General features: G+C 38.6%; 104 protein-coding genes and 1 riboswitch (1 of these 105 running past the window's edge). Of the genes, 38 read left to right on the top strand and 66 right to left on the bottom strand.

The window, feature by feature from the left end; all coding sequences use genetic code 11:
* The first annotated feature begins 13 nt into the window (after positions 1–13).
* Positions 14–2,095 (top strand): transglycosylase domain-containing protein, encoded by a 2,082-nt coding sequence (locus F7984_RS18230; protein ID WP_139892070.1) that lies wholly within the window; start codon positions 14–16, stop codon positions 2,093–2,095.
* 183 nt (positions 2,096–2,278) lie between these two features.
* Here F7984_RS18230 and F7984_RS18235 read toward each other — a convergent pair whose 3' ends face one another.
* Positions 2,279–2,788 carry a YwhD family protein gene (locus F7984_RS18235; protein ID WP_140461902.1) on the bottom strand — a complete coding sequence of 170 codons (510 nt, stop codon included), beginning with the start codon at positions 2,786–2,788 and terminating at the stop codon, positions 2,279–2,281.
* A 20-nt stretch (positions 2,789–2,808) separates the two neighbouring features.
* Entirely contained in the window at positions 2,809–3,444 is a 636-nt protein-coding gene (locus F7984_RS18240) for a site-2 protease family protein (protein WP_140461903.1), read from the bottom strand.
* 141 nt (positions 3,445–3,585) lie between these two features.
* On the opposite strand from F7984_RS18240, the gene F7984_RS18245 reads away from it, so the two are divergent.
* Complete coding sequence (locus F7984_RS18245; RefSeq protein ID WP_066109407.1) at positions 3,586–3,771, top strand: 2-hydroxymuconate tautomerase; 186 nt, start codon at positions 3,586–3,588, stop codon at positions 3,769–3,771.
* 144 nt (positions 3,772–3,915) lie between these two features.
* On the opposite strand, the gene F7984_RS18250 is transcribed toward F7984_RS18245, so the two are convergent.
* The 4 genes from F7984_RS18250 to F7984_RS18265 form a co-directional block, all read right to left on the bottom strand.
* Positions 3,916–4,440, bottom strand: coding sequence for a YwgA family protein (locus F7984_RS18250; protein WP_066109764.1), 525 nt, complete (start codon positions 4,438–4,440; stop codon positions 3,916–3,918).
* A 24-nt stretch (positions 4,441–4,464) separates the two neighbouring features.
* The gene (locus F7984_RS18255; protein ID WP_175354323.1) at positions 4,465–5,775 is read right to left on the bottom strand and encodes an HD domain-containing protein; all 1,311 of its coding nucleotides are present in this window, start codon (positions 5,773–5,775) and stop codon (positions 4,465–4,467) included.
* 138 nt (positions 5,776–5,913) lie between these two features.
* Positions 5,914–9,381: a lamin tail domain-containing metallophosphoesterase family protein gene (locus tag F7984_RS18260; RefSeq protein ID WP_140461904.1), complete on the bottom strand. Its 3,468-nt coding sequence runs from the start codon at positions 9,379–9,381 to the stop codon at positions 5,914–5,916.
* 117 nt (positions 9,382–9,498) lie between these two features.
* The gene (locus F7984_RS18265; RefSeq protein ID WP_066109413.1) at positions 9,499–9,720 is read right to left on the bottom strand and encodes a YuzB family protein; all 222 of its coding nucleotides are present in this window, start codon (positions 9,718–9,720) and stop codon (positions 9,499–9,501) included.
* 229 nt (positions 9,721–9,949) lie between these two features.
* Here F7984_RS18265 and F7984_RS18270 point away from each other — a divergent pair, with 229 nt between their 5' ends.
* Positions 9,950–10,681: an RsfA family transcriptional regulator gene (locus F7984_RS18270; RefSeq protein ID WP_140461905.1), complete on the top strand. Its 732-nt coding sequence runs from the start codon at positions 9,950–9,952 to the stop codon at positions 10,679–10,681.
* A 122-nt stretch (positions 10,682–10,803) separates the two neighbouring features.
* On the opposite strand, the gene F7984_RS18275 is transcribed toward F7984_RS18270, so the two are convergent.
* Entirely contained in the window at positions 10,804–11,631 is an 828-nt protein-coding gene (locus F7984_RS18275) for an octanoyl-[GcvH]:protein N-octanoyltransferase (protein ID WP_139063884.1), read from the bottom strand.
* A 61-nt stretch (positions 11,632–11,692) separates the two neighbouring features.
* Positions 11,693–12,670: a phosphate acetyltransferase gene (pta, locus tag F7984_RS18280; protein ID WP_066109419.1), complete on the bottom strand. Its 978-nt coding sequence runs from the start codon at positions 12,668–12,670 to the stop codon at positions 11,693–11,695.
* Positions 12,671–12,872: 202 nt separating this feature from the next.
* Here pta and hemQ point away from each other — a divergent pair, with 202 nt between their 5' ends.
* From hemQ to gerQ, 3 genes are all read left to right on the top strand, one after another.
* Positions 12,873–13,622, top strand: coding sequence for a hydrogen peroxide-dependent heme synthase (gene hemQ, locus F7984_RS18285; RefSeq protein WP_139892067.1), 750 nt, complete (start codon positions 12,873–12,875; stop codon positions 13,620–13,622).
* Positions 13,623–14,019: 397 nt separating this feature from the next.
* Positions 14,020–14,442, top strand: coding sequence for a cell wall hydrolase (locus F7984_RS18290; RefSeq protein WP_066109429.1), 423 nt, complete (start codon positions 14,020–14,022; stop codon positions 14,440–14,442).
* Between the two features lie 32 nt (positions 14,443–14,474).
* Entirely contained in the window at positions 14,475–14,957 is a 483-nt protein-coding gene (gene gerQ / locus F7984_RS18295) for a spore coat protein GerQ (protein WP_077248193.1), read from the top strand.
* A 113-nt stretch (positions 14,958–15,070) separates the two neighbouring features.
* On the opposite strand, the gene F7984_RS18300 is transcribed toward gerQ, so the two are convergent.
* The 3 genes from F7984_RS18300 to F7984_RS18310 form a co-directional block, all read right to left on the bottom strand.
* Positions 15,071–15,442, bottom strand: a complete 372-nt coding sequence (locus tag F7984_RS18300) for a DUF423 domain-containing protein (RefSeq protein WP_066109432.1) — start codon at positions 15,440–15,442, stop codon at positions 15,071–15,073.
* 20 nt (positions 15,443–15,462) lie between these two features.
* Positions 15,463–15,735: a DUF5327 family protein gene (locus F7984_RS18305; protein ID WP_140461906.1), complete on the bottom strand. Its 273-nt coding sequence runs from the start codon at positions 15,733–15,735 to the stop codon at positions 15,463–15,465.
* A 77-nt stretch (positions 15,736–15,812) separates the two neighbouring features.
* Positions 15,813–16,493: a uracil-DNA glycosylase gene (locus tag F7984_RS18310; protein WP_140461907.1), complete on the bottom strand. Its 681-nt coding sequence runs from the start codon at positions 16,491–16,493 to the stop codon at positions 15,813–15,815.
* Positions 16,494–16,661: 168 nt separating this feature from the next.
* Between F7984_RS18310 and F7984_RS18315 the strand changes: the two genes are divergently transcribed.
* The 4 genes from F7984_RS18315 to bshB2 all read left to right on the top strand — a co-directional run bounded on the left by F7984_RS18315 (position 16,662) and on the right by bshB2 (position 19,474).
* Positions 16,662–17,015: a YflT domain-containing protein gene (locus tag F7984_RS18315; protein WP_066109441.1), complete on the top strand. Its 354-nt coding sequence runs from the start codon at positions 16,662–16,664 to the stop codon at positions 17,013–17,015.
* A 453-nt stretch (positions 17,016–17,468) separates the two neighbouring features.
* Positions 17,469–18,278 carry a pyridoxine/pyridoxal/pyridoxamine kinase gene (gene pdxK, locus F7984_RS18320; RefSeq protein WP_066109443.1) on the top strand — a complete coding sequence of 270 codons (810 nt, stop codon included), beginning with the start codon at positions 17,469–17,471 and terminating at the stop codon, positions 18,276–18,278.
* 151 nt (positions 18,279–18,429) lie between these two features.
* Positions 18,430–18,780 (top strand): YojF family protein, encoded by a 351-nt coding sequence (locus tag F7984_RS18325; RefSeq protein ID WP_066109446.1) that lies wholly within the window; start codon positions 18,430–18,432, stop codon positions 18,778–18,780.
* A 16-nt stretch (positions 18,781–18,796) separates the two neighbouring features.
* Entirely contained in the window at positions 18,797–19,474 is a 678-nt protein-coding gene (gene bshB2 / locus F7984_RS18330) for a bacillithiol biosynthesis deacetylase BshB2 (protein ID WP_140461908.1), read from the top strand.
* 181 nt (positions 19,475–19,655) lie between these two features.
* Here bshB2 and F7984_RS18335 read toward each other — a convergent pair whose 3' ends face one another.
* Both F7984_RS18335 and F7984_RS18340 read right to left on the bottom strand, forming a co-directional pair.
* Positions 19,656–20,516, bottom strand: coding sequence for a Cof-type HAD-IIB family hydrolase (locus F7984_RS18335; protein WP_066109452.1), 861 nt, complete (start codon positions 20,514–20,516; stop codon positions 19,656–19,658).
* Positions 20,513–21,193 (bottom strand): DNA alkylation repair protein, encoded by a 681-nt coding sequence (locus F7984_RS18340; RefSeq protein WP_139892065.1) that lies wholly within the window; start codon positions 21,191–21,193, stop codon positions 20,513–20,515. Before F7984_RS18340 ends, F7984_RS18335 begins: the two co-directional genes overlap by 4 nt.
* 776 nt (positions 21,194–21,969) lie before the next feature.
* On the opposite strand from F7984_RS18340, the gene F7984_RS18345 reads away from it, so the two are divergent.
* Together F7984_RS18345 and F7984_RS18350 are read left to right on the top strand one after the other, a co-directional pair.
* Complete coding sequence (locus tag F7984_RS18345; RefSeq protein ID WP_140461909.1) at positions 21,970–22,962, top strand: YeiH family protein; 993 nt, start codon at positions 21,970–21,972, stop codon at positions 22,960–22,962.
* Positions 22,963–23,078: 116 nt separating this feature from the next.
* Positions 23,079–23,702: a LysE family transporter gene (locus tag F7984_RS18350; protein ID WP_066109461.1), complete on the top strand. Its 624-nt coding sequence runs from the start codon at positions 23,079–23,081 to the stop codon at positions 23,700–23,702.
* A gap of 3 nt (positions 23,703–23,705) precedes the next feature.
* Here the strand turns inward: F7984_RS18350 and F7984_RS18355 are convergent, their stop codons facing one another.
* The 10 genes from F7984_RS18355 to F7984_RS18400 all read right to left on the bottom strand — a co-directional run bounded on the left by F7984_RS18355 (position 23,706) and on the right by F7984_RS18400 (position 33,888).
* The gene (locus tag F7984_RS18355) at positions 23,706–25,061 is read right to left on the bottom strand and encodes an amino acid permease (protein WP_066109462.1); all 1,356 of its coding nucleotides are present in this window, start codon (positions 25,059–25,061) and stop codon (positions 23,706–23,708) included.
* A gap of 140 nt (positions 25,062–25,201) precedes the next feature.
* Entirely contained in the window at positions 25,202–25,399 is a 198-nt protein-coding gene (locus F7984_RS18360; RefSeq protein WP_066109465.1) for a cold shock domain-containing protein, read from the bottom strand.
* Positions 25,400–25,790: 391 nt separating this feature from the next.
* Positions 25,791–27,980 (bottom strand): DNA topoisomerase III, encoded by a 2,190-nt coding sequence (locus tag F7984_RS18365; RefSeq protein ID WP_140461910.1) that lies wholly within the window; start codon positions 27,978–27,980, stop codon positions 25,791–25,793.
* A gap of 152 nt (positions 27,981–28,132) precedes the next feature.
* A complete protein-coding gene (gene mnhG, locus F7984_RS18370; RefSeq protein ID WP_217491087.1) occupies positions 28,133–28,486 on the bottom strand; it encodes a monovalent cation/H(+) antiporter subunit G in 354 nt (117 codons plus the stop codon).
* Entirely contained in the window at positions 28,464–28,748 is a 285-nt protein-coding gene (locus F7984_RS18375; protein WP_066109471.1) for a Na(+)/H(+) antiporter subunit F1, read from the bottom strand. The genes mnhG and F7984_RS18375 overlap by 23 nt, the downstream gene beginning before the upstream one ends.
* Positions 28,748–29,224 (bottom strand): Na+/H+ antiporter subunit E, encoded by a 477-nt coding sequence (locus F7984_RS18380; RefSeq protein WP_139892062.1) that lies wholly within the window; start codon positions 29,222–29,224, stop codon positions 28,748–28,750. The genes F7984_RS18375 and F7984_RS18380 overlap by 1 nt, the downstream gene beginning before the upstream one ends.
* 33 nt (positions 29,225–29,257) lie before the next feature.
* Positions 29,258–30,736 (bottom strand): Na+/H+ antiporter subunit D, encoded by a 1,479-nt coding sequence (locus tag F7984_RS18385; RefSeq protein WP_066109479.1) that lies wholly within the window; start codon positions 30,734–30,736, stop codon positions 29,258–29,260.
* Positions 30,729–31,067 carry a Na(+)/H(+) antiporter subunit C gene (locus F7984_RS18390; protein WP_066109482.1) on the bottom strand — a complete coding sequence of 113 codons (339 nt, stop codon included), beginning with the start codon at positions 31,065–31,067 and terminating at the stop codon, positions 30,729–30,731. The genes F7984_RS18385 and F7984_RS18390 overlap by 8 nt, the downstream gene beginning before the upstream one ends.
* A 2-nt stretch (positions 31,068–31,069) precedes the next feature.
* A complete protein-coding gene (locus F7984_RS18395; protein WP_066109486.1) occupies positions 31,070–31,492 on the bottom strand; it encodes a Na(+)/H(+) antiporter subunit B in 423 nt (140 codons plus the stop codon).
* On the bottom strand, positions 31,489–33,888 hold the full coding sequence (locus F7984_RS18400; protein WP_140461911.1) for a Na+/H+ antiporter subunit A: 2,400 nt from the start codon (positions 33,886–33,888) through the stop codon (positions 31,489–31,491). Before F7984_RS18400 ends, F7984_RS18395 begins: the two co-directional genes overlap by 4 nt.
* Before the next feature lie 185 nt (positions 33,889–34,073).
* On the opposite strand from F7984_RS18400, the gene F7984_RS18405 reads away from it, so the two are divergent.
* Entirely contained in the window at positions 34,074–34,724 is a 651-nt protein-coding gene (locus F7984_RS18405) for a universal stress protein (RefSeq protein WP_066109492.1), read from the top strand.
* Positions 34,725–34,789: 65 nt separating this feature from the next.
* Here F7984_RS18405 and F7984_RS18410 read toward each other — a convergent pair whose 3' ends face one another.
* The 5 genes from F7984_RS18410 to F7984_RS18430 form a co-directional block, all read right to left on the bottom strand.
* Complete coding sequence (locus F7984_RS18410) at positions 34,790–35,353, bottom strand: site-specific integrase (RefSeq protein WP_066109497.1); 564 nt, start codon at positions 35,351–35,353, stop codon at positions 34,790–34,792.
* A gap of 316 nt (positions 35,354–35,669) precedes the next feature.
* Complete coding sequence (gene pgmB, locus F7984_RS18415; protein WP_066109500.1) at positions 35,670–36,338, bottom strand: beta-phosphoglucomutase; 669 nt, start codon at positions 36,336–36,338, stop codon at positions 35,670–35,672.
* On the bottom strand, positions 36,335–38,644 hold the full coding sequence (locus F7984_RS18420) for a glycoside hydrolase family 65 protein (RefSeq protein WP_066109503.1): 2,310 nt from the start codon (positions 38,642–38,644) through the stop codon (positions 36,335–36,337). Before F7984_RS18420 ends, pgmB begins: the two co-directional genes overlap by 4 nt.
* 293 nt (positions 38,645–38,937) lie before the next feature.
* Positions 38,938–39,315: a YckD family protein gene (locus F7984_RS18425; protein WP_066109504.1), complete on the bottom strand. Its 378-nt coding sequence runs from the start codon at positions 39,313–39,315 to the stop codon at positions 38,938–38,940.
* Positions 39,316–39,437: 122 nt separating this feature from the next.
* Positions 39,438–40,637 (bottom strand): DEAD/DEAH box helicase, encoded by a 1,200-nt coding sequence (locus F7984_RS18430; RefSeq protein WP_066109507.1) that lies wholly within the window; start codon positions 40,635–40,637, stop codon positions 39,438–39,440.
* Positions 40,638–41,140: 503 nt separating this feature from the next.
* On the opposite strand from F7984_RS18430, the gene F7984_RS18435 reads away from it, so the two are divergent.
* On the top strand, positions 41,141–42,790 hold the full coding sequence (locus tag F7984_RS18435) for a glutamine--tRNA ligase/YqeY domain fusion protein (RefSeq protein WP_175354324.1): 1,650 nt from the start codon (positions 41,141–41,143) through the stop codon (positions 42,788–42,790).
* 68 nt (positions 42,791–42,858) lie between these two features.
* On the opposite strand, the gene F7984_RS18440 is transcribed toward F7984_RS18435, so the two are convergent.
* Positions 42,859–43,728 carry an AraC family transcriptional regulator gene (locus F7984_RS18440; RefSeq protein WP_066109509.1) on the bottom strand — a complete coding sequence of 290 codons (870 nt, stop codon included), beginning with the start codon at positions 43,726–43,728 and terminating at the stop codon, positions 42,859–42,861.
* 112 nt (positions 43,729–43,840) lie between these two features.
* Between F7984_RS18440 and F7984_RS18445 the strand changes: the two genes are divergently transcribed.
* Together F7984_RS18445 and F7984_RS18450 are read left to right on the top strand one after the other, a co-directional pair.
* The gene (locus F7984_RS18445; RefSeq protein WP_373925486.1) at positions 43,841–45,106 is read left to right on the top strand and encodes a dicarboxylate/amino acid:cation symporter; all 1,266 of its coding nucleotides are present in this window, start codon (positions 43,841–43,843) and stop codon (positions 45,104–45,106) included.
* Positions 45,107–45,592: 486 nt separating this feature from the next.
* On the top strand, positions 45,593–46,207 hold the full coding sequence (locus tag F7984_RS18450) for a hypothetical protein (RefSeq protein WP_066109515.1): 615 nt from the start codon (positions 45,593–45,595) through the stop codon (positions 46,205–46,207).
* 51 nt (positions 46,208–46,258) lie between these two features.
* Here F7984_RS18450 and F7984_RS18455 read toward each other — a convergent pair whose 3' ends face one another.
* The 3 genes from F7984_RS18455 to F7984_RS18465 all read right to left on the bottom strand — a co-directional run bounded on the left by F7984_RS18455 (position 46,259) and on the right by F7984_RS18465 (position 50,522).
* On the bottom strand, positions 46,259–47,173 hold the full coding sequence (locus tag F7984_RS18455) for a polysaccharide deacetylase family protein (protein ID WP_066109516.1): 915 nt from the start codon (positions 47,171–47,173) through the stop codon (positions 46,259–46,261).
* A gap of 17 nt (positions 47,174–47,190) precedes the next feature.
* Positions 47,191–48,600: a glycosyltransferase family 2 protein gene (locus F7984_RS18460; protein WP_066109521.1), complete on the bottom strand. Its 1,410-nt coding sequence runs from the start codon at positions 48,598–48,600 to the stop codon at positions 47,191–47,193.
* A 1,208-nt stretch (positions 48,601–49,808) separates the two neighbouring features.
* Entirely contained in the window at positions 49,809–50,522 is a 714-nt protein-coding gene (locus tag F7984_RS18465) for a class I SAM-dependent methyltransferase (protein WP_077248194.1), read from the bottom strand.
* Between the two features lie 159 nt (positions 50,523–50,681).
* On the opposite strand from F7984_RS18465, the gene F7984_RS18470 reads away from it, so the two are divergent.
* Positions 50,682–50,915 carry a hypothetical protein gene (locus tag F7984_RS18470; protein WP_066109526.1) on the top strand — a complete coding sequence of 78 codons (234 nt, stop codon included), beginning with the start codon at positions 50,682–50,684 and terminating at the stop codon, positions 50,913–50,915.
* 38 nt (positions 50,916–50,953) lie between these two features.
* Here the strand turns inward: F7984_RS18470 and F7984_RS18475 are convergent, their stop codons facing one another.
* A complete protein-coding gene (locus F7984_RS18475) occupies positions 50,954–52,159 on the bottom strand; it encodes a class I SAM-dependent rRNA methyltransferase (protein ID WP_066109527.1) in 1,206 nt (401 codons plus the stop codon).
* A gap of 149 nt (positions 52,160–52,308) precedes the next feature.
* Between F7984_RS18475 and F7984_RS18480 the strand changes: the two genes are divergently transcribed.
* Positions 52,309–52,977, top strand: a complete 669-nt coding sequence (locus F7984_RS18480; protein ID WP_066109529.1) for a lysoplasmalogenase — start codon at positions 52,309–52,311, stop codon at positions 52,975–52,977.
* A gap of 61 nt (positions 52,978–53,038) precedes the next feature.
* On the opposite strand, the gene F7984_RS18485 is transcribed toward F7984_RS18480, so the two are convergent.
* The 6 genes from F7984_RS18485 to purU form a co-directional block, all read right to left on the bottom strand.
* Entirely contained in the window at positions 53,039–54,223 is a 1,185-nt protein-coding gene (locus F7984_RS18485; RefSeq protein WP_066109532.1) for a NupC/NupG family nucleoside CNT transporter, read from the bottom strand.
* Between the two features lie 187 nt (positions 54,224–54,410).
* Positions 54,411–54,809, bottom strand: a complete 399-nt coding sequence (locus tag F7984_RS18490) for a cytidine deaminase (protein WP_066109535.1) — start codon at positions 54,807–54,809, stop codon at positions 54,411–54,413.
* Positions 54,810–54,840: 31 nt separating this feature from the next.
* A complete protein-coding gene (gene deoC / locus F7984_RS18495; protein ID WP_066109538.1) occupies positions 54,841–55,515 on the bottom strand; it encodes a deoxyribose-phosphate aldolase in 675 nt (224 codons plus the stop codon).
* A 31-nt stretch (positions 55,516–55,546) separates the two neighbouring features.
* A complete protein-coding gene (locus F7984_RS18500; protein WP_066109539.1) occupies positions 55,547–56,848 on the bottom strand; it encodes a pyrimidine-nucleoside phosphorylase in 1,302 nt (433 codons plus the stop codon).
* Between the two features lie 256 nt (positions 56,849–57,104).
* The gene (locus F7984_RS18505) at positions 57,105–58,043 is read right to left on the bottom strand and encodes a DNA-binding transcriptional repressor DeoR (protein WP_066109542.1); all 939 of its coding nucleotides are present in this window, start codon (positions 58,041–58,043) and stop codon (positions 57,105–57,107) included.
* A 48-nt stretch (positions 58,044–58,091) separates the two neighbouring features.
* Positions 58,092–58,991, bottom strand: a complete 900-nt coding sequence (gene purU, locus F7984_RS18510; protein ID WP_066109543.1) for a formyltetrahydrofolate deformylase — start codon at positions 58,989–58,991, stop codon at positions 58,092–58,094.
* A 401-nt stretch (positions 58,992–59,392) separates the two neighbouring features.
* On the opposite strand from purU, the gene F7984_RS18515 reads away from it, so the two are divergent.
* On the top strand, positions 59,393–60,856 hold the full coding sequence (locus F7984_RS18515; RefSeq protein ID WP_140461912.1) for an alpha-amylase: 1,464 nt from the start codon (positions 59,393–59,395) through the stop codon (positions 60,854–60,856).
* A 109-nt stretch (positions 60,857–60,965) separates the two neighbouring features.
* Here the strand turns inward: F7984_RS18515 and F7984_RS18520 are convergent, their stop codons facing one another.
* Genes F7984_RS18520 through F7984_RS18530 form a run of 3 tightly spaced genes read right to left on the bottom strand, consistent with a single transcriptional unit; the run spans position 60,966 to position 63,794 of the window.
* Complete coding sequence (locus F7984_RS18520; RefSeq protein ID WP_066109549.1) at positions 60,966–61,748, bottom strand: ABC transporter ATP-binding protein; 783 nt, start codon at positions 61,746–61,748, stop codon at positions 60,966–60,968.
* A gap of 16 nt (positions 61,749–61,764) precedes the next feature.
* The gene (locus tag F7984_RS18525) at positions 61,765–62,769 is read right to left on the bottom strand and encodes a FecCD family ABC transporter permease (protein WP_066109556.1); all 1,005 of its coding nucleotides are present in this window, start codon (positions 62,767–62,769) and stop codon (positions 61,765–61,767) included.
* Positions 62,766–63,794 (bottom strand): FecCD family ABC transporter permease, encoded by a 1,029-nt coding sequence (locus tag F7984_RS18530; RefSeq protein WP_066109560.1) that lies wholly within the window; start codon positions 63,792–63,794, stop codon positions 62,766–62,768. The genes F7984_RS18525 and F7984_RS18530 overlap by 4 nt, the downstream gene beginning before the upstream one ends.
* Before the next feature lie 162 nt (positions 63,795–63,956).
* Between F7984_RS18530 and F7984_RS18535 the strand changes: the two genes are divergently transcribed.
* Positions 63,957–64,901, top strand: coding sequence for an ABC transporter substrate-binding protein (locus F7984_RS18535; protein WP_066109564.1), 945 nt, complete (start codon positions 63,957–63,959; stop codon positions 64,899–64,901).
* A 53-nt stretch (positions 64,902–64,954) separates the two neighbouring features.
* Here the strand turns inward: F7984_RS18535 and F7984_RS18540 are convergent, their stop codons facing one another.
* From F7984_RS18540 to F7984_RS18565, 6 genes are all read right to left on the bottom strand, one after another.
* Positions 64,955–65,743, bottom strand: a complete 789-nt coding sequence (locus F7984_RS18540) for a carbon-nitrogen family hydrolase (protein ID WP_066109566.1) — start codon at positions 65,741–65,743, stop codon at positions 64,955–64,957.
* Positions 65,744–65,879: 136 nt separating this feature from the next.
* Positions 65,880–66,908, bottom strand: coding sequence for a UDP-glucose 4-epimerase GalE (gene galE, locus F7984_RS18545; protein ID WP_066109569.1), 1,029 nt, complete (start codon positions 66,906–66,908; stop codon positions 65,880–65,882).
* A 173-nt stretch (positions 66,909–67,081) separates the two neighbouring features.
* Complete coding sequence (locus F7984_RS18550; RefSeq protein ID WP_066109570.1) at positions 67,082–68,290, bottom strand: M20 family metallopeptidase; 1,209 nt, start codon at positions 68,288–68,290, stop codon at positions 67,082–67,084.
* 56 nt (positions 68,291–68,346) lie between these two features.
* Positions 68,347–69,216, bottom strand: coding sequence for a MetQ/NlpA family ABC transporter substrate-binding protein (locus tag F7984_RS18555; protein WP_066109571.1), 870 nt, complete (start codon positions 69,214–69,216; stop codon positions 68,347–68,349).
* A 17-nt stretch (positions 69,217–69,233) separates the two neighbouring features.
* A complete protein-coding gene (locus F7984_RS18560) occupies positions 69,234–69,884 on the bottom strand; it encodes a methionine ABC transporter permease (RefSeq protein ID WP_066109774.1) in 651 nt (216 codons plus the stop codon).
* A 17-nt stretch (positions 69,885–69,901) separates the two neighbouring features.
* On the bottom strand, positions 69,902–70,921 hold the full coding sequence (locus F7984_RS18565) for a methionine ABC transporter ATP-binding protein (RefSeq protein WP_066109575.1): 1,020 nt from the start codon (positions 70,919–70,921) through the stop codon (positions 69,902–69,904).
* A gap of 122 nt (positions 70,922–71,043) precedes the next feature.
* A riboswitch (SAM riboswitch) is annotated at positions 71,044–71,155 on the bottom strand.
* A 229-nt stretch (positions 71,156–71,384) separates the two neighbouring features.
* Between F7984_RS18565 and F7984_RS18570 the strand changes: the two genes are divergently transcribed.
* From F7984_RS18570 to F7984_RS18605, 8 genes are all read left to right on the top strand, one after another.
* Positions 71,385–73,067, top strand: a complete 1,683-nt coding sequence (locus F7984_RS18570) for a YrzE family protein (protein ID WP_066109578.1) — start codon at positions 71,385–71,387, stop codon at positions 73,065–73,067.
* Positions 73,068–73,746: 679 nt separating this feature from the next.
* Positions 73,747–75,192: an amino acid ABC transporter substrate-binding protein/permease gene (locus F7984_RS18575; RefSeq protein ID WP_066109582.1), complete on the top strand. Its 1,446-nt coding sequence runs from the start codon at positions 73,747–73,749 to the stop codon at positions 75,190–75,192.
* Positions 75,179–75,907, top strand: coding sequence for an amino acid ABC transporter ATP-binding protein (locus F7984_RS18580; RefSeq protein ID WP_066109585.1), 729 nt, complete (start codon positions 75,179–75,181; stop codon positions 75,905–75,907). Before F7984_RS18575 ends, F7984_RS18580 begins: the two co-directional genes overlap by 14 nt.
* Before the next feature lie 349 nt (positions 75,908–76,256).
* Positions 76,257–77,081, top strand: a complete 825-nt coding sequence (locus tag F7984_RS18585; RefSeq protein ID WP_066109587.1) for an undecaprenyl-diphosphate phosphatase — start codon at positions 76,257–76,259, stop codon at positions 77,079–77,081.
* A gap of 190 nt (positions 77,082–77,271) precedes the next feature.
* Positions 77,272–77,964 (top strand): response regulator transcription factor, encoded by a 693-nt coding sequence (locus F7984_RS18590; protein ID WP_066109590.1) that lies wholly within the window; start codon positions 77,272–77,274, stop codon positions 77,962–77,964.
* The gene (locus F7984_RS18595; protein WP_066109593.1) at positions 77,961–78,968 is read left to right on the top strand and encodes a sensor histidine kinase; all 1,008 of its coding nucleotides are present in this window, start codon (positions 77,961–77,963) and stop codon (positions 78,966–78,968) included. Before F7984_RS18590 ends, F7984_RS18595 begins: the two co-directional genes overlap by 4 nt.
* A 102-nt stretch (positions 78,969–79,070) precedes the next feature.
* Entirely contained in the window at positions 79,071–79,832 is a 762-nt protein-coding gene (locus F7984_RS18600; RefSeq protein WP_066109596.1) for an ABC transporter ATP-binding protein, read from the top strand.
* A complete protein-coding gene (locus F7984_RS18605; protein WP_066109599.1) occupies positions 79,822–81,765 on the top strand; it encodes an ABC transporter permease in 1,944 nt (647 codons plus the stop codon). Before F7984_RS18600 ends, F7984_RS18605 begins: the two co-directional genes overlap by 11 nt.
* A 1,015-nt stretch (positions 81,766–82,780) precedes the next feature.
* Here the strand turns inward: F7984_RS18605 and F7984_RS18610 are convergent.
* The gene (locus F7984_RS18610; protein WP_140461913.1) at positions 82,781–83,794 is read right to left on the bottom strand and encodes a CdaR family transcriptional regulator; all 1,014 of its coding nucleotides are present in this window, start codon (positions 83,792–83,794) and stop codon (positions 82,781–82,783) included.
* Positions 83,795–83,996: 202 nt separating this feature from the next.
* On the opposite strand from F7984_RS18610, the gene F7984_RS18615 reads away from it, so the two are divergent.
* The 3 genes from F7984_RS18615 (at position 83,997) to F7984_RS18625 (ending at position 90,910) form a co-directional block, all read left to right on the top strand.
* Positions 83,997–85,292, top strand: a complete 1,296-nt coding sequence (locus tag F7984_RS18615) for a GntP family permease (protein WP_066109605.1) — start codon at positions 83,997–83,999, stop codon at positions 85,290–85,292.
* Between the two features lie 14 nt (positions 85,293–85,306).
* Positions 85,307–86,452, top strand: coding sequence for a glycerate kinase (locus F7984_RS18620; RefSeq protein ID WP_066109608.1), 1,146 nt, complete (start codon positions 85,307–85,309; stop codon positions 86,450–86,452).
* Between the two features lie 942 nt (positions 86,453–87,394).
* The gene (locus F7984_RS18625; protein ID WP_140461914.1) at positions 87,395–90,910 is read left to right on the top strand and encodes a bifunctional 2',3'-cyclic-nucleotide 2'-phosphodiesterase/3'-nucleotidase; all 3,516 of its coding nucleotides are present in this window, start codon (positions 87,395–87,397) and stop codon (positions 90,908–90,910) included.
* A 50-nt stretch (positions 90,911–90,960) separates the two neighbouring features.
* Here F7984_RS18625 and msrA read toward each other — a convergent pair whose 3' ends face one another.
* The 3 genes from msrA to F7984_RS18640 all read right to left on the bottom strand — a co-directional run bounded on the left by msrA (position 90,961) and on the right by F7984_RS18640 (position 93,496).
* Positions 90,961–91,920: a peptide-methionine (S)-S-oxide reductase MsrA gene (gene msrA / locus F7984_RS18630; RefSeq protein WP_140461915.1), complete on the bottom strand. Its 960-nt coding sequence runs from the start codon at positions 91,918–91,920 to the stop codon at positions 90,961–90,963.
* A 240-nt stretch (positions 91,921–92,160) separates the two neighbouring features.
* Positions 92,161–92,631, bottom strand: a complete 471-nt coding sequence (locus F7984_RS18635; RefSeq protein WP_140461937.1) for a PaaI family thioesterase — start codon at positions 92,629–92,631, stop codon at positions 92,161–92,163.
* Between the two features lie 130 nt (positions 92,632–92,761).
* On the bottom strand, positions 92,762–93,496 hold the full coding sequence (locus tag F7984_RS18640; protein WP_066109620.1) for a DUF2238 domain-containing protein: 735 nt from the start codon (positions 93,494–93,496) through the stop codon (positions 92,762–92,764).
* Positions 93,497–93,696: 200 nt separating this feature from the next.
* Between F7984_RS18640 and F7984_RS18645 the strand changes: the two genes are divergently transcribed.
* On the top strand, positions 93,697–94,170 hold the full coding sequence (locus F7984_RS18645) for a hypothetical protein (RefSeq protein WP_066109621.1): 474 nt from the start codon (positions 93,697–93,699) through the stop codon (positions 94,168–94,170).
* A gap of 64 nt (positions 94,171–94,234) precedes the next feature.
* On the opposite strand, the gene F7984_RS18650 is transcribed toward F7984_RS18645, so the two are convergent.
* The 5 genes from F7984_RS18650 to F7984_RS18670 all read right to left on the bottom strand — a co-directional run bounded on the left by F7984_RS18650 (position 94,235) and on the right by F7984_RS18670 (position 98,716).
* Positions 94,235–95,455, bottom strand: coding sequence for a glutathionylspermidine synthase family protein (locus F7984_RS18650; protein WP_066109777.1), 1,221 nt, complete (start codon positions 95,453–95,455; stop codon positions 94,235–94,237).
* Complete coding sequence (locus F7984_RS18655) at positions 95,448–95,909, bottom strand: RNA helicase (protein WP_066109622.1); 462 nt, start codon at positions 95,907–95,909, stop codon at positions 95,448–95,450. The genes F7984_RS18650 and F7984_RS18655 overlap by 8 nt, the downstream gene beginning before the upstream one ends.
* 18 nt (positions 95,910–95,927) lie before the next feature.
* Entirely contained in the window at positions 95,928–96,326 is a 399-nt protein-coding gene (locus tag F7984_RS18660) for a DUF350 domain-containing protein (protein ID WP_066109625.1), read from the bottom strand.
* Between the two features lie 23 nt (positions 96,327–96,349).
* Positions 96,350–96,685: an aminotransferase yhxA gene (locus F7984_RS18665; protein ID WP_066109628.1), complete on the bottom strand. Its 336-nt coding sequence runs from the start codon at positions 96,683–96,685 to the stop codon at positions 96,350–96,352.
* Positions 96,686–96,967: 282 nt separating this feature from the next.
* Positions 96,968–98,716, bottom strand: coding sequence for a solute:sodium symporter family transporter (locus F7984_RS18670; protein WP_077248195.1), 1,749 nt, complete (start codon positions 98,714–98,716; stop codon positions 96,968–96,970).
* A gap of 312 nt (positions 98,717–99,028) precedes the next feature.
* Between F7984_RS18670 and F7984_RS18675 the strand changes: the two genes are divergently transcribed.
* The 4 genes from F7984_RS18675 (at position 99,029) to galT (ending at position 103,924) form a co-directional block, all read left to right on the top strand.
* Positions 99,029–100,018, top strand: a complete 990-nt coding sequence (locus F7984_RS18675; RefSeq protein WP_066109631.1) for a LacI family DNA-binding transcriptional regulator — start codon at positions 99,029–99,031, stop codon at positions 100,016–100,018.
* Positions 100,019–100,224: 206 nt separating this feature from the next.
* On the top strand, positions 100,225–101,415 hold the full coding sequence (locus F7984_RS18680; RefSeq protein ID WP_077248196.1) for a galactokinase: 1,191 nt from the start codon (positions 100,225–100,227) through the stop codon (positions 101,413–101,415).
* Positions 101,412–102,404, top strand: a complete 993-nt coding sequence (gene galE / locus F7984_RS18685; RefSeq protein WP_140461916.1) for a UDP-glucose 4-epimerase GalE — start codon at positions 101,412–101,414, stop codon at positions 102,402–102,404. Before F7984_RS18680 ends, galE (F7984_RS18685) begins: the two co-directional genes overlap by 4 nt.
* Before the next feature lie 32 nt (positions 102,405–102,436).
* Complete coding sequence (galT, locus tag F7984_RS18690; protein WP_066109635.1) at positions 102,437–103,924, top strand: UDP-glucose--hexose-1-phosphate uridylyltransferase; 1,488 nt, start codon at positions 102,437–102,439, stop codon at positions 103,922–103,924.
* Positions 103,925–104,013: 89 nt separating this feature from the next.
* Here the strand turns inward: galT and F7984_RS18695 are convergent, their stop codons facing one another.
* On the bottom strand, positions 104,014–104,739 hold the full coding sequence (locus tag F7984_RS18695) for a 3-ketoacyl-ACP reductase (protein WP_066109638.1): 726 nt from the start codon (positions 104,737–104,739) through the stop codon (positions 104,014–104,016).
* Between the two features lie 291 nt (positions 104,740–105,030).
* Between F7984_RS18695 and F7984_RS18700 the strand changes: the two genes are divergently transcribed.
* Positions 105,031–105,510 carry a hypothetical protein gene (locus F7984_RS18700; protein ID WP_066109785.1) on the top strand — a complete coding sequence of 160 codons (480 nt, stop codon included), beginning with the start codon at positions 105,031–105,033 and terminating at the stop codon, positions 105,508–105,510.
* Positions 105,511–106,066: 556 nt separating this feature from the next.
* Complete coding sequence (gene gdhA, locus F7984_RS18705) at positions 106,067–107,449, top strand: NADP-specific glutamate dehydrogenase (RefSeq protein WP_066109645.1); 1,383 nt, start codon at positions 106,067–106,069, stop codon at positions 107,447–107,449.
* Positions 107,450–107,775: 326 nt separating this feature from the next.
* Here the strand turns inward: gdhA and F7984_RS18710 are convergent, their stop codons facing one another.
* The 8 genes from F7984_RS18710 to walK all read right to left on the bottom strand — a co-directional run.
* On the bottom strand, positions 107,776–108,408 hold the full coding sequence (locus F7984_RS18710; protein ID WP_139892031.1) for a YczE/YyaS/YitT family protein: 633 nt from the start codon (positions 108,406–108,408) through the stop codon (positions 107,776–107,778).
* A 254-nt stretch (positions 108,409–108,662) separates the two neighbouring features.
* On the bottom strand, positions 108,663–109,142 hold the full coding sequence (gene rlmH, locus F7984_RS18715; RefSeq protein ID WP_066109652.1) for a 23S rRNA (pseudouridine(1915)-N(3))-methyltransferase RlmH: 480 nt from the start codon (positions 109,140–109,142) through the stop codon (positions 108,663–108,665).
* Between the two features lie 83 nt (positions 109,143–109,225).
* Positions 109,226–109,408 (bottom strand): CxxH/CxxC protein, encoded by a 183-nt coding sequence (locus F7984_RS18720; protein ID WP_066109653.1) that lies wholly within the window; start codon positions 109,406–109,408, stop codon positions 109,226–109,228.
* 104 nt (positions 109,409–109,512) lie between these two features.
* The gene (locus F7984_RS18725) at positions 109,513–110,712 is read right to left on the bottom strand and encodes a S1C family serine protease (protein ID WP_066109658.1); all 1,200 of its coding nucleotides are present in this window, start codon (positions 110,710–110,712) and stop codon (positions 109,513–109,515) included.
* A 194-nt stretch (positions 110,713–110,906) separates the two neighbouring features.
* Positions 110,907–111,701 carry an MBL fold metallo-hydrolase gene (locus tag F7984_RS18730; protein WP_140461917.1) on the bottom strand — a complete coding sequence of 265 codons (795 nt, stop codon included), beginning with the start codon at positions 111,699–111,701 and terminating at the stop codon, positions 110,907–110,909.
* Between the two features lie 6 nt (positions 111,702–111,707).
* A complete protein-coding gene (locus tag F7984_RS18735; protein WP_066109666.1) occupies positions 111,708–112,502 on the bottom strand; it encodes a two-component system regulatory protein YycI in 795 nt (264 codons plus the stop codon).
* Positions 112,489–113,793, bottom strand: a complete 1,305-nt coding sequence (locus F7984_RS18740; RefSeq protein ID WP_066109672.1) for a YycH family regulatory protein — start codon at positions 113,791–113,793, stop codon at positions 112,489–112,491. Before F7984_RS18740 ends, F7984_RS18735 begins: the two co-directional genes overlap by 14 nt.
* Positions 113,790–115,343 carry the 3' portion of a cell wall metabolism sensor histidine kinase WalK gene (gene walK, locus F7984_RS18745; protein WP_066109673.1) on the bottom strand. The gene runs 270 nt beyond the window's last position, so 1,554 of the gene's 1,824 nt are visible here — the last part of the coding sequence; its start codon lies off the right edge, out of view; the stop codon is at positions 113,790–113,792. The genes F7984_RS18740 and walK overlap by 4 nt, the downstream gene beginning before the upstream one ends.

A 115,343-nucleotide genomic window follows, 5' to 3' on the forward strand; every position in this document is an offset into this window, starting at 1 on the left:
AGGGGGAAGACATGTGTCTCCAAGCAGACTTAGAAGAAGGAAATTACTTGCCTATAAGAGATCCCTTATACTTTTCGGATCACTGATTGCTACATTTGGAGTGATTGGGTTTGTTACCGTCCTACTTATTGTAAAGCTTGCCGGACCTCCAGCCATATCCGTCCCGCAAACCACTCAATATTTAGCTGATGATTTAAGTACATTTACGGAAAGCCACGGGGCCGAGAGGCGGTATTGGGTACCTCTCAGTGAGATATCGCCTTATTTAATACAATCTACTCTGGCAGTTGAGGATCGAAATTTTTATCATCATAACGGGTTTGATACAAAGAGAATTATAGGAGCAATTGTATCTGACACGATTGCCATGGCCAAGGTGCAGGGAGCCAGTACAATCACTCAGCAGTATGCCAAGAACCTCTTCCTTGATTCAGAAAAAACCTGGTCACGAAAGGCTAAGGAAGCTCTCTACACTCTTCGGATTGAAGACCATTTCAGTAAGGATGAGATTCTCGAAGGTTATTTAAATACGATTTATTACGGGCATGGAATGTATGGTATACAGGCTGCGAGCCACTATTATTTTCATAAGGATGCCAAAGATCTATCCTTGGCTGAAGCAAGCCTGCTTGCTGGCATTCCAAAGGGACCAGGCATTTATTCACCACTTGTTTCGAAAAAGAACGCAAAGGAACGGCAGGCTATTGTCCTCAACTCTTTAAAGGAAACCAGTCAGCTGAGTGCAGAACAGGCAAAAGAAACATTGGCATTAGCCGACCGCTTGCCCATATACGGTTCCCTGATTACAGAGAAAAAACAGGAGGCACCCTATTTTCTGGATGCAGTCAATCATGAGTTACGTCAGGTCTTAAAGGGGAATGAGGAGCTGATCAGGCAAGGGGGATTAAAGGTGTATACAACCTTCAATTCCAAGCAGCAGGCCATTGCTGAAGAGGCTATTGCCAAGCATGTGCAGCCGGAAGGTGATTTTCAGGCTGCTTTAATTGCGATGAATCCCCATAACGGTATGGTTAAAGCATTGATTGGCGGAACCAATTATGAGCATAGCTCATTCAATCGTGCGACCCAGGCACTTAGACAGCCCGGTTCCACGATTAAGCCGCTGCTATATTACACAGCTTTAGAAAAAGGGTTCACACCATCGACGACCTTGCGAAGTGAAGTGACCACCTTTTCATTTGAAGGAGGAAAAGAAAAATATACACCCCATAATTTTAATAACCGATATGCCAATGAATCGATTACACTGGCTCAGGCCCTGGCTGTATCAGACAATATATTTGCCGTCAAAACACATCTGTTCCTTGGAGAGGATGAACTGGTTAAGGCTGTAAAGCGATTTGGATTAACCACTCCTATGACCAAGGTTCCCTCACTGGCGCTTGGAACGTCCGGAGTTAAGCCTTTGGAAATGACAAATGCCTATAACTTATTTGCCAACGGAGGAAAAAAGGTTAAACCTTACTTTATCACTAAGGTTACAGGGCGTGACGGAGAGGTTTTATATCAGAAAAAATTAGAACGGACAGCCGTACTGAAGCAAGCGGATGCCTATGTCATGACACAAATGCTGACAGGTGTGTTCGATAAAAAGCTAAATGGTTACGCATCTGTGACAGGCGCCTCAATCGCACCTAAGCTTTCAAGGCCCTATGCTGGAAAGTCAGGCTCAACTGAGTATGATAGCTGGATGATTGGCTATACTCCTCAGCTTACGACAGGTGTTTGGACCGGATATGATCGCTCTCAGAAAATCGAAACTAAACAAGATAAAATTGCAGCCAAAGAAATTTGGGCGAGCTTTATGGAGCAATCCCTAGAGGATGAGCCTGTTAAAGAGTTTAAACAGCCGAAAAATATTGTTGCGGTAGAAATTGACCCCGAAAGCGGCTTGCTTGCACACGGAGCCTGCCCGGTTAAACGCCTTACTTACTATAAAAAAGGAACCGAGCCGAAACAGTATTGCCATAATCATATAAACAAGGGAAACGATCTAAGCCCTTCTGATGAAAAGAATAAAGAAAAGTCACATGATCCGTGGTACAAGAGAGTATGGCCATTTGGAAAGCTTTAAACAATCCGACCCATGAGCATAAGAAAACAAAAATCCCCAAACCATTAACGGTTTGGGGATTTTTGCGTCCTAGCTCTACGTGCTTGCACACTGTTTTTAGTGTACTTTTTTTACAGAAAACCGACAAGTAATATGCTGAATTACTTTACAAAAAAATCCATAATTTTCACGTTTTTGTCAATATTAGTTAGTGTTTAGCTTTTCCTTCAATTCATCAGGGGAGTTTTTCCAAAGCTCTTCATTATGTTTTTTCAGGAAGTTAGCTAAGATAATTTTTGAAGGTTCATCCATATGCTCAACGATAATATGTCTTTTCAATGATTTATCCATGCGATTCACATGCTCTGGCAATGATTTATAGCCGCGGCGAATCTCTTCATCAACCGTCATTTCGCATGCCGTCACACCAGCATAATAGGCTCCCTGTTTCGTCTGTTCAATTGTAACCCAAACAAGCCAGTATGGCTTTCCGTTTGGTACTTCATCTTTATTCGGTAAAAATTTGATTCGTCTTTCGATAGCACTTCTTGCATGCATAGCACCAATATCGACAAACGCTTCACCTGCTTCCACATCAATAATGACAGGTGAAACATTTTCCAGGCTCAACGCCCCCATTCCAAAGCCTTTATGGCCATCAGTAGGGTCGTTTTTGATGATATTAAAAGTTGGTTTTTTCTTCTCTTGACTCATGGATATGTACAAGCCTCCCTTTAAATAAATATTGAAACTAAGAATCGCTCAATCGCTGGTACTAAATTATAAATGATTGGATCGATTGTGTAATTACCAAGCGGTGTAATCACCAGGATAAGGAAAATCAACGCTCCATATTGTTCATACTGTGTCATTTTTGGACGTATATCAGCCGGAACGAGGTCCTCAATAATACGATACCCATCAAGTGGAGGAAATGGCAATAAATTAAATACAAACAGTACAACATTCAAGCGGATAAAAATATTAAAAAACGTGTAGATAAACTCAGGTAAATTAAATCCTGCGATGCTTATAATATATATCAATAGGACACCAATAAAAGCCAGCACAAGATTACTCAAAGGGCCTACCACTGAAACAACAATACTGTTCATCCGTGGATTTTTAAAGAAGAAGCGATTGACCGGTACAGGTTTCGCCCAGCCAAACCCGACCAATATAATAAATATCGCACCTAATGGATCAATGTGCCGAAGCGGATTTAATGTCAGCCGTCCCTGATTTTTTGCAGTCATATCTCCAAATTTATAGGCCGCATAGGCATGTGCATATTCATGAACAGTAAACGCAATGGCGAGAGTTACAAGTGTATATGGTAAATTGACCAATATGCTTTGAAAATCAAACATCAAAACATCCCCTTTTTCCTTAATATAAAACCTTTCAGTTAGGTTCAACTTTCCATTCTGCTTTTCACCACTTGCTTTCCGCCGGCGATTATGAAAAACTATCAACATAATCACTTGTTTTACAAATGAGGAGGACATTATATGCCGTATGTAACCGTTAAAATGTTGGAGGGCCGCACTGAAGAACAAAAAAAGGCCTTATGTGAAAAAGTCACTGAAGCAGTTTCTGAAACAACAGGAGCACCAAAAGAAAGAATTACGGTGTTCATTGAAGAAATGACTAAATCTCATTATGCGGTTGGCGGTGTACGCGCCAGCGATCAATAAACTTTGTTCGGATTGCGTGTCTTTCATCCACACCGAACATTATTGATCCAATTACATATTATTGGACCCGACTTTCGTTTTTAAGTGGGAGCCGAATGGAGCAAATATGCTCCATTCTTTTTATTTCTCCAGTATTAAAAAGAACTAATTCGCGTACATTGGTTTATTTTCCTTAATAAGCTGTGCTGCATAATTGAAGGCTTCCTCTATTTCCTCAGGCAAATACTGTTGCTCCGCCTTTAGTTCCTGGATTTTCTTAATAATCTCATCCTTGGATAAATGGTCGAAATAAAAAACCGTAGAAACCAATTCAAGAAAACGTGCATTATGATTGTTCAATCCCTTCACACATGCAGACAGCTCGTCGTTTTCATTGTCTTTGCTGTATAAAGATAGAAATTCTTTGCCTGCCTCTGTTAAAGAGTAGTCATAATGAACATAGCCATTTTCCTTATCCTTTATTTCAGATAAAAGCCCTAAATTGCAAAGCTCTTCTATCTTTAACGTTAATTCCTCTGAATAGGGTCCATAAAAATGAAATTCAAATCTCTCCTGAAAAGGATATTCGAGTTTTTTTGAGATAAACACCATCTTTTGAAGCTTTTTTCTTCCCCCAATATGCCCGGCCGCATCTATGGCTGAAAGAATTCTGGCATGCTCCTTCAACACCATTCTTCACTCCTTCAATATCAATTAATCCCAATCAAGCAATTCTTTTATTTTTTCCTTTATTTCTTTATGATTCGCTTCATCTTCTAAAATATCAGCAGGAAAGTACAGTTTATGATCCGTGCGTCGTTTACCGGAAATCGCGTCTACGATATCCGATTGTCTGGAAAGCTCTTTAAGTTCTCTCGTTTTGGATAACAGATAAATCGGTACCCTTTCTCCTTCTTCTCCAGGCCGATAAAAATCATACGGTAAATCCGATGAAGAATCTAGCACCAAATAATACTCCGGATCAAGACCGGCTGCTGCGAACAATTGAGTGAGCTCCATCACTTTTTTCATTTCCGCACTGGATGACGGAAGGAATTCTACATACTGGAACAAATTCCGGTTCATGAACCTCGTGCATAAATCACTCAGTATGCTATCCTCTTCTTCTCCCCATAACTGAAAATAGTACAGCATTATACTATCGTCTAATTTCAAATAATCATATAGGGTAACAGACTGGGTAAATAAAGACGAAAAATGATGAGGTTCCTGTTTAAATTGATAATTCTTCTTATATAAATCTTTAGCGCGGTGCAGGATTTTTGTCAAAATCACTTCTGCGCTTCGAGATACTGGATGGAAATAAACCTGCCAGTACATTTGATAGCGGCTCATAATGTAATCTTCTACAGCATGCATACCGCTTTGCTTGAAAACTACCTGATCCTCCGTCGGTCTCATCACTCGGAGAATCCGCTCCATATCAAACTGGCCGTAGCTCACCCCAGTAAAATAAGCATCCCGTAACAAGTAGTCCATCCGGTCTGCATCAAGCTGACTCGAGATTAAGCTGACAACCAATTTATTGGCATGTGTTTTGGCAATGACTTCAGCTACCTCTTTCGGAAAGCTGGCATCTACCTTTTTTAAAATTGCATTAACCTCAGTATCCCCTAAAATAATCTTCCTTGTGAATTCCTCATGGTCCAAATCAAAGACTTTTTCGAAGGCATGTGAAAAAGGACCATGCCCGAGGTCATGGAGCAAAGCTGCACATAAAGAAAGAAGACGATCTTTCGGGTTCCATTCCGGCCTATTAGCAAATACCCCATCCACAATTCTTCTCACAATCTCATATACTCCAAGAGAGTGATTAAAACGGCTGTGTTCAGCCCCATGAAATGTTAAATAGGTCGTTCCAAGCTGTTTAATTCGCCTTAAACGCTGGAATTCCTTTGTATCAATTAAATCCCAAATGACCCGGTCATTCACATGCACATAGCGATGCACCGGATCCTTAAATACTTTTTCTTCGTTTAATTTTTCCAGAGAATATTCTATCATTCTATTCCCTCTTCCTAATCGGTCATGGTTTTATTATAGCTTGTTTAATCTAAAAAAACATAATCATCTTCTTCCACAATAATACACAACAAAAACCCTTTGAATAGAAATCGATTCTGTTCAAAGGGCACTTTATCTTTATTTAGTCGTAAATTTCCAGACCGGAGAACGTGATCGCCCTCCATAGCTGTCGCTCACTTCTACATACCAGAAATAATCCTGCTTGTTTTTTAGATCCTTTAGGCGGATTTGTACTTTTTCCCGATTCCTTCCGTCCTTATCTTCACCCAATAAGGTATTCGAGTACACATTTACGCCAATATAGTCTGTTGCCACCTGTTTCTGAATCGGGTTCAGCTCCAGTTGGTCAATTGTAAATTCATCGACTTCCGGCTCAAAATAATTATAATCATCCAAGTAAGGCGAGTACGTTTTGACTGATAACTGCTTTGCCTCCGGATTGAAATGGAGCATCCGCATATACCCCTCGCCGCCTTCCGGACCACTCTGATAATCGGCCAGCATTTCATACACTTTACGGAATTTCGATGGTTTTCCTTTTAGAGGAATGGTCGCTACATTACGGCTTGCCCCTGAAATATGCCCTGCAAGAACCAATTTAATATTCTCGTATTTCCGGACAATTTCTTTAAAGACCTGATTACCGTTATACGTCCGTTTTCCTTGATGGTCGAGATAATTATGGACCGCAAGCACCACATTTCTCTCTGAGTATTGGTTTAATACCTTATTAACCCAATCTAGGGTTGCAGTCGTGGTTTCTTTACCCCAGCCCAGATACAGGAAGAGGAAATCGTGCCCGCCAAAGGATGCTAAATCATAGTGATTTGTGTTATTTTCCATCCCGCCTCCGTAATGGGATGTATGCTTAAATCTTTTTTCTCCAAAGTATTTACCATAATTGCGATAATCCAGTACCAAGTTTCCCACATCATGATTTCCGGACACTACCCCATAAGGAACATGATGTTCATCCAAAATGCCCATACTCTTATCCGCGATATCCCATTGCTCCAAATCCCATCTGACATTAATAATATCCCCTGTATGAATAACATATTCCGCATTTCCAAGCTGATTTTGGATTCTAATCCAGTTTGTCATTACTGGGAAAATATGTGGGAATGATTCGGAATAATATTGGGTATCTGACATCCAGACCAAATTAAATGGACGATTCACTTCGCCAATAATCTGGTCCTGCACAAGGACCTGCAGCTTTTGATTTTTCAAATAGGCCTCTGTCTCAACCTTTGCTTTCAACGAAAAATCCTTATTTCCGTAGCCATACGCTAATGCATCCCATCTAGATTTTTGTATATTCCAGGCATATAAAGTGACCTTTCTTCCCTGTAAGGAATGCCCGATCCACTTTACTTCAACCTCTTTCATTTCCGCGGGTGTTTCATCCAGTGAAATTTCGAATCGCTGATACGGAAATCCTTTATTTGAGGCAGTCACCCAATAAGTCTTATCCGCTTTGGCTATCTGCTTTATTTGCTTGGCTAAGATACCTGTTTCACGCGGATAAGTCTGATTGGGCGGCGGTTCCTCATCTGCAATATTGGAAAATGCTTTTAATTGATTCCTCCCTTTGGAGGTAAAATCATAGCGATTGCCTGAGAAAAACTTAGCCACTATTTGATCATTAGTTGGATCTTCTACCTTCACGCTTAGCTTCGGATGAACAGATACTTTTGTATCATTATCAAGCGGTATGGCTTGATTCATAATAATAGGTGCTTCATCCACAATCTTAAAATGAATCGTTTCCTTTTTGCGATTCCCAGCTGCATCTACTGACATGAAGGTTACCTTGTGTTTCCCTTTAGACAGTCTGCCGGAGGAGGTCGTATATGGCAGAGTGATTTCCCGACCATCCAGATAGCCTTTAATGGAGGCTATTGAAGTCACCTCATCCTCGGGGTTTGCATCAATGGTGAATGTTCCCTTATAGGTTCTGCCATTCAGCGGTGTTTTTACATGGAGCTTTGGTGCTGTATTATCAAAAACAACATCTGCTTGGTGAATGGATGTGCCTTTAGATTGAATACTATGGACTCCATCCTGATAAGCCATCGTATCAATCTCTGCCTCTTCTGCTGTGAACATAGCTGCCGGGATGATAAATTCGTAGGATAGGATGAACACTCCCTGATTACCCACCTTCCATTCCTGGGCTTCCCGAGTGCTTTCTCGATTCTCATCACCATCTCCCGTGATTGAATTTACACTGATTGGGCGAATCATCGTACCATCACCCATCAGCAGCTTTATATTCTTGATAGAAAAGCGATCGACATCTTTTTCTTCAACTGTACTTCCGGGCATAAATGTTTCCTTCTTCGTGCCTGTGTGGATGGAAATCGTATTTTTACCCGGTTTGAGTTCATCAATTGGAATTGACAATTCATATGGAAGATATAACCCTGCTGTAGGTTTTAATTTGGATATTAAACGGTCTCCCATGTAAACTGCACTTTTCTTTCTTTCATCAATGCCAAGGCCTTCAAATACAATTGCAGCAGGACGGCTCAAGATCCTCTGTGTCTTCAGTTTTTGTCCATCAACCGTAAGCTTAATCTGTTCCTCAGCTGTTGCCTTTTGAACTTGTATCTTTTTTGTACCTTTTAAAATCGTATTTTTTTGGACAGAAAGCCCCGGCTTTAGGGGTTTGTACATATCTGGATTTCCTATTTTTATCGTCTTTGTCCCTTTTTCGGGGTATCTAATGACATGCTGTCCATCCGATATTTCTATATAATACTCAAAGGTTGGAACAGAACCATAAACATCGTATCGAGATATAATTGATTGATAAGAAGTCGTGGTTTTCATAAGCATATTTGCTTGTGTAAAGGCAGAATCCTGACCTCTTTTATAAAATATTTCTGCCCGCTTAATTAGATGTTCATCCTCAATTTGAATCTCGATAGAGACATCCGAGCGTTCTGGTACTTCTTTTGGCATGGTCACAGGTCTAACAATCGGCTTAGTGGTATCCGTCTGCTTATTGGCATTTAACGGCACCTGTTCATTACTCACTTGACCTGGTGTACTTTCTTTGATTTGTTTATCCTGTTTTAATTTTTTTGCTCCCATATCCTGCTTATAATGGATGAGTCCCTTATCGTAGGTTACATATGAAATAACCGCTCCTGTATCAGTTGCCAGAACGACCGTATTTTTGCTGCTATTGTGTAAGTTACCTTCCAGGCGAATCAGTTGCTTATGATCCACCGAGGCATGAAAGTTGTGTTTGAAATCCTCAAAATCAAACTCATCTTTGCTGGCAGCATTTTTAATCCAAATGATTTTCGTAGATTTTGGCTCTATAAAAGTTGATTCTTTTATATCCCATACTTGCATCGATTTATTCATAGAGAGGTATCGCAGATTGTAATCACGTAAATCGATTGGTACGTCTGTATTATTATAGATTTCGATATATTCATACGTTTTCCCCTGCGGAGAAATCTCTGTAATCAGTAAATCTGGTGGATCATTCGAAAGCGCTATGCTAATTTCGGGATTAAGCCATATACAACAAACTACAGTTAGAATCAGTACACCTATTTTTTTCATATATAATCCTCAATTCCCCATTCAAAGATTGATACCTTAGTATGGATTATTAGATAGGATTTTATGAAAAAAAGTCGCTCTTCTAAAATTTGATCTTTTAGAGGAGCGACTTTTTATTTATTTTATCTTAGCTTTTACTTTTTCAATTAATTCATCTTCTGTTGGTGCAGCTACTGGACGATTATTGACGAACGCAAATGATTTTTTGCGTCCAGGTCCACAGTAGGACTGGCATCCAATCTCAATTTTTGCATCGGGATCGAGCTTGTTTAATTTTGGTAGCAATGTCTTTAGGTTTGTAGCCTGACAGTCGTCACATACTCTAAATTCGTTCGACATGACCGCCTATCCTTTCTTGCCAAAAAATTTGACTCTTTGTTAGTTGTGAGCCTCTTGGGACTAAAGCGTATTGTATCACTCCGGCTCCCTTATTTGCAAGAATCGGCTAAATATCTATTAGGTTAATGAAAAAATCTAGTAACCTGTATAAACTTTGTTCTTTTTGTCCATGCTAGAACCATAATTTGCAAATTTATTTTAAATCTTATAGAAAAGGGAGTTGCAGATCATGAAAATCAGACAAGATGCATGGACTGAAGAAAATGATTTATTACTAGCAGAAACTGTTTTAAGACACGTCCGCGAAGGCAGTACCCAATTGAATGCATTTGACGAAGTTGGAGATAAATTGAACCGTACCGCAGCTGCTTGCGGATTTAGATGGAATGCGGTTGTAAGACATACTTATGAGAAAGCATTGCAGCTTGCCCGTAAACAGCGTAAACAACGCCAAAGATTGCTTGGAAAGGATCAGGGCGGCAAAAAGAAAATCCTGTACCAGCCACCGACTCCATCTTTACGAGACTTTGAAACAGTGACTACCGCAATGGAAGATGAATTGATGGACATGGATATTTCCACCGAACAAAAAGATACTGAAACATTTGAGCAAACAAGCCTATTTCCAGTGCTGGAAGAATACAAGACTCCGGCTTTGACGATGGACGATGTTATTGTATTCTTACAATCTTATGATACAAACAGCCTGAAACTGCAAGCATTACAATCTGAAAATGAAAGATTGCGCCTTGAAATCAGGGAACTGAAAAATACAAATAAAGAATTGCAGCACAAGCTTGATAATGTTGAAGAAAATACCGTTTCGATTCAGGAAGACTACGAAACACTCATGAATATTATGAATCGTGCCCGTAAATTAGCTTTATTGGATGAAGATGACCGACAAGCTACTAAATTTAAGATGGATCGTAATGGAAATCTAGAAAAAATCGCAGAATAAATATAAAAAGCCGGCTCTTTTCAGAGGAGCCGGCTTTCATCTGTAATATCAAACCATGCTCACTTTCATTCGAGCATGTAAGAGACTACTTTTAACAGCCCCTCCTAAAACGATGGAAAGAATTAATCGATTTCCAATTTCGCATTGCGGTCTTGCATTCTTTCTAAATAGGATTCGAACAGTGGCATTTCTGCTTCCGCCAAAGAATTCATCTCAATCTGCCCGGCATGATCCTGTAATGCCTTCATTAAGCGAAGCATTACATCATTTACAGTCAGCTCGACACCGAGCAAATCAGATAAGGAAGCCATAACTTTTGGATTCACAGTAGGGTAAACAAATTTCGTCTCAGTCCCATTTAGAGCAATTTTATAAAAATCTCTCACTAATGCAGCTCTTTGTTCAGCATCCCCATTGATATCCAAGTAGATTTGTACTGCTACACCATGACGGATTCTCCTTTGAGAGATACCGGCAAATTTTTTGCCATCAATGCTTAAATCATAGCTTCCCGGACAATAAGAGCCTACGATTTCACCCGCTTTAATCTCATTATCAAAGTCTCGAAACATGTACTTGATCAGTTCCCACATAGCGTCATATCCGCGATTAATCTCAATTTTCCGGTCTTTTTCCGGAAAAACAAGCGTCAGGTTCAAAATTCCTTCATCCAATACAACGGCCAATCCGCCTGAATTTCGGACAATACAGTCATAGCCCTTCTCATGCAGGAAATCAGCAGCTTGCTTCAGCATCGGGAGCCTTCCGTCCTGGATACCCAACACAACTGTTTTTTGATGAACCCAAGCCCGTGCGGTAACTGGTGAGTTCCCAGCTCCAACCGAAGCGCATAATGTATCGTCAATCGCAAATGATTGAATGGCACGTGTATGCATACCTGATTGACTATGGTCAATGATTCTCCAGCGATCCTGCTGTAATAAATTCATCTTACCTCTCTCCATCTATAAAAAAATAGGCGCCTAAGGGCGCCATAGGTCACTTATAAACTTATTTTACCAAAGCTTGAGAAGCTGTGATCAGTGCAAGGTTGTATACATCCTCTGCGTTACATCCTCTGGATAGGTCGTTCACAGGAGCATTTAGACCTTGCAGGATTGGTCCAACTGCTTCAAATCCGCCTAGGCGTTGTGCAATTTTATATCCAATATTACCTGCTTCAAGGCTAGGGAATACAAATACATTTGCAGAACCTTGAAGTGGAGAGTTAGGAGCTTTAGATGCAGCAACAGATGGAACAATCGCTGCGTCGAATTGAATTTCTCCGTCTACGATTAATTGTGGGTCCATCTCCGTTACAAGCTTAACAGCATCCGCCACTTTTGTTGTTTCTTCAGATACAGCAGAACCAACTGTGGAGAAGCTAAGCATTGCAACACGTGGATCTAGATCAAACATACGCGCTGTTCTAGCACTTTCAATTGCAATTTCAGCAAGATCCTGGCTGTCAGGAGCAATATTGATTGCGCAGTCTGCAAATACGTATTTTTCATCACCTTTAACCATGATGAATACGCCAGACGTCTTTTTAACGCCTGCTTTTGTTTTAATGATCTGCAATGCCGGACGTACTGTATCTGCTGTAGAATGCGCAGCACCGCTGACCAAACCATCTGCTTTATTTAGATATACAAGCATTGTTCCGAAATAGTTTTCGTCAAGCAAGATTTTACGTGCTTGTTCTTCAGTCGCTTTACCTTTACGACGTTCAACGAAAGCTGTCACAAGCTCGTCCATCATAATATATGTAGCAGGATCGTAAATTTCCATATTATCTACAGAAATATTCATATCCTTCGCTTTTTTTGTGATTTCATCAATATTTCCAACTAAGATTGGAATGATTGTTTTCTCAGCTGCCAATCTTCCTGCTGCTTCAAGAATTCTTTCATCCATTCCTTCTGGGAATACAATTCGCAATTGATTGCCAGAAACTTTTTCTTTTAAAGTTGTAAATAAATTACTCATTTTTTATGTCCTCCTCAAAATGTCACTCTACCTAGAATACACCTTTATGATGAATTATTTAATAGGTTTGCCTTATTTTTTAAAATTATAGCGGTATGTCAAAATATCGACAAGTTTATCGAAGCCTTGATTCAAGAAAATATGCCATTGATTGTGATATAGTAAATGGCATGAACGAAATGTTATGTGGGAGATGATAAGTATGAGTGAAGCAGCTAAAACATTAGACGGTTGGTATTGTTTACATGACTTCCGTACAATTGACTGGTTATCATGGAAAATGTTACCTGAAGACGAACGTGCCACTGCCATCAATGAATTCCTGGGATTGGTTGAAAAATGGAATAAAACTCAGAATGAAAACCAAGGCAGTCATGCTCTTTATACAATTGTCGGACAAAAAGCAGACTTTATGATGATGCTTTTACGCCCAACAATGGAAGAATTAAATGCACTTGAATTAGAGTTTAATAAAACTAAATTAGCAGAGTTCACAATTCCGGCACATTCTTATGTATCTGTTGTTGAGCTAAGTAATTATCTGCCTTCTGATTCAGATGAAGATCCATATCAGAATCCTCATGTTCGTTCCAGACTATACCCGATCTTGCCGACATCTAAGCATGTTTGCTTCTATCCGATGGACAAGCGTCGTCAAGGCAATGATAACTGGTATATGCTTCCGATGGAGGATCGTAAAAAACTTATGTATTCTCACGGAATGATTGGCCGACAATATGCTGGCAAGGTTAAACAAATTATTTCTGGATCCGTTGGATTCGATGACTATGAGTGGGGTGTTACCCTTTTCGCAGATGATGTTCTCCAATTTAAAAAATTGGTTTATGAAATGCGTTTCGATGAAGTGAGTGCCCGTTACGGTGAATTCGGTTCCTTCTTTGTTGGAAATATCCTTACACCGGACTGTGTCAGCGAATTTTTACATGTTTAAATAGGATAAAAGGAAGTGCCTTTAAAAGCCATTATACATGGTGGATAGGGCACTTTTTTGTTGTCCAAGCACCAAGATCCCCTTTATTTCAAAATACTCTGTTCCCCTCAGATAAAGGTTGAAGCATTTCCCCAATAACCGCCTGTCTCTTCATTTGCTTCAGTATCGACTTCCCCTGTGTTGTTAACCTTTTTAAATTCCACCACACAGGAAAATTATGTGAATAGTGCGACCTGCAAAAACAAAGCAATCTCTTCTGCTCTTCTTGAAATGGATGAAGTAATATCCTTTTTTATCATAAGCCGGTCTCCCCCTGCATAATTTTCTATAGTGAGCATACCTTTTACGTATCTACAACACATCATGAAATGACCTATCGAAAAGAGGTGCTTCAAGCATGGCAGTTATAAAAGCTACTGAGGAGGATATAAAAGTTCTTGCCCGATTAATGAGAGCAGAAGCTGAGGGTGAAGGAAATTTGGGCATGTTAATGGTTGGCAATGTAGGTGTCAACAGGGTACGTGGTGAATGTTTGGATTTCGTAAATATCCGATCGATTCCTCAAATGGTTTTCCAAAACCCCGGTGGATTCGAAGCGACACAGAAAGGATACTTTTATCAACGTGCCAGAGAGAGTGAAATCAGGCTGGCAAGAAGAGTCGTCAACGGGGAACGTTTTAATCCGGCCACGAACGCTCTTTGGTTCTTCAGACCGGAAGGGGACTGCCCGGCACAATGGTTTGGACAATACAATTCTGGGCGTTACAAATCACACTGCTTCTTTGCACCGACACAATCTGATTGTCCAACTGTTTTTTAGAATACTATTGTTTATAGAGGAGGAGTCATTTTATGAAACAACCGGGTTCACAATCATACGGCGGGGGGCAAACGTATGGAGGCGGATATCAAGTCCCTTATAATCCCTATATGGCAGGACAAACAGGCATGGGGCAGCAGCAACAGTTTCAGCCACAACAACAGCAACAACAACTGCCCTTTCCGGCGCAGTCGTATACTCTAGGCGGTGGTGGATCACCGTTCCAAACTTCTCCGTCGCCTGCTCCGGGTCAATTCGTAGAACAATCCTATATCGAAAATATTCTGCGTTTAAATCGCGGTAAACTCGCTTCGGTATATATGACCTTTGAGGGAAGTAAGGATGGTAATACAAGACTATTCAAAGGAATTATTGAAGCAGCCGGCCGAGATCATCTTATCTTAAGTGATCCGCAAACAGGCATGCGCTATTTATTGCCACTGATTTACCTCGATTATGTAACTTTTGATGAAGAAATCGAATACTCCTATCCTTTTGGTTCTCCATCTCGTTAATCGAGAATGGTTAGCATACCGAGAATAAAAAATATTTGACGAACTAATCCCTATAGTACATAGAAGAACCGCTTATGTCAGACATAAGCGGTTCTTCTATGAACATATCAAACTTATGAATATTTATAAACAGCCACAATCATTAATACCCAGGAAGCAATAAATGCAACTCCGCCAAACGGCGTTATAATACCAAGCTTACCAATACTTGCTACACTGAGTACATATAAGCTTCCAGAAAAGAGAATAATTCCAACTAACATGAGCCAACCTGACCAATTTAACAATTGATGTGAGGATAATCGATCCCACAACAATCCTATTGCCAATAATCCACCTGCATGGAACATCTGATACTGAACGGCTGTTTTCCAGACCGCCAGAGACTTTTCAGAAATCTTCCCCTCCAGCCCATGAGCTCCGAATGCACCGCATGCCACGGACATCGCCGCATTAATGGCTGCAATAATAATAAATGTTTTCATCCCCATTCTCTCCTTTGCGTTTAAAAATCAAGCAGTGAATCCCCGTTTGCGTCCTCCATCTTAACTGGTTCCTCCTGAGGAAGAGAGACAGTCGGATTCGTTTGCTGAATTGGATTATATGGAACAGTTTTCTTCACAGTTTGTCCTTCCGCCTTCGTATGATCACTTATGACCAAGTCGATTAAGCTTTGAACGGCAATTAGGTATCCATTCCTTTTTTCAGCAGGCGCCATTTTAGCCTTCTGAATCAGTTCATCCATTTTGTCCAATACCTTTTCTGATGTTATTTCCACAGATTCACACCTCTTACCTTCATCTCTTCTTATTCAATTCTATCCTAACTTCGCCAAGGAATCTATTTTTCACAACCTCACAAATCAGGAATGGCCCAATCGATTTCCTTCAGCCCATTTTGTCGGAGAAGTTCATTCGTTTTAGAAAATGGCTTACTTCCAAAGAAACCTCGCCGAGCAGATAGCGGGCTCGGGTGAACCGAGGTAATGATGTGATGCTTCTTCTGATCAATTAAGTGAATTTTGGATTGTGCTGGTTTTCCCCATAATAGGAAAACAATCGGTTCTGATTTTTCATTCAATGTCTCTATTATTTTATCTGTTAATCGCTCCCATCCTCTCCCCTTATGTGAATGGGCTTCTCCCTGTCTGACAGTCAAAACGGTATTTAACAAAAGTACCCCCTGATCCGCCCAACTTTTCAAGTATCCATTGTTAGGGACTGGAATTCCTAAGTCATCATTTAGTTCCTTGAAAATATTCCGTAGCGAGGGCGGGAGAGCAACTTCAGGCTGTACAGAGAAACTTAATCCATGAGCCTGATTGGGGCCATGGTAGGGATCCTGCCCGAGCAATACCACTTTTACGGATTTAAAATCAGTATAGTTCAAAGCGTTGTAGATATCTTCAGCCTTTGGATAGACAATCTCGTTTTCATACTCCTTTTTTATAAAATTACACAGGGCTGCATAATATGGTTGTTTAAATTCATCCACTAAATACTCCAGCCAGTCATTCTGTAAAATTTGGTGACTCATCCAATCCACTCCTCTATATACTTCAGAAATTATTATATTTGTCGAACAATATTTTCCGCTTACACTCTCTTTACCCTGCTCAACTTATGTTTATAGATTTTTTAATAGGTTATATAAACACTGTAACTACATTTTAAATTAAAATCCAAAAATCGAGGAGGATGCAAGATGTATCAAGTTTTTGTAGTAGAAAATTCAGTTCAAGCTAAAGAGAAAGTTGAACAACTTGCAGCTGAGGGATTTACAAAAGAGAATGTTTATCTGTTTTCCCATAATAAAGAGTTTTCGAAGGATTTAACTGATGCTACGGATACAGGCAACATTGGTATTGGTGAGCAAGGTTTCTTTGAAAGTGTAGGAAATCTGTTCAAAAAACGTGGCGACGAATTGCGCAGCAAGCTCCAATCACTTGGATTATCTGAGTTAGAAGCACAACAATATGAAAAAGATCTTGATGACCACAAAATTGTTATTGTTACTTCGAACCAGGCAAGTGATATTGATAATACAAAAATAATGTAACCGATACAGCATAAAAAGGGCTTAAGGATGGGTTCTCCCTTCCTTAACGCCCTTTTTTTTACTGGCTTTTTTACTACTCTGATCAAGTTACAATGCATAAGAAAAAACTTTTTTGCATATATCAATCTGATGTTATTAGAATCAATCATTGTTCATTCTCGTCTCCATGATCACGAGCATCTGCTTACTATGTCTTAAATCATATAAGCGTTATTGTTATCCACTATTTTTCACTTATAGTATCATTACTATATGAGCTTTTACCTTTATAAACTCTTACTGTATACTTCCGGTTTATACCTATGATAAAATACCGCAAAATGGTAATTCAGAATTTATTGTTCACGGATTATGTATACAATTAACAGCATCAGTTTTTTTCCATACATATTGTTTTGGTATGTATTATAAAGTATAACTAAATTAAGTTTTATAATGAGGGAGGATAGGCCAATGAGTCTAAAAAAAGCATTGACTATAGCTGGATCAGACAGCAGCGGCGGAGCAGGACTTCAAGCAGATTTAAAAACATTCCAGGAGCTTGGCGTTTATGGAATGACTGCTGTTACTTCAATTGTTGCAATGGACCCTAAAAATAACTGGTCTCATAATGTATTTTCTATTGATGTTTCAACTGTGGAGGCACAACTGGATACAATCCTTTCTACAGGAATTGATGCCATGAAAACAGGGATGCTTGGGACCGTTGATATTATTGAATTGGCTGCACGAAAAATTAAAGAGTATGGCCTTGATAAAGTCGTCATAGACCCTGTAATGGTTTGCAAAGGGACAGATGAAGTGTTAATGCCTGAGAATACAGTGGCAATGAGAGAATTGCTTCTCCCTCTTGCTACGGTTGTAACACCAAATCTTTTTGAGGCTTGGCAATTATCCGGGATTGGCCCCATCACTACTATTGATGAAATGAAACAAGCTGCAAAGATTATCCATGATCAAGGGGCAAAATATGTCCTTATCAAGGGTGGCACTAAACTTGATGGGCAAGATAAAGCAATTGACCTAATTTATGATGGAACAGACTATACCATCCTTGAATCCGAAAAGTTTGCGACTACTTATACCCATGGTGCCGGTTGTACAACTGCTGCAGCCATTACTGCTGAGCTGGCTAAAGGAAAAACAGTTGAAGAAGCCTTGGCTACTGCAAAGGAATTTATCTCAGCCGCTATTGAACATAGCTGGAAGCTAAATGAATTTGTTGGACCAGTTATGCATGGTGCTTACCGTACATATAAATAATTTCTTCTTTATTACAGGCTGTCCGAAATTTAGGACAGCTTTTTTCCATCTCCATTTTTAGCAATTTTTCAGATACTTTAGTATCATAATTAATACAACACTAATTTAATAGGAAACTAATGTGTTCCTTTTTATATAGGAGGTAATCTTAATGAAGCCAATTGACCTGCTTGATTCACAAAAAGCGCTGCAATCATATGCCGGTTTACAGGTTTATTTGCATTTAGAGACAACAAACGGCGCTTATGCCACTCATAATGATGAATCATTCTTCTCAGCAGGTGCGTTTATCCGTAATGTTTCTATTTGTTTTGAAGAAGGTAAAATTATCGGAGATGGCCCTTATCGGGTAGGATTAAGAATGAAGGAAGGCTGGGTATACGCTGAAGGGATTACCCATTACGAAATCGATGAATTCGGCCGCCTTTTAATGGCTGGACTTGACCAGAGCGGAAGACTGGCTGTCGCTTTTGAAATCAGTACCGCCCCATTTGATAAATAACAAGGAGTTGGGATAAATGGATAAAGAGAAACATGTATTAGTCATATTCCCTCATCCTGATGATGAGGCATTTGGGGTTTCCGGAACAATCGCCTCTTATACAAGAGCTGGTATCCCCGTTACCTATGCATGCTTAACGCTTGGTGAAATGGGACGTAATCTTGGAAATCCTCCTTTTGCAACACGGGAGAGTCTCCCGAAGATTCGCAAGAAAGAATTAATAGACGCAGCACAAATAATGGGTATTAAGGATTTACGTATGATGGGACTGCGCGATAAAACTGTTGAATTCGAAAATGAAGAGTGGCTAGCTAATCAAATGACTAAGCTTATTGATGAGCTTGATCCTTCCCTCATTATCACTTTCTATCCGGGATTCAGTGTCCATCCGGATCATGAGGCTTGCGGAAGAGCTGTCGTACAGGCAGTCTCTGAAATCAATCCTGAAAAAAGGCCAAAGCTTTATTGTGTAGCCTTTTCCAACAACCATCAGGATGTCCTTGGAGAGCCTGATATCATAAATAATATTCAGGATGTAATCGAGACTAAACTAAAGGCAATCTCTGCCCACCGCTCTCAAACTGAGGCGATGATGGCTGGTTGGCCTGAATTACTCGCCCAAAAGAATAAAGAGCTTGAAAGCCGCCTTTGCTTTGAAAGATTTTATTCATATAAATGGCCTGAAAAAATATAAGAATTAGATTTATAAAAGCTGTCATACTAATGACGGCTTTTTTTGCGGGCATCTTTATTTCATAAAAAAAACCGCCTTCATTACTAAAGGCGGTTCAAAAAAAAGGGGGGGATACTTTGGAAAACTTCATTGTAGTACTATGATAGCCATATTCTGGACCACCTATACCTAATTTTTAAATTTATTTTTGAACGATGTACTTATAAATGATATGGGCGACACCATCCTCTTCATTTGTTAAGGTAACATCCTTGCACAGCCCTTTAATCTCATCGGATGCATTACCCATAGCAACGGACATCCCCGCTTTTTCGAACATAGATAAATCATTAAAGTTATCTCCCACAGCAATTGTTTCTTCAAGTGGGATTCGTAATTTTTCTAGCAATTTCTCCAAAGCTATTCCCTTAGAAACACCACTCTGGTTAATTTCAATATTCCCCTTACCGGATGAAGTGACAGTTATTCCTTCCATCTCTCCAAGAATAGTGCCAGTATTTTTTAGTTTATTCATATCAGAGGAAAAGACTAGTATTTTGTATATTTCGATATCCTCTTCATTAATTAGCTGGAAGTAATCGTCTGTCGCAAATAAGAATCCAAATTTAATTCTGCCTTCAGCAAATTCACGAACTTTATCTTCTTCCTGATCAGGATTGGCACTCAAGAAGATATCGACAAGTGAATCAATAGCCTTTTCGGGGTTTTTGGAAAATGTCCCCCTGTTTGTATACATTTCAAAATAAAGATCCATTTCTTCCAAAAGCTTGACTGTCTCCACTAAGCTTTCTTGCTTCATCGGATTGGAATCCACCAAACTGCCTTCCTGATTATAAACAGCTGCTCCATTTAAACTGATAATAGGACAGTGAAAGTTAATCTCATCAAGTGCAAACCTTGCTTCTTTATAAGATCGGCCCGTAGCAACAATTACTTGTCCCCCGCTATCCCTTACTGCCTCCATCGCCTTTCGGTTCTCGTCACTTACCATTTGATGCTCATTCAGTAATGTTCCATCCATATCGGTTGCTATACACTTCATACAGTCTCCCCCTTTAGAAAATGCTTACTACCTTCTCTTCTGCTGAGAGGTGCAAGCTCTGTTTTTTTTATAAAGTTCTTCACAGACTCCGGATCCGTTTTTGAATATTCTCTCAGTGCCCACCCAATCGCTTTTTGAATAAAGAATTCTTTACTATCCGCATTTTTCAATATGTAGTCATATAAGATTCTCTCATTTGTTTGACCTTTATAGGAAAGTTGAAAGAGGATTGCTGTTCTACGTAGCCACATATTATTATCTATTACCCAATCATTCATGATAGTATCTATTAAATCAGGATTTCTTAATACCAAATTGCCAACCTGCTTAGAGGCAATCATATCTACGGTATCCCACCAAGATTTTGTCGTAATTAATGTTTTTAGTAGCGGTAAATCCTTTACTTCCAGTTTGTCGATATAGTTAGCAAGGTAATCAAGCGCAGCATTTTGCCATTCTCTCTCCGGCATATTCCAAAGCTTTAAACAAAATTCATGTGAAAGCGGCATAGCAAGAATACCTGTTTCCTTAAAGAATACAGACATACATTTTCTTCTTTCCGGGGTTTTAATCCCGTAAAAAGGAAATTGATTCTTCATATATTGCGCCATTGCTACTGCTTGTTCTTCATTCTTTTCATTCTCAAATAACTGTTTTAAACGATTAATATAATCCACATTTCCACCTCACCTATTCTTCCCTTATAAGCCAGCTTCAGGGCCTAACCGCTCGAGTCATAAGTGTAGCTGCTGCAGTAGAGGAAAAGCGCTCTCCCTCCGTGCTTGTCGGAGTTGGGCAGTCGCCTCAGCTTTTTGTATAATCTAGCTTCGGCTCCTAGCTCCTCGAGGTCATAAGGATAGCCTCTACGGAGGTCAACAGGACGTTGATCACAAAGACGTTGCCACACGATGTGGCGTTCTTAGTCTTTGTTCCTTAATTCGCCTGCCTTCGAGCCTCTCCTTATGCTTGTCGGAGCTGGGCAGTCGCCTCAGCTTTTTGATTAATCTAGCTTCGGCTCCTAGCTCCTCGAGGTCATAAGGATAGCCTCTACGGGGTAGAACACCCCTTCGAGCCTCTCCTTATGCTTGTCGGAGCTGGGCAGTCGCCTCAGCTTTTTGTATAATCCAGCTTCAGGGCCTAGCCGCTCGAGTCATAAGTGTAGCTGCTGCAGTAGAGGAAAAGCGCTCTCCCTCCGCACCTCCTCTTATGCTAGTCGCGGCTGGGCAAGGCCCTTCAGCTTTTTGTATAAATGAGCCTGTATTGGATAAACATACAATTAATTAATTGAGTGTTACCTCTTTTTTATTAAGTCTAAGAATATTAAACTAGGGAAGTGGCTTCATGGAAGCTATTGCCAGAACTCATAATAACCTGGCTATGTATATACATATATTCTACGCATACATAATGACTGTTTTCAAATATAGTGATGAAAGAATTAGGAGTGACTACTATGACTAAACAAACTCAATCTCCTTTATCATTTTGGGGAGGTCTGGGCTTTACGGCCTTATTGGCGCTGCTTGGATTTGTCCTTGCTGAATTGCCCTTTTTCGAATACATAGGACCATTAGCATGCAGTATTTTGCTCGCCATCCTGTATCGTAATATTCGCAGCTATCCAACAAATTTACGGACGGGCGTTCATTTTTCAGCAAGAATTCTCTTACGTGCTGCCATTATTTTATATGGGTTGAAATTAGATATGCAGATTATTTTTAGTGAAGGTCTTGGCCTTTTGGGTAAAGCTCTGATTTGTATCGTATTCTCTGTAGCCCTCATGGTATTGCTTGGCAAATGGCTGAAAATTCATCCAATGATTTCTTTCCTGCTTGGTGCAGGGACAGGAATATGCGGCGCAGCGGCTATAGCAGCGGTTTCACCTATAGTGGATTCAAAAGAAGAGGACACGGCGATGAGCGTCGGGATGATTGCATTGATTGGTACTATTTTTTCAGTCGCCTATACGATGCTTATTCCGATTCTCCCCCTAACACCTACTGAATATGGAATTTGGTCCGGACTTAGCTTACATGAATTGGCTCATGTAGCTTTAGCGTCTGAGCCTGCTGGGGAAGCTTCTGTTACAATGGCTTTATTAGCTAAATTATGTCGTGTTTTCTTATTGATTCCTTTCTGTTTTGTATTAGTGTTCTGGATGAAACGTAAACAAGGCGCTGGCAGCCAATCCTCCATTCCATTTCCATGGTTTCTTCTAGGATTTCTGGCCTTAAGTATTTTTAGAACTTATCTTGCTGGATCCTGGTTTCCTGAATACCTATATGATTACATTGCCATGCTGACCACTTTTCTACTTTCGATGGCTATGGCTGGGCTAGGCTTAACGATTGATTTAAAAGAGCTTAAGAAACGAGCCAGCCTTCCCTTGCTTACAATGGTTATTACATCCGTTCTTTTATCAATTCTGACATATTTTTGGGCATGAGCCATTTGAGGCTTATGCCTCTTTTTTATGTTTTCCTTAAACTATTCTTTTTTGTCGTACAAGCCTGTATACATGCATATGATAATTTGAGCAATTAAAATGGAGGTATAAATTGTATGTATGGATTATTGGGATATGTCTATCTAGGAATTTCCTTATCGGCTCCTATCGGACCAATTAATGCTGCACAAATGGAAATTGGTTTAAGGCATGGATTCTTAAATGCCTGGGTATTCGGTCTGGGCGCTATACTAGCCGATATCTGCTATATGCTTGTTGTTTATACCGGGTTGGCTCAATATATGCAAGTTCCTCTAATCCAAACCTTTCTCTGGTTATTCGGGGCTTTCGTGCTTACTTATTCCGGAGTAGAGAGTCTGGTTGCTGTTTATCATAAAAAAAACCAAAGCAATATACGGAACAAGGATATCACTCGTTCCTTTCGCTCTGGCTTTTTTATGTCGTTATTGAATCCATTATCCATTCTTTTTTGGTTGGGCATCTATGGCTCTGTACTCGCCAAAACCGTGAGTCACTTATCTCCTCAGCAAATCATCATTAACAGCTTGGCCATCCTTTTGGGGATATTAATTTGGGACTACTCGATGGCGATGATGGCATCCATATTTAGGCGCTATTTAACCAATAAACTCTTAGCGGGAATTTCAATCATATCCGGAATTTCCTTAGTTGGCTTTGGGATCTATTTTGGAGTTATGGGGGTTCAATCCCTAATTTAATCGTTAGTTATGGATTCTTCGCCTTGTTAAAGGCCGTTTTCGTTTTCGAATAATAGCCATAATAATTGTAATCAGGCTTACAAAAGAAACAAAAGCTAGACTTACGAAAAAGCCCATTCTCGTGTCCTTTTCAATGACCGTCCCAACAATAGCCAGCAAAATAAGCCCAAGCCCTATAGTTCGTTTTATTTTATCCTTTGTTTTTAGGTCAGCAAGCTTGGAATACGTCAACAGGATTAATATCCAATTGTAAAGGATGAGTAAACTCGCACCAGTCGTAAAGTATTCATAGACCTTATCCGGCATCACTCTCGACAGAACGATAGAGATTAGCAAACCAGTCACTGTTACAGCAAAAGCAGGCAGAGGGATTGCGAACTTCCCTTTTTTCCCCAATATTTTCGGGGCATCTCGATCCTCAGCTAAGGTCGTCAGCATATTTGCAACAGAAAAAAGTGAAGCCGACATTGTTGAAAAACCGGCAATTATCAAAGCTCCATTAAAAAGATGCATAATGAACCTAAATGGATAATAACTCAAGACCGTTAAAAACGGGCTTTCTTTTAGATTAACCTTATCCCATGGCAACAGCATTACGACTAAGCCTAGGGATATGATGTAAATGACGGTTAATGCTAGAATCATGACTCTCCCTGCTTTTGGAGCATCCTCTTTTTTCTCTAATCGCATAGACATAATACCCAGAACTTCAATACCTCCAAAGGCAAAAAAAGCAAAAACGAGAGATGACCAAGTTTTCTTCCAATCTGTAGGAAAAACCTCCTTAACCGTTGAAGGAAAATCAAGTGTTCCTTTTCCATCAATCACACCACACAAGCCAAGGATCACGATAATGACAAACATTAAAATTGCGGATACTTTAACGATTGCACTGACATTCTCCATCGGTTCAAACAGCTTTGCCCCAATAATAATAACAATCAGTCCAAGTGCTCCGTAGATGGCTGCAAATATCCATAAAGGAAATTCAGGAAACCAAAACCTAGAAAATAGAGACAGGGCTGTTAATTGGCTTCCCATTATAAGCATTTCTGAAAACCAGTAAACCCACCCATTTAAGAACCCAAAAGAACGTCCAAACGCCTTACGGGAGTATGTACGAAAAGACCCTTTTTGAGGATCTTTTTCCGTCATCTTTGCTAAAGCTTCATATACGATATATGTCGTACAAGCGGCAAGTATAAACGCAATTAATATTGATGGGCCGGCAAGCCTGATTCCTAATCCGGAACCTAAGAAAAAGCCGGTTCCAATTGTACAGCCTATCCCTATAAGGGAAAGCTGCCACCATTGCAGTTTTTTCTTTTCTTGATTTTTTGTCGCTGCTGCTTTTTTCATATCCTATCCGCCCTTTGATTTATATCAGACTGTATCCTCAATTAATCTGCTCCATCCAGGCGAAACTTATGCTTTATTTGCTTGCCAATATAAAAAGGGTACAATCCGAAAAGGATTGTACCCGATGGTTTTAAATTTAATTAGATACGCTCTACATTAGCAGCTTGTGGTCCGCGATTTCCATCAACGATTTCGAATTCAACTTCTTGACCTTCTTCAAGAGTTTTGAATCCTTCACCTTGAATAGCAGAGAAGTGTACGAATACATCGTCACCATCTTCACGCTCGATAAAACCAAAACCTTTTTCTGCATTAAACCATTTTACTTTTCCGACCATTTTTTTGGCCCCCTAACTTTTAGTGAAAATTTTAAAAGTAGAAAACCAGAAAAACCTTTTCTGTCTAAGCATGTACTTAAAGACTGTAAAAATTTTTTTGATCTTCAAACCTTTTTGCTGTTTTATTGTAACATACAGCTTACTAATTAACAAACAATTTAAACAAATCAAACTAATCCAAAATGTGATGGTTATTCCAATATAGGGTAAAAATATAATTTGTATCTTCTTTATCAATACAAAATGAAACTTTTGAACTGTCTTCTTCGTAAAGGCTCGTTAATTCATCTGGTACCACTTAATCTTCATCAGTCTCCTGATTTTTAACAAAAACGCCTATCCTCTAAAATTAGGATAGGCATTTTTGTTTTTGAAAAATTAACTTAATTCTCTAGTCAAATTTCATTCCTTTTAATAAATCAGCAAATGGATTGTTGATAGGCTCCGTTTCCTTTTCTTGCTGTTTCAGGTACTTTTGTACAGTTCGTTTATCCACTTTTCCGCCAGACTCTTTTTTACGTCTCTCTTCAAAAGCAGATAATTTTTCACGGTATCCACATTTACAGGTAAATATTTGTCCCTGACCTTCGCCACGGAGTTCCATTTTCTTTTTGCATTGAGGGCATCGTGCATTAGTGACACGTGACACGTTCTTTCTATGACCACATTCGCGATCTTGGCAGACAAGCATTTTGCCTTTCTTTCCGTTTACTTCTAACATTGGTTTCCCGCATTCTGGGCAGGATTTTGTGGAGATATTGTCGTGCTTATACTTTTTATTGCTGGCTTTAATTTCTGCCACAATTTCTTTTGTATGCTCTTTCATCTCATTAATGAACACAGCCTTTTTCATTTTCCCTTTAGCGATTAGCTCAAGTTTTTGTTCCCACTCTGCTGTTGTAGTTGGCGACTTCAATTCTTCCGGTACTAAATTAAGTAACTGGCGTCCTTTAGAAGTAATATATATATCTTTTCCACCACGTTTTTCGATTAAGAATGAATTGAATAATTTATCTATAATATCTGCACGGGTTGCAACTGTACCAAGCCCGCCAGTTATCTTTATCGTATCTACAAGCTTTTTATCTTTTGTTTCCATGTACTTCGTAGGGTTTTCCATCGCTGACAGTAAAGTAGCCTCTGTAAAACGCGCAGGTGGCTTAGTTTGACCTGAAGTTTGCGATATTATCGTAATTGCTAATTTGTCACCCTTATTGATTTTCGGAAGTAACTGTTCCTTCACCTCATCGCCAGATTCCTCTTCCTCAAAACGATTGTTATAGACTTCCTTCCAGCCTGGCTGAATCACTGTTTTACCACGGGCGATAAAGGACTCTGGGCCAATCTTCGCATGGACTGTTAATTGCTCGAATTCATGGGCCGGAAATAGAACAGCGAGAAACCGCTTCACGACCAAATCATAAATTTTACGTTCCTTATCATTAAAGGCAGCATAATTAACGAAGCCTTCCGTTGGAATGATGGCATGGTGGTCGCTGACTTTACTGTCGTCAACAAAGGCCTTCGTCGCCTTAATAGGCCTATTTATAATCTTAGTTACTAACTTACGATACTCATTACCGCCGATTGCCTTTAAGCGCTCTGGAATGGTGCTGACAATATCAGATGATATATAGCGTGAATCAGTACGTGGATATGTTAGTACTTTATGTTGTTCATATAGTTTCTGCATAATATTCAGTGTTTCTTTAGCTGAATAGCCAAAGATCTTATTAGCATCACGTTGAAGTTCTGTTAAATCATATAAGGCAGGTGAAAAGTTTTTCTTTGCTTTGCGTTCAATAGAAACTACATTCGCATCTTTATATCCAAGCGATTTAACAATTGCATCTATTTTTTCTTTATTAAAGCTGCGGCTATTACCATTCACATCTTGCCATGTTAATTTAAGCCCATCAGCTTGCGCTTCAATACCATAATAAGTTTGCGGTTTAAAGTTTTTGATTTCATCTTCACGTGCCGCTACCATAGCAACTGTTGGTGTTTGGACGCGACCACAATTTAATTGTGCATTAAATTTAGTTGTTAATGCACGACTTGCATTTAAACCGATATACCAGTCTGCTTCTGAGCGTGCTACTGCGGAAGCATATAAATTTTCATACGATTTACCAGGTTTTAAGTTATTAAATCCGTCTTTTATCGCTTTATCTGTTACAGAAGATATCCATAGGCGCTTGATTGGCTTATTGACTTTTGCTTTATCAATAATCCAACGTGCAACTAATTCTCCTTCCCTTCCCGCATCAGTAGCCACAATTATTTCATTCACATCACTGCGAATTAATTGTGCTTTTACAGCATTAAACTGTTTTCCAGTTTGTTTAATGACAACTAATTTCATACGTTCTGGAAGCATAGGAAGATCTTCTAGATTCCATGTTTTATATTTATTATCATAAGCTTCAGGATCAGCTAAAGTAACTAAATGCCCTAATGCCCAAGTAACTATATATTTGTTTCCTTCGAAAAATCCATTGCCCTTCTTTGTACATTTCAGTACATTCGCAATATCACGGGCAACGGAAGGTTTTTCAGCAATGACTACACTTTTTGCCATATTTCTAAACTCCTTTACTAACTATGTACTGTCAATATACCATAGTTTCAATGTTTGAATTGAATAGACATCCTATCGCTTTTTTTCCAAATTAAAACTGCCCCATAAAAGTTAGATTTAGTCTAACCTTTAGTGGGCAGTTCAACTATCTTTCATTTAGACTTCAATAATTTCTTCAAATCATCACGGACTGTACGGTCGGTAAGTTTTACGTTTGAGCGATAAGCTGCCCGGCAGATGATATGGCCTGCTACCGGAGCAGTCAGGAATACAAAGAATATTCCGAGAAGCAGCCGTATACTAACATATCCTTCACCAATTAAAAAAAACAGAAATGCTCCCAGAAGGATGAATAGTACTCCAAGTGTTGTACTTTTTGAAGCTGCATGTGATCGTGTATAAACATCCGGAAGCCTAATCAGCCCAACACCACTTAGAAGCGTTAAGATTGTCCCCGTAAGAATACAGACAGCAGCAATCCACTCACTTATCATTTCCACGTTCAATGACCACACCCCTTTCTATGAATCTCGCAAACGCGATAGTCCCGATAAAAGAAAGGATCCCTAACAACAATATGATGTCCAAGAAGGCATGGGATTTGAACAGTACAGAAAAAATAGCCACACCTGAAATTAAGTGGATTCCAATTGAATCCAGTGCCATAACCCTGTCTGGCATGGATGGACCTTTATAGAGGCGATAGATGGAAATGAGAATGGATAACGTTAAAATGAATAGCGCTACAGTCATGGCTTTTTCAAACATTATCGTGTAACCTCCTTAATCGCCTTTTCAAAGCTCATTTTTGCCTGAATAATCGCTTGTTTAGATTCTTTGTAGTCCATGGCATGAATATAGAATGTTTTGTTGTCCGGCGAAATCTCCAATACCACGGAGCCTGGTGTCAGCGATAATAGCAAAGCCAACATTGGTATTTCCCAATCTCCATTCAGATCTGTCTTTAAGGCAAAAACCGCCGGCTGAACATCTATTTTTTTACGTGTGACCTGCCTCAGAACAAGCACCGTAGAAGAAACGAGCTCTTTAAGAAATACAAATAGCAACTTTAATATAGAGAGAAATGTCCCCATGTAGAAGGATTTATTGAAAAAGCGACGCACAAAAAACAAAATAACGATTCCCACTAGATATCCGGCAAAGAACGAAGGGAAACTCCATTTATCCTGCAAGAGCATCCATAAGAAACCAATGAATATATTAAGCAAGACTTGAACGGGCACAACGACCACCCCTTTTTGTTTATAGACTAGCTACTATTCTCCTAAAACCGCATCGATATATAAATCAGGGTTCATCAAGCCTTCGGCAGCCAACTGGATATAAGATGAGATTATTTCTCCACCCAATCCCAGAAAAATTGTTGCAGCCGTCAAAAGCGTAATTGGTATAATAACCCCTCTTGTTGTCCCTTTCTCCATTTCTTCACTTAGGTTTGTCTCACCCCAGAATGCATTCATGAAGATTTTCATAACAGAATATAGCACTAACAAGCTTGATAGTAATCCAATTGCCCCCAGCCAATAATCTCCGGCTTCAAAGGTACCTTTTGTAATCAGCATCTTCCCGAGGAAACCACTGAAAGGTGGGATACCTGCCAACGCCAAGGCTGCGACAAAGAACATCCAGCCAAGAAACGGATGAGTCCGGATCAAGCCGCTGATTTCCTTTAATTTAGCAGTGCCAGTTAGGTAAATAACTGTACCGCCGATTAGAAAAATCAGTGCTTTCACATTGATGTCATGCACAAGATAAAAAATGGAACCTGTGATGCTGCCTGTGGTGAAAGCAGCAAGTCCGGCCATAATCAAACCGACAGAAATGATAACATTGTAGGTCAAAATTCCTTCTATATCCCATCTCGAGACCGCACCGATTGCTCCGAGTAACATTGTCGCTGCCCCTAGGATTCCGATCAACAAGTGGGTGATTTCCGGTTGATGATAGAAAATCAATGTAAACATACGGAAAATAGCATAAATTCCAACCTTGGTGAGCAAAGCCGCAAAGATTGCTGCCACCGCTGTAGGTGGAACACTATATGATCCTGGTAACCAATGAAATAGCAAGAGACCGGCCTTCAGGCTGAAAACCATGAGCAGTAAAATCGCAACGGTCGTCAGCAGCCCATTTTGTCCCGCTTCCGCAACACGGACAGACAGATGCGCCATATTCAACGTACCTGTTACAGCATATAGGTAGGCAACGGACACAAGGAAAAAGAAGGATGACATGACATTAATCAATATATATTTGATTGATTCCCTGAGCTGTTTTTTCTCCCCGCCAAGTGTAATCAATGCATAGGAGGAAATCAGCATCAGTTCGAAAAAGACAAATAGATTGAAGATATCTCCGGTCAAAAAAGATCCGTTCACACCGCTGATCATAAACAGGAACAATGGATAGAAGAAATTTTTCTCTCTTATCTTTCCAATTGTGTAAAAGGCGTAAAGCAAACAACAGAAAGACACAAATGCCGTTATAATCAACAGAATGACCGCAAACATATCGGCGACAAGGCTAATTCCATAAGGGGCCGCCCATCCCCCTGCCTGCAGAACCTGTATTCCCTCCACCTTTACTTTCATAGCCATTAGCACTGAAACCATTCCCGTGGCTAGAATTGCCAGAAGAGCAATTGATCTTTGCGCATATAAGTTTTTTCTGAATATGACCATGATAAGTCCCGCGATAAGCGGAATAATGACCGGCAGAATGATTATATTATTCATCTTCATTTCCCCTTAATTCATTCAAATCGTCAGTTCCCAAGACTCGGTAACTACGATAGGCAACCACCAGAAAAAGACCTGTAACTGCAAAGTTAATAACAATCGCTGTCAGGATGAGCGCCTGTGGCAGCCCGTCTGTAAAGGAAGTGCTTTTCAATCCTAACAATGGCGGACCCCCGGTCTTTAATCCCCCCATTGTTAAGATTAAAAGATTGACAGCGTGGCCGATCACCGAAGTCCCAAGAATGATTCTCAGCAGGCTTTTGGATAGGACCATATATGTTCCAATTGTGAAAAAAACACCTACAAGTATAGACATAACTGTTTCCATAATTATCGATCCTCACTTATGCTCAGGATGATTGTCACAGCTGAACCAATGACAGCTAACGCTACACCAGTGTCAAATATAAGAGCGGTAGCTAGTTCCGTTTTACCTAAAATCGGAAAATCTACATAACCATACGTTTGGGAAAGAAAGGGAACACCGAACAGAAATGAACCGACACCCGTAAGAATTGCAATCAGTACACCGATCGCTGCCACTGTTTTAAAATCCACAGGAATAATCTTATTGACCGCTTCCGTCCCAAGCGTCAAATACATGAGTACAAGTGCACTGGCAATTCCCAACCCTCCGATAAATCCTCCTCCAGGGTTGTGATGCCCCGAGAAGAACAAATCAATGGAAAAGGTGAGGATAATCAATACTGCAACTTTTGTTACGGCCGTCAATAAAATATCATTAGGCTTCATTTTTTATCCCTCCCTGTAACATTGACCTTGATTAATGTAAAGACAGCCAATCCCGCAATACACAGGACCGCCACTTCGACCATCGTATCAAGTCCCCTGAAGTCAACCAAGGTCGCGTTCACTATATTTTTAGCTCCGGCAAGCGTATAGGAATCTTCGAAATACCCAGAAATCGTTTCAAACAAACGGGTTCCATTGGCGGAAAGGGCCAATAGTGTTACCGTCAACCCCACTCCAACTGAAATCAACATATTGGTGAATTTGAAACGAACTTTACTTACTTCTTTTCGAAACTCTGGCAAATGATAGAAGCACAGCAGGAATAAAGCGACTGTCACTGTTTCCACAACCAATTGCGTCAGCGCCAGATCCGGTGCCTGAAAAATAACGAAAAGAATAGACACTAGATATCCAAGGGCACCAACAGCAATAATCGATGTCAGTCGATACTGGGAAAACAGTGCGATTAAAGCGGTCACCACCATACCAATGACCATCACAGCTTCATAAATGCTCACCGGTGAATCCTTAGACATATCGAAAGCAAAACCGTTGAACAGCCACAGAGAACCACCAACAATGAAAATAAAAAACGCAAAAATATAAACTAGATAATCACGTGTATATCCAGTCATGTACTTCTTCGTTGCATAAGCAGATATCGATTCCATAAGCAGCAAAGACTCATTGTATATATTGTTAAACGTCAGGCTTTGCGGATACCAGCTGAATACCCTGATCCACTTAGGCAGCAGCTTGTATAGCAATAGGCCAACTAATACGACACCGATTGTCATCAATAATTCTGTATTAAAACCATGCCAAGCACTAATCTCCTTACCCAACCCTCCTGCTGCCTCATAATCCGGCAAGATTGATATAAGGGCAGGATCTAAAATGTATTTTGCCAAAATGTTGGGGAAGAAGAATATCAGGACTACAAACATCGCCAATATAGCAGGCGGAATCAGCATACCGACGGGCGGTTCATGAGCAGCCTTTGACAGCATCTCAGGTTTATGTTCTCCAGTGAACGTCTTAAAGACCATAATCATACAGTAGACGAACGTTAGGATACTTGCTATCCAAGCAACAACAGGGAATATCATGCCGAACTTTTCCATCCCGAAAATATCCATCCCTGAAGCATTCACCACGCCGGTAAAAAACATTTCTTTACTCAAAAAGCCATTGAATGGCGGTAATCCTGCCATAGAGAAACTTCCAATCATAGTGATCGTGAAAGAAATCGGCATGAGGCTCATTAACCCACCCAGCCTTTGCAGATTCCGGGTTCCTGTCTCATGGTCAATGATTCCGACAACCATGAACAGACTTCCCTTAAAGGTTGAATGGTTAACCAAATGGAATACAGCCGCCATAATAGCGATTGCATATACTTTCGATTCATCGCCATAGCCAAAATAAATGGCAGCAGACCCCAATCCTAGTAGACTCATGATCAAACCGAGCTGACTAATTGTCGAATAAGCGAGCAAGGCCTTTAGATCTTTCTGACGAACTGCATTCCAGGATCCGTATAATAAAGTTACAATTCCGACCAAGGATACCGTCCAGAACCAAACTGCATCACCGCCAAACAAAGGGGTTAACCTAGCCACCAAATAGATGCCGGCTTTGACCATTGTAGCCGAATGGAGGTAAGCACTGATTGGTGTCGGTGCCTCCATCGCATCAGGTAGCCAAAGACTAAACGGAAACTGAGCTGATTTAGTGAAAGCTCCCAGTAAAATTAAAATCATCGCAGGTAAAAAGAGGACATTCTCCGGCAATAATTTAGCTTGGAAGATCATTTCACGGATGCTATATGTATCGGTAATGATGGAAAGGAGCAACAACCCGGCCAACATAGATAATCCACCGAAAATGGTGATTAGCATCGACTTCCGTGCTCCTTCTCTCGATTTTTTCCGTTGGTACCAATAAGCAATCAACAAGAAAGATGAAATACTGGTCAGTTCCCAGAACACGTAAAGGACGACAACATTATCCGAGAAAACGACTCCAAGCATGGCCCCCATAAACAACATCAGATATACATAAAAGTTATGCAGCTCCTCCCGAGCCCTGGACATATAGAAAATCGAGTACAAAATGACAAGCGATCCGACACCTGTGATTAACATACCGAATAAGAGGGACAATCCGTCGACATAAGCTGTGAAATTAATCCCGAATGATGGCAGCCATTTAAATTCACTGGTCAATGTATTCCCAGTCGTTGTAATTGGGATATACTGTAATAAGGAGATAAAGATGATGACCGGCAAAAAAAGAACAAACCAGCCTATATGTAATTTTTTATTGAACATACTATAGAGGAAAGGTATCAGAACCGCAAAGAAAAACGGTAATAAAATCATTAAATTAATCATGTCCTCGCGCTCCCTTCATCATAGAATACTGTACGCACACACAAAAGTGACGATATATCCAACGGACCCTTTTTATATTAGAAATATTTACTCTATTTTGTGTAATAATAATTGACTGAAAATCTGGCATGGGCTATATTCGTAATAGTCCAATGAACTACCATCTATTTAGAGGTGAACTTTTAATGAAAAAATGCAAAAGCCGAATGGACGAAAGCATCCTTGTGTGTGTCTATTACGGCCCCAATGGTGATCGCTTGATCCAGCGTGGCAGTAAAATCGCCAACATGTTGGATTGTCCCCTATATATCTTGACAGTGGACCCAAGTCCTTTTGATGAACTAGACGCTGAGAAATCCGAAAGTATTGAGAGATGGCGTCAGCTCGCCGAGGAATTGGAAGCAGAGGAATTCATTTTGAAAGATAATGAGAAACGACCGTTTGCAAAAGTAATAGCGGATGTCGCACGTGAAAAACAAATTTCACAGATCATCCTTGGTCAAACAGCACAAAGCCGTTGGGAACAGATTGCTAAAGGTTCGATTATAAATACTTTGTTGCGAGATATTCCATTTGTTGACATTCATATAATATCCGTCGCCCGGGCATTGAGAGATGATCCAGACGGCCTTTACGAAAAAGGCGTACGTGCCTATCTCGAAAAAGAAGACAATCATTATCGGCTGAGCTTTGAACATACAAAGAAAAGTGAATTTGAGGGTATCTTCTTTAAAGAAATCGGTACTGATTTCAATACTGGTATCTTTAAATTTATGAAAAACCAAAAAACACTGCAAGTAACCGTGACTGATAACTATGTCAAAGAAACTTTATGATGTGACACCTCCACAAAAAAATGTGGGGGTTTTTTCTTTTCTAAGGAAACTGGAGTCTGTTATACCTATAGATTCACATCAACTTTGACAGGAAGTTTTTCATTTTTGTCGATTCCCAAATACCGTAATGTTTCACCAGGACTATGATGATGATAAATGTTCATCAGGATTGAAATAGCAATCCCTTTTCGATAGGCATGATAACCGAATGTCTTCCGTAACGTATGGGTTCCGATTTTTCCCGGTATCCCCACTTCCTTAGCCGCACAATTAATAATCCTGTATGCCTGTTGCCTTGAGATAGGCTGCTGATTTTTTTTGGATTTGAATAAATAATCATCCGTAGAGAAATCAAAGGTTTCTAAATAATGTTTCGCAGCTTCTCTCACATTTTGATTGAGGTAAAAAGCCCTCTCTTCCGAAGTCTTTGCATCTTTTATATAAAGGAACTCCTTGAACTTCCCGCCTTCCCAGATATCACCCACCCGTAAAGAGAGCAGTTCACTGACACGGAGACCAGTATTAATTCCAAAAACAAATAATAGTAGATCACGCAAGGATTGCTTTTTAAGAATCCTTTTTATTGCGGTAATCTTGCGGATATCCTTTATGGGATCAACGTATTCCAAGGAAATACCCCCTAACTATAATGTTACTTAATTATGATATTATCAAAAATTAAGTAACATTACAAATATAGTGACTTGTTTGATTTTTTAATCTAAAACGCTTTATAAAGAGGCTTTATTAAAGTAAGGCAGCTCCATTTACTCCCTTTTCGCGGTTCTGGCAGTGGCCTGCAGGAGCACTCCCTGGATTTCATTAGCAATGTTATGTAGTAATATCCATCTTTTAGAATACAGGCTAACGAGGAAGTATTTAATTGCTACTTAGGAATAAAAAGAGTAAAAAAAGCGCCCCAAAATTGGGACGCACTTAAATTGCTTAGTTTTGATATTCCTTTATTAATTCATCCAGCGATAGGTAAGATGTATTGCTGTATAGGAGATCCGCTTTAGCCAGTTGTTCTTTAGAGCCTATTCCGACCGCAAACATGCCAGCACTCTTAATGGCTTCAACTCCTGCTTCTGCGTCCTCAATCCCAATGCATTCATCAGCAGGGACACCAAGCTTTTCAGCGGCTTTTAAGAAAATTTCCGGATCCGGTTTACCCCTCTTAATTGTACGCGCATCAACCATATAATCAAACTGGTCACTGAGCTGTAAGGAGTTCATCACAGCCGGCGCGTTTTTGCTAACAGAAGCAAGACCCAGCTTATAGCCGGCAGCTTTTATATCAAGCAATAGCTGTTTAATGCCAGGTAAACTATCATTTGGTGTAATTTGCTTGATTAGCTCCATATAATGCTCATTTTTCTGCGCAGCCAGTTTTTCTTTTTCTTCAACCGTATAGGAAGATTGCTTATTCCCAATTTCCAGAATGATTTCAAGGGATTCCATTCGAGAAATTCCCTTTAATCTTTCATTATCCGCTCTGGTAAACTCAATTCCCAATTCACTGGCAAGCTGTTTCCAGGCAAGATAATGATATTCTGCTGTATCCGTAATAACACCATCCAAATCAAAGATAAACGCTTTTAATTCCTTACTCACGCGACCGTGTCCTCCTTCATTAGCGGTATTTTTACAACACCATCAGCAGGCAACTCAAATTCACTGTCGTAAACCTTGAGTTTCATTACCGGGCCAGTTTGTGAAATACTCACTTCGTTTTTATTCACTTCAATAGTTAAATGATGATCTCTATAATTGATATTAAAGCTATAACGGTCCCATGCTGCCGGAATAAATGGTGCAAACGACAGCTCCTCATTAAATGTTTTCATGCCAGCAAAACCTTGTACAATCCCTAACCAGGAGCCTGTCATACTTGTAATATGAAGGCCATCCTCCGTGTCATTGTTATAGTTATCCAGATCCAGCCTTGCTGTTCTGGTATACATCTCATATGCTTTATCTTCCAGTCCAAGTTCAGCAGCAAGTATCGCATGAATGCATGGAGACAGAGAGGATTCATGTACGGTCATTGGCTCATAGAATTCAAAGTTTCGGCGTTTTTCCTCACGTGTATATTCATTATTCAGGAAATAAATCCCTTGCAGGACATCCGCCTGCTTGATAAAGCAGCTGCGCAGAATTTTATCCCAGGACCATTTTTGATTTAGCGGGCGGTCTTCTGGCTTTAATTGCGAAGCAGGCATTAAATCCTTATCCATAAATGTATCATGCTGAATAAACACTTGATTCTCCTCATCAAATGGATAGTACATTTTATCAATGATATCCTGCCATTTATTTAATTCATCGTCTGTCATATATAAATCTGAAAATCTCGCTTCATGCCCGTTCTCTTTTAAATATCCAATAACTTCAAGGGTGTAACGTAAAGTCCAGGCTGCCATTGTATTCGTATACCAGTTATTATTGACGTTATTTTCGTATTCATTTGGACCGGTTACTCCATGAATCATATATTGATCTTTCATTTTATTATAATGGACGCGGTCTGCCCAAAAGCGCGAAATCCCGACCAGCACATCTATGCCATATTCGTTAAGGTAACTCTTATCTCCTGTATAATTCACATAATTATAAATAGCATAGGCAATAGCTGCATTACGGTGGATTTCTTCAAAGGTAATTTCCCACTCATTATGGCACTCCACTCCTGTGAAAGTGACCATTGGATATAATGCTCCTTTTAATCCTTGTCTCTCAGCATTGAGATAGGCTCCTTCGAGCTGGTTATGACGATAGATTAAGAGATTGCGAGCCACTTCAGGCTGAGCTGCTGCCAAATATAATGGAATCGCATATGCTTCAGTATCCCAATACGTTGCACCACCATATTTCTCGCCTGTGAATCCCTTAGGTCCGATGTTTAATCGGGCATCTTCTCCATAATAGGTTGAAAACAGCTGAAATAAATTAAAACGGATTCCCTGTTGTGCTTCAATATCTCCATCAATTTGGACGTCTGCTAACTCCCAGCGCTCTGCCCATCGATCGCAATGTGCCTTTAAGCAAGCTTCATAGCCTTGTTGCATAGCTGTATTAACAATTTCCAGACCCTTTTCACTTAAAAATTCTGAAGCATGATCACGGTCTGTTGTAATGCCCACATATTTAGTTAACGTAACAGTCTTACCTTCTTCAGTTGGAATTTCAATTTTATTATCTACATATTCTTCGTGTTGGAACGGTTTGATATCGGCCGTGTTGCCATTGATTTCAAGACCCATCGTCGCAGAGACTGTAAATCTGTCTGTTCCGAAAGGGTTTTCATTTGTTTGCATAACCAAATTACCCATGAGCTCAGATGAGCTGGAGGAAATATAATTCCAGAAGTCTTCTTCATAGTTGGAATCTTCATTGCGAACTTCACCATCTAAATAAGGAATAAAGGTAATCACACTATCATGGTTAATTGGTGTAACCGCATACTTGATCACCGCTAGTTGCTTCTCTGCAATTGATAAATAGCGTACTACCTCAACAGCTGTTTCTTTACCAGCTTGTGAGACCGTAAAGCTTCTCGTAAGAACACCATTTTTCATATCGAGTTCACGGCGGTAATTACTCATTTCCACTTTATTAAGGTCAATTTCCTCCTCACCAATAAAAACACGAATTCCGATAAAATTAATGGTATTGATCACTTTACCAAAGTAATCGGGATAACCGTTTTTCCACCATCCAACCCTGGTTTTATCCGGAAACCAAACGCCTGCCACATATGTCCCTCTATGACTATCACCTGTATAGGTTTCTTCAAAATTACCTCTTAACCCCATATGCCCGTTTCCAAGACTTGTCATACTTTCAGCAAGTCTAAAATCCTCTTTATGTAACTCTTCTTCAATAATTTTCCACGGATCTATTGAGAACAGTCTTTTCATATAATACCCCTTTCCATCTTCCCTCAATTATTTATTTAATAGAATATATATAGGCTTCTACTGTTTGTGCAATCGGTTGCATAAAAGTACATTCTCATTATAACCGATTCATTAACTTATGAAAGCATAAAATTAAAAATTCTAAAATTTATCTAAAATTTATTACATCTACGTGAATTTGAATAGTAGGATAAAAAGCCTTTTTTAATGCCCTACTATCCTTTCTTCTATAATTACTCAAAAATAAAAATACCTCTAAAGAATTCTATTCCTTAGAGGTTATTCATGCTTTATTATTCGTTAGATTCAGTCCCAGGACTGTTTTCATGCGGCGGCTTACCAGGGTGGGTACCTCCAAAAGGATGTGGAGGAATATATCCGTTTGCCTGTATTCTTTCAAATCTTTTATCCATATGATTCTTTAACATATCAGCATTCTGCTTAGACATCACACCGAATTCAACATACTTTTCAACAATAGCCTTTTCCTTTTCCATCACTTCTTTATGCATCGCAGCAAGCTCTGCTTTCTGTTGTTCCGTTAAAGTTGGCCTTGTTTGCTTTGTTTGATTATCGCCATTTTCTGCCGCATGTACGACGGTATTGGATATACCAATTGAGGTAAAGCTCAAAACACATGCCATTATCAACAAGAGAGACATTTTTTTCATTAGTATTTTCACTCCTTCTTTATTTTCTGCCCCTAGTTTTTACCAACTTTAATTATTTATGCATGCTGTTTTCCTATAATAAAAAAGGCTGAACTCTAATTAGAGCCAGCCCATTTCATTCTTTATTTTTTATACCTTTTAGGATTCGGTTTCTTCTTTATAGACTTTGAATTTTGATTATATACAGGTCTCTGATCTACAATTTTACCTTTAAACAGTTCCTTTTTCTGAACTTCAATATGCAGTTCCCGAGCGTATTTCTTTAATTCACGTTCTTCACGAGCCGTTACAATTGAAATAACCGTTCCACTTTCTCCCTGGCGTCCAGTCCTACCTGAACGATGCACATATTGAGCAATCGTTTCAGGGAAATCCACATGGATTACAAATGGCAGCCCTTTAATGTCCAAGCCCCTTGCTGCCACATCTGTAGCAAGTAATATAGTTGACTCCTGCCTACGAAACTCACGTATAGCCGCTTCTCTTTCTATTTTCTTGGAATCGCCATGAATAACTCCTAAATCTACTCCCTTGAAACGAAGCTTTGAAGCCATCACATCCAAATTTCCGATGTCCTTTCCAAAAACCAATGCACGCATTTCAGGCATTTTAACTAATTTTTCAAGAATATTTATTTTATCACGCGCCTCAGTGACAAAATAAATATGATCCACCTTTGATTGAACGGTATCTTCCTTTTTAACCCGTACTTTAACAGGGTCATTCATCCATTGCTCGGCTTCTTCCTCTAACCCAGCCGGCAAAGTAGCTGAAAACAAAACTATCTGACGGTCTCTCATAGTACTTTTAATAATTGTCCCAATAGTTGGCAAATGCTCAGGGATCATTAGTTGGTCCCCTTCATCCAGCACAATTGTTTTCACTTCATGCATCTTTAGCTTTTTCTGCTTAATCAGTTCTTCTAGTCTGCCTGGTGTTCCGATGACAACATGCGGATGCTTTTTCAGCTTTTCCAATTGACGCTTCGGATTAGCACCGCCGATAAACGAAGCAGCCGTAATACCTGTTTCTTTTGACCATGCTTGTACAACTTCAAAAATTTGCATAACAAGCTCTCTTGAAGGGGCAAGAATAACAGCCTGTACTTTTTGTTCGTCTGCTTTTATTTTATTTAAGATTGGCAGGACATAAGCAAGTGTCTTTCCTGTTCCTGTCGGCGATTCTGCCAAAACATCTTTTCCTTCATATATAGGACCAAAGGTCTCCTTCTGAACTGTAGTTGCTTCTTTGAATCCGGATAATTCCCATTGTTTTTTTAATCCATTTATTAACTCATTGACGATTGAATCATTTGTATTCATTAATTTCTCCTAACTAAACACATACTTGTATGATTCTTATTATACATATGCCAAACGATGATTATCAATAAAGGAGAGGTTCCTCCCATAATAAAGAGGTCTCTCCGTGTAAAGCCATTTTTTATTTAATGGAATATATACCTACACACCAGGCTCCACTGGTGCCGGTGGTGTAGTCATTACCGTGCCTGCAAGGTGTCTATTTTGGCCGGTAGCCCGATTGTTTAGGAATTGTCAACTTTATTCCAACTGCCGTTAAAGATGTTGCCACATAAACAATAAGTAAAATGAATTATTATAGTCCGGATGACTTGTTCCGGGCTATATTTTTAAGCATTATGATGTATTGGCAGGAGGAAATACAGTTATACTACATATAAACAATAAAATTACTATATTAGAAGAACGCACAAATAGTGAAATGTAATTATTTTTAGGCTTCTTGCGACATGTGATTATTTCCATTAGAATGAAACTACTAGTTTATGCGAAAGAGGTTGAAGATGGTGGAGCACAATACGTCAAATTTTATTCGTAACATCGTTATTGATGATATAAAATCAGGTAAAACAGATCAAATTATTACTCGTTTCCCTCCTGAACCAAATGGTTATTTGCATATTGGACATGCAAAATCTATCGTTTTAAATTTTGAACTTGCTGATGAATTTAAAGGAAAAACAAATCTACGTTTTGATGATACAAATCCGTTGAAAGAAGATACGGAGTATGTAGAATCTATTAAAGAAGATGTCAAATGGCTTGGATTTGATTGGGACAACCTCTTCTTTGCCTCTGATTACTTTGAAGAAATGTATAATCGCGCAATTCTTTTAATTGAAAAGGGATTGGCCTATGTGGACGATTTAAGCGCAGACGAAATCCGCGAATATCGTGGTTCTTTAACTGAACCAGGTAAAGAGAGTCCCTACCGTAACCGCTCTGTAGAAGAAAATTTAGAGCTATTTAAGCGTATGCGTAATGGAGAATTCGGCAATGGAGAAAAGGTACTTCGTGCCAAAATTGATATGAGTTCACCAAACATTAATTTGCGCGACCCGGTTATTTACCGAATCGCTCATGCAACTCACCATAATACTGGTGATAAATGGTGTATCTATCCTATGTATGCTTTCGCCCATCCAATTGAGGATGCTATTGAGGGCGTCACTCACTCCATTTGTACGTTGGAGTTTGAAGACCAGCGTCCGCTTTACGACTGGGTTATTAAAGAATGTGAGATGGAAAGCACACCAAGACAGTATGAGTTTGGCCGTTTAAATTTAACAAATACCGTTATGAGTAAACGTAAGCTAAAACAATTGGTTGAGGAAGGCCTTGTAGATGGCTGGGACGACCCAAGAATGCCTACTATTTCCGGTCTGCGAAGAAGAGGCTATACTCCAGAAGCAATTCGTAATTTCTGCCGAGAAATTGGTGTCGCTAAAACAAGCGGAATTGTGGATGAGAAAATGCTCGAGCACTTCGTAAGAGAAGATTTGAAATTGAAAGCACCAAGAACGATGGGAGTCTTAAAACCATTAAAAGTGGTTATCACCAACTATCCGGAAGGACAAGTTGAAATGCTTGATGCAGAAATCAATCCAGAAAATCCTGAGATGGGAACTCGCCAAATTCCATTCTCAAGAGAAATCTATATTGAGCAAGAGGACTTCATGGAGAATCCTCCAAAAAAATATTTCCGACTATTCCCTGGAAATGAAGTGCGTCTGAAGCATGCTTACTTCATCAAATGTGAAGAAGTTATTAAAGATGAGGAAGGCAATGTGATAGAGCTTCGTTGTACCTATGACCCTGAAACAAAGAGTGGATCTGGTTTCACTGGACGTAAAGTAAAGGGAACTATTCACTGGGTTGAAGCTACACAAGCTGTTCCAGCTGAATTCCGCTTATATGAGCCGCTTATTCTTGACGAAGAAGCAGAGGAAGACGGAAGCTTTCTTGATCATGTAAACCCGAACTCTTTAATTATAGAAAACGGCTTTGTTGAACCAAATATGAAGGATGTTCAACCAAATGAGAAATTCCAATTCTTCCGTCATGGATACTTTAATGTTGATCCTAAGGATACAACAGCTGAACATTTAATCTTCAACTTAATTGTATCTCTTAAGAGTTCCTTTAAAATTTAAATCTTTAAACACTGAAGGACCGTGGTAATACACGGTCCTTTGTCATGATTTGAAATGGAAATCGGTTTTTATTCATAATTACTTGATTTTAAATACTCCCTCGGTGACAGCCCAAACTCCTTTTTAAAGGCCCTTACAAAGGTTGAATAATCATTAAAACCTGCACTTTGGGAAATATGTGTCATCGATTCTCCCTTCGAGAGCATCGATTTTGCTAGATATAATCTCTTCTGCAGGATATACTGATGCAGTGTGTACCCTGTATATGACTTGAATTTTCTCATTAAATGATACTTACTCAAAAAACATTTTGATGCTAATACCTGTATAGAAAGATCCTCATTTAAATGTTGATTAATATACGATAAGACTTCTGTTATATTTTTATCAAAAAGGATATCCTGTGAATGCGCTACTGCTTCATCATGGATAAAAATACGATTAATAATAATCAGCAATTGCATTAACAGTGCCGATTTTAAAATATCATCTCCAAAAGCAGCTTCCCGTTCAGTCTCTATTAATTCCTGAACGATGCTTTTGATTTTTTCAAGTGGCTTATCTGTAATCCGTATTAGATTAATTTCACGACGGGCAGCCAAATCAAAACACATCAATAAATTGCTATTTTCTCTGCTATGTTTGGAAACCATAGCTGGGTCGAACCAAATGATAAAACGCTCATATTCTTCCGTTGGATCAATAATAGGCTTATGGATTTGTCCATGCCCTATGATGAGCAAATCCCACGGCTTCAGTTTATAAGCCTTTCCTTCTATCATATAAGTGACGTTTCCTTTAATAAAGATGATGATTTTATTAAAATCATGATAATGATATTCGAATTCATTCACTATTTGGTCTTTAATGTGAAAGACTTTTATTTCCTGATTTAGGATTCCCCTTCTCTCTGATTGCCATCTATTGAATTCATGCATGATATTCCTCCTGTTTAAGAGCACTTTTTACCATGTTTTAAGCAATATTTTCATAGAATGTGGTAAAATAGTCAAGTATGCTTATAGTACTAATTATTGAGAGGCAGTGAAAATAGTGAAACAAATCTTTTTAAATTATAAAGGTTCCATCATCTTACTGCTGGCAATCGCGATTGGTGGGGTAGCCGGTTATCTGATCGGTCCCGATATAGCAGTTATTAAGCCATTCGGGGATTTATTTCTGAACTTATTATTCATGATTATCGTTCCGCTTGTATTTTTCAGTATCACTTCCGCTATTGCAAATATGAGTGAAATGAAGCGTCTCGGAAAAATCATGGGCAGTATTGTCATCGTGTTCTTCACAACCGCTCTTATTGCGGCGGTACTCGGCTTTATCGGTACAACTTTTATGAATCCAATTGGGGATTCCGATGTATCATCCATTAAAGAATTAATGTCAAACACTGAAGTGGTTGAAACAGAAGAAATTTCTTTCCTGGGCCAGTTAGTTAACACTTTTACAGTAAGTGATTTCTCAGAGCTCTTATCCAAAAATCATATATTACAATTAATCGTATTTTCCGTATTAGTTGGATTGGCTACAGCTATGGCTGGGGAAAAAGGTCGGCCTGTTGCACAATTGATGAGCTCAGCAACTGAAGTATTAATGAAGGTTGTCAAAATTATCATGTACTATGCCCCTATCGGATTAGGCTGTTATTTTGCCACAATTATTGGAGAGCTTGGGCCGCAAATTCTTGAAGGATATGCCCGTTCATTTGCTCTGTATATGATTTTAAGTATCATCTACTTCTTTGGTTTCTTTACTTTATATGCTTATATAGCAGCAGGCAAAAATGGTATCAATGTATTTTGGAAGAATGCCCTTCCTCCATCCGTAACTGCTATAGCAACATGCTCAAGTGCTGCTTGTATACCTATCAACCTGGAAGCTACTAAAAGAATCGGAGTTCCAGACGATATTGCTGAGACTGTCATCCCTCTTGGTGCCAATACACATAAAGATGGATCTGTCTTTGGAGGAGTTTTGAAGATTGTCTTTCTATTCAGCCTCTTCGGCAAAGACATGACAAGTGTATCAAGCATTTTAAGTATTCTTGCTGTTTCCTTCCTTGTCGGAGCTGTCATGGGAGCTATACCTGGCGGCGGTATGATAGGAGAAATGCTCATTCTTTCTGTATTTGGTTTCTCACCAGAGGTGCTGCCAATTATCGCTGTAATCAGCACAATTATTGATATTCCTGCAACCTTATTGAACTCAACTGGAAACACAGTATGTGCAATGCTCGTAGCTCGTCTGGTTGAGGGTAAAAACTGGCTGCAAAACTCACTTAGTAAAACAGCTAAAGCATAGAACATATTATTCGTTTTTTTCCCTATAAGGATCAATTCAGACTGCAGATAAAATTCCGTTTGGAATTTTGTCTGCAGTTTTTTGTATAATAAGGCTACTATCTGCTGCTTTCTGATTGATAAGCAATGTCATATACGACTTTTAAGGAATATGGTTCTGTAGGTCACTGTTGGTTACTAAAAAGGAAAAGAATCGTTGAAATTTCGTGAGACTACTACAGGAGAAGCCAGCACAGCAAGGACAAGCGAGGAATAAAACAAGGAAATATGACCGGTTGCCTGTAGAAAAAATGGGCTGGGGCCATAAGTAACATTGTTTTTATGAAGCTTTAAATATAGATTTCATACAGCCTATAACATTTACTTTTAATACTATACATATATAAAAGCAAAAAAATGACGAAAAAGAGGTTTGAACTATAAACATTAGGGAATATATGCCGATAATAGATATAGATAGGTATCCGCTTGGGGTAGGAGGAATTAGATGCTTACAATCATCTTGACTGGAATTATTGTTACCATTTTCTTTGGCATCCTGTTAAAATATTTTTTCACGAAACGTAAACAACATAATATTTTCTATAAGGAAATTTTTTCAACTGTTTATTCACCTATTATCATTAAGGCCCAGCATATAAAAAAAACATATGGTTTCTTTGAAAATCAACCCTATGTAATAAGGGAACATCGTATAAAGCAATCAAATAAAGTGACAGATTCCATTTGCCTAGCCGATGAAATAATGAAACAGTTAGAGGGAAATGAACAGTATATGTCAAAGAAGATGCTGGAACTATATTTTGGTATACATAGTAAAAATAAAGAATATCACGAATTGGAAACCTCAAATTTGAACGCAAGCCACAAGGATTTTTTACTGGCTAAACTTGAATATGAAATCAATACCCAAAAGTTAATTTTGATGAACGCCTTTTTTAAAGAGATGGAGCAAACTGCTGAGAACGCGGATCTTCTTTACCCAGAGCTAAAGGATATGTTACAATTCTATTCCCATTTTACAAACCATATTTTGCTGAATGAATTAATCTTGGCTCTTCCAACATCCACATCTAAAAAAGGTGTTTCCATACATAACTAAAATGTGAGGCTGCTGATGAATCTTGCAGCCTCACAATAATGGTTAGTATTATCATTCGTAAGTTATTAGTTTATCGAATATATCCAGAGTTGTCCCTGGATAAACACCTCTTCTTGGTATCTCCAACATATTATCACCTGGAGAAGCCATGCCATCTTTTATAGTGAAGGCCATATCAGTATCCAGTTCTTTCAGGATTTCTAAAGTGGATTTGTTATATTCCCCATATGGGTAAGCAAATGCACTAGAATCGCCGATGGTTTCATAGCCAGACTGAATGTCAGCCTTTACATCTTCATATTCCTTTGAAATCAAATATGATACCCCATTGTCATCGAGTTTATGGAATTCATCGGCGTGCCCGTGATAACTAAAAACATCTAAGCTTTTATTAATATCTTTAACGCTTAAAAATTGCGCGTCAGCAGGATCATAATCACGAGGATTTCGGTCTATTCCTCCTGTGATCAGGAAGATTGATGCGTTGAAATTATGTTTCTTTAAGACAGGATACGCATTAATATAATTATCCTTAAAGCCATCATCAAAAGTAATCAGGACACTTTTAGTTGGTATCGCAATGTCTTCTTTCATATAGGCCTGGAATTCGGGCAATGTCAGCGTTTTGAATCCCTTATCTTTCAAATATTGCATTTGCGCTTCGAAATCATATAAAGTGACGATTGTACCATGAAGATTTCCATCTTCATCATAGTGATTTTTAACAAGATCCTTATTATCGATGACTCTGTGGTACATCAAGACAGTAATTTTTTCTGCCTTATCGTTTTCTTTAACTTTAAAATCCCTTACATTAACGGTGTTTTCAATATCTAATGGTCTATCCACCCTTAAACTGAATTTAGCATGGGCAATTGTATCGAAATTATTTGTAAAATAGCCGGCTAATAATGTGAAGTGCCCTATAAAAACAATTAGGAATATAAGATTTACATTTTTCTTCAAAACTGAAACAATCCTCCTCAGCCCGCACTCTTTTTATGTTCATTCAGATCAATTACTTTTCCGTTATCCTGTATATCTTCATCATAGGTTTGATGTTGGCCGCCTACCCGCTTCACCTTATTCCAACTGTTCTTGTTTATAAAATAACCGACAGTACCAAAAGTATTGAATAAAACGCCTAAAAAACGGTATGTGACAATTTCGAATGGAACAAAGAATACAATCCGTATTTTGTCAATCCTTGAGAATGCATATCCAAATCGATTGGTAATAATCATGGCCACTAAACTTTGGAAAACCCCGAGGCTGAAAGAAAAAGCAAATAACATAAGCGCTAATATAGCCCCCTCACCCATAATTAGCATTACGAAAGGAATAATTAAGGTCGGGAATGCTGTTAATGTTCCAAGCATTAATGCATCCACAATCAAAAACAGTGAGATGCCTGGACCGAATTTTGTAAGCAGCGAAGGTCCGTATGTAATGATGCAGTCGATAAATGCTTTTTGCCAACGAATCCGTTGTTTGAATAAGTCTCTGAATGTCTCGGGACCTTCTGTGAAACATACAGCTTCAGGTATGAAAAGGATTTTTTTATAAGGATAATTTGTCTTAATCAGACGTTGTATCCTCATCGTAATGTCCATGTCTTCTCCAACAGTAATGCGATATCCTCCCACTTCAAATAATGCGTCTCGCTTAAAGACACCAAACGCTCCTGAAATAATGGCTAAAGCTTTGAATTTTGTCTGTGTAATTTTATAAAGATAAAAATTAACTAAGTATTGCAAGAATTGAAATCGTAGTAGGTGGGATATATTAAATTTCGGCTTTGGATTTGTATAATCGCCATAGAAAGCTTGTCCAATATGAACCATTCCGCCTGCTGCAATAACACTATTATCCTTAAATGCAGAATTAATGATCTGCAATGATTTTACATCCAGTCCGCTGTCAGCATCCAAGGTAATGATTGTTTCATATCCAGCAAACTCAATTCCAGCATTTAAAGAATCAGCTTTACCGCCATTTTCTTTATCAATGATAAAGATGGACGGATATAATGTAGACTGGTAAATTCCTTTGATAGGTTTATGAGAAATCTGTGCGGCTTTCTCCTTTTCAACCCTCTTTAAGTCCAGCATGGAAATAAGCAATTCCATAGTATGATCCGTCGAACCATCATTAATGATAAATGCCTCATATTTTTTGTAATCGACATGCAGGATTGCCTGAATACAATTCTTGATAACCGTTTCCTCATTGTAAGCAGGTATAAGGATGGATATACCATCTTCCGGTTCACGCACTATTCTACTCCGTTCCCTATTTACACTAAAAAGAGGGACAATGATATAGAGAATTTGGAATGCAAAAAAGATAACATACAAAATAAGTGTAAAAATTAGTCCAATTGTTAAATCCATTTAAATCCTCCTTATCAATAGATATGTATGATAAAAGCTCATCTAAAACTATTATCTTAAAAATAAAAGTACCTATTGAAAGTAAAAAGCCTTGTCTTCTAAAGGCTTGTTACACATAGGTACTCATTTTAGATGAGATGCCATAACCCTTATAGCTAATTTGAGCTATTCCTGTTTCTATAACTGTGTAAGATTATCTTTTTAGTGAATTTCATCTAAATAGGACATTGTTTCTTACTCGAGGGGAAAAAGCAGGTGTGTAGTTCGAATTACATAATTATAAAAATATAGTAATTTTCTGACAAGCTTAGGTTCCATGATAATGATTCTTGTTACCTAAAGTCAATGTGCGAAAAGACATAATATACTACCATTCGACATCACTTTTTTTTAAAAATAGGTCAAATCTGCTAAAAAGACAGGATAAAAGAATCAATTATAGTGTAGGTATTTTTTCAATCCATAGTAATATAGCTCTATATGCTTAGTTCTAAAGTATTGTTTTTATATTAATTTAAAATATTTTTTAATTTAAAAATTAAATATGTGGTTTTCACTGCTAAACTGACTAATAAAATGATATCGGCTCTACTTAAAGGGACGTCCATATTACACGATCAATAAAGTGTTTAACTGCATGTTTTTACAAAATTCAAAGCAAGCACCAAGCCTTACAGTGGAGGAGCTTAATGATAATCTGCTTAAAGAAAACGGGTTGCTAGTACTAACGTTAAGCTTTGGTATATTGCGACAATACGTAGTAAAAAAGATACTTAAACATAGAACAGAAAAAGATCCATATGCAATCCATTTTTGAGTAGATACATTCATTTTGTAGTTATTTCATTTAATGACTTTCATATTGCCGAACGACAAAATTGATTGAACGTATGTCAATTCGGTATTTAAACAATCCCTTGTACGCAAAATTAAGCTGGGGTGATTATGTAGATTTATTTTCATGAAATTTCCGAGGAAATGTTAAATAGATTACCACTCTTAGTAGAGATCAACTTTGAAGAAGAAGTTAATACTTTATAACCTTAGATTGATAAAATTTCTGTAAACCCCTCGGTGTTCAAGAATGAATCTAATGATTGTATCATCAACCTAACAAGTAAGAATAAAACCCCTTAATAAATATTAACTAAAGGGCTTTTCCTTGCGGATGAATAGATTTTGATTCATTCTACGGCCGCACTGTATTGCTATTTTTGCGCACGTACAATTCGGTAACTCATCGCGTCACGATATTGAAGCAAAAACCTTTCATGCTGTTCCAGTAGATCAAATAAAGCATCCGGCACATCCTCTGATGGCTGAAATTCTGTCAGAGGCTCATGATCATCATAAAAGGAGGGCAATGTTCTAATTTGTACGTCCGCAAACCCTGCCTTATTCATTGCGTCTTTCCATCTATCCTCGTTCCACATCTGTTGAAATCCATAAAACTGTCCAATCTGTTTTTGTTCTATTTCTGAAAGAGTTCCTTGCATGGTCAGTTCTATGGCATACAAAACACCACCAGGCTTTAACACTCTTAGCATTTCTCTAAGAACAGGCTCTATTTCAACAAAGGATAGAACGGATTCAGCCAGAACATAATGAGTGGATTGATTCTTCATTGGAATAGCTTCCAACGAGGATTCTACTGTCTGTATAGGTAATTGCAATTGCAAAAACCTGTTCTTCGCTTTCTGAATCATGATCGGATGGGCATCGAGCGCTATAATGTTCGCTTGATACGTATTATACAAATAAGCACTGGTTTGTCCCGTACCACAGCCCGCATCAAGAATGACGGTGTCTTGAGTAATAGGCTCATCCTTCAGCATGATTTCTGTTGCCCTTAGTCCTCCCGGATGAGCTCCTCCAATTCCAAGCTTAGATAATAAATCCATATACGTAAATGTGGTCATCATCCACCTCTGTCAGTGTTTTACACATTGTATGCCTCTTCTTTTTTTTGGTTCTTGGCTTAGCGTCGGATTTTTATTGGAATTTTGGGTAAACAAACAGTCAAGTTGTCCATCTATCAATACAATACAAAGAAGACATTATTCGAAAGGGGCATCAGGTAAATGAACTATTACAATCTATGCAATAAACATATTGGTCGAAATGTGCGCATAACTGACCGTCATAATCGTGTTCATGCCGGGACAATCACAAGAGTCACTAGAAGCCATGTATGGATTAAGCCACATGGCGGTCAGAATGGCTATGGCTATTGGGGCTGGGGCGGAGGAGGCTGGGGCTATCCAGTTGGACTTGGCCTTATTACCGGCTTTGCTCTCGGAGCTTTATTTTTCTAAAAAGAAGGCCTCGTATATTCATTACGAGGCCATTTTTGTTATCTTGCTAACTGGATAAACACTACTTTTAAGTAATTACCCTCTGGGTATTCATTGATTATTCTAAAATCATCAGGCAATGAAAATTCTTCAACAATTTTATATTTCTGATGCATTTCCTTACATGCACTATCGATAAAAGATTTGAATTTATCCATTCCAAACAGACTGCAATTTGTTGAAGCAACAATCAGACCACCTTTTTCCGTGATTGCGATTGATTCCTTCAGCAGATTTGTATAATCCTTTGCTGCGCTGAAGGTGAATTTCTTCGACTTGGCAAAGCTTGGCGGGTCGAGAATAACCATATCAAACTTTAACTCTTTTCTGCGTGCATATTTAAAATACTTAAATACATCCTCTACGATGATATCCTGTGCTTCATAATCAATGCTATTTACACTGAACTGTTCGATCGTTTTAGCCCGGCTTCTATTGGCAAGATCCACACTGGTCGTCTTTTTCGCTCCACCTAATGACGCAAACACAGAAAAGGCTCCCGTATAAGAAAACATATTTACAACGGTCTTTCCTTTAGCATAGTGGTCCCGGATTGTTTTACGTACATCACGCTGATCTAAGAAAACACCTACCATAGCACCATCATTTAGATTGACTGCAAAGTTTACGCCATTTTCCTTTACGATGATTGGAAACTCACCTTCTTGCCCTACAACAAAATCATCATCTTCAATGTATTTTCCTTTTGTATCGAAACGTTTTTTTTCATAGATTCCTTTAAAATCTGTTAATCTGCGTAAAGACTCTAAAACATATTCTTTAAATGAGTAGATCCCTTGGCTATACCATTGAATGACAAAATATCCATCATAAAAATCAATAATGAGACCGCCAATTCCGTCACCCTCACTATTGAACACACGAAAAGCTGTTGTATCTTCTTGTTGGAAATAGTGCGCTCGCTTATCTAGAGCCTTTTGAATTTTCTCATCAAAGAACGCTTGGTTAATAGATTCATTTTCCTGTCTTGTTAATACCCAGCCATATCCTTTATTCTGCTTTCCAAAATATCCTTTGGCAATAAAGCGACCTGAATCATCAACAAGCTTAAGAATTTGACCTTCCTCCTGCAATTTTTGAGGAGACACAATAGCCTCCTTTAAAATAAGCGGAAATCCATTTCTTAATTTTTTGCTATCTCTTGGTTTTACTTCACAAATTATTTCCTTATAACTTGAACTCATCTATATTTCACATACTCTCTTTTAATCTTTTCTACTTACAGTATATCGAAAACTGCCTTCCTCTCAAAACTAATACTAAGTAAAATGAAGGATTTTCCGCTATCTCCATCAAATACTTTATGTTACATTCACAGGAAGGAGGGAATTACATGAAGGTTAAATTACTTACTCTTCTCATTTTAGTAATGAGTATTATCTATATCTTTTTCATTCCAGCTGAGCCGTTTGGAATCAAATTGCTATTCAAGCTTATTCCAATGTGGTTAATTATCTACTTTGCCTATCTTCAAAAACCTGCTGAAGGACACAAAAATAAAGGACTCATCCTTACCGGCCTGTTTTTTTGTATGCTCGGCGACGGGCTGCTTCACTGGTTTATAGTTGGGCTAAGCTTCTTTCTGATCGGACATATCATTTATATTGCAGGCTTTCTAAAGAAATGGAATTCCTCTAAAATTCGCCTTTTATCCATTATCCCGCTCCTTGCATTTGACCTAATCATCGGCAATAAACTTATAAATGCTCTTCAAGAGGCGGGAAATGATGGGTTGATTATTCCTGTTGTCATTTATATTGGCGCTATTTCTTTTATGGCATGGGCAGCCTTCATGACCGGGAATATGTATGCGATAATCGGCAGCTTGCTCTTCGTTATTTCTGACACTATCTTATCATGGAATATGTTTATATCTGATGTTCCATACTCGCATTTTTTAATCATGTCAACTTATTATGCTGCTCAATACACAATAGCCTCCAGTATTAGCAAGACATCTGATCAGACCACTCCTTTGCATATAAAGCCTTTAAGAGGATAATTTTCAAACCTATCAAAAAAGCAGATTCTCACTCGAATCTGCTTTTTTCTAACCTATATGATTAAAGAACCAACCCTACAATGATACCGGATAATACGCTTACAAGCGTAGCTCCAAAGAGTAATTTTAAGCCAAAACGCGCTACCACATTCCCTTGCTTTTCATGTAGACCCTTCACTGCACCAGATATAATTCCGATTGAGGAGAAGTTTGCAAAGGATACAAGGAACACAGAGATGATTCCCAGTGTACGTTCACTAAACGTATCTGCTATTTCTGTAAGGCTGATCATCGCAACAAACTCATTAGTCACTAGTTTAGTAGCCATGATTCCACCTGCGGATACTGCTTCAGACCAAGGTACACCCATTATGAAGGCAAACGGTGCAAAGATATATCCAAGTATTTGTTGGAAGGATACACCAATAGTCATATCAAACAAGGCATCTATACACGCCATTAATGCCACGAAACCAATTAGCATGGCACCTACGGTAACTGCGACTTTAAAGCCATCCATGATATATTCGCCGATCATCTCGAAAAAGGTTTGTTTTTCGCCCTCTTCTGCTACAACGAGGATATCTTCTTTGTCATCGACTTCATAAGGATTGATCAGTGAAGCAATAATAAATCCACCAAATAGATTGACCACTAAAGCGGTTACGACATATTTAGGATCGATCATTGTCATATATGCTCCGACAATCGACATTGAAACTGTAGACATAGCCGATGCACATAAAGTATATAAACGGTGAGGCGGTAACTGCCCCAATTGTTTTTTCACCGTTATGAATACCTCTGATTGTCCGACCATAGCTGAGGCAACTGCATTGTATGATTCAAGTTTACCCATTCCGTTCACTTTACTTAACAGAAGGCCAATTCCCTTCATAATAAAAGGAAGTATTTTAAAGTGCTGTAATATTCCGATTAACACGGATATAAAAACAATTGGCAATAGAACTGTGAGGAAAAATGGTGCTTCTCCTTCATTTGCCATTCCGCCAAACACAAATGATATCCCTGCTTCTGCAAATTCCAGTAAATATCCAAATACAGTGGCAATCCCCTGGATTAAAACAAAGCCGAATTTAGTATTTAATAATAAAGCTGCTAATGCAATCTGAATAACAACCATTAACCCAATATATTTATACTTGATTTGTTTCCTGTTTGAACTCACTAACAAAGCCAACCCTACCACTGCAAGTAACCCGATGATTGAAATTAAATATTTCATAATTCCTCCACTAAGATGTTTAGATTGTTTTACGTACACCTTAACTAAAAACCCATTCTACTTTACAGAATCCGGCTCCAATATTACCTGTTTAGAGATTGGAGCCGAAAACTGCTCTTGGTTAATGACTTAAATTATCCTGTTCAACTATTGCTCGGCGGGACCCCACCGAGGCATTAGTTTCACTTTATTTCCCCATGTCCGTCGATTTAAAAAATCCTGGCAGTAATTCTGCAATTGAAGTTTCCAACAGATCACCCTTCAAGTTGGATAGATAGACTTTTGTATTGTTATCACTAAACTCAGCTATTACTTGTCGGCAAGCTCCACATGGTGAAACCGGACCTTCCGTATCAGCAACAATAGCAATTGCCTCTACTTTTGGTTCACCTTCTGAAACAGCTTTAAATATGGCTGTGCGTTCAGCGCAATTTGTCAGGCCGTATGATGCATTTTCGATATTACATCCACGGAAAACATGTCCACTTGTAGTTAAGACAGCTGCTCCCACCTTAAATTTAGAATAAGGTGTATATGCCTGTTTACGTGCTTCGATTGCTTCTTGAATTAAACTGTTTTTATCCATTAGGGAACCTCCCACATACTTCTTCAATTAATTAATAGTCTGAGTTTGCTGTTTCGCCTTTTGCAATAGAGACTCCAGAGCTTGCACCAATACGTGTAGCACCAGCTTCTGTCATCGCTTTAGCATCCTCAAGACTTCTAACGCCGCCGGAAGCTTTAACACCGATTTCTGCTCCAACTGTTTTTCTCATTAGAGCGATGTCTTCCACTGTTGCGCCGCCTGTAGAGAATCCAGTTGATGTTTTAACAAAGTCTGTACCAGCAGAAACAGCCAACTGACATGCTTTCTCAATTTCTTCTTTTGTTAATAGGCATGTTTCGATGATAACTTTTACTAATGCTTTACCTTTTGCTGCATCAACTACTGCTTTAATATCAGCCTCAACCTCATCATAACGGCCATCCTTCATAGCACCGATATTGATTACCATATCGACTTCGTCTGCACCATTTTCGATTGCATTAGTAGTTTCAAATGCTTTTACTTCAGGAGTATTCGCTCCAAGAGGGAAACCAATTACTGTACATACTTTTACTTCGGGTGTATCTTTTAGCATTTCTGCACATTTTTTTACCCATGTTGGATTCACACATACAGATGCAAATTTATATTCCTTTGCCTCTTCAACAATTGTCGTTACTTGTTCTTCTCTAGCATCCGCTTTTAATAACGTATGGTCGATTAAAGATGTTAATTTTGTAGTCATGTCTTAATTCCTGCCTTCCAAAAAGCTTATATTAATGAATTTCTGTGTAAATTAATGTTGGAGCCTGTACTTTTTCAGTACTGATGTTGTATGCTCCATAAATTTTTTCTAATACATTAGCAATTTCTTCTGAGTTGGAATGTACAGTTACAAGTGATTCGCCTTCCGCAACTTCATCGCCAACTTTTTTATTCAAAACAATTCCAACAGCCAAGTCAATTACAGATTCTTTCGTAGCACGGCCTGCTCCAAGCATCATAGCTGCAACACCAATTTCCTCTGCCTGAATACCAGAAACATATCCAGAAGTCTTTGCAGGGACTTCAATAAGGTATTTAGCCGTTGGAAGTTTGGATGGATCATCTATCACAGATGCATCTCCGCCCTGTGAGGCAAGGAATGTTTTGAATACTTCAAGCGCTTTTCCATTATGCATAACTTCCTCAAGCATGCCACGTGCCTCTTCAGTTGTTTCAGCTTTACCAGCTAGTATGACCATATGGCTTCCCAACGTTAAGCATAATTCATGTAAATCAGCCGGACCTTTACCTACTAATGTGTCGATCGCTTCTTTGATTTCCAATGCATTACCTACTGCAAATCCAAGTGGTTGGCTCATATCTGAAATGATAGCTTTTGTATTTCTGCCAACTCCATTCCCGATATCAACCATTGCTCTTGCTAATTCTTTTGCATCATCAAGGTTTTTCATGAATGCCCCATCGCCTGTTTTAACATCCAGGACAATAGCATCTGCTCCAGCTGCAATTTTCTTGCTCATGATGGAGCTTGCAATTAGAGGAATAGAATCTACTGTTGCTGTTACATCACGTAATGCGTATAGCTTTTTATCAGCTGGTGTTAAGTCACCGCTTTGTCCAATAACAGCGATTTTATTTTTATTTACAAGATTAATAAAATCCTCATTTGAAATTTCTACATGAAATCCTGGAACAGCTTCCAGCTTATCAATGGTTCCGCCTGTATGACCCAGACCACGTCCGGACATTTTCGCAACCGGTACTCCAAGTGCTGCTACTAAAGGTGCCAACACAAGTGTAGTTGTATCACCAACACCACCAGTGCTATGCTTGTCTACTTTTACACCATTTATTTGTGATAGATCAATTTGATCTCCTGATTCAACCATTAACTCAGTTAGGTTAACTCTTTCTTCCTGAGTCATACCTTGAAAATAAATCGCCATAGCAAATGCTGACATTTGATAATCGGGTATACTTCCATTCGTAAATCCTTCAATAACAAACTGGATTTCATTTTTATTCAACTCATGACCGTTACGTTTCTTTTCAATAACGTCAACCATTCTCATGATTTTACACCTCATTTTTGAATTATCGTAAAATAGCCACCATTACTTGGAATAACCATGTAAGTGAAAATATTGGTAGCACTTACAAAACTAACTATACCATATTAATTGAACAAAAGTAACATTAAAGTATGAACAAATGTAAAACATTTTGTGGGTGTATCCTTATTGACCCTTTTATCCATTTTTTAACACCAAAAACCTCCTATTAGGATAAACAGGAGGTTAGAACCATATTCATATATAGCTGATATATTTATTTATCCAAAATAAACCTTGCCGTATATTGATCGGTGATTAATACATTGGCGAATTGTCCCCTTAGAGCCGCGTGAATGGAATCTACCTTTTGAGTGCCGCCGGCAACCAATATCGAATATTCTTTTTCTTTCAGCTCTTCAAGGTCAATTCCCAAAGTACGTTCGTTCAATGAGTTGTTACATATATTTCCCTTTGAATCGAAAAAGCGTGAACAAATATCACCCACAGCCTTAGAATAAAGCATCTCCAAGTCTTCTTCCGTAAAATAACCAAGCTTAAAGAGCAGAGATTCTGGTTTAACCGGCCCACATGTGAATAATGCAATATTAGCTTCTTTTCCAGTTTCAATAATTCCTTTAATATGTCTGTCTGCCATCATTGCTTGTTTAACAACTACCTGGTCGACAATCGCCGGTAAAGGTAAATGCAATGGAGTAGTACGGAAAGCCTTCCCGAATAAATATAGAATTTCTGATACATAGGTATGCGTCTCGGAGTGGCTGATTCCACCTTTAAGCTGCACAATCTTCACATTATTTACTGCCTTTTTCTTCAACTCCACTGCCACATGATAGAGAGTCGTTCCCCATGTCACTCCTATAATGTCATCATCCTTAACAATTGTATCAAGATATTCTGCAGCCTTTAATCCGATAGAAGTTTTGATAGTGTGATCCTCATATTGTGGTACAGGTGTTACTACTGCCTTTTTTAACTTATATTTTTCTTCAAGTTTAACCTCAAGATTCTCCAAATTTTCTTCCATATCATCTATTTTAATTTGGACAATCCCTTCTCTTTTAGCCGTTTGCAGCATACGTGACACCGTAGGCCTTGAAACACCAAGTTTTTTTGCAATTTCATTCTGTGTATAATCCAGTAAATAATAAAGTTTAGCAGCTTCTATCACTTTACTTTTTTTATCTGCTTCCATTTTGGTCCCCTAGTTTTCCACTAATTTTCACTCTTTTATTTCATTGACCTAAAAAACAATTGTCTTATTCCCCTGAACAATAATCCTGTCCTGTAAGTGCCATTTCACAGCTTTGCTGAGCACATTTCTTTCAATGGATTGTCCTATTTTCTTCAATTGCTGAATATTATCCTGATGATTAACCCGCATAATATCCTGTTCAATGATGGGCCCTTCATCTAAATCATCTGTTACATAATGACTAGTTGCTCCAATTAATTTAACCCCACGTGCAAACGCTCTTTCATACGGTCGTGCTCCCATAAACGCTGGCAAAAAGGAGTGATGAATATTAATGATTTTATTCTCATACATTTCAACAAAGCTTGGCGAAAGAATTTGCATATAGCGCGCTAACACGATTAGATCGATTTGATGTTTATCGAGCAGCTCCTTCTGCCTTAACTCCGCATCTTCCTTTGTTTCCTTCGACACAGGTATATAGTAAAAAGGGATGTGCAGCGATTCTACCAGCTCTTTAGCAGCCAGATGGTTACTGATTACGATCGGAATCTCTGTCATTAAATCCCCTGATTGCCACTCCCATAGCAGCTCTCTTAAACAATGAAGCTCCTTTGAAACAAATATAGCCGTTTTCTTTATGTGATAGTTAAAGATTATATCCCACTTCATCTTAAACTTATTCGCTATTGAAAGAAATTCCTCTTTTAGTTTCTTCTCGTTGTCAGCCAGATCAGGACATTCGAATTCAATCCTCATAAAAAACGTACCGCCATTACTGTCTGTTGAATATTGATTTGATTCCAGGATGTTAGCGCCTTGTTTAAACAAGACATCAGATACTGCTGCCACAATTCCTTTTTTGTCCGGACAGCTAATTAGCAGGCGCCCTTTATCTCGCTGACTCTCTTTATACAGATTTACATGCTTTTCAGCGATTGTTTCCATTCCCTCACCATCCTGATCTGCACAGATATATATTTATCCGCTTACATTTCCTACATTTTATCACAAATATTCCATCCTACCTGTTGAAATATTTTTATCCTAAAAAATTAGTTGTTTCGGTAAAAGAGCAAAATGTAGCACTTCCTCATCAAGCCTTTATAATCGTTGATTTTCCCGCATTATAATTTTATTCACCAACGTTCTTATTCACCATGTGAATGTTGATTCTTATTCATTTTGACTATTTGTTTTCCCATCTTAAGAGACGCATTTTCTCGCAATAAATACGATTTATTAATTATATTTTCATTTCATGTTTCTAAAGGTATGCTTAGCGGGTAAATAGGTAAATATTGTTTTATTAGTTGAAGCTGCTAATAGAGAGATGCGAGGTGGTACAAATGGGGCATAACCATACAATGATGCAATTTTTTGAGTGGCATATTTTACCTGATGGTACTCATTGGAAACGGTTGAAGGAATTAGCGCCAGTATTAAAAAACTGCGGAATAGATTCTGTTTGGATCCCACCCCCAACGAAAGGACAAACACCTGAAGATACAGGTTATGGTATATATGACTTATATGATCTAGGGGAATTTGATCAAAATGGTTCTGTACGCACGAAATATGGTACGAAGGATGAGTTGATAGAAGCAGTTGAGGCATGCAAAGAAAATGATATTTGTGTGTATGCAGACATCGTTATGAACCATAAAGCAGGTGCGGATGAAACAGAAAGATTTAAAGTTGTAGAGGTTGATCAGAACGACCGTACAAAGGAGATTTCGGACCCATTCGATATAGATGGCTGGACGAAGTTCACGTTTCCCGGGCGCGGCAATACATATTCTGATTTCAAGTGGAATATGGAGCATTTCAATGGGACTGATTATGATGAAGGAACCATTCGCACAGGTGTATTTAAATTTCTCGGTGAAAATAAAGGCTGGAATGAACATGTTGATAAAGAGTTTGGAAACTATGACTATTTAATGTTTGCCAATATTGATTATCGCCATCCAGATGTACGAAATGAAATGAAAAATTGGGGCAGATGGCTCGCTGAAACCATTAAATGTGAGGGATATCGCTTAGATGCCATTAAGCATATTGATTATACCTTTATTAAAGAATTTGCCATTGAAATGAGAGAGGCTCACGGTGATGACTTTTATATGGTGGGAGAGTACTGGAATCCCGATTTACAGGCTTGCCAGGAGTATTTAGAAAAAGTTGATCATACACTTGATTTATTTGATGTGCCTCTCCACTATAAATTACATCAAGCTTCTCAAATGGGACGAGATTTTGACCTTACAACCATTTTTCATAATACTCTAGTAGAATCTAATCCATTAAATGCGGTAACCTTTGTAGACAACCATGACTCACAGCCGGAAGAATCTCTGGAATCATGGATCGAAGATTGGTTTAAACCGTCTGCTTATGCACTCATCTTACTTCGCCATGACGGTTACCCGTGTGTTTTTTACGGGGATTATTATGGCGTTGGCGGCGAAAACCCAGTTGGGCGTAAAAACAAACTGATTGATCCACTTCTTTATGCTCGGGTCCATAAAGCCTATGGAGAACAGGTCGATTACTTTGACCATCCAAATACTATTGGGTGGGTAAGATTAGGAACCGAAGAAAAGGAGAACTCTGGCTGCGCTGTTGTTATTTCAAACGGTGACGAAGGCGAAAAAAGAATGTGTGTAGGAGCTGAACGAGCCAGGGAAATATGGACTGATTGTACAGGCAACCGACCAGATAAGATTGAGATTGACGAGGAAGGCTGGGCAACATTCCCTGTAAATGGCGGCAGTGTTTCTGTGTGGACCAAGCCTGACTCAGAAGATTAAAAAGCTTAAGCTAGAGTAGCATCCAGAATTTATATAAACAGGGGGCTTATGAGTAATGAAACACTGTTTACTGCAGTGTTCCATCACTCATAGCCCCTCATATTTTTCATCATTTCACTAAATCATACGATATGATTGCCGGTTTACCGGTTCTGGGATCCTCTACAATAGAAGCATCAATCTGGAACACTTCTTTTAATACTTCCGCACTCATAACTTCATTAGAACTCCCCTGTAAAATCAACTGCCCCTTTTTAATGGCAACCAATTCATCTGCAAACCGGCTAGCATGATTCAAATCATGGATTACCATCACAATGGTTCGGCCATCCTCTTGATTCAGTTTTTTTAAAAGCTCAAGAACCTCCAACTGATGTGCCATATCCAAATACGTGGTTGGCTCATCCAGTAACAATAACCCCGTCTCCTGGGCAATTGCCATTGCAATCCACGCACGCTGACGTTGCCCGCCGGATAAGGAGTCCACTGCATGATCTTTAAAATCACTTAATCCGGTAACACGAATCGACCAATCGACCATTTCTCTGTCATGTTCATTTAAGCGTGAGAAACCACCCTGATATGGGGTTCTTCCATAAGAGACCAAGTCGGTTACAGAAAGACCGGCAGGAGCTTCCGGTGACTGGGGCAGGATAGCCATTTTTCTGGCAATCTCCTTTGTAGGTGTATTCTTAATATCTTTTCCATCTAAAATAACTGATCCATACATAGCTGGATGTAATCTTGCCATTGTCTTCAAAATAGTCGATTTTCCACAGCCATTTGGACCAATAATGGCTGTAATCGCTCCTTTTTTTATATCTAAATTCAGTGAAGGAACAATTACATTTCCGTCGTAGCCTATTTTTAAATTCCGAGCTGACAATTCCAAAAGGTTTACCCCTCCTCTACTTTGATTTCATTAAGAGATAAATAAAATATGGAGCACTGATAATAGAGACGATTACCCCTGAAGGAATATCGACACGGAACATATTTTTACCCAGCATATCTGCCAACAGCAAAATAAGGGCTCCAATCATAGCTGAAGCTGGTAAAAATGCCCCATGTTTAGGACCAACAAGCTTCCTTGCAATATGGGGTGCTATTAGTCCAAGAAAAGCAATCCCCCCGCCAACTGTCACACCTAACCCAGCCAATGCAACTGCGGCACCAATTAAAACTAAGCGCTCTTTTTCTGTACGAATTCCCAGTCCTGACGATACAAGACTCCCAAGATTTAATACATTTAGTGTGTGTGATTTATATAAAATAAATGGAATTAAGATTAAAAACCACGGCAGCAAGGCCCACACATATTTCCACTGTGTAGCCCAAAGATCTCCGGATAACCAAACTATCGCTTTCATGAAATCATGCGGATTCAATCTGAGCTGCATGGCAGTTAAGACAGCTGAAAATCCAGCATTAATACCGATTCCAACTAAAAGAAGGCGAATCGTGTGCAGCCCTTTCTTCCATGATAATGCCAATATCAATACGGCTGTAAGCATGGCTCCGGCAAATGCAAAGAAAGGCATAATAAATGTACCTATCTGGCTCTGACTGCCAAGCGTAGATTGAAATACAGTAATATAAATTAATACAGCAAGACCAGCACCTGCATTAATCCCTAATATCCCAGGCTCCGCTAATTCATTCTGAGCAACTGTTTGCAATACTGCTCCCGATATAGCCATTCCTGCTCCTACCAAAATAGCCAGTAAGATAGCCGGCAACCGGATCTCAAATAAAACAAGCTCCTGCTTAGCTGTTCCATTTCCCACAATCGTCTGCCACACCTCTGCTGGTGAAATACTGACCTTTCCTATATTCAGACTGATTAAACTGACCGTAATAATTAGTATGAACAAAGCAATCCATACTCTTGGCAAATTAGCAATCTTCTTCAAAACAATTGCCTCCCTTCACTGCGAACAAGGTACAGGAAGAAAGGAACTCCAATAAGTGCTGTCATAACACCAACCGGAGTTTCATATGGGGGATTAATCACTCTTGAGGCAACATCGGCCAACAATAACAAGGCACTTCCGAGAACAGCTGCGAGAGGCAGTAACTTTCTATAGTCCGTTCCAATCAACATCCTGGTTATATGAGGAATGACAAGACCGATAAAACCAATCGTCCCAGAGACCGCAACCGAGCTGCCAGTCAGTAATAAAATAACGATAATTCCTAAAGCTCGGACTAGCTTGATGTTAACCCCAAGCCCCTTCGTTACATCCGTACCAAGCGATAATAACGTAAGCGAATGTGCAATACTAAGTAAAATAGGCAATCCTATTAAGCCAACCGCTGTAATTATTTTTACCTCAACCCAATGACTATTCGCCAATTCACCTGCATACCAGAAGCTAATATTTTTCGTGACATCAAAATATAAAGCCATGCTGGTTGTCAAAGAACTTAAAAACATCCCAGTTGCCATACCCGCCAAAGCCAATTTAACTGGTGTTACCCCTCCTCTGGATAAGGCAGATAAAGAAAATACCAATAGGACAGCCAATCCTGCTCCAATCATGGATGCACTAATAGAACCCATTATGGATAATCCAGAGAAAACCGTTAATGATAAAACTAAAGCAAATGCAGCCCCATTGGATACTCCCAAAAGAGATGGTTCAGCAAGTGGATTTCTAGTCAATGCCTGCATAACAGCACCAGAAATGGCTAAGTATGCCCCAACAAGGCCTGCCATCAGTGCCCGCGGCAATCTGATTTCCCAAATAATCTGATGTGTCACATTATCAGGATTTCTATGGAGCAAAGCCTCCCATACTGTTGAAAGGTCTATCATTTTTGTTCCAATTATTAATGAAGTAATAAAAATAACTAGTAGTAGTAAAAAAGACAGCGGGAGAACAATGCCAATCCGTTCCCTGCGAGATGGAATATTTCTATCCTCGTTCTTCTGCACGTACGTTCAGTCCTTCAAAATTATAATATGTAGTCCAAAGGAATCCACCTTTCTAGTGTTACCTTAAAATGAATAGGTATGAATTTCCTTTGACCCTTCAAATGAGAATGATTATCATTAATAGTAACGAATTTATTTTACATACTAAAGGAGGATATAGCAATGGTAATAAATAATAAATACACACGTCTTCTGGTATTCATGCTGTGTGCAGTATTATTGCTTGCAGCCTGTGGCTCAAATGATGACAATGATACTTCTAACAAGGAGCAGTCTGACAAGAAGGTTACAGATGCAATCGGTGAAATGAGCTTCCCTAAAGACCCTAAAAGAATACTGGCACCAAATTTAGAGGATTATTTAGTCACTTTGGGCATTAAACCTGCTGCTCAATGGTCAATCGGTACAACTGTTCATAATTATTTACAGGATGAACTTAAGGATGTTCCTTTGATTTCATGGGATATGCCGATAGAAGATGTGATCGAAGCGGAACCAGACTTAATTATGTTCGAATCTGAAGCTGCTATTCAGGAAGGCCAGTATGAGGAATACAAAAAAGTAGCTCCAACCTATGTATTTAAGGAAGAAGATGCTGCTGACTGGAGAACTTTACTGACAAAAATGGGCGAGTTGTTCGGTAAAGAAGATCAGGCAAAAAAAGCAATTCAAGACTATGAGGATAAAGCTGCGGAAGCTAAAACAGCAGTTAAAGAGAAAATCGGAGATGAGTCTGCCGCTCTGATTTGGGTAACAGGCGGTCAGTACTTTGTTTTCGAGGGTGATCGTTACGCTTCAAATGTACTCTATAATGATTTAGGAATTAAGATGCCAACTTATATTAGTAAACTTGGTGAAGCACAGGCAACATGGCAGGGCACTTCACTTGAGGCATTAGCGGATTTGGATGCAGACCACCTCTTTATTGCTGCAGCGAGCGGCGAACCAGGAATGGAAACATTGGAAAACAGCTCTATTTATAGATCCATTCCGGCTGTCCAAAAAGGAAATGTTTATACATTTGAAGATTCCAGCAACTGGACAACCAATGCTAAAACGGCCAATGCTAAAACAATCGATTTGGTACTAGATTCCTTAACTAAATAATAAACAAAGGAGGCTCTTTTTTAAGAGTCTCCTTTTTATTGTATGTCTGAAGCTTACTTTTTTCTATTATATAAATCCTCTCTTCGGTCCTCAAAAACGGAGATGCGAGTTCGTACCTGATCGACTTCCTGTATGTTTAAGTCAGCATAAAGGATAGATTCTGCTGTAGAACCAATTGCAATTGTATCGCCCCATGGATTGATAACCATGGAAAACCCGCCGAATGTGTTATTAGGATCTTTTCCGACTCGATTGACAGCTATAATAAATAGCTGGTTTTCTATGGCTCGCGCCTTCAAGAGCGTTACCCAATGATCCACTCTTGCTTCCGGCCATTCTGCCACTACGAATATAAGCTTTGCTCCCGCCAAAGCATGTTTTCTTACCCATTCGGGAAAGCGGATATCATAGCAAATCAGGCCCCCGCTCACATTTTCATCTATCTTAAATAAATTCTCTTTTTGTCCCGCTATAAGATATTGATGTTCATCCATTACGTTAAAGAGATGAACTTTATCATACTCAGATATGACCTCTCCAAAGCGATTGAATACATACATTCTATTAAAATACCCTTTTGAGGTTTTCACAGATACAGAGCCGCCAACAATATTGACATTGTACTTTAATGCCAAAGAAGAAAGCAGCTTAATCGTTTCCTTCCCATCAAGGTCAGCAAGTTCCCCCAGCTGTTGCAGTGCATAGCCTGTATTCCACATTTCAGGCAGCACAATACAATCCGCACCATTCTCGGCCGCCTCAGTTATAGACTCTGTTACATGCTTAAAATTTTCAATTGGCTTTCCATACTCGATATCCATTTGTACACAGGCGATTTTCAGGTGGCTTCCCCCTCTCTCTTCTATTAAATAGGTTATTTCAATAGATGGCTGATAGCAACTTTGATGCTATCCGTTTATCCAATATGTAAGAAAGATGGAATCGGCTTAATCATCGACTCCATCATCCAATTCTCCACTAAGAATTTATAATTGTCTGTTCATAACCATTCGGATTTTGCCTTTGCCATTTCCAGGAATCAGCGCACATATCCTTCAGACTCTTTTCTGCTTTCCAGACCAGTACCTTTGCGGCCTTTACGGAATCAGCGTAACTAACAGCCACATCACCGGGCCTCCGTTCCACTAATTCGTAAGGGATTTTCCTTCCGCTAACACTCGCGAACGCATCCACCAGGTCCAGGACACTGTATCCGTTTCCTGTTCCAAGGTTAAATGCTTCTACTCCGGATCTACCCTGCAGATATTCCAATGCCTTCAAATGGCCCTTCACTAAATCGACTACATGGATATAGTCGCGGACACCCGTACCATCATGAGTTTCATAATCGCTGCCAAAAACGGATAATTTATCTCTTTTTCCAATGGCAACCTGTGTGATATATGGCATTAAATTATTGGGAATACCACTTGGATTCTCACCGATTCTTCCTGATTCATGAGCTCCTATAGGGTTGAAGTACCTCAGCAAAGCGATACTCCATGCTGGATCGGAAACATGCAAGTCACACAGAATTTCCTCTATCATTAATTTTGAACGTCCATATGGATTGGTTGCTGATAATGGAAAGGACTCATCAATCGGTACCCGATCCGGCATACCATATACAGTGGCAGAGGAACTGAATACCAGCTTCTTCACCTGATGCTTCGCCATAACTTCACATAGTCTGATGGTACCCGTCACATTATTTTCATAATATCTCAGAGGCATTGAAATGGACTCACCAACTGCTTTTAAACCGGCAAAATGGACAACTGAATCAAAATCATATTTTGCAAACAATTGGTCAATAGCTTCCTTATCTACTAAATCTATATTATAGAAAGGAAATTTCCTACCAGCTAACTCTTTCACTCTTTCAATTGCTTCCACATGACTATTAGAGAAATTATCCAGCACCACAATATCATAACCCGCTTTTAAGAATTCAACCGCCGCATGGCTGCCTATATAACCAGCACCACCTGTAATGAGTATCGCCATCCATGATCCACTCCCCTGTTTCTCACGATTGGTAATTAGAAATACACATACACTAATTTTACCTTATTTAGAATTATGTGGTACTTAATTTCTTTATGAGTTAAAAATACTAAAAGAAGAACAGGGCAGTGGATACTCAATTTATATTGCCGCAAGTCGATATTTAGGCTTGTTTAAATATCACTTGTTTTAGCTTTAAGGAATTCATCCTTAATCCTCTGCAGTAACGACTGATTTGTCAGAAGGCGATAACCTGTATTGGCCAAGGCTTTTGCACCAGTAATGACGGCTTGGTCTCCAAGTTCTGATATAGCACACTCTCTAAATTCTTTTGTGTGGGCGATTAGATCATTCGGACCAATTTTGATATAAGGATGCGCTGTCGGAACAACATGGCTTACATTTCCTGCATCTGTTGAACCGGATGCATTCCGCGTACCCTGTACAACCTCCTCACCTAGAGCTGCCAGTTCTTCTCGAAGTACCTCATCAAGAGCCGTGTTCAGAACGAAATCATGAACTTCATTTTGAAATCTTTCTATTTTTACATCGGCTCCGGTTGCCAACGCCGCACCTTTGGCAATCTGAATAATCCTTTCCGATATTTCCTCACAACTTTTCCAAGTTGAAGCTCTAATATAGAATCTTGCAGAGGCATAATCAGGAATGATATTAGGTGCATCTCCTCCATTTGGAATAATGCCATGAACCCTTATATCTGTCGGCAGCTGCTGTCTCAATGCGCCAATCCCATTAAATAACTGGATGACCGCATCAAGTGCATTAATCCCTTCCTCTGGTGCTGCCGCAGCATGCGCCGGTTTCCCATAAAAATGAAAGTCAAGGGGATTAACAGCCAAGAAAGGCTGAGTTGTTCTCGTTTGACCAGAAGGATGAATGATAATAGCTGCATCCACACCGTCAAACAATTGATGCTTTACATAACTGCCCTTCGCACTTCCATTTTGACCCCCTTCTTCTGCCGGGGTACCGTAAACAAGTACCGTTCCCCCTATTTCCTCGAGTACTAAACCAAGCGAAATTCCAGCCGCTACGCTGGTGATGCCAATGATATTATGGCCGCATGCATGGCCAAGGCCAGGAAGCGCATCATACTCGGCAAGAAAAGCTATCGTAGGCCCCGGCTTTGAGGATGATTTCCTCGCTAAAAATCCAGTTTTATGGCCAGCAATATCATTTGTTACCTCAAAGCCAGCATCGATTAATACCTTGGTCAGTGTTTCAGATGCAAAGAATTCTTCATTCCCTATTTCTGGATTTTCATGAATTTGGTGGCTTATATTTATATATTTGTTTTTCTGCTGATCTATATATTCATTGATAATATCTTTATGAAAAATGCGACCTTCGTTTTTAATCATTGCTCTGCCTCCAATCTCTCTAATAATCTTATACCTATGTTAGTATCCGAAGTAATTCATTGATCGACTGCCGGGCTGGTCCAGGCATCCTGATAATTAACCAATTCTTCTATTGAAACAAAAGCCGGAATGGTATTTCCTTTAAATGTTTTAAGGATAAAATCCTCCACTTCCTCGGAATGATAGATGTCTGCCAGTTTTTTTAGCTCAGCGCGGTCTTTATCCCCTTTTTTTATAGCGATAATATTAATGTATGGTTTGGCCGTTGCACTTTCATGGAACAAGGCATCCTTTAATGTCAATCCTGCCTCAACCGCAAAGTTATTGTTTATAATAGATGCATCTACATCTTCAAGAAAACGCGGTGTATTCCCGGCAGCTACCAGTTCGAGTTTAATATTTTTTTGATTTGATTTAATTTTTTCCAAAGAGCCTATTCCATCAAAATTATCTGTTAGTGTAATGAAGCCCGCCTCCTGCAAAAGAAGTAGCGCCCGGCCAAGATTTGTACCTTCATTAGGGACAGCAATTTTAGCCCCATCAGGCAATTCCTTTAAATCCTTATGCTTATTTGAGTAGATTCCCATTGGTGCAATAACAGTAGAGCTTAGTGGCTCAAGATCTAATTTTCTTTCTTCCACTTGTTCTTCAAAGTAAGAAATGGTCTGGAATGCGTTAGCATCCACTTCGCCATCATTTAGAGCTGTATTCGGCAAAATATAATCACTGAACTTTACAAGCTCTATATTGAGCCCCTTCTCCTTAGCGAGTTCAGCAATATAATCCCATATTCTTGTGTCTCCGCTGCTTACTCCAACCTTAATGGTAGAGCTGCCCTCTTTTGCACTGCCTTTCGAATCGCTTCCACATGCTGCTGTTACGACAGTACATGCAATTATTAAAATAGTAAGAAAAAGTTTTTTCATTTTTTCCATCTCCTTCTTTATCGTCTTCTTATTTTTCTAGCCAGCGTATTACCTATGGATTGTAAAAGCTGTACAATGATTACCAGTGCCGCAACGGTTACAATCATGGTGTTAGTGTCAAACCTCTGATAACCATAGGTGAGGGCAAGATCTCCAACTCCTCCAGCTCCTACTGCCCCTGCCATTGCTGAGGCTCCAACCAGCCCAATAGTTGCTGTTGTAAAGGTTAAAACAAGAGAGCTAAGTCCCTCTGGTATTAAAAACCGAAAAATGATCTGCCATTCAGTCGCGCCCATTGACTGAGCTGCTTCAATAATTCCCTTATCAACTTCCAATAATGAATTTTCAACCAATCTGGCAATATAAGGACCTGCATAAAATACAAGCGGTACAATGGCGGCATTCGTTCCAATCGCCGATCCAACAACCAATCGTGTAAATGGAATCAAAGCCACCAATAAAATAATGAAGGGAACCGAGCGTAAAATATTAATGATTGGGTTCAATATATTAAACACCCACTTATTCTCCAGAATGTGACCCTTTCTCGTTATGACGAGTAAAATCCCTAAAGGCAATCCAATCACGGCCGCGAATAGTAAGGAGAAGAAAACCATATAGAGTGTGTCACTGAATCCAATCAGTAACTGTTCAAGTGTAATTTCCATTCCTAAAAACTGTTCATTCATGATAGCTTAACCTCCTGCAAGAGCACATCCTCACTCTCTATGTATTGGATCGCCTTCTTTATTTCTTCTGTTTCACCGATGACCTCAACGATTAAATTCCCAAAAGGGGTTTCCTGTATTTCAGAAATATTGGCAGAAAGAACACTTAAATGGACATCAAAACTTTTCGCCACTGTTGAAAGTAGATGCTTGCCAGACGAAGATCCCAAAAAATTAAGTTTCCAAACTGCTGGTTTATTCTCCTTTAAGGATTTCAAAAAGCTCTGCGGAATCTCGTCGTGAATGACTGTTCTAACAAACCGCTTGGCAACCTCAGTGGTTGGCTTGGAAAAAATATCAAGAACAGGACCCTGCTCAACAACCCTCCCATTTTCCATGACAGCGACCTTATTGCATATCTCTTTAATCACCGACATTTCATGTGTAATAAGCAAAATTGTTATATTGTATTCTCGGTTTATTTTTTTCAATAGCTCTAAAACATCCCTGGTCGTCTGCGGATCCAATGCCGATGTAGCTTCGTCACATAGCAGGATAGATGGATTCGTGGCCAGAGCTCTCGCAATTCCAACCCTCTGCTTCTGTCCCCCTGACAATTCATCCGGGTAACTTCGACCCTTAGCTGATAACCCCACGAACTCCAGTAATTCTCGAACTCTATTTTGAATCGTTTCTTTACGAACGCCGGATAGTATCAATGGAATCGCTACATTATCAAATACCGTCTTAGATTGAAGTAAATTGAAATGTTGAAAGATCATCCCGATTTTCTTTTTCTCTGCCCTTAATTCCTTTGCTTTGAGACTGGCAAACGATTTACCATTCACAAGGACCTCCCCCTCAGTAGGCCGTTCAAGCATATTAACTAAACGCAAAAGTGTACTTTTCCCGGCCCCGCTGTATCCTACCACTCCAAAAATATCCCCTTTTTCAACCGTTAAATGAACGCCTCTCAGAGCATCTACGCTTTGACCATTTGCTTGATATGACTTTTTTATGTTTCGAAACTCAATCATGTTCTCTCCTCCAGGCCTAAAAAATTCGAAATGCAAAAAGCCCCTTCTGTCATTAGACAGAAGAGGCTTTGTATGAACATATACATAAAAAGACAAGTAGAAATATGTTCGCTTAAAGCTTCCTCTTATCTCTCAAACAGATGTTTGTTGGAATTAGCACAGTATTTTTACCATAGTAAAAATCCGCTGCCGAAGTATCATAGGGCCAAATCCCTCCACTTCTCTCGATAAGAATCGCTTGCTATTCAATTAAATTTGATGTTTCCAACTATATCCTATCTTGTTTAGCAATGTCAATAATAATTTATAATATTTAAAATATTTTTGATTTATAATAAAGAATATCCTAAATCAAGTTACAGCAACTAAAATTCATGAATATTTCCAATTCATGAATCATTTTGGTCAGTTATTCGTATAGGATATTAAGGTAAATTATAGAAAAAATAAGGAGGGGTACTTTGTGGGAAATATCTTCATCTATTCCATTATCATTGGGATTATATCGGCACTTATTCTTGTGCCATTCAAAAATAATGAAAAATTACGTATCCATATGAAGGGGAAAACAAAACTGCTTGTTTTTGTCAGCTTAGCTGCATTAATCACGATTGGAGCATTTTTATTTTATTACTTCACCCTGTTGGATCAAACTATCTCTTCTCTTTGGATTTTTGTCATCATACTAACCTTGCTGGGTTCAATGCTTGCTACGGGTATGGAGAGAACCATTAAGGGTATTTTATTTGCAGGTAGTTTGCTTGTCGGTCTCTATTTTTTAACGGCATTTCTGTTCAATGCCGATGAAAAGTATACTATAGCTAAAATGGACATCAAAGAAGAAATTCAAACATTTGATGAAAATAAAAAGCCGGCCAGCGTGCCTCCTCAATACGCGCGCAATAAAATGAAAAAAGCATTTGGCCAGGTACCAAATACGAGCTACTACGAATTAGGGAATTTACAAATCCAAAAAGTAGATGGTGAGTATGTTTATATTGCTCCAGTCGAATTTTCAGGATTCTTCAAATGGCTGAAAGGGAAAGAAACTCCTGGTTACTTTATATTGAGTGCTACAGATTCATCAGCCAACCCAAAATTTGTTGATGCAGAAATGATCTACACTCCTTCTGCATTCTTCAATAAAGAAACAGAGCGCCGTATTCGTCTACAGTATCCATCCTACATATTCTATGGGGATTCACAGCTTGAAGTAGATGATAATGGCACGCCATTTTATATTCGCTCTTATGGTGATTTTGTCTCTGCCAGAAATGGCTTTAAGGTAAAAGGTGTTGTGGTGATGGATGCCAAAACTGGGAAGTCCAACTCTTATTCCCTTTCTGAAGCGCCCGAATTTATTGATGGTGCCGTTGCACCAGAAGTCGTCAGTACACAAAACAGCTACTTCGGAAATTATATTCATGGCTATTGGAACAGCCTATTTGGAAAATCAGATGTTAAACTGCCTTCTGATGAGGGTACCGAAGCGAATGTAAGTCCGATCTTTGATGAAAATGGAGATATGTATTATTTCACTGATTTCACGAGTCCTAAAGAAGGCGTCGATTCTATGCTCGGCTATGCGCTCACAAATTCCAGGACAGGTAAAGCTGTCTATTATACAGGTAATATGGAGGAATCCTACATGGATTCACAGGGTGCCCTGCAAATTATCGAGAAGAAGTTTATAGAAAAGAAATGGGAAGGAGAAATGCCCATCATCTATAATTTTTACGGTGAAGCCAGTTGGTTAACAGGAGTCCTGGATTCAAATGGATTCCTACAAAATTATTTCATTGTATCTGCTGCCAATCCTGAAATAACAGCATATGGGTCAACGCCAAATGAAGCCTTAAAGCTATACAAAACAGCACTTCAAAAAGGCGGCGGAACGGTTAACGGCACCTCCACAAGTGTTGAGAAGAAAATCGATGGGAAAGTTATCAGAGTCTATAAAGAAAAATCAGGTGAATATACCGTCGTTTCGTTCCTTCTGGATAATGGACAAAGCTACAATATGTCCTCTGAAAAGGATCCTTTGATCATATATCTGCAGGAAAACGATGAGGTATCTGTAACGTACCTGGATACCGGGGAAAACTTTTTACCTGTTAACGGTATTACAATTAAGAATTTACAATAATATATACTGAAGAAAATAGATCATCCTCACTCGAGGATTGATCTATTTTTTAACAACTGGACTAATTTTATTACCCATATTTAAATTATTGTTAAATATATAGTTAGAATCGTGTTGAATAGGGTAAATAAAATTAGTCATAAATACTCATAATAGGTAGTGTTTACATTATTAAGAGGAGGGCTTTGGAGTTAAATTCTATAGATCAATACCCATACTGGATGTAGTTCCAAAAGAATTAGAGCGCAAATGGAAATATACTTTAGAATTCATTCTTCAGAACTAAAATTTGCTTAAGATACACTTACATGGTTAAAGCATTCTCAGCTGTTTTCCATACATAATCAGTATTAATATGTGAGTTAGATTATTTTCACATAACATTTAGGAAGTACTTTCCATTTACAAATCTCTATATATTTTATTAGATTAAATAAGTATAATACTGCTCTTTTTTTATTTCTCCACCCTTTATTACATCTTTTTCTTCACAACAAATAAATGGAAATCTTATAGTAATCTAATATTATTTGGTAAGTATTGATTGCCAAAAAACCGTATCTTTATATATACTCATAGAGATACATACATTCTGTTATAAGATTAAAACATCCCTTTTAACCCGCCCCAATTGGATATAGAGGGTTTTTAAACGTTACTTATATGAAGGAGGTTCACAATGAAGAAATTTTCAAAATTCACATTCCTAATAGCAATGGCTATTGTCATGATTGCTTCATTTATATTCCCGGCTTTAAACACGAAAGCAGAAGGAAAAAAATATGAGATTGCAACAGATATTACATTTGCCCCATTTGAATTCCAGGAAACGAATGGCGAATTTGTAGGTATAGATATCGATTTACTCAATGCTATAGCTGAAAATCAAGGGTTTGAAGTAGAAATTAAGCCGCTTGGATTTAATGCAGCCGTACAAGCACTAGAGTCCAATCAAGTAGACGGCGTTATTGCCGGAATGAGTATAACAGATGAAAGACAACTGAAATTTGATTTCTCCGATCCCTATTTTGAATCTGGTGTCGTAATGGCGGTTGCCGAGGGAAATGAAGAGATTAAATCCTATGAAGATTTAAAAGGAAAAAAGGTAGCCATTAAAACAGGTACAGAAGGTGCCAGCTTTGCAGAAAGCATAAAAGATAAATATGGCTTTAAAACGGTAACCTTTGATGATTCCGCCAATATGTATGACGATGTTAAAACAGGTAACTCTGCAGCTGTTTTTGATGATTACCCAGTTCTGGCATATGGGATTACGCAAGGCAACGGATTAGAAATCGTTACTGAAAAAGAAAAAGGCGGCTCCTATGGATTTGCTGTCGCTAAAGGGCAAAATGCGGAATTGATTGAGCAGTTCAATACAGGTCTAGCCAATCTAAAAGAATCCGGTGAATATCAGGATATTATGGATAAGTACTTGAAGGCAGAAAAAAGCACCGATACTAATAACGGTTTCTTCGGCTTATTAGAATCAAGTATGCCAAGTCTGTTAAAAGGTCTTCAAATGACCCTGATATTGACTGTCGTATCTCTTGTTATAGCATGTATCCTAGGTATTATATTTGGTCTGATGCGTGTGTCCCATCTCAAAATCTTAAGGGCAATCGGCGTCATTTACGTAGATATCTTTAGAGGAACTCCACTGATTGTTCAAGCTTTCTTTATCTATTTCGGTATTCCAGCAGCACTTGACTTCCGTATATCTGCAGTTGCTGCCGGTATCATAACATTAAGCTTAAATGCTGGTGCATATATGGCTGAAATTGTACGCGGTGGTATCGAATCCGTTGATAAGGGACAAATGGAAGCTGCCCGAAGCCTTGGTCTTCCATATAAAAAGGCAATGGCAAAGGTTATCCTTCCACAGGCAATCCGTCTGATGATTCCATCTATCATTAACCAATTTATCATTACATTAAAAGATACCTCTATCCTATCCATCATTGGTATTAATGAATTGACTCAAAGCGGAAAAATCATTATTGCCAGAAACCTTGAGTCCTTCCAAATGTGGCTGATTGTAGGGTTTATATACTTTATCATTATTATGATTTTAACTAAGGTATCAAACCGTATGGAAAGGAAGATCCAAAATGGGAAAGCTTAAAGTAAAAGGATTAAAAAAATCATACGGGAAGCTGGAAGTACTAAAGGATATCAGTCTTGAGGTTAAAGAAGGCGAAGTTGTCTGCTTAATCGGCCCTTCTGGATCCGGTAAAAGTACACTTCTGCGCTGCCTCAATTTACTTGAAGAAGTAAATGAAGGTGACGTAACAGTTGATGATAAACATTTAACTGATAAAAACACAGACATTAATAAAGTTAGGGAAAATATCGGAATGGTATTCCAGCATTTCAATCTCTTCCCGCATATGACAGTACTAGATAATATTACTTTGGCTCCTGTTGAGCTGAATAAAGCTACAAAAGAAGAAGCAAAAAAAATCGGCTTAAAGCTATTGGCTCGTGTGGGTCTTGAAGATAAGGCCAATGCCATGCCAGCTCAACTGTCCGGCGGACAAAAACAACGTGTGGCGATTGCACGAGCTCTTGCCATGAACCCTGACATTATGTTGTTTGATGAGCCTACGAGTGCACTTGATCCCGAAATGGTCGGTGAGGTTCTGAATGTTATTAAACAGCTTGCACAAGAGGGTATGACCATGGTAATTGTGACTCATGAAATGGGCTTTGCCCGTGAAGTAGCTGATCAGGTCATCTTTATGGATGGCGGTTATGTTGTGGAAAGAGGAACACCTGAAGAAATCTTCTCCAATCCGCAAAATGAACGAACTAAGGATTTTCTTGATAAAGTTTTATAAGGATAAGTTAGGGCACAGTGCTTAAGCACTGTGCCCTTTAGTATTTCTATTTTGATAACCTCCTTCTTGCTGATGTAATGACTATCCATATATGCAGTTACTAAAAGGCCTGATATATATGAATCCTGCCTTTACTCTGATATAAACTTCTATTTCCTGGTTACATGCAACCCTCCATGCAAACACTCCAATATTTTCATAAAAACCTTTATTACGCGCAAAATAAGCTTTAGTATTAATCCAGTTCCCTTACTTTCTGAATTTTCCAGTTTCGAACCGTTCTCTCCAAATGATATTATTATTTTAGTATAATAAATAAAAGTAAAAGCTATAAAATAGGAGTGTTAAAATGGATTCAATTAGCTTTATTGAAATAATACAATTTGTTTTTTTAGGATTACTGCAAGGTCTTACTGAACCTATCCCTGTATCTTCAAGTGGCCACTTGGTCATCTTTCAGCATTTTTTCGGACTTAACATTCCGGGATTAAGCTTTGAGTTGTTTGTAAACTTTGCGTCCCTACTGGCCGTTATCTTTATTTATCGAGCAGATTTAATGAAGTTGATTAAAAATGGATTTTCCTATTTAACAGGTTCTGATAAATCTACCGCCACGAAAAAGGATTTTTATTTTATTCTTTACTTAATTGTTGCTACAATTCCAGCTGCATTTATCGGTCTTTTCTTTGAGGATCAAATCGCATCTATTTTTAAGGGTGTACGTGTCATTGGCTTTGCGCTGATTATCACAGGTATTGCTTTATGGCTTATCCGTAATTTAGAGGGCAGGAAAGCTGAGGGAGAACTAACATTTAAGGATGCCATTATTGTGGGATTATCACAGGCTGTTGCTTTAATACCTGGAATCAGCCGTTCCGGTGCAACGATCGTATCCTCTATGGCTATGGGAATGAACCGTGAAACTGCGTTGAAATTCTCGTTTTTTCTATATATCCCAATCAGTCTTGGCGGCATGGTATTTTCAGTATCCGATATGGTGAACGATCCTGATTTAGGAAGACTGCTGATTCCGTATGCATTGGCATTTATAGCTTCCCTCATCGCCTCCTATTTTTCACTGCGTTGGTTTATGGATATTATGAAAAAAGGGAAATTAGGTTATTTTTCTATTTACTGTTTTATCGTAGGAATCCTCGTTATTATCTTCGGTTAACTTATAAAAAGGAGAACAAGCATTGGTGCTTGTTCTCCTTTTTATATTTGCGAGTCGTTTTTATAGTACACTATATTTATATATACTATACATTTTGAGCTTTACATGACAAAACAACTAATACCCTAAAATAGTTCGAGCTACTTTACCACTATTCGTAATCCTAATAAATAAAGAACGGGTGATGGTTATGTTTAAAATTTTATTAATTGAAGATGACACCAGCCTTTTTAAAGAAATTAAAGAGAGGTTAACCCAATGGTCTTATGAAGTATATGGCGTTCAAGATTTCGGAGAGGTACTTAATGAATTTACGGATATTCAGCCTGACTTAGTCCTTATTGATATTCAGTTGCCTAAATTTGACGGTTTCCATTGGTGCCGGCTGATACGGACGCACTCCAATGTACCCATTTTATTTTTATCATCGAGAGACCACCCTACTGACATGGTGATGTCTATGCAACTTGGTGCTGATGATTTTATACAGAAGCCCTTTAACTTTGATGTTTTAGTTGCAAAGATTCAAGCCATTTTACGAAGAGTTTATAATTATAATGCTGATCAAACACAGCTGAAAATCTGGTGCGGAGCGACCATTAATTACGAAAAAAATACGGTTGAAAATGAACTTGGATCAATAGAGCTTTCAAGGAATGAAATTTACATTTTAAAGCAGTTAATCGATCATAAGAATAAGATTATCAGCAGAGATACTTTAATTCGCAGTTTATGGGATGATGAGCGGTTTGTCAGCGATAATACATTAACGGTCAATGTGAATCGGTTGCGAAAAAGGCTGGATGAACTTGGACTCGGACATTTTATAGAAACAAAAGTAGGTCAAGGTTACATGGCAAAAGAGACGGCTGATTCTTTATGATAAAGAGCTATTTAATTGAAAGACGAAGCTGGATTATCTTATTCCTGTCAATTCATCTATTTATACTCTTTGTGGCTTATATTGACCAGTCTATCCCTTTTCAATCAATTGCTTATATCGTCTTTTTATCTGTAATTTTATTTACCATCTTCATTATCATACGCTATAAAACTGAAACGCAATTTTATAGAAGTTTAGATAAACGGGAAACTGATTTAGACATCTCCACTTTGCCGGATGCAAGGAGCCCTATTGAACGAATTGTTCTAAATAGTATCCTGAATCAAACAGAGCAGCTGAAACATGCAACTGCACACAGCCAAACCTTAATTGAACAAGAAAAAGATGACTTACTCTCCTGGATTCACGAGGTTAAAACTCCGCTAACAGCCATGAATTTAATCATTGATCGCCTTGAGGATGAACGAACAAAATCTGAGCTAACCTATGAATGGATGAGAATTCAACATCTTCTTGATTCTCAACTTTTCCAAAAGCGACTTCAATTTATTGAAAACGACCTTTTAATAGAGAATTTAGATTTACGTAAAATTGTCTATAAAGAAATAAGAGAATTGCAGAGTTGGTGTATCCAGAAAAGAATCGGCTTTGACCTCCAGCTGGATATTACCGAGGTTGTAAGTGATGCCAAGTGGTTGAGCTTTATTATTAGACAGTTATTAACGAATGCAGTCAAATATAGTCATGACTCAGATATTATTATTTCAAGCCGCCCCCTGCCAAATGAACATATCATTTTAACCATACAGGATTTTGGCCGCGGCATTGATCAGAGGGATTTGCCGCGTATCTTTGATAAAGGCTACACTTCTGCTGTGGAACATACCGATAATGCTGCGACAGGTATGGGCTTATATCTAGCTAAAAAAGCAGCAAATCCTCTTATGATTGATATTGGAGTAGATTCAAAACTAGACGAAGGCACCCGATTTACGCTTACCTTTCCAAAGAAGAATGATTTTGTTGAGGTCATTAGCATGTGACAGGAATGTCACATGCTTTTCTATTTTGTTCGGAGAATAGAAGGATTTGAATAGAACGTCCTCTATATAATGAAGGTATCAATTAAAGGGAGACGATTCCATATGAATATATTAGAGGCACATAAAATCCATAAATCATTTGGTAGCAAATTTAATCAGCAAGAGGTTCTAAAAGGCATTGATATTACTATTAAAACAGGAGAATTTGTTGGAATAATGGGCGCCTCCGGTTCAGGAAAAACGACTTTACTTAATGTATTATCTTCGATTGATAAAGTCAGCACAGGGACCATCATGATTAATAATACAGAGATGACAGCAATGAAGGAAAAGAAATTAGCTGAATTCCGCAAGCATCATCTTGGCTTCATCTTTCAGGAGTACAATCTATTAGATACCTTAACCGTTAAGGAAAATATTCTTTTACCATTATCTATTAGCGGCTTATCCAAAAAAGAAGCTATAAAGAAGTTTGATGAGGTAGCTAAGGATCTTAGCATCCTGGACCTGAAGGATAAATACCCAAATGAACTCTCAGGCGGTCAAAAGCAGCGAACATCTGCAGCAAGAGCGTTTATCCATGAACCAAGTATTATTTTTGCCGATGAACCTACAGGTGCCCTTGATTCTAAATCAGCATCCGATCTGTTAAATAAACTAAGTGAATTAAACCAAAAGAGGAATGCAACGATTGTATTGGTTACACATGACCCTATAGCAGCCAGTTATTGCAATCGCGTTATTTTTATTAAGGATGGACAAATCTATACACAGCTAACTAAGGGCCAAGAAGATCGTGAATCCTTTTTCAGAGGAATTATTAAAACACAAGGAATCTTGGGTGGTGTTATGGATGAGCGTTAAAACACTCATATGGAGAAACCTCAAAAAAAATATAAACAACTATTATCTCTATGTATTTGCTTTAGTTTTCAGCGTTGCCCTTTACTTTTCATTTGTTACTCTGCAGTATGACCCCGCAATGGATGCTGCTAAAGGTTCGATAAAAGGAGGGGCTGCACTTCAAGTAGGATCTATTTTGCTCATTAGCATCGTACTTGTATTCCTGCTCTTTGCCAATAGTATTTTTATTAAAAGGCGGGGCAAAGAAATTGGTCTATTCCAGTTAATCGGTATGACGAAATCGAAAATATTCCGTATTTTAAATATGGAGAATGCGATTCTCTACTTTGGTTCATTGGTGGTAGGTATTTTTATTGGATTCTCCATTTCAAAGCTTATTATGCTTATACTAATTAAATTAACTGGTGTCGAGGATATAGCTGCTCTACGTTTTTCAGGAGAAGCGCTAATCCAAACTATTATTGTGTTCAGTGTGATCTATCTACTAATCATGTTATCAAATTATCTCTTCATTAAAAGACAAACTATATTATCATTATTTAGAGTAACTTCTTCCACTGAAGTAAAAGTCAAAAAAATATCTAAATTTGAAATCACAATTGGTATACTTGGTCTTTTTTTAATAGGATCTGGATACTATATTTCAACTAAACTTTTCGGTGAGGATTTATCTACTGGCGATGAGTTAATAGCAGCAATGTTATATATTCTTGGGGCTGTGATAGTTGGGACCTATTTGTTTTATAAAGGCTCTGTGACCTTTATTTTAAATAGTATTCGTAAAAAGAAAGATGGTTATTTAAATGTGTATGAGGTTCTCTCTCTCTCATCTATCATGTTTCGCTTGAAATCGAATGCTATGTTATTAACAATCATCACAACTGTTTCAGCACTTGCAATCGGTTTACTCTCCTTAAGCTATATTTCCTTCTATTCAGTAGAGAAAACAGCGAAGAATGATGTTCCAGCTAACTTCTCCTTTATGAATGAAAAAGATGCTGATCATTTTACAAGTGTCCTTCGTGAAAATGGCATTGCTTTTAAGGAGAAGAAAGTTGACGTTATTCAATCGAGAGTTAATATTGAGCAAATCATAGAAACCAGCCTTAATGTACTTGATCTTCGACTGAATTCTATGCCAATGCCTGTTATCAGTGAAAAGGCAATTGACGATGTTGAGTTATCTGCCCATGAGGCTTATTTCACCGGGTATAGCGACATGCTGAAAAATACGTTGGATTTTAAAGACACAGGTAACATCCAAATAACAGGTAACAACATAACGATTGACCAAAAATATACAGGCCTAAATAGGGATTATGTGATTTCCTGGAACTTTACCATCAGCGGTATACCTGCTGTAGTTGTGGATGAATCTACTTTTCAAAGATTAAAGGATGATATAGATCCAGCTATCCAGGATGCTGACTCACTCTATATTGGGATTGATATCACAGATAATGAACAGCTTCCAGAAGCAAATAGTCTATTCAACCAATTAGCTACTCAGGATGATACACATGAATCTCGTATTAACATGATCCAAGATAACAAAAAAAGAATGGGATTAACGATGTTTATTGTCGGATTTCTCGGTTTAACATTCCTTATTACATCGGGCTGCATTCTTTACTTTAAACAAATGGGTGAAAGTGAGGACGAAAAGTTAAACTTCTCTATCTTAAGAAAACTTGGATTTACCCAACAGGATCTTTTGAAGGGTGTTAAGCTAAAACAATTATTTAATTTTGGAATACCACTCATATTAGGTCTTTGTCATAGCTATTTTGCAGTTAAGTCAGGTTGGTTCCTATTTGGAATAGAGATTTGGACACCGATGTTACTAGTAATGGTGTTGTATACAGTATTCTATTCTATATTTGGAGTATTATCTGTTTCATATTATAAGAAAATCATAAAAGAATCGTTATAAAATTATTTATGGAGCTCTTGCTTTAAATAGCGGGAGCCTTCTTTTCATTTTGAAGAAAATAATTCGAGGAAAATTCTATAAATAGCGTGTTTTAATGATGGGAATTTAAATTTATGGTGCATACTCTAATTGCCTTTGTCTATTCATTTTAGATAAAGGCATTTAATGAAGTATACACCATTCCTAAAGTAGCAACTTTAGAGACAAATGTTATCACAATTGCTTTCATATTAGATCCTCCCTTGTTTCAATATTAGCCCAATATCGCATATGATTAATTACATTAAACAAATAATACAAGAGCCATTGTTACAAATTTAAGTCCAAATACAATTCCTAATCCTTTCATTCTGCCTTTCCTCCTATCTTTTTTTCTTTACGTTTGCATTCCTACAAAGAGCAAATATTACTACATACAATGTTCATTACATAAATAACATTAACGCCATTGTTACAGCTTTAAATCCAAATACAATCGCTAATGGTTTCATTCCTTCTCCTAATTACATATTGTCCTATTACATAAAAATTTGCATTGCTGTATAAACTAACAATAATGATCCCGCTTTAAGCGCAAAAGTTGATACTACACTTTTCAATTTCACAATCTCCTTTTCAAAAATAAGTGATCTTTCAAGTTGATTTCTCAACCTTACAGATACAGTATAGTCCAAAATGACTATAACAGTCCAGTGGAATTTTCAAAAAAAGTTTGTGAAATTATTCACTTATATTTTGTTAAGCACACCGTTTAATCTATTGGTATACATAGTTGTATACAAGTATTCATAGAAAAATATGATTGTGAAAGCAATGAAAACACTTCCAAAATCATGTGATTTATTTCACAAACTGTATTACTCTATAAAAATATAGACTATAACAGTTTTGTTATCTTGATAATTTTTTTCTAGATTTTATTCACAAACTTTTGTCTGACTGCACCCAATTAATTCGACCTTCAATCTTCAATAAAAAAACCTAACCGAATGTTAGGTTTAAATGAATGAGGAATTTAATCCTTTAACATAATAAAGATCAACTCGAACAACTCGAATATTTGTTTAGGATCTTTACTTGTTATCTCCTTAATTTTATCCAGACGATATTGCAGCGTATTTCTATGAATATGTAACTCTTTTGATGTTAATGTCATATTGCCATTCTTATTAATATAGATCTGCAAGGTCTCCAGCAATTCCGGCGAAGAGATAAGAGAACCTTTAATATAGGAGTGATTAATAAACGAATCTATACCTATCTCGCTGATTCTGGATAAAAAGGATACAACCATATAATGAATAACTCTCTTTTGAAGATTTAATTTTTCACTAATTTGCATAGCACTGATTGCTTGATGATAGCTCTCAGAAATAGTGTCTACATGACTTCCAACACTGATCTTTATAGTCGAATTTTCATTAGTTAACAGGTCAGCCAAGGGTTTGACTCCGCTATTATCCTGTAGCAGGATGATGGAATGCTCATCTTCCTCAAAAACAGGATAATTGATTCTTTTAGGACTTGGCTTTGGCTTTGCAATCAGGACAGATGTTTTTCTTGTCAGATCAAGCTGATAATTCAGGGCTTCCCTTTTTATTTCATCTGAGTATTGGTACTTCGTTTCTACTAATAACTTAAGAAACGCGGACTTCTTTTTACTAATCTCCTCCATACTCTTCAACGCGATTTCTTGTTCAATTAACAGAGAGACTGTGGTTTTGACTAGTTTGCAAAAAGGGATTACCTCACCCGGCTCGCCACTAATCCCAATAACACCTACCATCTTTTGATTAATGACAATCGGTTCATTTGTACCCTTTTTTTCGTACCTATTATCCTCTGTTATTGTAATCATCCTGCCTAAACGTAGGGCTTGGACTGCTCCAGTATGAAAGGTTCCGATTCTGTCCTTACTCCCGCTGCCGATAATGATGCCCTTTTCGTTCATAATATTGATATTATATGGAATATCCGCCATCATTTTATCGACAATATGTTGCGCCTGTTTATTAGTTAACTGATACATGGTGAACAAAACCTTTCTTTATTTCTGTACCGCCTTATCTTATGATCCGTAAATCTTCTCCTATATTTCCATTATAAACTAACAAACCTCTCATCACTTTCTTTGTGCGTTTGCACAAAGAAAATCATCTATCCATCAATAGAATTGTAACCGCTACCAAACTATAATAAGACGTATTCCACACTACTTAGGAGGTTACAAGATGGACGGGATTATGATTAGTTGGATTGGGGCTTTAGCTGGTCTGGCAATAGCCATTATCTTAATCTTAAAAAAGCTGAACCCGCTGTATGCTCTATTTTTAGGAGCCATACTCGGATGTTTAATAGGTGGAGCTAACCTTGAGGAAACAATCAATATACTTGTTGGCGGCACTCAAAGTGTTATGGGGACTGTTATTCGTGTTCTTGCCGCTGGAGTTTTGGCTGGTGTCATGATGGAATCCGGGGCTGCAGAAACAATCGCCCAATCTATTGTTTCTAAATTAGGGGAAAAGAAGGCTCTCATTGCATTAGCTCTTGCCACCATGATTATTACAGCGGTTGGGGTATTTATCCCTGTAGCTGTCCTGATTGTAGCGCCTATCGCTTTATCAATTGGTAATAAAATGGGCATTTCAAAAATTGCTCTATTATTAGCACTATCCGGAGGAGGAAAAGCGGGTAACATCATCTCGCCAAACCCGAATACAATTGCAGCAGCCCGAGGGTTTGATTTAGAACTTAGCGATGTAATGATTGCAGGTCTTATCCCAGCAATTTTCGGCTTAATCGCAACTGTTCTCATCGCCACTTTAATCAAAAATAAAGGCGAAAAAGTTTCAGATAATGAGGTTGTGGATCTTGATCATGGTTCAGCTAACTATCCTCCACTGAATAAAGCAATCGTAGCTCCATTAGTAGCCATTATCTTATTAATGATTAATCCAATCGGTTCAATTTTAAATATAGAGGCCTTATCCAGCTTTAAAGTAGATGCTATGTACATTCTCCCCCTTGCAGGTATCATTGGAACAATAGCTATGGGGAAATCAAAAAATTTATTGAAATATACAGCATCAGGCTTGGATAGAATGACAGTAACTGTGTTAATTCTAATTGGTGCAGGTGCCATCGGAGGATTAATTTCTCAATCCAATCTATCCGCACAGGTTGTTTCATTAATTGAAGCTACCGGTATCTCTGGTACATTCCTGGCACCTATAGCAGGTATTTTAATGGCAGCAGCCACTGCCTCTACATCTACTGGCGTTATTATTGCCACAGGATCATTCAGCGAAGCTATTTTAGACATGGGAGTTGCACCACTTGCCGCTTCAGTTATGGTTCACTCAGGTGCAACAGTAATTGATTCATTACCGCACGGAAATTATTTTCATGTTACAGCGCAAAGCATGAACATGTCCATTAAACAAAGGATGTCCGTAGTCGGCTACGAAGCAATTGTCGGTGCAACCATGACGATTGTAGCCACCATTTTATTCGGATTTATTTTATAACAGGAGGGGTTACAATGAGCAAAACGTTTGTACTTGCACCAGATTCTTTTAAGGAAAGCATGACAGCAAAAGAGGTATGCATTGCAATGGAAGCAGGTATTAAAAAGGTCTATCCAGATGCAGATTTTATCCATGTTCCGATGGCAGATGGCGGAGAAGGTACTGTCCAGTCACTCATTGATGCAACAGGCGGCACTCTCTATTCATTAGACGTTACAGGTCCACTCGGCAACCCCGTAACTGCTCGATATGGAATTATGGGGGATCATGAAACCGCAGTTATTGAAATGGCAGAAGCCAGCGGTATTCACTATGTCACCCAAGAAACAAAAAATCCACTCATTACTACTACATATGGTACAGGTGAATTGATTCGCGCCTGTTTAGATAAAGGGATTAAAAAAATCATCATTGGAATTGGCGGCAGTGCTACTAATGACGGAGGAACAGGTATGGCTGAGGCGCTGGGTGTTCAGTTTCTTGATAAAGAAGGAAACCATATCCCTAGAGGAGGTGGCTACTTAAATCAATTGCATACAATTGATACGTCTAAAATAGATACACGTCTAGCTGATGTAACCATGATAGTTGCCTGTGATGTAACGAACCCTTTATGCGGCGAAACTGGAGCATCTCATGTTTTCGGGCCTCAAAAAGGCGCCACACCTGAAATGGTTAAACAGCTAGATCAGAATCTAGCGCATTATGCTGACATGGTAGAGCAGCAATTAGGACAAGCTGTTCGGAACACCCCAGGCTCTGGAGCTGCTGGTGGCCTGGGTGCTGGCTTACTCCTGTTTACAAATGCCACTCTTCAAAAAGGGATTGACATTGTAATCGAATTCAGTGGGTTACGAGAAAAACTTAAGAACGCTGACTACGTGTTCACAGGCGAGGGCGGCATTGACTATCAAACGCAATTTGGCAAAACACCTTATGGGGTCGCGCAAGCTGCAAAAGAACTTGACAAAAAAGTAATAGCAGTTGCCGGATACATTGGGGAAGGTATTGAAGAGCTTTACGACAAAGGAATCGATGCCATCTTCGGAATCATCCCAGAACTCGCACCCCTAGACCAAACCCTAAAAAACGGCCCTAAAAACATAGAAAGAACCTGTGAGAATATTGCAAGAGTGCTGAAGGGCCTTGATCAGGAGTAAGGAGCATAAGACAGAGGCTCGGAGGGGATGTTCTTCCCCCGCAGAGGCTATGCTTATGTCCCGAACTCCTAGGCCCTGAAGCCGGACTACTCAGAGTGCTGAAGGACCTTGATCAAAGGTACGAAGACTAAAAACGCCACGGTTTATAGACCTTCAAAAGACCTTTAGAACCCTCATCTCGGAGGCTTCTGACACTCATTTGTTTGCCGTTAGGAACCTATGCCAGATCTGATAGGCTTAAGTGTAGTTCCTAACGTTACAAATAATAAAAGAGGCCGGGACATAAGTATTTCAGTTAATGATAAATCCGAACTATTTAGGTGATATTTTAATTGGATATTCGCCGGCTAGTGTGAGTTTTATTTGTTTTCATAGATAGGTTCATGCTGCATACCCTTATTCATATCTAGTGGAATGGAGCGGAAGCCACTCGACTCCTGCGGGAAGTAGAGGAAAGGCTGAGACCTGAGCAAGGCGCAGCCGAGGAGGCTAAAGCCTTCCTCCCCGCGGAAAGCGAGTGGCGCTGTAGCGCAATGGAACGGACTTTTTTCTCCAACTTAACTCCTTATCATGCAACAAAGTCTACTAGAATTAATTTAGATATCTTCGTCTTTCAGCATTGTTTATAAGTTAGTGTCCCAGCCTCTTTTTTAGTCATTATAATCCTCTTATCCCTTTTGATAGTCTCTGCCTATTCTATTTTATGAAATACCAAACCAATTTCTCATGTCTTCTCCAAAATAACCGATTACTTTGACATCCATAATACCTATATTTAATTATGAACTGAGTAATAATAACTAGTTTTTTAACCTGAACCAATATAATTAATAGTAGTATTTAACTGTTATCCTAGATACCTATCCATATACCACTTTAAATTTGATATATTTGTAAGCGGAGCCTAAAACTCTCAAAAAATACAAAGGATAGGTGCCTCGTATGAAACTATGGAGTAGTATTAAAGGTCGGATCTTTTTAACAAGTACAATGGCAATCAGCTTGGTAGCAACCTCTTTTATGACAAGTGAAGCAGAAGCCACCAAGCACAAGCATCACAAGCCTAAGGGACAATCACAAGTAGAACTCCGTATTATGGAAACGACAGATATTCATACTAATCTTTTAAGCTATGATTATTATAAAGATAGCTCCGCCCCTAACATTGGTTTAGCTAAAACAGCTACTCTCGTAAAAAAAGCACGTTCAGAAGTAAAAAATTCTGTATTAGTTGATAATGGCGATTTAATTCAAGGGACACCTCTTGGCACATATAAAGCTAAAATCGATCCGTTAGAAAGAAGAGAAACACATCCAGCCATAAAGGCTATGAATATCATGGATTATGATATAGCGACTCTTGGAAACCACGAGTTTAACTATGGGTTGAAATATCTGAACGAAGTATATAATGACGCTGATTTTCCTGTCATTAATGCAAACGTATACATTGATGATCAGGATAACAATCCAAGCAATGATGTTCATAAATTCCAGCCCTATAAAATCGTCAATAAAAAAGTTAAAGACCAATCCGGAAAAACCAAAATCATTAAGATTGGCTATATCGGTTTTGTTCCACCACAAATCAACGAATGGGACAAGGCCCATCTTGATGGAAAGGTCATTACAAAGGATGTTGTAGCAACTGCTAAAAAATACATTCCTGTCCTAGAGAAAAAAGGTGCGGATGTGATTGTTGCTATGGCTCACTCCGGTTTTAATGGGAATCTCGATAATACGGAGGATACCGTATATGCTTTAAGCAAAGTACCTGGTATTGATGCTCTCACTTTTTCACACACACATAAAGTATTCCCAGCTAAAACCGATGCTGAATTAGATGCTTTATTCAAAGATTCTGCAGGAAATCCTCTTCCTGGTGTTGATAATACTAAAGGAACCATTAATGGCGTGCCTGCTGTTCAGGCAGGGTATGGTGGCGCTGCACTTGGAATTATTGATTTGACATTAAAGCAAGTAAAAGGTGAGTGGGAAATATCCAAATCTCAATCCTCCACAAGGAGTGTTGACGAGTCTATACAACCTGATAAATCGATTGTTCGTGCTGTTCAAAAGGATCACGAAGGTACGTTGAATTATATCGATACTCCTATCGGTACTACAACTGATGATATTTATAGCTACTTCGCACTGGTTCAGGACGATCCCTCTGTTCAGGTCGTTACGAATGCACAAAAATGGTATGCAGAAAAGTACATTGAATTAAATAAACCAGAATTAAAGGATCTGCCTATATTATCTGTTGGTGCTCCATTTAAAGCTGGCCGAAACGGTGTTGATGAGTTCACCGATATTAAAAAGGGCGATTTAACCATTCGAAGCGCCGGTGATTTATATCTCTACGACAATACATTGAAAGCCGTTAAAATCAAAGGCTCCGTAGTAAAAGAATGGATTGAAATGTCGGCAGGTAAGTTTAATATGATAGACCCTGCCAAAGAAAGTGAACAAGAACTATTGAACCCTTCCTTTGCGGTCTATAATTTTGATGTCATCGATGGTGTCAATTATCAAATTGATGTGACGAAGGCTCCAAAATATGCACCAAACGGTACTCTTATAAACCCAGAATCAAGCCGCGTAATTAATCTGGAGTACAATGGAAGTCCAATTGATCCAGATCAGGAATTTATCGTTGTGACAAACAACTATCGTGCCGGTGGCGGAGGTAACTTCCCTGGATTAAAAGGCAGTGAACTGGTCATTGATTCAGCAGATGAAAACCGCCAAGTTCTAATGGATTACATTTCTGAAGTAAAAGAAATTACACCAACTGCTGACCGCAACTGGTCTATTGCTCCAATATCTGGCGAAGTGAATGTCACATTTACCACTTCACCAAAGGCAGAAGAGTATATTACAGATGAAACACCGTTCACGTACACTGGAAAAACAGACTCTAAAGGCTTCGGAATCTTCAATATTGATCTAAATCGTGGAGTCAATGTTCAGTTACTGGGATTAAACGATTTACACGGACAGTTAGATACTGTCACTACTGTTGGAGATTTACCAACAGGACCTATTTCATATACAGCGGCAGCATTAAAGAAGGAAGAAGCTACAAATCCTAATACATTTCTAGTGCATGCCGGGGATATGATTGGAGGAAGTCCGTTAGTCTCCGCTTTATTTCAGGACGAGCCTACCGTTGAAATATTAGAAGCAATCGGATTTGATGTCGGAACATTTGGCAACCACGAGTTTGATGAGGGCATTGATGAACTAAAGCGTATGATGAATGGCGGCGACCATCCTAAAGGCAACGCTGACTATGACGGAATGAACTTTCCATTAGTTGCTGCCAATGCTTTTGACACTAGAGAGGGGAATTTAATCACCCAGCCCTATACAGTTTTAGAAGCTGAGGGCGAAAAAATTGGTGTTATTGGCGTTGTAACTCAGGAAACGCCTACTATGATCGTAACAAAAGGAAATGAATCATTAAAAATCACAGATGAAGTAGCTGCCATCAACAAATATACAGATGAACTTAAGAAACAAGGAATTGAGGCTATTATCGTGCTTGCCCATAATCCCGCAACGCAAACTGGCTATACCGATTCCTTCGATGCAAGCCGGATTGCAGAGCAGATTAATGATGAAGTCGATGTGATTTTTGCGGCACATAACCACGTAAACGTGAACCGCGTCGTTGATCAAAAATTGATTGTTCAAGCTTACTCCTATGGAAATGCTTTCTCTGATGTAGACATCACCATTGATCCACTAACAGGCGATATCGTCAGCAAAACAGGAAAAATAAACACTGTTTACCAAAAGGACTATGCTCCAGATTCTGAAGTCTCATCTATTCTAAAAAAATACTCTGATCGCGTAGAACCCATTAAGGCTCAGATAATAGGCAATAATACGGCTTCTCTTGAAAAAAGCTACCCAACTACAGCAAGAGAATTCAGTGACATTGCCCTCGGTAATTTAATTGCAGATGGTATGAAGGCAGCCATGGATTCAGATTTCGCCTTAATGAATGGCGGCGGTGTACGCTCTCCATTAGATGCAGGCGAGGTGACATTTGGTGATTTATTCGCCATTCAGCCCTTTGGTAATGTATTAAACAAAGTAAAGCTTAGCGGAGCTGATTTAGAAGTTGTTTTAAATGAACAAATCACGGCAAGAGGTTTAGATTATCACGTATCCGGTTTTAAATATACCTACACCTATGATGACCAAGCAAAAAACGGTAAGATAGTCGATATCCTTTTACCGGATGGCAGTAAAATCGATCCGAATAAAGAATACACAGTCGTGATCAACAATTATATGTATGGAAATATCAGTACGAGCTTTGGTAAGCTATCAACAGATATGGAAGTCGGACCAGCCGATATAGATGCAACTGTTGAGTTTGTAAAAACCTTGCCTTCCTCGTTTGAGTATAAGGCAGAGGGTAGAATTCAAAAAATAGATTAACAAGTGATTAAAGGACTGCCAATTTCATAATAGGCAGTCCTTTCTTAGTTTTACTTATTAAATAAACTTAAATATTGACCGTACCCCTTTTCCTCTAACTGATCTAGAGGGATAAATCGGAGGGCGGCGGAGTTAATACAATAACGCGCTCGATCCGGTCCAGGCCCATCATCAAAAACATGCCCCAGGTGAGAGTCTGATGTTTTGGATCTTACTTCAATTCTTCGCATCCCAAATGAAGTATCAAGTTTTTCCTCCATTTCATGTCGCTGTATTGGTTTCGTAAAACTCGGCCAGCCACACCCGGCGTCATATTGGTCAAGTGAACTAAATAAAGGTTCACCCGAAATGATATCTACATAGATTCCCTCTTCCTTATTGTCCCAATATTCATTTTTAAATGGCGGCTCTGTTGCATTATTTCTTGTCACCTCGTATTGGAGCGGTGTTAATTCTGCTCGAAGCTGCTCATCACTTTTTGTATTCTTCCAATTATCTCTTATAAAACGAGCACGACCGGATCCCTCTTTATAGAGATTATAGCGAAAAGGATTCTTCTTATAGTAATGTTGGTGCTTCTCTTCTGCTCTGTAAAATGGACCAGCCGGGAGTATCTTCGTTACAATTTCCTTCTGAAATCGTCCACTGTTGGCTAGTTCCTTCTTAGAATCCTCGGCTAAACGATGCTGCTCTTCATTATGATAAAAAATGGCTGTTCGATAAGAATCGCCCCGATCATTAAATTGCCCTCCGGCATCTGTCGGGTCAATTTGCTGCCAATATTGTTTAAGCAATGTTTCATATGACATTTTTTCAGGGTCATAAGTAATTTGAACAGCTTCATAATGGCCTGTTGTATCACTGCAAACCTCTTCATATGTTGGATTCTCCGTATGTCCACCCGTATAACCGGATACGACTTTTATAATTCCCGGCTGCTCGTCAAATGGTGATACCATACACCAAAAACAGCCGCCCGCAAATGTTGCCAGTTCCAACTGATGATCCATTCAGTATACACCCCACTATCATTATTTTGGGTAATCAACCCTACTATCTTTTCCAACCCTACTTCTATCGTATTCAAACTCATATGCGTATTTATATAAACAATAAAAATGATTCCTACTATGTATCTTATCCCTCAAGTAAAAAGGCTGCTCTAAATGGTTTTATATTAAGGCAATAATAAAGGCAGTGCAAACAAAAGGTCTCATTACCCTTTGTTTAACACTGCCCCTTTAATTCATTTATTTTTTAAATGTACCAGGCATAACGACTGCTTCGACAACTCCCCTGGCACAAAGTATTTCATCAGCATAAATCTCTGTTTCCACTTTCCACTTTTTCGGGTGGATTTCAGTTAAAGAACCGATTGCAATTAATGGGACTCCCTCAGGTGTCGGTTTCATAAAATCAACATGTAATGAAGCAGTTACGAATCGAGGTGGAATTGCATCATCTCCCACATCAAATCCGTTTTTTCGATGGAGAGCCAGAGAGGCAGAGCCAGTCCCATGGCAATCAATTAAGGATGCAATGACTCCTCCATAGACAAACCCTGGTATTGCCATGTGATCAGATTTTGGCTCATATACAGTTTTAGTCTTATTACCATCCCAGCCAGTTCGAAAATGATGTCCATCTTTATTCAGTCGCCCACAGCCATAGCACCAAGCAAAATCATCTGGATAAATATCCTGGATTGCTTTTTCAATCATCTTTATCACCAAATCACTCCTTACTAAAATGAGTAGCTAAAGATTTTTTCAATTCAATATGCATATAAATCTGAGCACATTATCCTTTGGTTGGGTTAATGGCTGCAGGTGCAACTTCTTTTTGTCATAATTATGAACCAGTCTTTTCGGATTCAATCCACATCTTCTGTTCTTCTTCCTCTACGATTCTACTTTTTTGTTGCTTTTTTAAATTAATATAGCCAATTGCTGTGACAGTGAACGCACCGAGAGCATCTACAATAATATCTCCCATCGTATCCATTACAGCGTCTCGCCCAATCAAGACAACTCCCTCTCCTGTAATGAATTTTTGCATGTTTGTTCCTAAGACACCATCAGCAAGAAACTCATAAATTTCCCAAACGGTTCCACAGGTTATTGCAAAACAAAAGGCGAATAGAGCCACAAAAAAGGGACTTAAATCAATTGTTTTCTTGGTATTGTTAAGGAAATTCACAATAATGAATCCTAACGCTCCCAGCATAGCTGCACTAAAGCAATGTAGAATTAAATCCCAGTAAGGAACTTTATAATAAAAGTTTCGAACCTCACCAAGATAGATCGCACAAAATAAAAAGATAAAATACATAATTTCCATGATATCCGGTATATCTATGCGGAAGCGATGTTCTAGTTGGGATGGCAGGAAAATAACTATACATCCTGTTAAACATTGCAAAATCATTAATACATAATCACTTTTCACACGTTCATATTCATTTTGGGCAACGCCTGATGGGGCATTGATTAACATGTATATAGCATAAATGACTGATATCGCGAGTAATAGCAGAACTACTCTAAAAGTCCAGTTTTTCCTTTTTTCATATTTTATGTATTCCACTTTAACCCCTCCTCTCTCTTATTTTACCTTTATTGCCCTACATATTGGTATGGCAAATGGGTACATTGCTATAAAAAGAGATTTATAATAGGATTCCATGCAATATTAGTCGCTAAAAGGCTATCGGCTTAACTAATTGTATGTTACACTCTCCTTTATTGGGTAATAATACCAAAATATAAGATGATGGTGGTGATAATATGAGGCTTCGTAATGGGATAACAGGATTCTTCGATTCAGCAGATAATCAACTGACACCAATGGACGAAAGGCAGTTCAAGCAGCTCTGTTATTCTATTGTTAATTACAATGGCGGAACGCTTAATAAATGGAGAGATCCTGCATATCCAACGAGTTTTTATCATGCACACATATCATTTAATAATGAGGAATTACATATTTTACTGAATAAGCATTATCCCTTGCTTGCTTTTGCCTCAAGTGTTGAGTATGAATACATTGAATTCATTGATCTCCCCCATCTTGTCGAGACATTTTCCTCTTTTTATAAAGTATTGCATACAAGTGAGCTGAACGAGACTGTCATTATTAAAAATCATTTAAAGCATGATTTTTTACAAAACGAACATGATTTAACTCTCGCTGAATTAGAGAAAATTAAGTATTGGAAACCTAATATAGTTGGAGAGATTATTTTTAACTATTGGGATTAGGAAACCAAGGGAACCTATTATAGGGCCTTCCTTGGATGATAGTAAAGGTAAAACAAGCAATCTATCAATCACCTATACCAACAGGCAAGTAATAGGATAGATTATTGGTAATCATTCCGCCAACCCTGTAGCCGAAGGCAGATGATTTTCCGTTAAGCAGGAAGCTTCCCAAGAGCAACCGGCCTTCCTGAAGCCCCTTTTCACTTAGATATTGTACAGTCGGCTGTTCCATATAAAGTTGATAAACTGAGGTGTACTCAGAATATGACTTTTGGCTATCTGCGTACATTAATCGGCCATTTTCACTAAAGATTTCAACTGTGTCGCCCTCACGCCCAAAGGCTGGTTTTTTCACATAAGGCAGTTGTTTTTTCAAAAAGGGCTCAGCTTCAAGGTATGTCGGCAGAAAATAATCCTCTACCCACTTATGTTCCTCCTCCGTAAAAAAAGGATGCCCCTCTTCATGCAATCCCCAAATGACAGCCTGAACTGCTTTATTTTGCAGTAAAAATGCCGATGGTGGATTCAGGATGGATAGCTTCCCCTCTTCCACTAACTCTAGCAACCATAAGCCAATTGTATTCCCATCTTTGTCCTGATCCATAATAATATTTTCAATCGGAAAAGTCTGCCGATAAAGGATATCAATCCTGACTCCATTCTCATCGAATAAGCCTACGCCTCTTTGAATTTGCAGCTTATGCAAGGGAGTGAACTTGGATGAGGGTACAGCCTGTTTAAGATACTGAACGGTTTCTCTGTCCTCAATATGATCCTCATGAGCCGTAAACACGATATGCGGAGCTTTTCCCTTACTGACTTGCTGGATACTTTCCTGAACTGCCTTATACAACTGCACCTCCAAGCCATCATTTGGATTCCCTGCCCCAAACTCTTTGCAAATACGTCCATTTATATGAAATAATTCTTTAATAAATGTAGGAGTATCTGAATTAATCTCGATACACTTATAACCATCTCCGTATGGAATTAGATCCAGGCGCGCGATCACACTTTCAGCCGGGTGAACTTTAAGTCTTAAAAAAGAGATTGTCTCTTCTGGATAACCCATCTCGAGAAAAGTTTCATATGGAACTTTACGTAATAGTGACGCCATTTTCGAGTATACCTTGCCGATTCGTTCAGTAACTAGGCGTATATGTGCTGCCTCTTGCCTGCCTATCAGCTTCATATCATATAAGGCATATTCCTCACCATAAAGATTAGCCCAAAAGCCCTCTATATGATCATAAAATTTGCTTCTTCTTTCATGGTACTTATCCATCAACATCATCTAACTCCTTAACATAAATCACATAAACACCCCGGTCTTCATCAATCTCAGTGGACGTCACTAACATCTGTCCGGCGCCCGGTACATCAACTACATCCTTCAAGAGATAGCGGAGTACTTCATAATGATTCTCGTAAGGAGTGCAAGAAAGCAGCCGATAGTTTTCCCGTAATTCATGGTTTCGAAATTCAATATGAATCCCTTGACCACGGTAGTTTTTTTCTTTCTCCCCCTGCAAATTCCTCCCTGTTTCCTTAACCACAAGGATTTCCTCTTCAGCAGACATTTCATTCGATATTAGCTCATATTGTGTTCCTCTTACAATAAAATACGTACAAAGCTGTCTGGCATAGCACTCATCCACCCCAACAGTTGGGAGATTGTATTGATAAAAGGGCTCAAACCGCTCATTTCCTTTATCTAAATAATACGTTAATTGCTTCACTCCACTTACCTGCCTTATTTAATAGGATAGACATTTCGCTAAAATTAACCCCACAGCCAGTGACAACGAGACTAACATGATTCCAACAGCATGATTATCTTCCTCGATTGCTTGATGAATGCTAAACCTTATCGTAAGAACCTCGGCAAGCAAGAACACAACAATCTGTGAGACAATCCCGATAACTCCCCATATCACCATATCTCTAAGTGATACGGAATATTCAATTGCTGCCCCAAGTACGATTGAGAGCCCAACGATCTTACCGCCGAGTGACATGGCTGCTGTAGAGTTCTTCTCAGAAATCAGCTTGAATTCCCTCAGCTTTGGCGTACTTATAGTAAATAAAGCAATCCCTGCAGCAAGCAATAACAAGGCTACTCCTAAATATGAAAGAAAATTAAGATATAAATTCATATAAATCCTCCTTTTTCAAAGGCTTAACCTCCAAAAGATTTTGTTCCGCTGCCAAATCCCGAACTAGCCTTAATCCCCCCCTTAAAAGAAGAACTATTTTTATAGGATTGGTAGCCCTTATTGTTCAGAAGCATGCTTCGATTTCCATAAAAATAACCGCCATAATAATAATGGCCGTGATACCTCGAGTTGTCATCATCACACTCCCAAACACCATCATCATCATCCCATTTCCAATCTCCGCAGTCTGAATCTGTGGGTTTTGGAGGAAGATCTGCATTTGATGTCCCACACCCGACCAAACCAATGGTCAACGCAGTTACAGTCACACCAATCATGATTTTTTTGGTTTTATTCAATCATCTCACCTCAATCCCTCTTTCGTTATATTTTACTAAATACTTCCAATAAAAAGTATAATAATTGGAAGAAGAATTTATGTCTTTCTCTTTAGTTATAGGGATTATTTATGTATAACACCTGCTTACGAAAGTATTTAGTATTCTAAAGTAACCGGCACCCTACTAACCAACACATATAATCCCTGCTGAAAAACTATTAAAGACGATTGATTTATTCTCCGAAAAAAATCACCTTCCTTACTCAGGAAAGTGATTTTAGATTAATATATTGTAAATTTACTACAATACATTTTTATTAAGAGTCGTTTTTTCTAAAGGTTCAGCTGTATTTGTTCTATTTCCGATTTTCTTGGTGACGAATAGACCGATCAGACAAATCAGAGCAGCTCCGGCAAGCCAAGCCCAAGTATGTACACCAAAGCCTATTTCACTTGCGAGACCGAGTTTTGAGAATACGATATAAAAAGCAGTGACACAGAAGATCATTCCCCAGGCAGCTTCCTGACGATATTTCCATGGATCCAGGTTTACAAGATTGCGGCTTGGAAGAACGTATGCCTCTTCTCTTGGTTTGATTTTACCGATTATCAACATAAGCAGACAGCTGATGACAAACAGAATAGCCAATTGATATAAGAAGCTCATCTCAGGTTTAACAACCAGCTGAAGGATTGCATACGTTGCAATAAAGAAGGTTATGGCTATTTTCGCTGCGATAGCTGGAACTCTCTTTGTCACATAACCAATAAAGATAATCGTGAAAATCGGTACATTGAAAAAGCCGTTTATAACTTGTAAGTATTGGAACAACCCGCTTGGTGCATACATAATCAGTGGTGCGATAAACATGGAGATCAGAGCAATGAAGACACCGAACCATTTCCCTTTCCTGACAATTTCCTCATCAGATTTATTTTTTCCAAAGGTTGGCGCATACACATTGATCGCAAATAAAGTTGACGCGCTATTTAAGATTCCATTAAAGACACTTAATACAGATCCAAACATAGCAGCTGCAAACAAGCCAATTAACGGTTTCGGCATTACTTCTGTTACAAGAGCTGAATACATTGTGTCTGGGTTAGCTCCCGTATTACCGATAATCTGAAATGCCATAATCCCAGGGATAATAACAATAATCGGTGTAAAGATTTTCATTAAACCGACAAACATGATCCCCTTTTGTCCTTCTTTTAAATCCTTGGCTGCCAAAGCACGTTGAATAATAGATTGATCAGTTCCCCAATAATAAAAGTTCACTAGTAAAAGGCCCGTTAAAGCCGCTCCAAATGGAACAACATCATGATTGGTACCAATTGCATTAAACTTTTCAGGAGTCGCTGCAACAAATTGTGAAAACCCTTGAGATATGCTGCCGTCTCCTAAAGTAAGCAACGCAAAAATTGGGACTAATAAACCGCCAATGGCCAAAGCAACTCCATTAAATGTATCTGAAATCGCAACCGCTTTCAATCCACCCAATACTGCATAGAAGAAGCCGATTATTCCGATTAACCACACCATAATCCAAATGCCAGCCTCATAGCTGATATGAAAAGTGCTTTCAATATCAAACATTTGGCTTAATGCAATGGCGCCCGAATAAAGGGTCGTTGGTAGCATATTTAACACATATCCCAACAAGAATAATATCGACACAAACGATTTAACTTGACTGTCATACCGATCTTCTAAAAATTCAGGAATAGTTGTGATTCCTTGTTTTAAATAACGTGGAAGCAAATAAATAGCTACTAACGCCAAAACGAATCCGGACGTAACTTCATAAGCCATGTTACTCATATTCCCCGCAAAGGATTGCCCGCTCATTCCAACGAATTGTGTGGCATTTAGGTTCGTTAATAGCAAGGACATCCCAATAACGCCCCATGTTAAACTTCTCCCACCTAAGAAATAATTATCCTTAGATACTTTTCCTTTAACCTTTTCTTTCCTCAATTTTGAAAATGTATAGTAGGCAACTACACCCGTAAAGAGAATAAAAGATAGTATGATATACCACTGCACAATGGTTCCCCCCTGTTGACTTATTATAAAAACGTTTTCATGGGTATCATAATAAATTTTAGTAAATTAATCAATTTATTTACTAAATACATTGAAAATAAATTGATATCTTCCAAAAATAGAATCAAGGGATTATTATCATGATTGATCGGAAATAGCTATCTATATTTTAGGTATTTCACACTTCCATCCTTTACACCTTTCCTTAATAAAACGAAAATAATCTAAAGAAATTTACTAAAAAGTATAGTATACTGAAAGCGCTAAAATAACCGGATTTTACTTTTAGAAAAGAAAGGGGGCAGCTGTCCAATGGCCACCATTAAAGATATCGCAAATATGGTTGGAGTTTCGATTGCGACCGTTTCAAGAGTGCTTAATTACGACAACTCTTTATCAGTCAGTGATGAGACGAAAAAAAGGATTTTTGAAGCGGCTGAAGAATTAGACTATCAAAAAAAACCTAAACGCAAACCTATCATGTATAAAGTAGGAATCGTGAATTGGTATACTGAAAAAGAGGAATTAGACGATCTTTATTATATGGCAATCAGACTTGGCGTGGAAAAGCGCCTGGAATACCACAATATGAAGTTCACTAATTTTTCTATAGAGCATTTGCGTTCCCTCCAAAATGAAGGATTTCAAGGAATTATCGCAATTGGTAAATTCAGCGAAAACCAGGCTGAGGAACTAAAGAGTGTGTCAAGTAACCTTGTTTTTGTAGATAGTTCACCTAATGACGATCAATTCGATTCTGTTATAGTTGATTTCGAAAAAGCCACACGAAATATTCTTCAATATTTTCTGGATCAAGGACACACTAAAATTGGCTACTTAGGTGGGCGGGAAATTTATAAGGATCACACTTCCAAAATTGACGATCCTCGAAGAACTAGTTTTGAACGATTTCTATCGGACATGGGCCTCTATCAGGAAGCTTATGTGTATGAAGGCAAGTTTTCTGTTGAAGATGGATACCACCTGATGAAACAAGCAGTCAAGGACCACGAAGATGAAATTCCTACAGCCTTTTTTGCCGGAAATGACTCTATTGCTGTTGGAGCATTAAGGGCCCTTCAAGATGCAGGTGTCCGCGTACCGGATCAAGTTAGTATTGTTGGAGTAAATGATATTAGCATTTCAAAATATATGTCTCCCCCTTTAAGCACGGTTAAGGTCTATACCGAATTAATGGGTGAAACGGCAGTAGATTTATTGCTTGAGCAGTTTTCTGGAAGACAAGTCTCAAAGAAAGTAAGTATAGCTACACAACTTAAAATAAGAGGAAGCTCCAAATAAAGCGCACAAATAAATGTGCGCTTTTTTGTATGGTAAACTAATTAGTAAAAATTTTAGTAAAATTAATTGACGTACTTTACTAATTTTTATTACAATAAAGTTGGATACGCTTTCAAAAAAAGGAAATATACTCTCGTTAAAAAGCAAACTGTTCGATTCACTAATTATAAAAAGCTTTACCTAAAATTTAGAGGGAAGTGACCAATATGGACCATCAAAAACTATTATCTGCATTTCACAGTATATTCTCAGGCAGTATGAATGATAAGGTTCGTACCTTTTTTTCACCTGGCCGAATCAACCTAATCGGTGAGCATACTGATTACAATGGTGGGTATGTTTTCCCATCTGCCATCACCTATGGCACATATGGGTTAGTACGACTGCGTGGAGACCGCACTATTCGGCTATATTCACTGAATTTCAAAGAGGTCGGGATAATTGAATTTTCTTTAGATGATCTGGATTATGACCCATCCCATCAATGGGCGAACTATCCTAAGGGAGTACTTCGATATATAGCCGAGAATGGAAATAATCTGCCGAACGGCCTTGATATTCTCATATACGGCAATATTCCAAATGGAGCTGGCCTTTCTTCCTCTGCTTCACTTGAAGTTTTAATCGGTGTAATGGTAAATGAAGTCTTTCAATTAAAGATAGACCGTATCGAGTTAGTAAAAATTGGTCAAAAGGTGGAAAACCAGTTTATTGGAGTAAACTCCGGTATTATGGACCAGTTTGCAATTGGAATGGGAAAAGCAAAATCAGCTATATTGCTTGATTGCCAGACTTTAAGCTATGAATATGCCCCATTTGATATAGCAGATCACCAGATTGTCATCATGAATACGAATAAACGAAGAGAACTGGCAGATTCAAAATATAATGAACGGCGAAGCGAATGTGAAGCAGCGCTTGCAAGACTGCAAACAGCAACTGATATATCCTCCCTTGGAGAACTATCTATCGATCTTTTTGATCAACATAAAGCTGTCATTGCCGATTCCACACTTGAAAAACGGGCACGCCATGCAGTTTATGAAAATGAACGCACAAAAAAAGCCTTTCAAGCCTTACAGGATGGTAATTTAGTCCAATTCGGTATCTATATGAACGAGTCCCATATTTCACTTCGGGATGATTACGAGGTAACCGGACCGGAACTCGACGCATTAGTGGAGGCAGCCTGGCAGCAAGAAGGTACCGTTGGCTCTAGAATGACGGGGGCCGGTTTTGGCGGCTGTGCGATTGCATTGGTTCAATCAGCTCATATCGAACGTTTTATTCAGGAAGTCGGCGATGCGTACAAACAAACAATCGGTTATGAGGCAGACTTTTATGTTGCCAGCATTGGTGATGGAACAAAGGAAATTATAACGGAGGCGATTGTATGAGTACACTAGTTCTTGGTGGGGCTGGTTATATTGGTTCCCATGCCGTATACCAACTACTCGACGAAGGTTACGACACAGTGGTGGTTGATAATTTACAAACAGGCCATAAAGGAGCCATACATCCAAAGGCAAGATTTTATCAAGGAGATATTCGAGACAAGGACTTTTTACGCGAAGTTTTTACGAAGGAAAAGGTAGACGCTGTACTTCATTTTGCTGCCTATTCACTTGTTGGAGAATCTATGGAAAAGCCGCTCGAGTATTTCCGTAATAATGTATATGGAACACAAGTACTGCTTGAAGTGATGAACGAGTTCAATGTTAAGCATATTGTCTTCTCCTCTACCGCAGCTACATATGGAGAGCAGGAACAAACACCGATTACGGAAGAAATGCAGACAAATCCAACGAATGCCTACGGTGAAACAAAACTGACGATGGAGAAATTGATGAAGTGGTGTGATACAGCCTACGGCATGAATTATGTGTCGCTCCGTTATTTTAACGTTGCCGGTGCCCGTTCAACCGGGGAAATTGGTGAAGACCATCATCCGGAAACACATTTAATTCCAGTAGTACTTCAAGTAGCATTAGGACAGCGAGAATCGATTTCCATTTTCGGAGAGGATTATCCAACGGAGGATGGCACATGTATCCGTGATTATATTCATGTTGAGGACTTAATTGATGCTCATATTTTAGCATTGAAGTATCTTCAAAACGGTGGAGAAAGTAATATCTTTAACCTTGGCAGCAGCAATGGATTTTCAGTCAAGGAGATTGTCGAAGCAGCCAGAGCTATAACAGACCACGAGCTTCCCGCTAAAATCGCCCCTAAAAGATCCGGTGATCCAAGTACGCTAATTGCCTCTTCTGAAAAAGCCGGGCGCATTTTGGGCTGGAGACCAAAACGGACGTCCATCCAAAATATTATTACCGATGCCTGGAAATGGCATCAGGCCCATCCAAACGGCTATGGAGATAAGTAACCTAGTTAAATCGATTAAAAGGAGAAGATATCATGGAGATCTATGCAGCAGTTCAACACCTTTTGAATCAGGCTAAAAGATTACAAATGCTTGATTCAGCAGATGAAATATACGCCAGAAATCAGATATTGTCACTGCTTCATTTAGATGGCTTTTCGAAACATCCAGTAAAGAACGAGCTGTCGATCCCAGATTTATTGGATGTTATCGCTGATTATGCTGTTAAAACTAGCATTATTGAGGATTTAATAGTCAATAAAGATATTTTAAAGGCCAAGATAATGAATGTATTTATGCCAAGACCTTCAGAGCTAAATTACACTTTTTATCAAAAGTATAAAGAATGCCCTGAGGAAGCAACCAAGTATTTTTATGAGTTAAGCCAGAATAGCAATTATATCCAAACTAAACAGATTGCGAAAAATATCAGCTACACGGTTGATACGGATTATGGGGAACTGGACATAACAATTAATTTATCAAAGCCTGAAAAGGATCCTAAACAAATCGCATTGGAGCGCGAGATGAAGCCTGCTACATCTAATTATCCAACTTGTCTCCTTTGTATTGAGAATGAAGGATACGCAGGACGGTTAAATCATCCTGCCAGGTCCAACCATCGTATGGTCCACATTCCACTCGGGGAAGAATCATGGTATTTACAGTACTCACCATACGTATATTATAACGAGCATTGCATTCTGTTATCGGAACAACATCGTGATATGAAAATTAATTTCCATACGTTCACCAATTTGCTGATGTTTGTTAAAAAGTTTCCGCATTATTTCTTGGGATCTAATGCCGATATCCCTATTGTAGGGGGATCTATTTTAACCCATGACCATTATCAAGGCGGACGATATGAGTTCGCAATGGCCCGAGCGAAGGAAGAAGGGACTTTTTCAATTAAAGGGTTCCCTTCTATTTCTGCAAATATCGTGAAATGGCCTATGTCCGTAATTCGTATAAAAGGAGTTCGTCTGGAGGAAGTTGCAGGCGCAGCTGATCGGATACTCAAAAAATGGATTCACTATAGTGATCCATCAGTTAATCTTGTAGCCTATTCCGGAGATACCCGTCACAACACCATAACACCGATTGCAAGAATGCGAGATGGCCAATTTGAGCTTGATCTTGTTCTTCGCAATAATCGAACAAGTGAAGAGCATCCATTAGGAATCTTTCACCCTCACCAGGATGTTCACCATATCAAAAAAGAGAATATTGGTTTAATAGAAGTTATGGGTCTTGCTGTATTACCTGCCCGCTTACAAAAGGAGCTTATTGAGGTTGAAAAATATCTGCTCAATCAACGCAATGAAGTGGCAGATTATCACCAAGCCTGGGCTGAAGATCTAAAAGTAGTTAACGGGAAAGAAATTACTTCTGAATCTGTAAAAATGATTATCTCTCAGGCAGTCGGTTCCAAATTCCTGAGATGTTTAGAGGATGCCGGTGTATTTAAACGGACCCATGAAGGAAATCAAGCATTCAAACGATTTATCGATATACTCTAACCGTAAAAGAACTTAGTTAGAAGAGAAAAAAGAAGGCAGATTTACGCCTTCTTTCTTCATTCCATTCATCTATACCAGTTTACGATTCCTTAAAATGGATTTGTTGCAATAAAACTTGCCGTTTTCACGTAAACACGAGGGTTCAATTTTAATTGGTCGACTATAAATTCTGCAAGATCCTCAGGCTGAATGAATTTTGAATCGTTATTCTCTTTAATTAAATCGAGGTCGAGAGCCAAATCTGTAGCAACTGTACTTGGTGTCAAAGCTGATACCCGAATATTATTCCGGCGAACTTCCTGCGCAAGTGATTCGGTAAAGCCAATCACCGCGAATTTTGAAGCACTGTAAGCACTGGATGTAGCTGCCCCATTTAATCCATTAGTGGAAGAGACATTGATAATATCTCCCCCATTTTTTTCTATTAGTTGAGGAAGTACAGCTCGTGTCACGTAATAAGTACCCATTAGGTTTATATCTATAATCCTTTTCCATTCCTCCGGATCCATCTCCGAAACTGTTCCGAATGTTGCAATTCCTGCATTATTTATCAAAATATCAGCAGTGCCTAAATTCTTGGTTAACACTTCAATTGCTGCTTCTACCTGTTCCTTTGATGAAATATCAGCTGTTGCATAAGATACTTTTACGCCTAAACCTTCTATTTCAGCAGCTGCCTTTTTAAGATTTTCCTCTGACCTTGCAAGCAAACCAACGTTTACACCCTCTTTAGCCAGTGCAATTGCTGTCGCTCTACCAATCCCTCTGGCTCCGCCAGTGATAAACGCAATCTTTCCCTTTAATGTCTGTGCCATAATTAGAAGCTCCTTTCCAAATCAACCTTGAAGTTCTCTTTCTCAGTATAATACGCAGCAGTTAATAAGACTAAAGGTATGCACCCGAGCTTCCTACCTATAACGCCAATTATATCAATAAGACAAATCTCATAGTCCAAAGTTTGAATTTCTTGCATTCACCTTTCTGGGCAATGACACATAAATTGTATAGGAAGCGTCAGGATTATTTATGATGATTTTATCATTTATGATTAACCGTAAAGACTATAAAACTTAGTTTTTCAGGAAAGGAATAATGCCGTGAATTTTATGTCATTTCGAGGTATTGTAACCGACATGAATGATTTTATGATAGGACAAAACGGGGAATCAGAGGGCTGTTTTAAACAACTTACAGTTGAAGATGGGAATAACGGAATAGTTAATTTCATCATATCACCGACTACTTACTTCGTAGAACAGGCAATTGTGGGCCTCGGTGATAAAATTACTGGTTATTATGATGGGGATGTACCAGTACCATTGATCTATCCGCCACAATATCGGGCTCTTATCGTTGTTAAGGAATATAACGATCAAAATGTTAAAGCAGATTATTTTAACAACCAACTGGTAAGCCGTGATGGTCAATTACAATTAAACCCCTCCCCTTACACTCCTATCATTTTAAGAAATGGGCAGCCATTTTCAAAAAATATCGGAAATCGGAATCTCATTGTCATCTATGGACCAGCTACAAAAAGCATCCCTGCCCAAACGACCCCCTATCGGATTATTGTTTGGTGCTAAAGTGGTTCCTAACTATCTATTTCTTCATATTATTTTAACTACACGCACGAAACTTCGTAATCAGCTACGTGCATGTTTGGTTAATTTTTTAACGCCCAATATTTGGATACACTTTTTTAGACAGACGGTTCTCAAAAACATTCAAATTTGCTTCACATTGATTTTCTCTTTCTTTGTGAGAAAAGGTATTCCTAATAATAGTTAATGCAAAAAACCTACATTCCAATGGATCTAGGTTTTTTCTATATTTTCATATTTGTATTATTTCAGAATTATTAATAGTAAATTACAAAATACTACAATTTTATCAGTAACTTCTACTCGGATATCTTTCTTTCGCTAATCTATCTAATAAGATGCCAATCTCTATTTAAAATCTATTTTTCATGCATACTAAATGACCCTCTAGATTTATTTTTCTTAATTTATCTTTATATTGTTTGGGTTTATTTTTATTATAAATTTGAAGAATCAGATAATTTAGTATATCATTTCTTTATTAGACTAAAGTACACACACTAAATTACTGTTCATCTAAGGGAGGGCTTATAACAGCATGACTGTATTGACAGAGTTTAAAGACACAGAAACAATCACTGCAAAAAATTATGTTAATGAAGTATTTGAAACAGTCAAAAAGCGAAATCCTAATGAAAGAGAATTTCATCAGGTTGTTAAAGAAATCTTTGATTCACTCGTCCCTTTATTTACTAGGCATCCAGAATACATGGAGCAAAGTATCCTTGAAAGAGTTGTAGAGCCAGAAAGACTGATTACCTTTCGAGTTCCTTGGGTCGACGATCAAGGCAAGGTACAGATAAACCGTGGATTCCGTGTACAGTATAACAGCGCCATCGGTCCCTATAAAGGCGGCTTGAGATTCCACTCTACTGTTAATGCAAGTATAATTAAATTTCTCGGCTTTGAGCAGATTTTTAAAAACGCTCTTACCGGTCAGCCGATTGGAGGAGGCAAAGGTGGGTCTGACTTTGATCCTAAAGGGAAATCTGATGGAGAAATCATGCGATTCACTCAAAGCTTTATGACGGAACTAAGTAGACATATCGGACCGGATATAGATGTACCAGCTGGTGATATTGGCGTTGGAGCACGAGAAATTGGATTTCTGTTTGGACAGTACAAGAGAATACGCGGAGGCTATGAGGCCGGTATTCTGACAGGAAAAGGACTTGGTTACGGCGGAAGCTTAACTCGAACCGAAGCTACTGGATATGGCACTGTTTACTTTGTACAAGAAATGCTTAAAGAACAAGGCCTTAGCTTTAAGGAAAGTACAGTGGTAGTATCCGGTTCAGGTAATGTCTCCATCTATGCAATCGAAAAAGCTACACAACTAGGAGCAAAAGTTGTCGCCTGCAGTGATTCTGACGGCTATATTTTCGACCCAAACGGTATTAACCTAGAAACCGTGAAACGTTTAAAGGAAGTTGAGCGGAAAAGAATCTCGGCATATGTAGAAGAACACCCACATGCACAATATACGAAAGGTTGCTACGGAATTTGGTCCATACCATGCGATATTGCCTTGCCATGTGCCACACAAAATGAAATTAGCGAAAAATCAGCGAAACTTCTGGTTGCAAATGGACTAAAAGCCGTCGGTGAAGGCGCTAATATGCCATCTAGCTCCGAAGCTATTGATGTGTTTTTGGATAACCATATCCTCTTTGGTCCAGCAAAAGCTGCCAATGCAGGTGGTGTAGCCGTTTCTGCCTTAGAAATGGCACAAAACAGCGCTCGATTATCCTGGACATTTGAAGAAGTCGATGCAAAATTGCAGGATATTATGACTAACATTTACAAGGAGAGCGTCAAGGCTGCTGAGGACTATGGCTACCCAGGCAATCTGGTGGTTGGCGCTAATATCGCGGGATTTAAAAAAGTAGCCGATGCCATGATTGCACAGGGAGTCATTTAACATTTTATTTTATGAGATATCATAATGGCCTCGCCCCTTATTGTTATCCTTATCTGATATGACTTCGGTTGGTATAGGCAAAGACACGCCAAAAGTCTATATCCAAGGTTACTTCAATAACTATATAAGATAAGATAAGATGAATACAAAAAGGATGTCTCTTAAGGCCAGACATCCTTTTTGCTTGAGTTATAATTCCGTAAGACTATGTGTTTTTCGTATTTTATAAGAATATCACTTTAAAATATATAAGTAAGCTTTTTACAACCAGGCCAGGTGCTAAAGTTGCGAAATTCCGCTTATGAAAAGATCTTCTATTTATATACTCAAGTCGTTATTAATTGGTCCTTTTGCTTAAGAAGATAGGCCATCAGCTTCTTACATTGAGGAATGGAAAAGCCTAAAATGGGACCCAATCCAAACGCAATGAACAAGGTTCCAATCCCAACAGGACCTCCTAACATCCAACCAATGAGAAAAACGATAACTTCAATTCCATTTCTGACCAACGGGATACTCCATCCCATTTTTTCAACAATTAATAACATAAAGCTGTCTCTAGGGCCTGCTCCAAAATCGGCAGAAACGTATAATCCAATACCATATCCCATTAAAATAACACCTATGATAAAGGCAATTGTTGCTCCTGCTAAATTATCAATACTAGGTAACATCCAATTAAAAAGATCAATAAATAAACCAAGCAACATCATATTCAGAAAGGACCCTATTTGGGGCCATGCTTTATTGAAAATTGAACTGATGAACAAAAGCAATAGACCACTAATGATCGACCAAGTTCCTATAGTGAATCCGAATTTAGTAAATAGTCCATAATGAAAAACATCCCATGGTCCAATCCCTAAAAACTTTCCTTTAATTGTTAGTGCTATACCAAATGCTAATACCAATAATCCGAGAATAAAAACAGACCAGCGTAACACCCATTTCCTCTTCATAACTCTGTCCCTCTAACTTATATTTTATTTTTTTACTATAACATTAAAGCAGGACAGAATACATAATTTATATTTTCTGAAATATAACCTAAAACAATTAAAAGTAAATCATCTTTTTGTAACCCTTCTTAATTCCTTAATTCCCATATGCCAACCAATCTTTTCATACTAAAGGAAGTTATTGATCTTTAACTATGACTGCTTCTTTTCATATACATTCCACAAGAAAAACATATTAAGATAAAACAAACACCTTACTTATGATATGGTTCCCCTCGATTAATCCGAAACGCGCGATACACCTGCTCCACTAAAATCAGCCTCATCAGCTGGTGAGGGAAGGTCATTTTCGAAAAAGACAGGGTGTCATTTGCTCTTTTCATTACATCTTTACTTAGTCCAAGCGATCCGCCAATGACAAAGGCTATCTTGCTTTTTCCGTAGGTGGCGAGTTTATCTATTGTTTCTGCAAGTTCTTCAGATGATTTCATTTTCCCCTCAATCGCCAAAGCAATAACATGAGTATCGTCAGAAATTTTTGCGAGGATTCGCTCTCCTTCTTTCGCCTTGACTTGCAGCATCTCCATCTCACTTAATGTTTCAGGTGCTTTCTCATCGGGTATTTCAATTATGTCTATTTTGGCATAGGCCGATAATCTTTTTACATATTCTCCGATACCCTGTTTTAAATATTTCTCCTTCAATTTACCTACAGTTATTATCGAGATATTCACATGTTACCCTCACTTTACAAACATTTTATCCACAGGAGTTATCCACATATACACAACCATCGTCCACATATTGTGCCCGAATATTAGTTCGCCACAATATATACAGCAGGTTGTCCACAGTATTCACAGGTGAATTCATTAGAATTGTTAGTAACTTCTTTATTTTCTTCCTCTGAAATCATATTTATAAAAGGAGGGACTTCCGTCTCATCCACGATTGTATCAAGTCCAACTTCTACATGATCTTTACAGCAATAAATTTTCATATTCATTCTCCTTTTCTTGTTGTCTTTTGTAATATCTGCTTCATTTTAAGCCCGCATATTTAAAGCAGGGAATTTGGAATCCCCTGCTTTCGTACCTAACTATATCACATTTGGGCTTCAATCAATGTCATTTCGGTTGACGCTTTTTGTCCATTCCTATAGTATGTCACTTTCATTTTATCGCCAATCTGCTTATTTACATATAAATGTTTACGGAGCTCCGGAACATTAGCGATTTTCTTCCCATCCAGCTCCACAATGACATCGAACTCCTTTAACCCGGCTTTAGCAGCCGGAGAACCTGGTTCAATACTTGTAATGACGACACCTTCTGTCACACCAGTAGGTAATTTCAATGTTTCCTGCCTCTGATAATTGGTCACTTCATTCAAGGAACGAAGACTAGTTCCCATATAAGCCCGTTTCACTTTTCCATGTGCCTCTAAATCCTCAATAATCGGTATAGCATAATTGCTTGGAATCGATAATCCAATTCCCTCAACGGATGACTCGGCTATTTTCATGGAGTTTATCCCAATCACTTGGCCGCCTATATTAATTAAAGCACCTCCGCTATTCCCTGGGTTAATCGCTGCATCTGTCTGAATAACCTCTGCATTCCAGTCCTCCACACCATCTGAATTCACATCAATCGGTATAGTTCTGTTCAAACCCGAGATAATCCCTTGGGTCACGGATCCGGAGAAATTCAAACCTAGTGGATTACCAATTGCAATAACTGGTTCTCCGGCTTTTAATTTATCAGAATTACCAAATTCAGCAACTACATCAATACCCTTATCATCTATTTGGATAACAGCTAAATCTGTCCATATGTCGCTTCCTAAAAGTTCTGCCTTTGTTTTAGTACCATCAGCTAAAGTAACCTCTAAGGAAGATGCACCCTCCACCACATGATTATTGGTAACGATAAACGCTTTTCCATTCTCCTTTTTATAGATGACTCCTGAGCCTGTGCCTGCCTCCTGAGTTTCATTAAAAAAATCAGAGCCTTGGATATTTGTAATCCCGATTACCGCGTCTCCCGTTTTTTCAACAGCTTTAGTAACGTCAGTCGTCACATCCATAGAAACATTTTGAGTCAATTTGGATGCATCATTACCGTTATTTGTACTAGTATTCTGATTTAATCCATTATTATTCAAGTTGCCTGTCAATAGAAGGACTAATAATGCACCAATAATAGCACCAATTAAACCAGAGAGAAAATAGCCTGCTTTACTTCCTTTTCGTTTAGTTTGCTGTTGTTCTGACTGATTATAATCTTGATCATAATAGCCCATTTGCCAACATTCCCTTCACTATTTACTTATGTAGGTCTAGTATTTGTTGTTTTCCATTTTATAAACAAAAACAGCATCGAAAGGAAATTCTTGTTGCAGAGTTTAATGATATGTTTAATAACTAGTGAGTATTCTCCAACCTTTACCAACATTATATATATTACCTAAAAAAATAACAGAGGAAACCTCCTCTGTTAAACAAGTATTAATTCAGTTGGTTCGTTAGGATCCGTATCATACAGGCTAAATTGCTCTCCCGCTCTGATCCCTTTTGTTTCAAGTGTTTGACTGACAGACATACGTGCCAGATCCTTCATATTATTGTCCTTACTTAAATGAGCCAGATAAAACCGTTTTGTACAGTCACCCGCAACTTCACTCATGGCTATAGCAGCATCCTCATTACAAACATGGCCTACATCGCTTAGTATCCGACGCTTTACACTCCATGGATATCGACCCATGCGGAGCATACTTACATCATGATTGCTCTCAAAGATGTACACATCTGCATTTTTAATAATGCCCTTCATTCGATCACTTACATACCCCGTATCTGTAATTGTCACCAGTTTCTTACCATCCTGGTGAAATACATAAAACATCGGCTCTGCCGCATCGTGCGAAACACCAAAGGACTCTACATCAAGGTTGCCAAATGACTTAACGGTCTCCATTCCAAATTCAAATTTTAAATCTGTAGGAATTTCGCCAATTAACCCATCCATTGCTCTCCATGTGTTGGCATTTGCATAAATAGGCAGCTGATATTTACGAGCCATAATACCAAGCCCTTTTATATGGTCACTGTGCTCATGTGTCACAAAAATTCCTGATAAATCCTCAGGCCTTTTATCAATTTTATTTAATAGCTCGGTCATTTTTTTGCCGCTTAAACCAGCGTCCACTAAAAATGAATGCTCTCCTGATTCCACATAGAGTGAATTCCCCGTGCTTCCACTGGCTAGAACGCTAAATTTCATCGACATTCTTCCTCACTCCGTTACATTTCCTTCTTCTGTATTCAGCACTTGTCCTTCAATACCATTTACGAAATAATCCTCTTGCTTATTTACTGTAAAATGCCATGTTGGTACAAGGACAAGCACTTTTGATTCTGATACTTCTATTAAGGTATAAAAACCAAGCTCTCCCTTTGAAACTTCACTTCCAGATGACAAGTATCCTCCATTCAACAGACTTTCTACTGCTTGAATTGGCGGATTAATCTCTTGGTTTTCATTAAATTCCTCAATATCATCGAGGTGTGTTTGTATATACGAAATTACTTCATCATTTTCATTAAGCGTAAATATTAAGGCGCCGTTTTTATTATTAAAAAGTAAACGGCTTTTGTAGGTTTGATAATATGTTATTGTCCCATCTTCTTTACGCCAAAATTTATACTCATCTCCCGAATATACATTTTTGTTAATGAAGCTTTCCAGCTCAAAATATTTCCCTTCACCAGTACCAATTTTAATTGGTTTATCCAGCGTCGATCGAATGGTTCTTTTATTATCAATAATTAAGGTTTGATTTTTGAGGGTATTTAATTCCTCTTTACTGAATTCCTTAGGCTTAGCACTTATCGTCTTTTCACTTACTCTTTCCTGAGTTCCTACATGATACTTGATTCCCTCAGCCTTTAGCCTTTCTTCAATGGTTGAATCCGAATCCTTATTGATTTCAAGCTTTGCTGCCCTAAAATCCAGGAACTGATATAGGAGGAATACATCCAGAATTAGAAACACAACAATAAATAAACCTTTTGTTTTATTCCAATCCATCCATAAGTCCTCCTAAATCCTTTTCGGGAATCTCCATCCAGCTGCCACCATACTGATAGTACCAGACAGGTTTCAATTCCAAAAGAGTCGTGCCTGAATTATCATCATAAATTAGCTTATAGCCGACAGTCATATCCGTAAGTTTATTTGCATCATATTGTTTACCCATACCGTTTTTGAAGGACTTTAAAGCTTCATTTGCAGAAGGAAGAGTAACTGCGCTTTGATCCAAGGGCTCATCCACAAGATTAAAATAGGAACGTTCATATCTCTTCACATTTTGAGTTCCATATTCCAGGTGAATTTCAGTCATACCTTCCTCATTAAATACAGGAAGTCCATCAATATATAAACGGAAAGCGACTTCTCTGCTAAACTCATCTAATGACGCATACCGGTGGCGTGTATCCCAACCGGCATGAATATTGATAAATTCTATGCTGCTTTGCAATATATGAGTTTCCAGCTTTTTCTCATCTTTGGCACCGACAACAAGATTTTTGTATTCAATCATTGATGTCTTTGGGTTCTTTTTCATTATACTCAATCCATCGGTATAGATATCCCCTTCCTGCTTAACAGTGCTTGGTCTGATAAACAGAGCTTCCTTAAAGCTTTTCACATCAGTAGCTTTTGTTAGAAAATCATATTTACTTACTTTTATTTCGCCGGATGGAACCAGGATTGAGTTAGTTTCTGATAATTTCAGCTTTGTGTAGGGTTTTAGATTTTCAACCCTCGCGTACTCTTTTGTGAAGTCTTCAATCAAACTTTTATCAACGGATGCTTCAATGACTGTTTTCTTTTCACTAGAAACAAAGTAGATAGAATCATTATCGGTATGAATAATAACCCTGTCAAATTTAACATTTGGCAACTCATTATCTTCTATTTTTAAATAATTTTTATAAAAAGACAGCGGAACGATATCATTAAATATTAATTCAATGAATCCATCCTTCTCACTAAACTTATTGATAGCAGCAGTATTTTTATACTTTGATGATTGATCCTGAAAGTTAAACATATTCCATTTTTTTATGGAGTTGATTGCTTGTGTAATCATTTCCTCAGAGTAAGTTCCATAGGATAAATTACCTTTATGATAAATCATTTTTGTTGGCTTTACGACTTCATCGGGTTCAAGATTACTGAAGATTTTCTCCTGAACATAGTTTGTATTCTCCGTCTCGTTATAGGTTGGCTGATAAAACCAATATGACCAAGTCAAAAGGCCACTTATCAAAATGAGGGACACCAATAAGATATTTTTAAATCCTTCCCAGCTCATTCCCAATCATCCTCTTGTAATGTTTCATAAGGGAGAGTAAAGAAAATGGTTGTCCCCTTCCCTTCCTCACTAGAAGCCCAAATATGCCCCTTATGTGCTTCAATCATTTCCTTCGCTATCGCGAGACCTAAACCTGTACCGCCCATCTTTCTTGATCTGGCTTTATCTACACGGTAGAATCTTTCAAATATCTTAGCTACATTTTCTTTTGGAATACCCATTCCTTCATCTCTAATGCTAATTTCCACAAATTGTCCGATTACTTGCAGCTTAAAGGTAACTTGTCCACCCTCAGGTGAATACTTCAATGCATTCGAAATAATATTATCGAGTACTTGAGTAATTTTATCCTCATCTATTTCAACACCAATTGGCTCAGATGGGATTAAACGCTTAAAAGTTACATTTCGCGATTTAGACATTTCAAAACGATCGATAATTCGGTGGAAATAACGGCCAAAATCGACCCAGGTTGTAGAAAGCTTATAGTCTGTATTATCTAGCTTTGAAAGCTGCAAGAGATCATTGACCAATCTGATCATCCGCTCTGTTTCTGTTTGAGCTATATTCAGAAAACGCGGAGCAAGCTCTTTATCTTCCATAGCGCCATCTGCCAAAGCTTCAAGATAGCTTCTCATCGTTGTCAGCGGCGTTCTAAGCTCATGGGAAACATTCGCAACAAATTCTCTTCTCTCTTCATCGATCTTTTCTTGCTCGGTAATATCATGAAGAACGACAATTAACCCATTAATAAAACCTGTTTCTCTTTGAATAACAGAGAAATTCGCTCTTAAATAAAGCAGTTTCTTTTCATTGCTGTAATTAAGGATAATGGAATCTTTCTCACTCAATAATTGATCAAAAGTGAACGTGTCCTCTAATCCTAATACCTCTGTAATCGGCTTAGATAATGACGTTTCACGTGAAACTTTCAGCATTGATAGTGCTGTGTCGTTAATCAAAATGACTCGGCCTCTGCGATCTGTTGTTAGCACGCCATCTGTCATATTAGTCAATACAGAAGAGAGCTTCCTTTTCTCTGCATCAGTTGTCGCCTGTGCATCTTGTAGCTTTTTAGTTAAACTATTGAATGTAATAGCAAGCTGGCCAATTTCATCGTATCCATACACCTTAACTTTTCTCGAAAAGTTACCACGTGACATCGCTAAAGCTTGCTTACGCATGTCAGATATTGGCCTTGTAATGGTTTGTGCCAGCAATATTCCTAAAAAGGCTGTCACTGCAAGAGAAATAATCGTTCCCTTCGCCATTATCGTATTAATTTGTTTTAATTGGGAATAGACATTCTCTATTTTCGTATTCAGATATAAATTCCCTATAATTTGTCCATCACTCAAAATCGGTTCTGACCAAAGGAGAATTCTTTTTCCCGTCTGAGAATCGATTCTGATTTCTGTTTGGGGCGTTCCTTGGTTATTTGCCCTATCAACAAGCTTTTCAGTTGAACGGCTCCCTATTATATCTTGTTTCTCCGGATCAGATGTGCCAATAATTTTTGAATCCTGATCCATTACCCGTATTTCCGTTAT

The organism is Pradoshia sp. D12 (assembly GCF_008935075.1).
GTDB lineage: Bacteria > Bacillota > Bacilli > Bacillales > Pradoshiaceae > Pradoshia.

What these genes read in the sequence shown, in the direction of transcription:
- F7984_RS18235 (WP_140461902.1), bottom strand. Translation starts at nt 2,788, where the DNA reads ATGAGTCAAGAGAAGAAAAAACCAACTTTTAATATCATCAAAAACGAC.
- F7984_RS18240 (WP_140461903.1), bottom strand. Translation starts at nt 3,444, where the DNA reads ATGTTTGATTTTCAAAGCATATTGGTCAATTTACCATATACACTTGTA.
- F7984_RS18245 (WP_066109407.1), top strand. Translation starts at nt 3,586, where the DNA reads ATGCCGTATGTAACCGTTAAAATGTTGGAGGGCCGCACTGAAGAACAA.
- F7984_RS18255 (WP_175354323.1), bottom strand. Translation starts at nt 5,775, where the DNA reads ATGATAGAATATTCTCTGGAAAAATTAAACGAAGAAAAAGTATTTAAG.
- F7984_RS18260 (WP_140461904.1), bottom strand. Translation starts at nt 9,381, where the DNA reads ATGAAAAAAATAGGTGTACTGATTCTAACTGTAGTTTGTTGTATATGG.
- F7984_RS18265 (WP_066109413.1), bottom strand. Translation starts at nt 9,720, where the DNA reads ATGTCGAACGAATTTAGAGTATGTGACGACTGTCAGGCTACAAACCTA.
- F7984_RS18270 (WP_140461905.1), top strand. Translation starts at nt 9,950, where the DNA reads ATGAAAATCAGACAAGATGCATGGACTGAAGAAAATGATTTATTACTA.
- F7984_RS18275 (WP_139063884.1), bottom strand. Translation starts at nt 11,631, where the DNA reads ATGAATTTATTACAGCAGGATCGCTGGAGAATCATTGACCATAGTCAA.
- pta (WP_066109419.1), bottom strand. Translation starts at nt 12,670, where the DNA reads ATGAGTAATTTATTTACAACTTTAAAAGAAAAAGTTTCTGGCAATCAA.
- hemQ (WP_139892067.1), top strand. Translation starts at nt 12,873, where the DNA reads ATGAGTGAAGCAGCTAAAACATTAGACGGTTGGTATTGTTTACATGAC.
- F7984_RS18290 (WP_066109429.1), top strand. Translation starts at nt 14,020, where the DNA reads ATGGCAGTTATAAAAGCTACTGAGGAGGATATAAAAGTTCTTGCCCGA.
- gerQ (WP_077248193.1), top strand. Translation starts at nt 14,475, where the DNA reads ATGAAACAACCGGGTTCACAATCATACGGCGGGGGGCAAACGTATGGA.
- F7984_RS18300 (WP_066109432.1), bottom strand. Translation starts at nt 15,442, where the DNA reads ATGAAAACATTTATTATTATTGCAGCCATTAATGCGGCGATGTCCGTG.
- F7984_RS18310 (WP_140461907.1), bottom strand. Translation starts at nt 16,493, where the DNA reads ATGAGTCACCAAATTTTACAGAATGACTGGCTGGAGTATTTAGTGGAT.
- F7984_RS18315 (WP_066109441.1), top strand. Translation starts at nt 16,662, where the DNA reads ATGTATCAAGTTTTTGTAGTAGAAAATTCAGTTCAAGCTAAAGAGAAA.
- pdxK (WP_066109443.1), top strand. Translation starts at nt 17,469, where the DNA reads ATGAGTCTAAAAAAAGCATTGACTATAGCTGGATCAGACAGCAGCGGC.
- F7984_RS18325 (WP_066109446.1), top strand. Translation starts at nt 18,430, where the DNA reads ATGAAGCCAATTGACCTGCTTGATTCACAAAAAGCGCTGCAATCATAT.
- bshB2 (WP_140461908.1), top strand. Translation starts at nt 18,797, where the DNA reads ATGGATAAAGAGAAACATGTATTAGTCATATTCCCTCATCCTGATGAT.
- F7984_RS18335 (WP_066109452.1), bottom strand. Translation starts at nt 20,516, where the DNA reads ATGAAGTGTATAGCAACCGATATGGATGGAACATTACTGAATGAGCAT.
- F7984_RS18345 (WP_140461909.1), top strand. Translation starts at nt 21,970, where the DNA reads ATGACTAAACAAACTCAATCTCCTTTATCATTTTGGGGAGGTCTGGGC.
- F7984_RS18350 (WP_066109461.1), top strand. Translation starts at nt 23,079, where the DNA reads ATGTATGGATTATTGGGATATGTCTATCTAGGAATTTCCTTATCGGCT.
- F7984_RS18355 (WP_066109462.1), bottom strand. Translation starts at nt 25,061, where the DNA reads ATGAAAAAAGCAGCAGCGACAAAAAATCAAGAAAAGAAAAAACTGCAA.
- F7984_RS18360 (WP_066109465.1), bottom strand. Translation starts at nt 25,399, where the DNA reads ATGGTCGGAAAAGTAAAATGGTTTAATGCAGAAAAAGGTTTTGGTTTT.
- F7984_RS18365 (WP_140461910.1), bottom strand. Translation starts at nt 27,980, where the DNA reads ATGGCAAAAAGTGTAGTCATTGCTGAAAAACCTTCCGTTGCCCGTGAT.
- F7984_RS18375 (WP_066109471.1), bottom strand. Translation starts at nt 28,748, where the DNA reads ATGTTTGAAAAAGCCATGACTGTAGCGCTATTCATTTTAACGTTATCC.
- F7984_RS18385 (WP_066109479.1), bottom strand. Translation starts at nt 30,736, where the DNA reads ATGAATAATATAATCATTCTGCCGGTCATTATTCCGCTTATCGCGGGA.
- F7984_RS18390 (WP_066109482.1), bottom strand. Translation starts at nt 31,067, where the DNA reads ATGGAAACAGTTATGTCTATACTTGTAGGTGTTTTTTTCACAATTGGA.
- F7984_RS18395 (WP_066109486.1), bottom strand. Translation starts at nt 31,492, where the DNA reads ATGAAGCCTAATGATATTTTATTGACGGCCGTAACAAAAGTTGCAGTA.
- F7984_RS18400 (WP_140461911.1), bottom strand. Translation starts at nt 33,888, where the DNA reads ATGATTAATTTAATGATTTTATTACCGTTTTTCTTTGCGGTTCTGATA.
- F7984_RS18405 (WP_066109492.1), top strand. Translation starts at nt 34,074, where the DNA reads ATGAAAAAATGCAAAAGCCGAATGGACGAAAGCATCCTTGTGTGTGTC.
- F7984_RS18420 (WP_066109503.1), bottom strand. Translation starts at nt 38,644, where the DNA reads ATGAAAAGACTGTTCTCAATAGATCCGTGGAAAATTATTGAAGAAGAG.
- F7984_RS18425 (WP_066109504.1), bottom strand. Translation starts at nt 39,315, where the DNA reads ATGAAAAAAATGTCTCTCTTGTTGATAATGGCATGTGTTTTGAGCTTT.
- F7984_RS18430 (WP_066109507.1), bottom strand. Translation starts at nt 40,637, where the DNA reads ATGAATACAAATGATTCAATCGTCAATGAGTTAATAAATGGATTAAAA.
- F7984_RS18435 (WP_175354324.1), top strand. Translation starts at nt 41,141, where the DNA reads ATGGTGGAGCACAATACGTCAAATTTTATTCGTAACATCGTTATTGAT.
- F7984_RS18440 (WP_066109509.1), bottom strand. Translation starts at nt 43,728, where the DNA reads ATGCATGAATTCAATAGATGGCAATCAGAGAGAAGGGGAATCCTAAAT.
- F7984_RS18450 (WP_066109515.1), top strand. Translation starts at nt 45,593, where the DNA reads ATGCTTACAATCATCTTGACTGGAATTATTGTTACCATTTTCTTTGGC.
- F7984_RS18460 (WP_066109521.1), bottom strand. Translation starts at nt 48,600, where the DNA reads ATGGATTTAACAATTGGACTAATTTTTACACTTATTTTGTATGTTATC.
- F7984_RS18465 (WP_077248194.1), bottom strand. Translation starts at nt 50,522, where the DNA reads ATGATGACCACATTTACGTATATGGATTTATTATCTAAGCTTGGAATT.
- F7984_RS18470 (WP_066109526.1), top strand. Translation starts at nt 50,682, where the DNA reads ATGAACTATTACAATCTATGCAATAAACATATTGGTCGAAATGTGCGC.
- F7984_RS18475 (WP_066109527.1), bottom strand. Translation starts at nt 52,159, where the DNA reads ATGAGTTCAAGTTATAAGGAAATAATTTGTGAAGTAAAACCAAGAGAT.
- F7984_RS18480 (WP_066109529.1), top strand. Translation starts at nt 52,309, where the DNA reads ATGAAGGTTAAATTACTTACTCTTCTCATTTTAGTAATGAGTATTATC.
- F7984_RS18485 (WP_066109532.1), bottom strand. Translation starts at nt 54,223, where the DNA reads ATGAAATATTTAATTTCAATCATCGGGTTACTTGCAGTGGTAGGGTTG.
- F7984_RS18490 (WP_066109535.1), bottom strand. Translation starts at nt 54,809, where the DNA reads ATGGATAAAAACAGTTTAATTCAAGAAGCAATCGAAGCACGTAAACAG.
- deoC (WP_066109538.1), bottom strand. Translation starts at nt 55,515, where the DNA reads ATGACTACAAAATTAACATCTTTAATCGACCATACGTTATTAAAAGCG.
- F7984_RS18500 (WP_066109539.1), bottom strand. Translation starts at nt 56,848, where the DNA reads ATGAGAATGGTTGACGTTATTGAAAAGAAACGTAACGGTCATGAGTTG.
- F7984_RS18505 (WP_066109542.1), bottom strand. Translation starts at nt 58,043, where the DNA reads ATGGAAGCAGATAAAAAAAGTAAAGTGATAGAAGCTGCTAAACTTTAT.
- purU (WP_066109543.1), bottom strand. Translation starts at nt 58,991, where the DNA reads ATGGAAACAATCGCTGAAAAGCATGTAAATCTGTATAAAGAGAGTCAG.
- F7984_RS18515 (WP_140461912.1), top strand. Translation starts at nt 59,393, where the DNA reads ATGGGGCATAACCATACAATGATGCAATTTTTTGAGTGGCATATTTTA.
- F7984_RS18535 (WP_066109564.1), top strand. Translation starts at nt 63,957, where the DNA reads ATGGTAATAAATAATAAATACACACGTCTTCTGGTATTCATGCTGTGT.
- galE (WP_066109569.1), bottom strand. Translation starts at nt 66,908, where the DNA reads ATGGCGATACTCATTACAGGTGGTGCTGGTTATATAGGCAGCCATGCG.
- F7984_RS18550 (WP_066109570.1), bottom strand. Translation starts at nt 68,290, where the DNA reads ATGATTAAAAACGAAGGTCGCATTTTTCATAAAGATATTATCAATGAA.
- F7984_RS18555 (WP_066109571.1), bottom strand. Translation starts at nt 69,216, where the DNA reads ATGAAAAAACTTTTTCTTACTATTTTAATAATTGCATGTACTGTCGTA.
- F7984_RS18560 (WP_066109774.1), bottom strand. Translation starts at nt 69,884, where the DNA reads ATGGAAATTACACTTGAACAGTTACTGATTGGATTCAGTGACACACTC.
- F7984_RS18565 (WP_066109575.1), bottom strand. Translation starts at nt 70,921, where the DNA reads ATGATTGAGTTTCGAAACATAAAAAAGTCATATCAAGCAAATGGTCAA.
- F7984_RS18575 (WP_066109582.1), top strand. Translation starts at nt 73,747, where the DNA reads ATGAAGAAATTTTCAAAATTCACATTCCTAATAGCAATGGCTATTGTC.
- F7984_RS18580 (WP_066109585.1), top strand. Translation starts at nt 75,179, where the DNA reads ATGGGAAAGCTTAAAGTAAAAGGATTAAAAAAATCATACGGGAAGCTG.
- F7984_RS18585 (WP_066109587.1), top strand. Translation starts at nt 76,257, where the DNA reads ATGGATTCAATTAGCTTTATTGAAATAATACAATTTGTTTTTTTAGGA.
- F7984_RS18590 (WP_066109590.1), top strand. Translation starts at nt 77,272, where the DNA reads ATGTTTAAAATTTTATTAATTGAAGATGACACCAGCCTTTTTAAAGAA.
- F7984_RS18595 (WP_066109593.1), top strand. Translation starts at nt 77,961, where the DNA reads ATGATAAAGAGCTATTTAATTGAAAGACGAAGCTGGATTATCTTATTC.
- F7984_RS18600 (WP_066109596.1), top strand. Translation starts at nt 79,071, where the DNA reads ATGAATATATTAGAGGCACATAAAATCCATAAATCATTTGGTAGCAAA.
- F7984_RS18605 (WP_066109599.1), top strand. Translation starts at nt 79,822, where the DNA reads ATGAGCGTTAAAACACTCATATGGAGAAACCTCAAAAAAAATATAAAC.
- F7984_RS18610 (WP_140461913.1), bottom strand. Translation starts at nt 83,794, where the DNA reads ATGTATCAGTTAACTAATAAACAGGCGCAACATATTGTCGATAAAATG.
- F7984_RS18615 (WP_066109605.1), top strand. Translation starts at nt 83,997, where the DNA reads ATGGACGGGATTATGATTAGTTGGATTGGGGCTTTAGCTGGTCTGGCA.
- F7984_RS18620 (WP_066109608.1), top strand. Translation starts at nt 85,307, where the DNA reads ATGAGCAAAACGTTTGTACTTGCACCAGATTCTTTTAAGGAAAGCATG.
- F7984_RS18625 (WP_140461914.1), top strand. Translation starts at nt 87,395, where the DNA reads ATGAAACTATGGAGTAGTATTAAAGGTCGGATCTTTTTAACAAGTACA.
- msrA (WP_140461915.1), bottom strand. Translation starts at nt 91,920, where the DNA reads ATGGATCATCAGTTGGAACTGGCAACATTTGCGGGCGGCTGTTTTTGG.
- F7984_RS18635 (WP_140461937.1), bottom strand. Translation starts at nt 92,631, where the DNA reads ATGATTGAAAAAGCAATCCAGGATATTTATCCAGATGATTTTGCTTGG.
- F7984_RS18645 (WP_066109621.1), top strand. Translation starts at nt 93,697, where the DNA reads ATGAGGCTTCGTAATGGGATAACAGGATTCTTCGATTCAGCAGATAAT.
- F7984_RS18650 (WP_066109777.1), bottom strand. Translation starts at nt 95,455, where the DNA reads ATGGATAAGTACCATGAAAGAAGAAGCAAATTTTATGATCATATAGAG.
- F7984_RS18660 (WP_066109625.1), bottom strand. Translation starts at nt 96,326, where the DNA reads ATGAATTTATATCTTAATTTTCTTTCATATTTAGGAGTAGCCTTGTTA.
- F7984_RS18675 (WP_066109631.1), top strand. Translation starts at nt 99,029, where the DNA reads ATGGCCACCATTAAAGATATCGCAAATATGGTTGGAGTTTCGATTGCG.
- F7984_RS18680 (WP_077248196.1), top strand. Translation starts at nt 100,225, where the DNA reads ATGGACCATCAAAAACTATTATCTGCATTTCACAGTATATTCTCAGGC.
- galE (WP_140461916.1), top strand. Translation starts at nt 101,412, where the DNA reads ATGAGTACACTAGTTCTTGGTGGGGCTGGTTATATTGGTTCCCATGCC.
- galT (WP_066109635.1), top strand. Translation starts at nt 102,437, where the DNA reads ATGGAGATCTATGCAGCAGTTCAACACCTTTTGAATCAGGCTAAAAGA.
- F7984_RS18695 (WP_066109638.1), bottom strand. Translation starts at nt 104,739, where the DNA reads ATGGCACAGACATTAAAGGGAAAGATTGCGTTTATCACTGGCGGAGCC.
- F7984_RS18700 (WP_066109785.1), top strand. Translation starts at nt 105,031, where the DNA reads ATGTCATTTCGAGGTATTGTAACCGACATGAATGATTTTATGATAGGA.
- gdhA (WP_066109645.1), top strand. Translation starts at nt 106,067, where the DNA reads ATGACTGTATTGACAGAGTTTAAAGACACAGAAACAATCACTGCAAAA.
- F7984_RS18710 (WP_139892031.1), bottom strand. Translation starts at nt 108,408, where the DNA reads ATGAAGAGGAAATGGGTGTTACGCTGGTCTGTTTTTATTCTCGGATTA.
- F7984_RS18720 (WP_066109653.1), bottom strand. Translation starts at nt 109,408, where the DNA reads ATGAAAATTTATTGCTGTAAAGATCATGTAGAAGTTGGACTTGATACA.
- F7984_RS18725 (WP_066109658.1), bottom strand. Translation starts at nt 110,712, where the DNA reads ATGGGCTATTATGATCAAGATTATAATCAGTCAGAACAACAGCAAACT.
- F7984_RS18730 (WP_140461917.1), bottom strand. Translation starts at nt 111,701, where the DNA reads ATGTCGATGAAATTTAGCGTTCTAGCCAGTGGAAGCACGGGGAATTCA.
- F7984_RS18735 (WP_066109666.1), bottom strand. Translation starts at nt 112,502, where the DNA reads ATGGATTGGAATAAAACAAAAGGTTTATTTATTGTTGTGTTTCTAATT.
- F7984_RS18740 (WP_066109672.1), bottom strand. Translation starts at nt 113,793, where the DNA reads ATGAGCTGGGAAGGATTTAAAAATATCTTATTGGTGTCCCTCATTTTG.